Here is a 113,380-nt window from a genome sequence, read left to right on the forward strand (position 1 = left end):
AAACAAAAAATACAACTTAAAACTTAGATAAAAATGAGGTGATATTGTATGGTAGACCCTTTAATTTTAGGAGCTGTTGGTGCTGGTTTAGCAGTCGGTATTGCAGGTTTAGGTTCTGGAATTGGTGCGGGTATTACAGGAGCAAGTGGAGCTGGTGTAGTGGCAGAAGACCCTAACAAATTTGGTACAGCTATCGTTTTCCAAGCATTGCCACAGACACAGGGTTTGTATGGATTCTTAGTTGCCATCCTTATCTTGTTCGTCTTTAAAACAGTTTCACCTTGGGCAATGTTTGCAGCTGGTTTAGCTGTTGGTTTGGCAGGATTATCAGCTATTGGTCAGGGAATAGCTGCTTCAGCTGGTTTGGGAGCTGTTGCTGAAGATAACAGCATATTTGGTAAAGCAATGGTCTTCTCTGTCCTTCCAGAGACCCAGGCAATTTATGGTTTGTTGATAGCTATCTTACTATTAGTTGGTGTCTTCAAAGGTAATGCAGGAGCTGAAACTGTTGCTGCTTTAGGTGCAGGGTTTGCAGTTGGTTTTGCAGGTCTCTCTGGTATTGGACAAGGGATAACTGCAGCAGGAGCTATTGGAGCTACAGCAAGAGACCCAGATGCTATGGGTAAAGGGTTAGTTTTAGCTGTTATGCCAGAGACCTTCGCTATCTTTGGTTTGTTGATAGCAATCTTAATCATGCTCATGATAAAATAAGCCAACTAAACCCTCCTTTTTGAATTTTAAAATTTTTAAATTTAATTTTAACAGGTGAAATTGATGGGAGTTGATAAAATAAAGGCAAAAATATTAGAGGATGCTAAAGCAGAGGCAAATAAAATTATATCGGAAGCTGAAGAAGAAAAAGCTAAAATCTTGGAGAAAGCAAAAGAAGAAGCAGAGAAAAGAAAAGCAGAGATATTAAAAAAGGGAGAAAAAGAAGCAGAAATGACTAAAAGTAGAATTATTTCAGAGGCAAAATTAGAGGCAAAGAAAAAGTTATTAGAAGCTAAGGAAGAGATTATAGAAATGGCAATAAACAAATTAAAAGAAGAACTTGTTAAACTTCCAGAACAGCCAGAATACAAAGATAAATTGGTAAACTTAATAAAAGATGGAGCTGTTTCATTGGGTGGAGGAGAGCTAATTGTAAGATTAAATAGCAGAGATATGGAACTTATTGAAGATTCAACACTATGGAATTTAGAAAAAGAGATTGAAAGCATAACAAAAAAAGTGACTGTATTGAAGAAAGGAGATCCTGTAGATATTATCGGTGGCTGTATAATAGAAACTGCTGACGGATTGAAATCATTGGATAATAGCTTAGAAGCGATATTCAACAGAAACTTAAATGTAATTAGAGCGAGAATAACAGAGAAATTGTTCTAAGAGAAGGTGATGCCTAATGGCGATGGATATAGAGACTTTGCTAAATTTAGAAAAATTATACTCCGTTATAATGACATATTTTGATAATCCTTTAACATTGCTTATTGTTATAGCAACTGTAATCATTGTTCTTATTGTAATCGTATGGATTACAAAAATGGTTATTGATTTAGCTCCTTATGCTTATGTTAATGCAAGAATAAGGAGTAAAGAAGCTAAGTTACTCGATGACGCTAAGTTAAATGAATTAATTGAGTCAGGAAGCTTAGAAGAATTAGTTGGGTTGTTGGAAGATACCGATTATGGGCAGTATGTTGTAGAAGTTATGAACGAATTGAAAGACCCTGTTGCTGTTGAAAAAGCATTAGATATGTATTTAGCTGACTTGTATGGGTTGATATATAGAATGTCCCCAGACAGTGCAAAGAAAGTTCTTAAAGTATTTGCCAAAAAATTTGACATCAAAAATATAAAAACATTAATAAGGGCTAAATTTGTAGGATTAAGTGCTGAGGAAACTTACGCTTTGCTAATACCATTAGGAAACATACCAGTAGAAAAATTGAAAGAATTAGCAGAGGTTAAAACTGTAGAGGAAGTTGTTAGAGGTTTAGATGGAACTGAATACTTTAAGATATTGCAGGAGGAGTTATCAAACTATGATCAAACATCTAACATAATAGGGTTTGAATTGGCATTAGATAGATATTACTTAGAAAGCTTAAGGAAAACAATAATGACTGAAGGTAAAGAGGAAGACCTCTTCAGAGAATTTGTTGGAACAATAATTGATGTTGAAAACTTAAAAGTCATATTAAAAGGTAAAGCAGATGGTTTGTCAGCAGAGGAACTTAGCAAATACGTAACTCTAACTGGCTATGAATTGGCTGATTGGAAATTAAAAGATTTAATGAGTGCTGGAGGAATTGAAGGGGTTTTAAGTGGATTAGAAGGAACAAGCTACGCTGATGTCTTAGCTGAAGCAATGGAAGAATTTGAAAAAACAAAATCCATCTATGCATTTGAAAAGGCATTGGATAAATTTGTGTTAGAGAAGGGTAAGAAGTTATCAACAAGAAAACCATTTGGTGTTGGTCCAATTATTGGTTTAATTGTTAGCAAAGAGCTTGAAGTTAAAAATCTCAAGGCAATAATTAAAGGTAAAATAGAAAACTTAAAGCCAGAAGAAATAAGAAACTTGCTTGTGACATTGTAGGTGAGCTAAATGAAGGTAGGCGTTGTTGGTGATAGAGAAACAGCCATTGGTTTTAGGTTGGCTGGTTTAACTGATGTTTATGAAGTTAAGAATGATGAAGAGGCAGTAAAAGCTATTAACGAATTAGCAAATAATGAAAACATTGCCTTCATTATCATTACTGAGAGAATAGCTGAAAGTATAAAAGACAAGTTAAAAAATATAAATAAGGTTATCGTTGAGATTCCTGATAAGCATGGTAAGCTTGAGAGAATAGACCCAGTTAAGGAGCTAATAAGAAAAGCAATTGGAGTTTCAATGAAATAATAAAAATTAAACAACTAATTAGAGGTAGAGAGTATGCCAGTTGTTGGTAAGATTATCAAAATTGCAGGGCCTGTCGTAGTTGCAGAGGGAATGAAAGGAGCTCAGATGTATGAGGTCGTTAAGGTAGGAGAAGAAAAATTGACTGGAGAAATCATTCAGTTGCACGATGATAAAGCAGTTATTCAGGTTTATGAAGAAACTTCTGGAATTAAACCAGGAGAGCCAGTCGTTGGGACTGGAGCTCCATTATCAGTTGAATTAGGGCCAGGAATGTTAAGGGCTATGTATGATGGTATTCAAAGGCCTTTAACAGCAATTGAAGAGAAAACAGGTTCAATCTTTATCCCAAGAGGAGTTGATGTCCCTGCTCTACCTAGGGATATAAAATGGGAGTTTAAGCCAGTAGTAAATGAAGGAGCTTATGTTGAAGAGGGAGATATAATTGGAACTGTTGATGAGACACCTTCAATAGTTCATAAAATCTTAGTTCCAATTGGTGTTAAAGGGAAAATTGTTGAAATAAAGGAGGGTAAATTTACAGTTGAAGAAACAGTTGCAGTAGTAGAGATGGAAAATGGAGAAAGAAAAGAAATTACAATGATGCAAAAATGGCCAGTAAGAAAACCAAGACCATACAAAGAGAAACTACCACCAGAAATTCCATTAATTACTGGGCAAAGAGTTGAAGATACTTTCTTCACATTAGCAAAAGGAGGAACAGCAGCAATTCCAGGGCCTTTCGGTTCTGGGAAGACAGTTACCCAGCACCAGTTAGCAAAGTGGTCTGACGCTGATGTAGTGGTTTATATCGGATGTGGAGAAAGAGGAAACGAGATGACTGAGGTTATTGAAGAATTCCCACACTTAAAAGATATTAGAACTGGAAACAAATTAATGGATAGAACTGTCTTAATAGCAAACACATCAAACATGCCTGTCGCTGCAAGGGAAGCATCTGTCTATACAGGAATTACCATTGCAGAGTACTTCAGAGATATGGGTTACGGGGTTTTATTAACAGCAGATTCAACATCAAGATGGGCAGAGGCAATGAGAGAGATTTCAGGTAGATTAGAGGAAATGCCAGGGGAGGAGGGATATCCAGCATACTTAGCTTCAAGGTTAGCTCAGTTCTATGAAAGAGCTGGAAGAGTTATAACCTTAGGACAGGACAACAGGCAAGGATTCGTTTGTATCGTTGGAGCTGTTTCACCACCAGGAGGGGACTTCTCAGAGCCAGTCACATCAAACACATTAAGAATTGTTAAGGTATTCTGGGCGTTGGATGCAAACTTAGCAAGAAGAAGACACTTCCCAGCTATCAACTGGTTGCAGAGTTACTCATTGTATATTGATGACGTTACAGAGTGGTGGAACGCTAATACAGGGCCAGATTGGAGACAGTTAAGAGATGAGGCAATGGGATTGTTGCAGAAAGAAGCAGAGTTGCAAGAGATTGTTCAGTTAGTTGGGCCAGATGCATTGCCAGATAGGGAAAGAGTTATCTTAGAAGTTGCAAGAATGCTAAGAGAGGATTTCTTACAGCAAGATGCATTTGATGAAGTTGATACATACTGTCCACCAATGAAACAATACTTAATGTTGAAGATAATTATGACATTCTACCAAGAGGCATTAAAGGCTGTTGAGAGAGGAGTTGAGCCAGCTAAGATTTTAAAGGTCTCAGTTAAACAGGATATCGCAAGAATGAAATACATCCCACACGATGAATTCATAAATGTTAAATCAAAAGAGATAATGGAAAAAGTTAAGAATGAATTAGGTTCATTAAACTAAATTTCTTTCCTTAAAACTTTATAAACTCTTTATTTGGGGTGATGATATGGCTACAGCAGCATCAGCAATTGAATACTCATCAGTTAAGAGTATTGCAGGACCTTTGTTAATTGTTGAGGGTGTTGAAGGAGCAGCTTATGGAGAGATTGTTGAGGTTATCTGCCCAGACGGAGAGAAGAGAATGGGACAGGTTTTGGAGGCAAGAGAAGGTTTAGCTGTGGTTCAGGTATTCGAAGGGACTACAGGATTAAGCACAAAAGATACAAAAGTAAGATTCACAGGAAGAACTGCTAAGATTGGAGTTTCAATGGAAATGTTAGGGAGAATATTCAACGGAGCAGGGAAACCAATCGATGGAGGACCTGAAATAGTTCCAGAGAAGGAGTTGGACATTAACGGTTATCCGTTAAACCCTGTTTCAAGAAAGGTTCCAAGTGACTTTATCCAAACAGGTATTTCAACAATTGATGGAATGAACACATTAGTTAGAGGGCAGAAATTGCCAATATTCTCAGGTTCTGGTTTGCCACACAACCAGTTAGCAGCTCAAATTGCAAGACAGGCAAAGGTTAGAGGAGAAGGAGAGAAGTTCGCGGTAGTGTTTGCGGCAATGGGTATTACATCAGAAGAGGCAAACTTCTTCATGGAAGAGTTTAGAAAGACAGGAGCTTTAGAGAGGGCAGTAGTCTTCATTAACTTAGCAGATGACCCAGCAATTGAAAGGATATTAACTCCAAGAATTGCCTTAACTGTTGCTGAATACTTAGCTTATGAAAAGGATATGCACGTTCTCGTTATCTTAACAGATATGACAAACTACTGTGAAGCTTTAAGGGAGATTTCAGCAGCAAGAAACGAGGTTCCAGGAAGAAGAGGTTACCCAGGTTACATGTATACAGACTTAGCTACAATCTATGAGAGGGCAGGTAGAGTTAAAGGTAGAACAGGAACAATAACTCAAATTCCAATCTTAACAATGCCAGATGACGATATAACTCACCCAATTCCTGACTTAACTGGTTATATTACAGAGGGGCAGATTGTCTTATCAAGAGAGTTGCACAGAAAGGGTATTTACCCACCAGTTGATGTCTTGCCGTCATTATCAAGATTGGCTGGAAACGGACAAGGTCCAGGAAAAACAAGAGAAGACCATAAAAAAGTTGTTAACCAAGCTTATGCTGCATATGCAGAAGGTAGAAGTTTAAGAGATTTAGTTGCTGTCGTTGGGGAAGAGGCATTAACAGATAGAGATAGAGCTTATTTAAAATTTGCAGATGAGTTTGAAGACAAGTTCGTTAGACAAGGAAAAGATGAAGATAGGAGTATAGAAGAAACTCTCGACTTATTGTGGGAGTTGTTAGCAATATTACCAGAAGAAGAGTTGAAGAGAATTGATAGAGAGTTGATTGAGAAATACCATCCAAAATACAGAAAGAAATAAATTCTGAATTAATTCTAAATTCTACTCTTAAACCTTTTTAAGATTTTTAATATTTTGAGTTATTGAATTTTATTTTTATCTCTTGTTATATCCATATGTTTCTATACTTAAGTGTGGGAGTATGGGAAAATGTAGGCATAATGGGGAGGTAAGTATTTTTGGTGTAAGACCAGCAAGTTTTCCTAACTTCCCATTTCATTTAATGGATAAGATTGGAGGCTTTATAATATTGGATGAATTGTGGTTAATGAAATGGTGTGAGATTATTGAGCATCCGATGAGAATTCCCACTTTATATGTGCCTATAGAGGATTATGGCATTCCTACAGTTGAGGATATGGATTTGATTGTTGATTTTATAAAATATCATACTTCTAAGGGAAAAGAGGTTGTTGTTTCGTGCATTGGTGGGCATGGAAGGACTGGAACTGTCTTAGCTGTTTGGGCTGGATTGAATGGTGTTGAAAATCCTATAGAGTATGTTAGAGAGCGTTATTGTGAGTGTGCAGTTGAGACAGAAGAGCAAGAGGAGTTTGTGGAATATTATTTAGAAATTAGAAAGAAAAATAGCCAAATAATTAGTTAATTTTATTCCTCTTCATACTCAACAGTGGCATTTTTTATATTAAACTCTTTTCCCCCAGAGAGTTTTAATCTTATACTTTTACACTTTGGGCAATAAACTTCAAACTCATCTAAAATCTCTGGTTCTCCTTCATATCCACAATCTAAGCATTTACACTTTGGTTTTATAAACTCAACATTGATTTTAGCTCCTTCACAAACAGTTCCTTCAGCAATAACTTCAAATGCAAATTTTAACTGCTCAACGTTGATAAATGTTAGTTCTCCAACTTCTAAGTTTATTTCTGTAACTTTTTTTATTTTTTTCCCTTTTTCTTCTTCTTTTTTTACGCTGTTTAGTATTGCTTCAAGCATAGCAGTTGCATAGGATAATTCATGCATGCTAATCCCTGTTAAAACATTACATTATAAAAATAATAATTAATATATTATCGTATAAATACTGCTCTCATACGAAGAGGTCTATTTTAACATTTCATTGATATCTTTTTCCATTACATGCCCTTCAACAGTAACCTCAACATTTTTAACTCCTTCTAATGACTTAACTGCCTCTTTTGCTTGAAATGCCATTGCCATAACGCTCATACAGTAAGGATTTGTAGGAATAATCTTAAATTTTACATTGCCTTCATCATCAACTTCTACATCTCTAACCAAACCCATATCTACAATACTTATTCCCATGTGTGGGTCTGCAACTGTTTTTAGAGCATTTAAGACATCTTCCTTTGTTACCATATATTGCACCTCTGATTTTTAGTTAAATTAACAAATTTTTAGTATTGATTCATCCTATAAATATCTATATTTGCCCATAAGTGGAAAAATTCACTCTACATATCTCGCTCTTCTTTCAACATCTTTCATTAAATCTAATATACTTTCCCATCTATCATAGACACTTTTATAACCCTTTAGAAATCTCTCCCAAATTTCCTCAAACTTTTCATTATGTGTTGATAAAACTGCTTTTTTAAAGACAATTAAATCCACTGCTTTATCCTCATCAAGGTTTGAAATCTTTCCTAAGCCAAAATCAATAATGTAGAGGTCTTTATCATACAAAAAGTTAGATGTTGTTAAATCATTGTGAATTACATCGTTTTTATGCAGTTTTCCAACAATCTCTCCAATTTTGTAGGCAATATGTAGATTATCCTCAATAACATCTTTAGCCAACTTGCCGTTGATATAACTCATCATAATTCTCTTGTTATCTAAATCAACATCAAAGATATATGGAGCTGGAATGCCAAAATCTTTAACCATTGCTAAATATCTCGCTTCTCTTGCAGTTCTGCTCTTTCTTATCTTTTCATCCAATCTTTCATCCCTATAGCTTTTTTTAACCCTCTCCTTAATAATTACATCAAAATCTAAATACTTATCTTTTTTAATATCTGCCTCTGCCCCTTTTCCAATTAAATGCTCTGGAATTTTTCTCTCCTTGCCTTTGATGTCTTTTATCCAATTGACTTCAACCATATCTGTTCTATAATTTGGAATTATTTCTGTTTCATCCAAACTCATCCATCTTCCATTTTTATGCATTAGCAAACCAAGCCATGCTATCATTGCCCCATTATCTCCACAAAATTCTTTTGGTGGGACATAAAACTCTACATTCTGCCCCTTACACATTGCCTTAAGCATCTCTCTCAGTCTGTTATTTGCTGCAACTCCACCAACAAGCATAACTTCTCCTTTATTTGTGTGAGCTAAAGCCCTTTCTGTAATCTCGGTAAGCATTGAGAATGCATATTCTTGGAGAGAGTAGCAGATATCCTCCAACCTCTCCCCAGCATCATAGGCCCTCATAGCTGCTGTTAGTAATCCAGAAAATGCTATATCCATACCCTTAACTGTGTAAGGTAAATCAATAAGCTTTTCTCCTTTCTTTGCTAATTCCTCTATATAAGGCCCTCCCGGGTGTGGGAGATTTATATATCTTGCAAATTGGTCTAAGCAGTTGCCAACAGCTATATCTAACGTCTCTCCAAATACTCTATATCTTTTTGAAACATAAGCGATAACTTGAGTGTTTCCTCCACTAACATATAGAGTTAGAGGGTCTTCTGCTTCTGTAGTTAGCTTACCAATTTCTATATGTGCTATACAGTGATTAACTCCAATTATTGGCTTTTTTAAAGTTAATGCTAAAGTTCTTGCTACGGTTGCTGTTACCCTCAAACTTGGCCCTAATCCTGGCCCCTGAGAAAAGGCAATTAAGTCAATCTCATTTTTATCAACTACTTCAAAAGCTTCCTTTATAAGTTTTGGGAATGTTTCAGCATGGTGGTCAGCAGCTTCTCTTGGGTTGATTCCTTGTTTTGGTGGTTTATACATGACAGTTTTATTAAACAAAATTTCTCCATCAGAAGTAACAACTCCAACTCCAGTTTTTTCTGCAGTTCCTTCCAATCCTAAGCAAATCATACTATCACTCCTATAGTTAAAAAATTAGATAAAATTTTGTAGTTATAATAGCAGTTCCGATAAAAAAGCTATTTTGTGGAATATCCAATAGAACCTGTTCATAATTTATTATAGTCACTACTTTTCTGTTGAAAGATATCCAATTTATTTCTTATTATTTCATATTAATATTATAAAACAACCTCTTATGACATACTCTCCGCCTAAAGCAGAGGTTTTTTTAGGAGAGCAGAGCTTAAGCTCACCCTCCACGGGTTGCCAAGCCCACTATCCCTATCCCTTATGGGATTCGGGACTACGCTGAATAAAATATTCCTCGCACCGTTCACATCAGCATTAATTACCGTTCCACAATTTGAGCAAACATACAAGCCTCTATACTTCCTATTCGACTTCTTTATTACTCCACAGACGCTACACTTCTGTGAGGTATAACTTTCATCGATTTTCATAACTGATATTCTATACTCTTCTGCCTTGTATATTATCATGTGTATTATCTTACCGAAGGGAATCCTATGAAACTTCTCGTTATTCTTTCGACCGATGTCTATTTCTGTGAAGTTTCTGGTTAAATCGCCGATAACAATCCTTGAAACTTCCTTTTCCTTCGCTAAGTCAACAATCCATCTACTAATCTTATGAATATAATCCTTGACATAATTTCTTTCTTTAACTACCAACCTTGCTAACCGCTTGCAGTTCTTTAAACCTTGCTCCGCAATAATCGATTTAATCCTTGCAGTTTTCTTAGCAAACCATCTTAACTTAGAAATCAATATTTTCCCATCGAAAATTAACGGCTGTTTTTCTCCTTCAATGACAACCGTTGCTAAATTCTTCACTCCCAAATCGATAGCCATTACTTTTTCCTCTTTCAGCTTCACTGGATTAACTTCTTTTTTGTATATTATATGCAAGACATAAAATCTCTGCCCGTAAATATCGTGTGGGACTATTTCAATTTCCTTAATCTGCACGACATCGAGCGGTAGAGCTTTCGGAAGCCCTACCCATAAATACTTGGACTCGATGCCGTGCCTTTCTTTTAGATATTTTCTTGTTTGCTTAGACAGTGATAATCTTAGCATGTTACCGATAATTTTAAAACCGTCTTTCTTCCATTTAACTAGAAAGTGTCCGTCTTTAGGTTGGAATCTTGGTCTCTTAGTATGTTGTTTAAAAAAGTTAACCCATACGATTTTCAGCTTTTGCAGAACTGCTTGAGCCGATTGTGAATGAAGATTTTTATACCAGAAATTATCCTTTAACTTCTTTTCTAATTCGGAAAGTTTTATATTCCCTTGTATTATTTGATAGTTAGCCACGTTCCACAATTTTGATGCAGAGTAAGTTAAATGGTTAAGAATAACCCATTGTTCTTTCGTTAGTTTTCTCGTTAGGTTTATTGTTAGGACTCTCGTTACTTGCATAATATTCACCATATAATTTGGCAATAGCCTCCTCTATAACCTTCGATAACGAACCTTTTTTACCACCATATTTTTTATAAGCTAATTCTCTAAGCATTTTATCGCATTTTTCGGAAATTGTTGTTTCTAATCTCGGCATTTATTATCACCATATAAACATATATACGGTTAAAGTATTTATATCTTACTGTTGTTTATATCCAATTTTAGATGTTCAAAAATAGCCCACCCGTCTCCCCTATCTCCGAGGTATCGAGGAGAGTAACAAAACCGAAGCGTTAGCTTCGGGCTACAAAATCCGTTAGGATTTTGTTTAAACCGTAAGGTTTTTGTCTGAATTCATCACCGCCTAAAAGCAGAGTTTCTTATCTACGACTAATGGTAAATAAAAAGTTTTTTATACGATTTTAAAAATATGTAATGATGAGTCTGTCAAACTGTTTTGTTATCATAGCAACACCTCTATCTATCTACTGTTTTATAAGGGCATATTTAAACTTTAAACCCTATAATTCATTTTCACTTTTTGGCTATGCTGAACTTTCCTGAAAAAGTTCAGGATAAGTTAGAAATTTTCGAAGTAAATGAGCAAAAATAGAAAAAGCATATAAATATATTTAGAATTATTAAAATAAAAATAACTGACTAAAAATGGCAGTCTGTGATACTATGGAAAAAAGAGGAACTTGGGATATAGGTTTAGATTACAAAGAAGCAAAAAACTTGCTATTAAAAAAATTAGAACATTACAGAAATAAAAAGCCATTATATCAAAGAGACAAAATTGCCTATGCGTATTTGTTGGTTGGATTAATCCAACTTAGAAATGGATGTAGGGTGGGAGAAGCAATAGAAGGATTAATAAAAATAATACAAAATGGAGATAAAGAAGTAAAAGTTAGAGTTGAGAAAAGAAAAGACAACATTAAAAGATTAATCATTTTACCAGAGGAGATAGCACCGGATGATTTAGAAAAAGTTAGAGATGTTATTAATAACTGGGAAAAATCTAAGAAGCTAGTTGTTAGGATTTCAACATGGTATAAAGATAATTTAAATATTAACACGCACTCTTTGAGATATGCCTTTATATCATATTTAGGTAAAAAAGGAGTCCCAGCCCAATTAATAGCTCATATAACGGGGCATGCAACATTAGACATGATTATGAGATACACTCAGGCAAAAATAGCTGAAGAAATATTAAGAAAATTGGAATAAAAATTTAGAGATACTTTTTAACAAAGTATTCAGCATTTAATACACTTGCCCCAGCAGCTCCTCTGATTGTGTTGTGCTCTAATGCAGTATATTTAACATCAAATATTGGGTCTTTTCTAATTCTACCAACAACAATACTCATTCCATTTCCTTCATTTCTATCCAATCTTGGTTGTGGTCTGTCAATCTCTTCTCTAATAACAATTGGTTTAGCATAGGTTGGGAGGTTTAAGTCTTTTAATGGGTCGAATTTATCCATAACTTCTTTTATCTCTTCTGGCTCAGCTCCTTCTTTTGTTTTGACAAATATGCTTTCAGTATGCCCATCTATAACTGCAACTCTATTACATGAAGCACTTAACTTAAAGTTAGCAAATTCAACCTTTCCATCTTTTAAAGTTCCTAAAAGCTTTAAACTCTCTGTCTGCATTTTTTCTTCTTCATTTTTAATAAATGGGATTAAATTATCTAAAATTGCCATTGAAGGGACTCCATTATAACCTGCTCCACTAACTGCCTGCATTGTTGCTATAAAAACAGCTTCTAAGCCAAATTTATCCATTATTGGTTTTAATGTTATGACAGCACAGATTGTTGAACAATTAGGGTTTGTTATAATTGCCCCATCCCATCCTCTCTTTTCTCTCTGAATTTCTATCAACTCTAAGTGGTCTGCATTAACTTCAGGAATTACTAATGGAACATCTTCTTCCATTCTATAAGCTGATGCATTAGAGAAAACCAATTTACCTTCCTTAGCAAATTCTGGTTCAAACTTTTTAGCTAAATCTGATGGTAAAGCTGAGAAGACAATATCAACATCTTCAAATGCCTCATGCTTAGGGTCTGTTGGCACAACTATCATATCTTTTATATTCTCTGGAATATCTCTATCTTGGAACCAGTAGCATGCATCTTTATATTTTTTCCCAGCACTTCTCTCTGATGCTGCTAAAGCTGTTAATTCAAACATTGGATGCTCTGCCAACAACTGAACGAATCTCTGCCCCACACTTCCAGTAGCTCCTAAAACACCAACTTTTATCTTCATATTTTCACCTTTAGACAATTATCTTAAAAATTAATTCTTTCCCTTCTTTTAATTTTTTTACTATCTCTCTATTAATATCTTTTGCTGATTTATTTGCATTAATCATTAACGTTCTTGGACATATATAATTACTCTTTCTAATAACAATGTCCGTTGGATGATTTAAAATTAAATCTCTATGCCCCTCTCCAATTATAGTGTCTTTTATTCCTTCAACCTCAATCTCTACAACTATTTTTTTAGCATTTCTAAGCTTTTCCTTAAATTCTTCACTAAAATCAGTCATAGATTTATCTGCCTCTATCCCTATAATGCAATGTCCAGTTGGAGTTAGGTAGTTTTCTTTTGTAATCTCTAAGGTTGTTTTATGAGTTGCTGAGACATTTTTATGCCCTTTAGCTTTGATAATAAATTCCATTAATACCCCTCCTAAATAATCTAATTTCATCGCATATTTCAGTTAAATTTCGCCAAATTCTAAATATTTTTACTTAAACTCAATAAAATGTTCAAATATTGCCTGAAAAATATATATAACTAAATATTCATTTTAGCATACACCTGTATAAGTAATACTACATAGGTGATAAAATGGTTTTATATAAGATAAGAAGGACAAAAAACACTCCATGCCCTTCAATAGCTTCAGCTGTAATTATAGGATATTCTGTAGGGTTAAAGTTAATTACTGGACATGGAGCTCAGAGCTTAAGTAACATGGCGGGCTCTTATGCTGGGAAGGAGTTAGGGATTTATGCAATTAATAATGGTTATGAATTTAAAGATATTAAAGACGTTGAAAGATTTTTCAACCAGTTAGATTTTGCAAATGTAGAGATGAATGAGGAAGATGATGAAATCATAGTAAAGATATCAAAATGCAACCTCTGTCCAAAAAGGATTTGTGGCTATGAATTTGAAGGAACTGCATGCCCTTGGGGAGGATTGTTGATAGGATTTATAGGTGAAACTTTAAAGTATAATTTGGGATATCAAATGAATTTAAAGCCAGCTGAAACATGTATTATTAAATTAAAGAAAAAATAATTTATTTAACATTAAAAAATTCCAAAATTTCATAAGGATGCTTTAAGACAATAACATCTTCCAATTCTTTTAATTTCCTTGTATTTTCAGCATCTATCTTTCTAACTCTCATCTTAATTTCTTTTCCTTCAATTATTGCATTATAAGGGCAAACTTTTTTACAATTTCCACATCCTAAGCATTTAGGTAATGATATCTCAACAAAATCATCTCTCTTAGCTATAGCCCCATTTGGACAGACGTTTATACATTTTAAACAGAGCTTACATTTATTTTTATCAATTGCATAAGGAAGCTTTGTTGTAACAATCCCTTCTTTATAATCAACTGGCACAATTAATGATTTAACAAACCCTTTTCCTGCTTGGGCTATAGCATTTGTTACTAAGCTGTCAGCTATTCCATTAACCACCTTAGCAACAGTATTTCCAGTAGCTGGTGAGCAAATTAAGTAATCATACTTTCCTAAACTTAACCTTCCAGTAATTGGTGATGAATAGGGATGTTCCCTCTCTAAGATTAGCTCTTCATAATAATTTCCATTAGAGATATTATATAATTCCCCAAACAATCCATACATCTTTACAACTTCTTCCCCTGCTCTTGAAACTAAGGTTGTTACCTTTAAATCTTCAATCTCTTCCTTTAATTTTTTCATTACATGAAAGCTCTCTCTTAATAAATGCCCAGCCCCTGTAATACACCAGACTATCTTCATGTTTATCCCTAAACCTATAATTCATCTAAGCTCAGGCTTTTCAATCTCTCAGCAATATACTCAATCATATCTTTCAAATTTTTCTTGTTGTCAAAGCCCTCTACAATCTTTAAAAGCTCTTCCCTATCTTTATTTTTAAATTCTCTAACATATTTAATTAATAAAGGTAGAGCTCTTGTTAGTTCATCCACTATTGTTATAGTGGATTTTCTTGCAGTTCTTGATAGTGGATTTAAATCTATCGCTATAACCTTTTTACCCATATTAACTAAAGCTTCTGCTCTATCTCCATCCTCTAATGGAACTAAAACAACATCGGCAGTAAATAGTCCTTCTTCTGAAACCTTTCCTCTTAAGCTATCCAAGTTTGGAATCTGTTTATTTGCATCATCAATACCCAAGATTTTTATCTTTCCTGTCTCAATATCATCTTTAAATTTTTCTTCAAAAGCTTTTTTTATAGCTAGTTCTCTCTCTTTAGTCCTATAAAATAAATTAACCTCTATTTTTCCATTTAACTCCTTGGCTAATTCAACAACTTCATCTATTGCCAAAGCAACAGTATTTCCATTAACACTTATTACAGGATTTTCAGCTAAAATTAGCATAGCAGCAGCAGCTTTTATTGCTTCTAATGCTATTGGTGTTGTTTTTTCCCCAATTAAATAATCAAATGTCTCTCCCCTACCATGAGCTATTAATCCAGCTTTAGCTAAAATCCCTTTATCTAATGCCTCAATAACCTTTTCCCTCTTCATTAAAGACTCATATCTTGGATGTGTTTTGGGAATTTGCATGATATCACCAAATTTTTTATATGATTATTTACATTAAAAATTTAAAGAGATTTTAATATTCTTAAGGTGATAGGATGAAACTACATGAATATGAAGCTAAAAACATATTTAAAAAGTATGGCATTCCTGTCCCAAATAGTTTTTTAGTATCTAAGGGAGACGATTTAAACAGCATAGAGATTGATAGGGAGGTTGTTTTAAAAGCTCAGGTTTTAGTTGGTGGGAGAGGAAAAGCAGGAGGAATTTTATTCGCATCAAACAAAGAAGAATTTATAAAGAAAGCAGAAGAGTTGTTTAATAAAGAAGTTAAAGGAGAGAAAGTTGAGAAAATTTTAGTTGAAGAGAAATTGCCAATAGAAAAGGAATATTATGTATCAATTATTATCGATAGAGATGCTAAAAAACCATTAATTATTTTCTCAACTGAAGGAGGGGTAGATATTGAAGAAGTAGCTGAAAAGAATCCAGAAAAGATTATAAAGTATCACGTAGATGTTAAGAAACCATTTTTACCTTACGTTGCAAGATGGATAGTTAAAGAAGCTAAGTTACCAAGTAATGAGATTGGAAAAGTTGCTGATGTTATTTATAAGTTATATAAAATCTTCAAAGAGTTGGATGCCACAATGGTAGAAATCAACCCATTGGTTATAACTGAAGATGGTAATGTCTACGCCGCTGATGCTGTTCTTCACTTAGATGATGATGCTGCATTTAGACACAACTATGAAGAATTTGAGGAATATAAAAATAAAGAAAAATTGCCATTTGCCTATGTTGAGTTAGATGGGGATGTGGCTGTTATAGGTAATGGGGCAGGTTTAACATTGGCAAGTATGGATGTAATTAACAACCTCGGCAGAAAGCCAGCTTGCTTCTTAGATATTGGAGGAGGGGCTGATGCTGAAACAGTAAAATTAGCTTTAAGAAAAGTTTTAGAGAATAAAAATGTTAAAGGAATATTTATCAATATCTTAGGAGGAATTACAAGGTGTGATGAAGTAGCCAAAGGAATTGTTGAGGTTTTGAAAGAACACCCAAATATAAAGTTTGCCGTCAGAATGATGGGAACTAATGAGGATATAGGTAGAAAAATTTTGGAAGAACATGGAATTCCTTATGAGACATCAATGGAGGAGGCTGGAAGAAAGTTGATTGAACAGTTATAATGAACTTAAATTTTATTTTTTATTTTATTTATTTTAGGTGGTTTTTTATGGACACTTCAATAATGGACTTAGTAATGATTGTTATCGCTATAATCACAATAATTGGTAGTTTTTTGTTTATACTCCATTTGATTTTTAAATATTCAAAAATAAGGAAAAGTATAGAGGTAATTAAAGATGTTAAAGTTGATTTATTCAAAAGTTTAGAGGAAAGTATTAAGAAAAACTTCTTTTTGATAGTTTTAGGACTATGTCTTTACTTTGGTGTATTATATATAGTCACTGGAACAGTTAGAATCATTCATATATTGCCTATTGCCGTGTGTTGGGTTGGAATATCTTTAATATATTATTTAAAGAGGGAAGTAACTGCCTATGTATGCAAAGATGGTCTATTAATTCATGGATTTTTATATTCATGGAAAGAGTTTAAAGACGTCAAAATAGAAAAAAACTACATTATGCTAACTACTTCAATCCAAAGAATAGCAATAAAAAGAGAAAAAGACATTGAAAAAATTCTTAAAAATTATCTAAATCGGTGGAAAAGATGATATTGGTTACTGGGGGAGCAGGTTTTATTGGCAGCCATATTGTAGATAAGCTAATTGAAAACAACTATGATGTAATTATCTTAGACAATTTAACAACTGGGAGTAAAAATAACATAAATCCAAAGGCAGAATTTGTAAATGCAGATATAAGAGATGAAGATTTGGATGAAAAAATCAATTTTAAAGATGTTGAAGTTGTTATACATCAAGCTGCCCAAATAAATGTTAGAAACTCTGTTGAAAATCCAATATATGATGGAGATATTAACGTTTTAGGAACAATCAATATCTTAGAGATGATAAGAAAGTATGACATAAATAAAATTATATTCGCATCATCCGTTGGAGTGTATGGAGAACCAAATTACCTTCCAGTAGATGAAAATCATACAATAAACCCATTATCTCCTTATGGACTAAGCAAATATGTTGGAGAGGAATATATCAAGTTATATAACCGCCTCTATGGAATTGAATATGCAATTTTAAGATACTCAAATGTTTATGGAGAAAGGCAAGACCCAAAAGGAGAGGCAGGAGTTATTAGCATATTTATAGACAAGATGTTAAAAAATGAAAATCCAATTATTTTTGGAGATGGTAACCAAACAAGAGATTTTGTTTATGTTGGAGATGTTGCAAAAGCAAATATTATGGCATTAAATTGGAAAAATGAGATAGTCAATATAGGCACTGGAAAAGAGACATCAGTAAATGAATTATTTAATATAATAAAAGATGAAATTGGGTTTAAAGGAAACGCAATATATGACAAACCAAGAGAGGGAGAGATATATAGAATTTATTTAAATATAAAAAAAGCAAAGTCATTGGATTGGAGACCAGAAGTTGATTTAAAAGAGGGGATAAAGAGAGTTGTTAATTGGATGAAGTTTAAATAATAAAAGTTTAAATTTAAAAAACATCTCCTTTTTATGCAAATTTTTGTATTGTTTAAAGAAAAGTTCTAAAAGTTTCGATGAAAGGTTTAAATAGATGATGAAATTATTTCTATATATCTTCAATCAACAATTCAAAAAGGTTGGGAGCATGGATAATGTAGTGTTAATAGGGAAGAAGCCAGTGATGAACTACGTTGTAGCAGTTCTAACACAGCTAACAAGCAATGACGAAGTGATTATAAAAGCAAGAGGGAAAGCAATTAATAAAGCAGTAGATGTTGCAGAGATGATAAGAAATAGATTTATAAAAGACATAAAAATTAAAAAAATAGAGATAGGCACTGACAAAGTAAAAAACCCTGATGGAAAAGAAGTTAATGTCTCAACAATTGAGATTGTCTTAGCTAAATAAATTTTTATAGTTTCTCTTTTATAATTATGTAATTAGGATTTCTTCTTTCAAATATTTTTCATTTACTGAAGAAACATTATTAATCTTTAAAAGGTGTTAGTATGCTAAATTCTGTAAAAATTAGTGCGATAGTTCATGCTACAGAGGATGAGGATAAGGTTTTAGAAGCAATAGAGTTTTTTATTCCAGAAGATGTTGATGAAGAGAAAATAAATTTAGATGTTGTAGAAACACAGGGATACTTTGGAAACCCAATAAAAATTGTCAATATAAGTGTTGAAGGAAAAGAGGCTAAAATGATATTTAAACATATTATGGACTTGATAAAATCAGATGAAAGAAACTTAAATAAACTAAAGAAAGATTTACACTTAAGAGTTGAAGATAATAAATTTTATGTTAGGTTTGATAAGCAAAAGGCTTATTTAGGAGAGTGTAGAGTTATAGATGGCGATGATGTTATAAGAACTGTTTTTAACTTCAAAATATTTGCACCAAAAAATAAAGAGGAAAAAGTTAAAGAAACCATTATTAATGAATTAGGAATATCAAATGCCTCAGATGTTTAAACTATAAACTGCAAAGCCCTTATGAATAACAAAAATACTAAAGAATAATTAAAATCTAACCTCTATATTATAAATCCTTTCTATGTTCTCTTTATGGATTTTATAAACTTTATCTTCGTCTAAAACCCCTTTTTCAATCAATTTTCTTGTAACTCTTGGAACTGTCTTAATTCCTAAAACGACCCCTGGTCTTTTTAAATCGTCTATATAATCAGTTTCCATAACAAATCTTAGAGATTTTTTAACAACATCTTCATTCACTCTTGAAGCTAAAATTGAAGGAAAGATGCCATATTTCTCCCCTTCCAAGACCATATCTCCACAGTGATGCTTAACAACATTTTCTGGATTCAACCCAACTTCCTTAGCCATTTCAGAAAACTCTTTAAATTGCTCTTCTGTTGAACTTTCAGCGTGGATTTGGATGGCACAACCAACATCTTTAGCTAAACTCATGCAGTATCTTAAAATCTCATTTGATGTTTCCCAGACATTTTCATCAACTTTGTAATGAGGTCTTCCAACCTCACCAATACCAACTATAAAATCGTATTCCTCAACAAGCTTTTTTGCATAGTTTAAAGCCTCTATAATTTTATTTTTTGCCTCCTCCAAGCTCATAAATTTCATTAAATATGTTAGCTCAGCTGGATGAACTCCAACCAATCCAAAAGCCTTAACTGGCGTGTTTTTGTTTATTATTTCAACATCTCTAACCAATATATCCATTGATTTTGTTAAATCTCCATCAAATGTTGGTTTATTTAAAACAATCATTACCTTTCCTCCAGCATTATAAAATATCTTAGCTACTTTTTCAGCTCCATAACCGTGTTTGTCATCAACGTGTATATGGTTATCAGTAACTGGAAGATTTTTTAGAACATCCATGATTTCACCTAAAATTAGTTTTTTACAAAAGTTTAAAATTCATAAGGAAGATTGAACGCTTTCCTAAAGGAAAGCGTTCATAAATACCTTTTATTCCAGATGTTTTTGCAAAAAACTATTTATACTGCAGATTTGTGTAATTTTAAAATTCTATTAACATCCCTCTCCTTAGCTCTAAATGTTATTATATGCCTATCTTCATCCAAAATATCCTCAATAATTTCCGTATTCTCATACAAATAAGATATAAGCTTTGGATTGTTTGTTTCAATTGTCCCCACTGAAAGGTTGAGATTTTCTATAATTTTCTCAATTAATAAATCGATGTTTATATTATATTTTGCAGAGACAAATATTGGATTTACAATGTATCTATCTAATTCTTCCAAAATCTTTCTCTTTTTTTCCTCTGTAATTTTATCTACTTTGTTAAACACTGTTATTATTGGAGCTTTGCAATTAATTTTACTTAAAATTTCATGATTTACCTTTAATTTTCTTTTAATTTCTTCAATATCGTCAGATGCATCTACAACGATTAAGATTAAATCACTATTAGCACTCTCTTCAATCGTTGATAGAAATGCCTCAATCATGAATGGCGGCAAATCATCAATAAACCCAACCGTATCAGTAACTAAGATTTTCCTCTTAATGCCTTTTATAGCCCTTGTTGTTGTAGTTAATGTAGTAAAAACCTGATTTTTCGATTCTTTATGTTCTCCAGTTAATGCATTTAATAAACTTGTCTTTCCAGCGTTTGTATAACCAATTAAACCAACAGAATCAAACTTCTCTCTACTCTTCCTTGCTATTTTTCTATGCTCTCTAAGCTTTTCCAACTTTCTTTTTATATTGGCTATCTCCCTCTTTACCTTTTGGTAGTATTTTTCAACTTCATAATCTCCATATCCTCCAAACCCAGGCTGTTCTCCCATCTTTGCCAATCTTACTTTCTCTCTTGCCCTTGGGAGTTCATACTGCAACTCAGCCAATCTAACTTGTAGTTGAGCCTCTTTAGTTCTTGCATGCTTATAAAATATCCTCAAAACGAGTTCAATCTTATCAATAACCTCTACTTTAAATTTCTTAGCTAAGTTGTATTTTTGTGAGGGAGTTAATAAGTTTCCAACTATAACAATCTCAATATCTTCCTCTTTAATCATTTCAGCCAATTTTTCGACTAAACCACTACCAATTTGATACTTTGGATCGGGTTTTCTAATTTGAACTACTGTTTTTACTGGGTTGTAAAGAACTTCAGCTAATTCCTTAAGTTCTTCTATACTTTTTCTGTCAAACTTACTATCTTTTCTTAAAATTAACAATGCTCTTCTCTTAATCTTCTCTCCCTCCATTTTTAATTTTTTAGCATCTAAATATTTTATAAATTAGTCCTAATTAAAATATTAAAATAGCATATGAAAATCCAATTATAAAATTTTATCGTTCTATTCAAAAAGAGAACAAACTTAAGATTATTTAAAGAAACTCCTCTTTATAAACAATCCCGTCATGTCCTGTAATTATATTCTTTTTAAGCAATTTTATCCTTCTTAAACTACCTTTTGCCGCTCTATAATCAACTATAACTAATGGTAGTATATCTCCCAAAATATTCTCCCTCAACGGGGCAGCATCTCCGACAATAACATAATCTCCATAAACTATTGAAATAGAGCCATAAGTATGTCCAGGAGTTTTTAATATAGTTATTTCATCATCGTGAAATTTTTCAACTGGTATGAATTCCTCAATCTCATCCATATTGGAATATAGCTTACATCCATCACATTCAACAATACATTCTTGTGCAGAGGCATAAATCTTTGCATTCTCAAATAAATCATTATTTTCTATATGGTCATAATGCCTATGCGTATTTATAACCACGTCAATATCCTTTGGCTCTAAGTTTAATTTTTTCAATTCCTCTATAATTAACTCCCTTTTATCCTTTGTTGAAGTATCTACTATTATATTGTGGCTTTTCGTTTGAATAAAAGTTACTGAGGATGATGCCTTCTTTATCATGTCATTTTCTCTTATAAGTTCTCCTTTATATAGAAGTTTTATCATAACATCACCTCATACGGAATTATACTTCCTTATGCCGAAAGGTTTATATATAATTTTCTATTAGTATTGTAAAGTTGTTTGAAATATATAGGAAGTAAGTTTCCTAATACCGAAAAGTATATATATAAGATTTTAATATTCCTGACAAACGTAAATTTTATATACCTCCTAGGGTATGATAACTAATAGTAGTTACAATTGTGTCCAAAATGTAACTAGAATTAATTACATAAGTATTGAGGGAGATGATGAGTAGAAAAATAGCCTCAATATTTGGATTGTTGATAATAATAGCAATAGTTTTAGGTTGTGGGTGCACACAAAAAAGTGAAACTAAAGAAGAAGTGATACATGCCTATGTTGGAGCTGGAATGCAAAAACCAATGGATGAAATTGGTAAGATGTTTGAGGAGAAGTACGGGATAAAGGTTGAATATGACTACGCTGGGAGTGGCTACCTATATTCAAAAATCTTAGCAACGAAGGAAGGAGATATATTTATGCCTGGGGCTTATTTTTATGTTGGAGAGCTTGAAAAGAAAGGTTATATCCTAAAATACAAAAATTTCACAAAGCATATTCCAGTTATTGTAGTTCAAAAAGAAAATCCAAAGAATATAACTTGCCTTGAAGATTTAGGAAAGCCAGGAATTAGAGTTGCATTAGGGGATGACAACATAGCGATTGGAAGAACATTCAAAAAGATTTTACAAAAGGCAGAGAAATACGACCCTGGAATTTCAGAAAAAATAAATAAAAATGTTGTTGTTAAAGGGGCTACTGTAAAACAGGTTCTTCTATATGTAATAGAGGGGGACGCAGATGCTGCAGTTGTTTGGAGAGCTGATGCTATAGAAAATAAGGACAAGGTAGATATTATCCCTATAAATTCAAAATATAATGTTATAAAGACAGTTCCAATTGCAATACTAAAAACTACAAAAAATAAAGAAAATGCAGAGAAGTTTTACAACTTTGTTTTAACAGAAGGAAAAGAGGTATTTAAGAAGTATGGATTTGAAGTAATTGAGGATTAAAAATAAAATTTAATTAAAAGGGGTTATCATGATTCAAAACAACTTAAAATGCATTTCAACCGTTCCACTAATCTTATTTTTAACAATGCTTGTTTGTATAATAATCTCCATACTTGGAAGGATATCAATAGAAAATTTACTTGATGCATTGGAATCAGAAGAAGTGAGATTCGCAGTAATTTTGAGTGTTAAGTGTTCAATTGTAGCCATAATACTTGCTTTGTTGGTTGGCATTCCATCTGGCTATGCACTGGCAAGATACAACTTTAAAGGCAAAGAAATCATAGACAGCCTAATAAATCTACCTATCTTACTTCCTCCACTTGTATTAGGGTTTGGACTGCTCTTACTATTAGGAAATACTCCCATAGGCAACTTTATTTCAGAAAATATAATGGATATAGTATTTACACAGAATGGAATTATCTTAGCTCAATTTATAATAGCAACGCCATTTATAATTAGAACAACGAGGGCAGTATTTGAGGGAATAGATGTTAAATATGAATATATTGCCCAAAGTTTGGGATTGAGTAGAGTTGAGAGTTTTTTTAAAATAACTCTCCCGTTGGCTAAGAGTGGCATTGTCGCTGGAGCAATTCTTGGATGGGCAAGGGCTATTGGAGAGTTTGGAGCTACGTTAATGCTTGCTGGAGCTACTAAGATGAAGACAGAAACACTACCTATAGCAATATTTTTAAATGTGTCTATTGGAAATATAGAATTGGCCTTGGCTATTGCAACAATACATATAGCAATTGCTATAATAGTTATTTCATTGATAAAATTTGTAATAAATCTAAATGGTGGGAAGTATGATAGATGTTAAAGAGATTTTAAAAGAGTTTGCAGAAGAAAATAACTTGTTAAATGAAGAAGTTGAGATTAAGATATCAGATACCAAATTAGACACAACAAGAATTAAGGACTATCCGCTAATGAGTGGGAAAGAGATTTTATTGAGAGCTTATTTCAAAGGATGTTGTGGAGATGCTTTCACAGACAAACCAGTAGAATTTAAGGGAACAATTAGAGAGTTGTTAGATAGAGGAAACAGACCTGAAATAGTAGCAACTTTAAATGCAGTTATGAGATACCTTGGCTTAGTTGATAAAACTGCCCATTGTGTTGGAGATGAGCCAGAAAAGTGTGCAAAAGAATTAGTTAAATATCTAAAAGAATTGAAACCCAAAAAAATTGGGATTATTGGATTTCAGCCAGCATTTGTTAAAGAGATTGTTAATGCCTTTGGTTCTGAAAACGTCATAGTTAGTGATTTAAATCCAGAAAATGTTGGAAAAGTTAAATATGGAGCTAAAATTATCCATGGGAAGTATAACGAGGAGTTAATAAAAAATTCAGATGTTGTTTTAGCTACTGGTTCAACTATAGCAAATGGAACATTTGAAGAGATTTGGGAATTGGCTAAAAAATACAACAAGAGAATTATCTTTTATGGAACAACAATTGCTGGAATGGCTAAAGTATTGGGGGTTGAGAGATTCTGCACTCTTGGGAGATAACCATGCTTAAAATAGAAAATTTAAGAAAGAAACTTGCGTATTTTACACTTGAAATTGATGAACTTGAAATAGATAAGAGAGATTATTTTGTAGTCCTCGGTTTAAGTGGTAGTGGAAAAACAACCCTATTAGAGATAATTGCTGGATTTAGAAAGCCAGATGATGGAAAGATTTATCTAAATGGAGAGGACATAACAAATAAACCAATAAATGAAAGAAAAATAGTAATGTGTCATGGAAAATACCTATTTCCTCATTTGAGCGTTAAGGATAACATCGGTATTGGTATTAGGGATAAAAGATTGAGAGAGGAAAAGGTTAAAGAAATCAGCAAACTGTTGGGTATAGAGCATCTCCTTAATAGGAAACCAGATACGTTGAGTGGAGGAGAACAGCAGAGGGTTGCTTTAGCAAGGGCTTTAGTTGTAGAACCAGAGGTTATCTTGTTGGATGAGCCTTTAAACGCTTTAGATAGGTTAACACATGAAAATTTGATATTAGAGCTTAAAAATATCTATGAAAATTCACATTTAACTTTTATACATGTAACACATGATTTCATTGAAGCTATAGCTTTAGCAAAGAGGATGGCAATAATAAGAAATGGAAAGATAGAGCAGTTTGGTGAGGTTGATGAAATTATAAACAATCCAAAAAATGAATTTGTCGCAAGATTCGTTGGATATAAAAACTTTTTAGATGGGAAAGTTAAGAAGGAAGATAATCACTATATTTTTGAGGGAGACATAGAAATTTATCTTGATAAGCCTTATGAGTGTGGAGAAGCAATTTTAGCAATAAGGCCAGAGGATATTATGTTAGTTGGAGATGGGGGATGTAGGTATCATTACAAAAAATACAACCTCTTTGATGCCAAGATAGTTGAGGTTTATCCCTTAAGTTTATCAACTGTTAGAGCTGTTCTTGATGTGAATGGAGTTTATTTAACTTGTGAGGTTATGAGGTCTAAAGCCTATAGGATGGGCTTAAAAAAGGGATGGGAGTAAAGATATCAATATCTTCTTCTGTCGTTATTAGGAAATAACTTTCCTTATACCGAAACTTTTATATATAAAAAAATAAAACCTTAATCCAAACCACTATATAACACTACAATCGGGGATTATTATGTATATTAGAGGAAAAGCTCATAAATTTGGAGATGATGTAGATACAGATGCAATAATTCCCGGCCCTTATTTAAAAACTACTGATGGGCACGAATTGGCAAGATACTGTATGGCTGGGATAGATGAAAACTTCCCAAAGAAGGTTAAGGAGGGGGATGTGATAGTTGCTGGAGAGAATTTTGGTTGTGGTTCAAGTAGGGAGCAGGCAGTAATAGCAATAAAATACTGTGGGATTAAGGCTGTTATAGCCAAAAGCTTTGCAAGAATATTTTATAGGAATGCCATCAACATTGGATTAATCCCAATAATAGCAGATACAGACAAAATTAATGATGGAGACATTGTAGAGGTTGATTTAGATAGAGAGAAAATTGTAGTGGATGAAAATCTCATTTTAGATTGTGAGGTTCCAAAAGGCATAGAGAGGGAAATCTTAGATGCGGGGGGTTTAATAAACTATTTTCACATTAGAAAGAAAAGGAAAGCTAAAGTTTAATAAATGCTCATAAAAATATTATATTTTTTCATATTAATTATGTAGGAAATCATTATCCTATAACCGTAAAGTATATATATTATAAACTTGTATTATTGAAATGTCCTCGGAAGTAGGTTTCCTACTACCTATAACAGTGAGGTGAGAGAATGAGTGTTTATGATGAAATTGCACCAAATGCAAAAAAGGTTGCTATTTACGGAAAAGGAGGTATTGGTAAATCTACAACCACACAGAACACTGCTGCTGCATTAGCATACTATTACAAATTAAAGGGTATGATTCACGGATGTGACCCAAAGGCAGATTCAACAAGAATGATTTTACATGGAAAGCCGCAAGAGACCGTTATGGATGTTTTGAGAGAGGAAGGAGAGGAGGGAGTTACCTTAGAAAAAATTAGGAAAGTTGGATTTGGAGGAATCTTGTGTGTTGAGTCAGGAGGTCCTGAGCCAGGAGTTGGATGTGCTGGAAGAGGGGTTATTACAGCAGTTAATTTGATGATTGAACTTGGAGGATACCCAGATGACTTAGACTTCTTGTTCTTTGACGTCCTTGGGGACGTTGTCTGTGGAGGATTTGCAATGCCATTGAGAGATGGATTGGCAAAAGAGATTTACATTGTCTCTTCAGGAGAAATGATGGCTCTCTATGCAGCTAACAACATTGCAAGAGGTATCTTGAAGTATGCTGAACAGTCAGGGGTTAGATTAGGAGGAATTATTTGTAACTCAAGAAAAGTCGATGGAGAAAAAGAATTGATGGAAGAGTTCTGCGATTTGTTGGGAACTAAGTTAATACACTTCATTCCAAGAGACAACATAGTCCAAAAAGCAGAGTTTAACAAGATGACTGTTGTTGAATTCGCTCCAGACCATCCACAGGCACATGAATACAAGAAGTTAGGTAAGAAGATTATGGACAACGATGAATTGGTTATTCCAACACCATTGTCAATGGACCAATTAGAAAAGTTAGTCGAGAAATATGGATTACTTGATAAATAATTTGGCTCCTTCATTGTCATTCTTTCATCTTTCAAGCTCATTTCTTTATTAATCTCTCTTATTAATAATAACAGTCTTTGAGGTGGAAATGTGAAATTAATAAAAGCAATTATTAGACCTGAAAAAGTTGATGATGTGATTGATGCCTTAGAAAAAGCTGGCTATCCATCTTTTACAAAGATTGATGTTGTTGGTAGAGGAAAACAGGGAGGGTTAAAAGTTGGAGAGATATTTTACGATGAATTACCAAAAACAATGTTGTTAATTGGAGTTAATGACGATGAAGTGGATGAAGTTGTTGAAATTATTAAAACTAACGCTTATACTGGAAACTTTGGAGATGGGAAAATCTTTATTCAACCAATAGAGGAGGTTTATACAATCAGAACTGGAGCTAAAGAGCTGTAATTTTGGTGAAATGATGAAAGAGGTTTTAGCTATAATTAGACCAAATATGGTCTCAAAAACAGGGAAAGCACTTGAAGCTGTTGGCTTTCCAGCGATGACTGTTATCAGATGTTTTGGAAGGGGGAAAGAAAAAGGCTATATCGATGCAAAACTTCCAGAAGATGTAGATAAAGAGAAAATTATTGAAGAAGGAGAAAAATTAGGAATGAGGATGAAATACATTCCAAAGAGGATGATTTCTATTGTTGTGGATGATGCAGATGTTCCATTGGTCGTTGGAATTATAATGAAAGTAAATAGAACAGGAAAACCAGGAGATGGAAAAATCTTCGTCTTACCAGTTGAAGAGGCAATAAGAATAAGAACTGGAGAGTTTGGTGTAGAGGCAATAGGTAATTAAATTAAGGTGATAAGATGCCATTCGTGTTGCTTAATTGTGATAAGCCAATTCCAGAAAGAATGAAACACACATACATCTACGACCCAGAGGAGGAGATAATCCCGGCTTGTAACATCAAAACAGTTCCTGGAGACATGACTGAAAGAGGATGTACATTCGCTGGAGGTAGAGGGGTCGTTGGAGGACCTATAAAGGATGTCATCCACATGGTTCATGGGCCTGTTGGATGTGCCTATTATACTTGGGGAACAAGAAGAAACCTATCTGATTGTGAGTTGCATAGGAGATACTGCTTCACTACCGATATGCAAGAAGCAGACGTCGTTTACGGTGGAGAGAAAAAGCTTGAAAAAGCTTGCTTAGAGGCAGCTGCAGAGTTTCCACAGGCAAAGGGTATCATAATTTACGCAACTTGTACAACTGGTTTGATTGGGGACAACTTAGAGGCAGTTGCAAGAAAGGTTGAGGAAAAAATTGGAAAACCAGTATTTGCCTGTAACTGTCCGGGATATGCTGGATGTTCTCAATCAAAAGGACACCACATATTCAACACAGAGTTTTACAGATGGCTGAAAAAGGCAAGAGAAAGATTCCCAGAAAAATGTCTAAAAGAAGAGGAGAAAACACCTTACGATATTGCAATCGTTGGAGAATACAACATGGATTGGGATGTTGCAGTTATAAAGCCATTATTTGAAAAGATTGGTTGTAGAGTTGTGACGGTATTTACTGGAAACGCTTCATTTGATGATTTGTTCAAATTGCCAGATGTTAAGTTGTGTGTCGTCCACTGCCAGAGGTCTGCTAACTATATAGCTGAAATGATTAGAGATGGATTCAATATTCCAAGAATTTGGGTATCTTTATTTGGAATTGAACAGACAGCAGAGGCATTAAGAAAGACTGCTGAAGCATTAGGAATTCCAATGGAAAGAGTTGAAGAAGTTATAAAAGAAGAAGTTGAGGCAATTAAACCACAGTTAGAGTTCTATAAGTCAAAATTAGAAGGAAAGACGTGTCTTGTTTATGTTGGAGGGCCAAGAACCTGGCACTGGGTTAGAGCAATGAAGGAGCTTGGTATTAAATACGTTGTCGCATGCTGTACATTCGCTCACGAAGACGATTATGAGAAGTTAAATAGAAACTTCAAGAAGGCTGGACTTAAGGGAGTCTTAGTTATAGATGCACCAAACGAGCTTGAGTTAGAGGAGGCTGTTGAGAAATACAAGCCTGATTTCATGCTCACTGGATTGAAGGAAAGATATCTCTTTAGAAAGTTTGGAATTCCAACAATTAACTCACACAGCTATGAGCAAGGACCTTACGCATGCTTTAAAGGATTTGTTAATTTCGCAAGAGATATTTACAAGGCAATATACCATCCAATTTGGAATATCTTAAAAGAAGGAGAGAAGAAATTTGAAGAATTTAAGAAAAAAGATATTCCACCAGGCATTGAACATGCTGTAAAAGAAAATCCAAACAGTTAATTTACGCCTCCCTTTATCCCAATGAATTTACATTTTGTGAATTAAGGATTTTCATAATTCTATATTATAACTTTTAGGTGATATCATGGGAATAACCTATGTAGAAAAGCAGAGAGCAGGGACTATAAACCCAAATAAAACATGTCAGCCGATTGGAGCAATGTGGGCTACCTTGGGAGTGCATAGAGGTATTCCATTTGTGCAAGGTTCTCAAGGTTGTTGTACTTATGTGAGATATACATTTAACAGACATTTTAGAGAACCAGCAACAATTGCAGTCGCTTCATTCCACGAAGATGCTGCTGTCTATGGAGGAATGAGAAACTTAGTTGAAGGTTTAAGAAACTTAGTTGCAAGATACGACCCAGATTTAATTTCAGTTGTAACAACATGTTCATCTGAAACTATTGGAGATGATATTGAGGCATTTATAAGGGCAGCGAGAAAGAAGATTGCTGCAGAGTTTGGTGAAGAGAAAGCTCAACTCCCAATAATTCCAGTTCATTGTCCATCATATCAGGCAAGCCATGTTAAGGGTTATGATAACGCAGTTAAAGCATTCTTCCAATACTTCACAACTGGAAAGAAAAGAGATGAAGAAAAAGCAGACAAAATAATGATAGTTCCTGGATTTGGTGTTAATCCAGGAGACATCTTAGAGATTAAAAGAATCTTAGACATGTTTGGTTTAAAGGAAGGAGAAGATTATTCAGTACTGTTTGATATTAGTGAAACCCTTTACCAGCCATTAAGAGAGCCAATTAAGGAAATTCCATACTATCCAAAAGGTGGAACTAAGGTCGAAGAGTTTGAGGAAATAATAAATGCTAAGGCAGTGTTTGTCCTCTGTAGACATGCTGGAGGTAGTGGAGCAGTATTCTTACAAAGAAGATATAAGATTCCAGCTTACTATGGATTGCCAATTGGAATTAAAAATACCGATGATTTCATAATAAACATAGCAAAAGTTACTGGATTAGAGATTCCTGATAAGTTATTAGATGAGAGAGGGAAGCTGATAGATGCCATTGTAGATACCATTCACTACACAATGGATAAAAAAGTTGGAATCTTTGGGGATCCAGACTTTGTTATAGCTGTCTCAAGATTTGCTTGTGAGATGGGAATGAAACCGGTTGTTGTTAATACCCAAACTCCATCCACTACATACAAGAAGGATATGGAAGCAATAGCAAATGAGTATGATGTAGATATTGAGGTTCAATACTCTGACTTATGGGACTTTGAAAAATCAGTTAAAAAGATAGGGGTTGATTTACTGATTGGACATCCAAGAGGTGGAGTTAAGATAGCAGAAGATTTAGGAATTGGATTAGTGAGAATGGGCTTCCCAATCTATGATAGAGTTGGCTACTTCAGATGGCCAATCGTTGGATATATGGGTAGCTTAAGATTCTTTGATGAGATAGTTAATACAATATTGGACACACAAGTTCCATGGGACCAGAAACAACAATAATTGGGATGGAAATTTTAATTTTTTATTATATATTTTTATTTACCTAATTTTAAAAGAGTGAAAGAGGGGGAAGATGATAGTTGAATTTAAAAAGTATGACGAATTTGGTAACATCGTTGAAGGGGATGATTTTCATTGTATCGTATTTTATATAAAAAAGAAAGAAATTCCACATAAAGATGCGTTACTATTTGAGGCAGTGAAAGCTGAAAATGTTCCAGGAATTGTGGCAAAGTATTTAATTGACGAAATAGAAAGCGGATATGGAGACCCTGAAGAAATAAGCGATGTTGAAGAATTAAAAAAATATGGCGTGCCTGATGATATAATTGATACAATAAAGGAAACATTAAAAAAATATGGTATAAATTGGCTATTTAAAGTTAGAGAAGCAGAAAAATAGCCAACACATAAAATAAATATGGTTTAATGATGACATTGTATAAGAACCACTATAGAAGGTGGGACTATGTGCTACGGAGAAATAGGTACTTTTAGAGGGTTTGTAATAAAAGAAGAAGTTAAAGTCCCATTAATTGAAATTAATGGCGAAATTAGAGAGATGATAATTCCTATTGCCGATAATGTCAAAGTTGGGGATAAAATAATGGTCTATAATTCTTACAATTTTGATTATGAGTTTAAAACAGTTAGTTTAAAGTCCATATTCGCTTCTTTGTTTAAGAAATTAAATATAATCAGTATAAAACCAAATTTATCAATTGCTGGTGTATAAAATGGATGAGGTGTTGGCAAAGGTTTATATAACGAAGAGTGATGGTAGTAGGGAAAAGTTCGACTTTGAAATTATTAAAGAATCCTTAAGAAATGCAGGAGCAGACGAGGAGTTAGTTGAGGAAGTTATTAAAAGAATAGAAAATAGGATACATGATGAGATAACGACACAAGAACTAAAAATGATGATTACAACAGTATTGAGAAGATTAAATAGAGACGTTGCTCAAAAATATATTATGAATCACTCTTAGGTGGTCATATGGCTGTAAAGATAAATTACGATTTGTGCAAAGGGGCTGAATGTGCAGAATGCGTAGATGCTTGCCCAATGGAGGTCTTTGAAGTGGATGGAGATAAGATTATAGTTGCAAAAGAAGAAGATTGCACATATTGTGGAGTTTGTGTAGATTCTTGTCCAAACAATGCGATAATCTTAGAGGAGTAATCTATTTTTCCATATTTTTATTTAATTTTCAAATTTTTCTTTTCTTTCTAATTTAATGTTTTAAACTATAAGGAAATAAGTTTCCTAATACCGAAAAGTTTATATATTATTATTAAAAATTTTAACTTAACTATTGGACACAGGAGGTTGAAAGCATGAAAGTGTTATTCTTAGGGAAAAAACTGGAAGACGTTGATTCTTATGATGTGGAGGACTGTTTATTCATTCCATTTAACAAAATAGATGTAGTAAAGTATGATTTATCCATCATCTATCTCCCATTATTCTTTAAAGATTTAACTTCATATTCGGCAAATCAGTCAAGTATTTTCACAATATTGAAGGATATAAAGGTTAAGGAAGTTTTAGAGAGTGAAAATGAGCCAAAAGTTGTTGTTATTGACCCATACTTTAAAAATATATCAAAAGGAAGGATATTGGAGCATTATTTAATGAAACATTTAACAAGAGATAAGTTCGTTGTTAAATGTAAAGAAGGAGATGAAGTTAAGGTCAAAGATGAGAAATTTTCTAAATATGTTGATTTAATTGGAGAATACAGCCACATATATGAAATTGAAGATGAAGATGGAAAGTTGGGGATAGTTGATACCCTTACATTAATTTGCGATTATGAGCATTGGGACTATGAGCCAGTTATTGAAACTAATGAAGGAGAAATTTTGGGAGTTAGAATATTTAAAAATGGGTCTTTATACATTCTCCATCCACCAAATGAAGAATTTACTGACTACAAAAAATTAATTGAGGTATTGAAGGAGATAGTATGAATGAAATAAAAGTCCTTCCATTTAAAATAACTTTAAAGAAGGATGGCATTCCAAAATTTGATAAGAGAACATCTCCCGGAATTGTTACTCAAAGAAGTTGCCCTTACTATGGGGCAAGATGGATTTTAGCCCCAATAAAAAACACTCTTCATATTATACACTCTCCTATTGGATGTGCCTATTATGGACAGAGTGTTAGGAGAAAAAACTATCTCATAGTTTCAACAGATATGCAACTTGAAGATGTCGTGTATGGTGGAGAGAAAAAACTGTATAATACAATAATTGAAGCACATAAAGAATTAGGTGGAGATGCAGTTTTTGTTTATGTAACTTGCGTTTCTGCATTGATTGGGGATAATATTGAAAGCATTTGTAGAAAAGCAGAGAAAATTTTGGGAGTTCCAGTTATTTCAATATTCTGCCCAGGATTTTGTGGTTATCATCAATCAAAGGGGCATGAAATTGCAATGAAGGCATTATTTAGACTAATTAAAGAGGGAGAGTTTAAGAAGGAATTTAAAGACAAATTGACAGTTAATATTATTGGAGAGTATAATGTTTGCGGTGAAACAAAGGTTATTAAAGATTTGTTAAAAAAATTGGGTATAGAGGTTATAGCAACATTTACCGGAGATTGTTCTGTTGAAGATATAAGGAACTCAAAGAATGCTAAATTAAATCTTATTCACTGCAGAAGAACTGGGAAGTATATAGCTGATTATATGGAAGAGAAGTACGGCATCCCTCAACTAAAGGTTTCATTTATTGGACTTAACAATACAAAAAAATCAATAATGGATATTGCAAAATTCTTTGGAATTGAGGATAAAGCTAAGGAAGTAATAGAAGAGGAGTATGAAAAAATTAAAGATGAGTTAAAGTTTTATATGGAAAAGTTGAAAGGGAAAAGGGTAGGTATGTTTATGGGAGCTTCTAAAATAGGTATGCTAACTTCTGCCTTTAAAGATTTAGGCATGGAGGTTGTTTCTGTTGGTTCTCAATTTGGAAGCTTTGAAGATTACTTAGATGCATATATAAATGTGGATGACGACACCATATTAGTTGATGATGCCTCAAAGATTGATTTAGAGTTAATATTTAAGCACAAAAAACCAGATATATTTGTTGGAGGGACTAAGGAGAAGTATATGGCTGTAAAATTTGGAATCCCATTTTTATCATTTCCACAAGATTTCTATCCATTCACTGGCTTTATAGGATTTTTAAACTTTGCAAGAGAAGTTTATAAAGCTATATACCACCCAGTTTGGAAGATGATAGAGTTTAAATATGAAACTTAAAATTTTTATATCTCCAATTTTTCTTTTTCTTGATATTCAACTCCCAACTCCTCCAAAATCTTTTTAGCTATCTTTTCTCCAATGATTGAGGCAACCTTTGAAGGGTTGTTTATAATATCTTCAGCACTTCTAATTCCAGCATTGTATAGCTTTCTTGCTCTAACCCTTCCAATATACTTTATGCTCAACAGCCCAATAATATCTTCCTTAGCTCCATACTCCAACCTTATTTCTAACTTCTCTGGGACATCTGGGCTTTTGCCAATTATTTTGGCAATCTCTTTTAATGCATGCATTATCCAAACGGCATTTTCAACCTTATATCTTAAAATCCCTGGTTCAATTTTATATCTCTTTAAAATCTCATCCTCTGGCACTTCATTAATCCAATCATACAACATCTTAGCAGTTTTAAATGCCTCTAAATCTTCTATATCAAAGCTTTTTATGCCAAGAGCTTCCATTTCATTAATTAAATCTAACTCCTCAGATTTATAAACTCTTAAATTTGGCATCATCTCCAAGGTTTTTGATATAAGGTAGAGATAGTATAGCTCATTCTCATTTTTCATTTCATTTAACCCGTCTATAATATATTTAGCTGACAACGGGTCTATATATAGCTCAGAAACCCTCTTTCCTAATTCAGTTGGCATAAAATCAACAATAAACTCATTCTCCTCTAAAAATCCAATAACTTCCATAATGTTCTTAGCTACCTCCCTCAAATTTCCATATTGGTGGGCATAGAAGGTATTTCTTATAAACCATTCTAAATCATACTCATCTCTGATTTCTCCTGTAGCTATAAGTCCCAAAAGCTGAGTTCTTAAAACTGCTTGATTTGAGAGCTTTGAATATATCGGCTCTGGTTTTTGAGTTAGTGCTTGATAAGCTCTCAAATAATCCCTATCATTCTTTGCTACAATTATTCCTTCTCCATAAGGGTCTAAGCCTGGTCTTCCAGCTCTTCCTATACACTGCTGAATCTCCATTATTGGAATATACCTAATTCCTTTGTTTGTGTATCTTGTTAAGTCCTTAACTATTGCCCTTCTACATGGAACATTAATTCCAACGCTAAGGGTTGGGGTTGCACAGATAACCTTAATCAGCCGTTCTCTAAAGGCATTTTCAACTATCTTCCTATGCTGATAAGTTAAACCAGCATGATGGAAGGCAGAGCCGTTTAAAATACATTCAGCTAAAGTTTTACACATTTCAGTTGGTGGCTCTAAAATAGATAAAATTTCTTCAGCTATCTCTTTTAGCTTTTTCTTTTCTTCATCAGTTAAAAATTTCTTTAAATTTAATTTCTTTGCCTCATTTACAGCTCCTTTTTTGGTGTTGCAGAATACCAAACAACAGCCCCCTTCTTTTACACAATCAACAACTAAGTTATATATTTCATTATCACTAACTGCTTTTATCTCCTTATTTCCTCCGTTTATGTATTCAATGATGCCATTTTTATAAATGCCCTTTTTTAACTCAACAGGTCTCCAATCATCGACTATAAGCTCAGCATTAAGCCATTCAGCCAATTCATTAGGATTTCCTATTGTAGCTGATAAACCAATAATTTGTATATTGAATTCTTTTAATTTAGTTAATAAAATCTCTAATGTTCCTCCTCTTGTTTCATCATTAATTAAATGAATTTCATCAACCACAACAACAGAAACATCATCAATCCAATCAATTTTATGTCTCCACAATGAATCGAGCTTTTCGGCAGTTGTTATAATTAAATTATAACTGCTCAAATCCTCATCTTCATCGTAATCTCCTATCGATAAAGCTATTCTCAACCCATACCTCTCATATTTACTTTTAAACTCCTCATACTTTTCTGATGCCAATGCCTTTAAAGGCACTATAAAAATACCTTTTTTACCAGTTGGATTTTTATTCTCATCCAATAAATGGTTTATTAAAGCCATCTCCCCAATTAGTGTTTTTCCTGAAGCTGTTGGTATAGAAATCAAAAAATTTTTATTTTTATCTAATAAGCCTCTCCCTAATGCCTTCTTTTGTGGTGGTCTAAGTTCTACAATGCCAAAGTCCTTTAAAACCTCTAAAACTTTGTTCATCTTATATCCCCAATTAAATCTTTTCAGCAGAAATAGATACAAACCCACCTTCTCCATAACCATCTTTAACTTCAACCTTATCAACTTTATCAATTTCTTTAAAAATCGTTTGTGTAGCCTTTATATTTTTAAATCCTAACTCTTTTAGCATCTCTATAACTTCCTTAGCTGATAAGAAATTTGCATCTTTATAAAACTTGCTTTTTTGCTTTTTTTCTTCATATATCTTTCCTAAAAAGCTATCTTTATCTATAATTCCGATAATTATTTTTCCTCCTTTCTTTAAGACCCTCTCTGCCTCCTTCAACATCTTTTTTGGATTCTCTGCAAACTCTAAGACAGTATTTATTAAAACAAAATCAAACTCTTCATCTTTAAAAGGCAAATCTTCTCCCTTTGCTATTATAACCTTTATTCCTCTCTTTTCGGCTATTTTAGCCATTTCTTTTGATATATCAACACCAATTTTTATATTAAATGGTTTAGCAAATCTTCCAGTTCCTACACCTACTTCTAGCCCTCTTCCTTTTGGAATATGTCTTTTTAATGCTTCAATCTCTGATTTATAGATAATTTCGTTTTCATCAAACCATCTATCATATTCCTCAGCATATTTGTCAAAAGCATTCATACTTAAAACCCAATTTTTTTATTTTTTTAAGTTCTTTTTTATCTATCTCAATATCTTTACCAAAGCTAATAAAGTTTATTGCATGAACTGTCTTTTTATAAAAGTTGGGATACTCAACATTAAAATCTCCATCTACATATTTCAATAAACTCTCATTTAAAAACAAGCTATAGCCTTCATTAACCAACTCTATAGCCCTAAATGGATTTTTTGTTTTAATTTTTACCTTAAATTTTATCCCTTCTTTCTTTAAAATGTTATAAACTATCCTATGTGAGCTAAATCTAACACCAACTAAATTTTTGTAATCAAACTCTTTTTTACTAACCATTACAAAGTTGTCATAGGCAATTAAAAATATATTAAAATCAGAACTGCCAATCTCTGACTTTAAAAATCTCTCATCTCCCAACCTATAAATCCAGTAGCTATCATCAACACCCAAAATATCAACAAATCCCATCTTTAACAATTTTAAGGCATTATCAAAAGAGGTTATTATTGGATTTTCAAATAATATTTTGGCAATCTCACCACTTACAAATCCAGAAACTGTAAAAAAGTGATTTTTTAATCTTTTGCTATATGAGTTGTAAGTTTCTAAAATCTCTAATCCTGTATCTGTTAAAATTGTTCCATTTGGGGATGAATAATATAGCTTAACTCCTAACTTATTTTCTAATCTTTTTAATTGAATATTAAAAGAAGAAGGAGAAATATTTAATAACTTTGATGCCTCATTTTGAGATTTTGTTTTATGTAAAGCCATTAAAAGTTTTATTTGGTTTGGTGTAATGAGTTTCCCTTTATATTCAATAGTTAAGTTAATTTCGGCATCTTTCATAATTTACCATCCAATATTTATCAATTTGGCGTCATAAACCATTACTGCATCTCCAATCATATAGACGCCATCATCTTTAATTTCAATCTCTAAATCTCCACCATCTAAGTGTGCTAAAACTCTATTACTTGTTTTACCAAGTTTGTGGGCTATAATTACAGAGGCAGTTGTTCCTGTTCCGCATGCGGTTGTGTATCCAGCTCCTCTCTCCCAGGTAACAATCCTAATTTCATTAGGATTCAAAACTTTTACAAAATGTACATTAATTCTCTCTGGGAATGCTTCATGGCACTCTATTTCTTTTCCAATAACATCTAAATGTTCTCTAACAAAATCTAAATCAATGCCGTTATCTTCAACAAATATAACTGCATGTGGATTTCCTACATTAACAACACTTAACTTAACCTTAGGTAAATAAGGATTTTTTAATTTTAGCTCTCCATTTAAAAACTCATCATCTTCTTTATAACCATCAACAACCATTGGTATATCTTTTAATTTAAACTTTGGAATTCCCATATAGACTTTAATTTTCTTTACTTCATCCCCTTCTATTTCCATTTCAGAAACTCTTAAACCTCCTTTTGTCTCTACTTTTAAAGGATTTTTTTTCATTATTCTCTCATAAACGTATTTTGAGAAGCATCTAATTCCATTACCACACATCTCTGCCTCAGAACCATCACTGTTAAAGATTCTAAATCTCACATCATACTCATCAGATGTAGGTTTTTGGATAAAGATGACACCATCAGCCCCAACTGAAAAACCTCTTCTGCAAATTTTTTTAGCAAAGTTTCCTTTTTCCTCTTCTTTAACTTTCTCTCCATCGAATTCATTAATAACTATATAATCATTTCCAAGCGCGTGCATCTTTGTAAATTCCATATTTCCACACCACAAAAAATAGTTATTATTAGTGTTCAGTCACTCTTATATTTGCCCTATTCAAATTTGTTTCATCTATTACAACAACATCTTTGATAGCTACTACAAGTTTATAGGGAATTAAAACATTTTTTCCCTCTTCTATCATTATTGGGCTGTGCTCAGCTGGTTCAACTTCTAAAGAGACCAACCTCCCAACTTTTTCATCAAAAACAATATCTTTAACTTTTCCTATTACACTGCCTTTATTTCCAATTATACTTCTCTCAAACAATATTTTAGCTGGCATTTTTTCCATTTTATCCCCTATTGGATTTTTATATCCTTATTTTTCAAAAGCATTTCAGCAAGTTTTAAATCATCTTTAGTATTGATATTGAATATCAGCTCATCAATAATCATAATTTCTTCTTTTTGATATCCCTGCTTTGGAGATAAAACGTTTATCCCTACAGGAACTAAGCCATTGAAATCAATTGATGGATTTGGATATTTTTCTTTTGGAATCATGACTGCCAATGCTTCAACATCTGGATTCTTAGCTTTAATACAATAGAAGTAATCAACTATACTATTAATAATTTTCGACGTTAAGTTAATTAAGTCAGAGCTAACAACTAAGAATGGCTCTGAGAAATATCCAATGCATTCATTTAAATCGTTAATGTAGCCATTGCCCGATGTATCTATTGCTATAATATTTTTGAAATCTTTATATGTTGATTTTATATATTCTTTTGTTTTTGGAGTGTTAGGGGATACAGCAACAAATATATTTTTTACCTTTGATTTTAATAAGGAGGATAGAACATAATCTATAAGGCATTTATTATAGAGCTTAACTATTGGCTTTTCCACATTTCCCATTCTCGTCCCTTTACCACCAGCCATAACTAAGGCATCCATTTTAAAACCTCGGTTATTTATAATATAAGCAATGTTTATTAAGATATTTAAATTAAAATTTTGTTAAAATGTTAAGTTGTTAATTAATAATAAAAAATTATAAGGTATATTTAAAAATGTGAGAGACATGTGCTCTATAAGTGGAATAATTGTTAAAGAAAGCCAAATACCTGCAAAATATGCAATAGATATGATGAAAATCTTAAAGCACAGAGGAAGAGATAACTCTGGATTGTTGTTAGATGATGAGGTTATATACTTCAACAACTTTGAAGATGTTGAAGATTTAGAGGAGGAGGAGATGATTGGAAATCTAAACTTAGCACATAACAGATTGGCAATAGTTGGAAGGTATGGGGTTCAGCCAATACCTAACGAGGATGAAGATATTTGGCTGGTTTGTAATGGAGAAATCTACAATTATATAGAGTTGAGAGAGTATCTAAAAGAAAATCATGAATTTAGGACAGACAGCGATAATGAGGTTATAATCCACTTATATGAAGATGAGCAGTTGGAAGAATTGGATGGGGATTATGCCTTTGCCATTTATGATAAATCAAAGGATATTGTGTTATTGGGAAGGGATGTATTTGGAGTTAAGCCGTTGTTTTATGTAGATACGCCTAATTATTTTGCATTTGCTTCAGAGAGAAAAGCATTGTGGCATCTGCTTATAAATATTGATGGCTATGAGAGAGATTTAGATGTCTTAAATAGCAAAATCAAAACATTAAAGCCAAATTCACAGTTAATTTATTATTTGGATGATAATAAGTTCGATATTATTGAGAATTTTAAAAAAATGGAACTAAATTACATGAAAGAGAGGAGTTATGAAGAGGCTAAAGAATATTTAGATAGGGCTTTGAAGAATGCAGTTTTAAAGAGGGTTAGAGGTTTGGATAGGGTAGGGATTATCTGCTCTGGAGGAGTTGATAGCTCATTGATTGCTAAATTATCCTCTCTATACTGTGAAGTTATCTTATATGCTGTTGGAACTGAAAATAGTGAGGATTTAATTTATGCTGAAAGATTGGCTAAGGATTTGAATTTAAAGATAAGAAAGAAGATTATTTCAGAAGAGGAGTATGAAAGGTATGTGTTTAAGGTGGCTAAGGCAATAGATGAAGTTGATTTAATGAAGATAGGGGTGGGGATTCCTATCTATGTGGCATCAGAGATGGCTAATGAAGATGGATTAAAGGTTGTTCTATCTGGGCAAGGGGCTGATGAGTTATTCGGTGGCTATGCAAGGCATGAGAGGATTTATAGGGAGAAAGGAGAGGAAGAGCTAAAAAAAGAGCTATTGAAGGATGTTTATAATCTATACAAGGTAAATTTAGAGAGGGATGACCACTGCACAATGGCTAATGGTGTTGAGTTGAGAGTTCCTTTCTTAGATGAGGAGGTTGTTGAGATTGCCTTATCAATTCCTATTGAATATAAAATGTCTGAACTTAGGAAAAGGATTTTGAGGGATGTTGCCTCTCAATATTTGCCAGATTATATTGCTTATAGGCCAAAAAAAGCCGCTCAATATGGAAGTGGTGGGGAGAAGATGATTTATAAGGTTGCTAAAAAATATGGATTTTCAAAGAAGAAAATTAATGAGTTTTTGGATATGTTGAAGAGAAAGATTGTTGAGTAGGTGGGGAATATGGGGGAGGTTAAAGTTATTGATAAAGAAACTGGAGAAGTTATTGGAGATTTTTATGAAATGTTTATTGATGCTTTGAGAAATGGGAAAAAGTTTAAATTAGAAGATAAAATTGTAGATGGGAGTATAGATATTTTAGAGATTTATGAGAGGATTAAGAGCGATGAAAAATTAAAAAAGTTAATTACTAAAAAGACGGTAGATATGGGTATTATTTCTATACCTACCGAGATTATAGAGATAAATATTGACGTATCTATAAATAATGTTGAATTTAATGGTAACTTTTTATTATTTAAACCGTGGACTGATACAGAATCACTTGAGATAACATTTAAAGGGAAAGCCTATTTTATGAAATCAAGATTTAAAAGAATTACTGATTTTACAAATTCAACATTTGAAAAGGAAGCTAATTTTATGGAATCAACATTTGAAAAAGATGTCAATTTTAAGGATTCAATATTTAAAGAAAGAGCATGCTTTATAGGTTCAATATTTATGAGAAGAGCCAATTTTGAAAATTCAACATTTGGGGGAGGGGTTAGTTTTTGGTATTCGAAATTTAAATGGGATGTTATTTTTGAAAACTCAGAATTTAAAAAAATAGCAAATTTTCATGGTTTGACAGTGGAAGGGAAAGCAAAGTTTAACGGTGCAAAATTTCATGGAGAAACTTATTTTACTTATTCAAGATTTGAGAAATATGTTAGTTTTAGGGGTTTAAAATTTAAAGATATTAATTTTAATAATTCAATATTTAAAGAAAGAGTCTATTTTACTCATTCAACGTTTGAAGGAAATGCTGATTTCTCGGAGATAATATATAACTTAGCAATATTTTACAAATCAACTTTTAAATCTCGTGCAGATTTTAGAGATATTCTTTTTAATCTATTATCATTTATTGATTGCACATTTGAAGATTTGGCATTATTTAGAAAAGGTAAAATTAAGTTTGAAAGATATGAAAAGAATAGAATTGACTTAAAGAAACCAGATAAAGAAGAAATACATGAAATAATTAACATAAATAAAATATGAATGCTTAGCAATATTCCTTAATACACAATTTCTAAACAAACACACAAAGATAGAAAACTTCCTACTATCAAAAACGTCTTTTTTAAAGACAGATGTTAGAGAAATAATGTTGTTGAAGTTATTGAATAAAAATAAAAAAACGAAGTTGAATAAAATTGAAAACAAAGAGGGTTTAAGTCATAAAATTTTAAGAATAAAAGAAAATAAAGAAAATAATAAAAATAAAAATTTGGATTTAGAAAATAAACTAAAAGAATTATTGGGTAATGATTATGGACGGATTATAAATCAATTTGATGATGAATCGGTTCTTGCAGAATACAGAAATCTAAGATTATCTATGGAAAATAATAGAACATATATTGAAGCATCAGAGTTATTTAAAAAAGAAATGGAATTAATAAAAGAAAAATCTGGAATTTTTGAAAAAATTATTTTTATTTTTTATAAAGCAATATCTTACTATGGAGAATCAATATTTATGCCATTTTTTTGGATAGTATATGTTATTTTTGTAATGCCATTAATAGCTTTAGATTTGAACTACATGTTAGGAAATTTTCCAAAAGGCTATACATATATTGACTGTTTATTTGATACATTAAGGGCATTTTTTCAATTAGGAATAAGAGATGATAACTCTCCAATGTATAATTATGAATGGCTTATAAGAATAATCTCATTAATTTTATTAGGTAATATTTTCATAGCAATCAAAAGAAGATTAGAAAGAAAGTGATACTTATGTTTGAGAAAAAGCCATTAATTGGGATGATTCATTTAAAACCATTGCCCGGCTCTTATCATTATAACAACAACTTTGATAGCATTGTAGATTTTGCTATAAAAGAGGCTAAAAAACTCGAAGAGGCAAATTTTGATGCTATAATGATAGAGAACTTTGGAGATGCACCATTTAAAAAAGAGGCAGATAAAATAACCATTGCATCAATGGCTGTAATAGCTAAAGCTATAAAGGAGGAGGTATCTCTCCCATTGGGAATAAATGTCTTAAGAAATGATGCTATTGGGGCTTATTCAATTGCTTATGTTGTTAAAGCAGATTTTATCAGAGTTAATGTTTTATCTGGTGTTGCATTTACAGACCAGGGGATTATTGAAGGAAAAGCTCATGAATTAGCTAAATTGAAAAAATTGCTTCCAAGTAAGATAAAAATCTTCGCAGATGTTCATGTGAAGCATGCATATCACTTTATAGACTTTGAAAGCTCACTGCTGGATACTGTTGAAAGGGGCTTAGCTGATGCTGTAGTTGTTAGTGGTAAGAGGACTGGAGCAGAGGTTGATATTGAAAAACTAAAATTAGCTAAAAAATTGGTTGATGTTCCAGTTATTGTTGGCTCTGGAACAAATTATAATAACTTAAAAATCCTCTGGGACTATGCCGATGGGTTTATAATAGGAACGTGGATAAAGAGAGATAGAAAAGCTCACAATGAAATTGACATTGAAAGAGCTAAAAAGATTGTAAGCTTAGCTAACAAATTAAAAATGTGCTGATTTTGATGGAAAGTTATATATAGAAGTTTTAATATCATTTGTTTATAGCAAGAAATGAACAAAAGTAGAACAATGGTGATATTATGGACATGGCTGAGAAGGTATATAAAGAGGGGATACTAAAGTTAAAAGAGAATATACCTCAAATAATCATTAACTTAGTAGTTGCGGGGTTGATTTGGGTATTTGGCATTTTGGTCTTTATTCCAATTGCAGATATGCTTGGGAATCCGTATTTGTTTGGATTAACTGCCTTAAAGCCAATAATTTCAGCAATAATTACTATAGCTTTAATTATTGTATTGCTAAGAGTTACAAAGGATTTTGGTGAATTAACTGATGGTGTAGCAGACATAATAGCGGTGAAATTAGCAGGAAGTAGGGTAAATGAAGAAAAACTAAAAAGATACAGAAGAGGATTAAGAGGGTTGGCATATTTAATTGTCGCTATAATAGCTTATTTATTCTTTTTGCCAGTAATTTCAGGAATAACTCCAGTATTGGCAGGAATAGTGCTTATAATATTGGTTTTATGGGCAGTTGTAGTTCTTATAAATATAGGAGATATATTTTCAGATGAGATTGAAGAGGGAATTAGAATTGCTACAGAAAAATTGGAAAAAGCATTAGAGAAATCAGCAAAAAATGAAGAAAATGCATAAGGGTTAATTATGAAATATAAAACTCTTCTCATCCATATTTTTTTATTGATTTTTTGGATATCTTTAGCATATTTTTTACCATACTATCTATTTGTTTTTAAATATCTGCAGAATTACGTTATGATAAACTTTAGAGAGATTGGAGCAATTTTTGTAGTAATTTTAGAGATATTCGTTATTATTAATTTAGTTTTACTCCTGATGGAGGTTAAAAAAATAATAAAAGAATTTTTATAAATTCTTATTAATTTTTTATGCAAAAAACATATATATAACTAAACTTTAACTTTTTTTATCTTCGTTTATAAAAAGGGATGGCTATGGGGTATCATTTTATTATTATATGCGGATATATAATATTATTATTTGCTTTTATATTTTCGGCAGTATTGTGTAAATTTTTAATGAAGAAGATGGTTAATTACAAATATGGCTATGATTTGCATAAAAAAGAGAAGATTAAAGTTCCAGAGATGGGTGGCTTAGCTGTTTTATTCTCAAACATCTTATTTATACCGTTTATAAGCTCAATCTTTGCCATATCAATAATTACTGCTGGGATTATAGGAGTTGTAGATGATATAGCTAAACTATCACCAAAGGAGAAGTTGGCTTTGTTGTTTATCTCTGGATTAATTGTAGGGTTTTTGTTCTATAACAACTACTATGTAGATTTAATTGGGGTTTTATTTATTGCCTTAGGAATCATGATTTTTTCAAATTTAACAAATATGTTGGCTGGATTTAATGGATTGGAGATAGGGATGGGAATTATTGCATCTATATCATTGGCTGTGGTTTTATTCTTAGATAACTATGTATTGGGAGGTTTGTTAGCTTTAATATTCTCTGCCTCCTACTTAGGGCTGTTGATATATAACAAATATCCAGCAAAGGTATTTCCTGGAGATGTTGGAACTCTACCAATTGGGGCTTTTTTAGCTGTCTTAGCGGTAGTTTATAAGGAATATATTCCATTTTTAATAATAATGATGCCTTATGTGATAGATGCCTCTTTAAAGTATCTAAGTGCTGGGGTTATGAGTAGGGATGAGCATAAACCAACAACTTTGGGAGAAGATGGGAAGCTATATTATGTAGGAGGCTATCTATCTCTACCAAGGTTGATATTGAAGTATAAACCAATGAGAGAGCCTCATTTAGTTGCAGTTCTATGGGTTATTGGAATATTCTTTGGAATAATTGGGATTTTAATATCATTAATAACATGATGGTGATTGTTTTGACAATAGAAGAAATATTAAAAGAAGTTTTAGATGAGATAAAGCCCTCAAAGGAAGATATGGAAAAGTTGCAAAATAAAGCACAGCAAATTATTAACAAAATTTGGAAAATAGTCAAAGAAAACAACTATCCAATCTTAGAGGTTTTGTTGGTTGGCTCTTCAGCAAGAAATACCAATTTAAAGGATGACTATGACATTGATATTTTTGTATTGTTTGACAAATCAGTTTCTGAAGATGAATTGGAAGAAATTGGATTAAAAATAGGGATAGAAGCAATAAAAAGGTTAAATGGCACTTATAACGTAAATTATGCCTCTCATCCCTATGTTAATGGTGAAATTGACGGCTATGAGGTAGATATAGTCCCATGCTACAAGATAGATTTTGGGGAGAGAATAATATCTGCAGTTGATAGAACTCCATTGCATCACAAATTTTTAATTAGTAGGTTGAATGAAAGGCTGTGTGATGAAGTTAGACTGCTAAAAGCATTTTTGAAGAGTTTAGGACTCTATGGCTCTGATGTAAAAACTAAAGGATTTTCTGGCTATCTCTGTGAGCTTTTAATTCTGCATTATGGTTCATTTATAAACCTTTTAAAAGATGCTCAAAATTGGAGAATTGGGAGGAAGATAATTTTAAAGGATATCTTTGAGATTTATAAAGATGTGGATGTTAAAGCCCTTAAAAAATTTGATGAGCCTTTTATCGTCTACGACCCGGTGGATTTAAATAGAAATGTTGCATCTCCGTTAAGCAAAGACAACTTCTGCAAGTTCATATTCTACTCAAGGGAATTTTTAAAAAACCCTTCCATTGAGTTCTTTAAAGATTATGCCAAAAAATTAGAAAAGATTTTGGAAGATAGAGAGCATGGATATAGGTTAATATTGAAAATCCCAAGGGGAGATGTTGTTGATGATATCATCTATCCACAGATGGAGAAGCTTCAAAAAAGTATAAATAAAGTTATTACTAAAAATGAATTTGTAATTTTGAATAGCAAGTGTTTTGCAGACGATAAGTATTGCTATCTATATTGGGAATTTTTAGTACATGAACTGCCAAAAATTGCTTTAAGGGAAGGTCCTCCAATATTTGAGAAGGAGAGGGTAGAGAGATTTTTAAAGAAGTATGATAAAGTTTTTATTAAGGATTGTAAGTTATTTGCATATACAGAGAGGAAATACTCTCACATAATCGATTTATTTAAAGATATTGTTAATGGAAATTTAAAGAACATCTCTATTCCTAAATACGTTAATCCGAGGAATGGAGAGATTATTGAGGTATAAATAATAATTTTTGAGTTGAATAGCCATGGAGACTACAAGCAATTTGATAAAGAATGCCAATGAATTTTTAGACTCTCTAAATGGGATTAACAAGAAATTGAAAGAGATAGTGGATAGAATAAACAAGAAGAAAATTGATAAATCTGAATTAAATGATATTATATCAACCTTAGAGAAAAACTTAGAGATTTTACAAGATTTAAAATCAAAAATGGAGTTTTTGGAGTTTGACTCACCATACAAAAATGTTGGAAAGTTAAAAGGAGGCTATGATAGTGAAGGATTGCAAGAGATAGCAAGCTACAGCACTTATTTAAGGAGAATAGCAAGTGAGAAGAAAGGTATCTTAGAGAGAGTTAGGCATGCATTAGTTGCTCATAAAATTGCCTTAGCTCATCTAACTGAAGATATTGGCAATATAAATTTACCTCCAAATCTGCCTTTAGATGGCTCATACAAAAAGATTATGTTTGAGTTTCCTCCTTACTTAGTTACAACATATAAAGAGTTTTTAGACATCTTAGAGCCAAAAGGTAGAGGGATTTTAACATCATATACCATATCCCTTATAGTTATTGATAAGGGAAAGAGAGAGTTCAAGAGGATTAAAGTTGAAGATAAAAATTATGAGAAATACATCAAAGAGAAGTTTGGAAATGCCATAATTACATCAATAAAGAGAAATTTCTCAAAGAACAAGATTATAGATGACCAGTATGTTAGGAGAGTTTTAGCTATCGGCTATCTTAATGCCTACAAAGATGAGATTGAAAAAGCAATAAACGAAAAAATTGATAACTTGCTTAGCGATAAAGAGAAAAAATACCTCAATAAATATTTAGAACTTTGCCTATTATTTAGAGAAGAAACAGATATGAGTGGGGGGATTTTGGACATCAGATGCATGGAAGAAAGAAAGCTAAAAGAACTTGAACTTAAGGAAATTTTAGAAAAAGAAGGATTATACAAAGATGGAGAACCAATTGAACCTTTAAAAAAAGCCATTAAAATTAAAAATGAGTTATCCAAGGCAATATCTAAGGACATTTTGATAAAAAGATTCTCTGAGGATGTGTTTAAATTTTATTTATACAAAACTCCAGATGAAAGGGCAAGAAGCAACTTATTCCCGTCTATTATGATAACTCCTCAAAAGGGGTTTTTATCTTGGATGAAGGTTGAAGGGATTGACTGTATAAATGTTTTAGATTTAAAGTTTAAATTGGAAGAGGAATTGCCAAAGTATCAGATTCCTTTAAAGAATGTTGGTGGGGTTGCTTTATATTTAGTTCATGACTGGGATGCTGTAAAAAGATTTAACTTTAAAAAGAAAGATATTGAGGATTTACTTAAAAAAATAGCTCTAATAGAACCAATAAAAGAGATTTTGAAGGATAAAAATGTTGATGTTGGTAAGTTAGAGAAGTTTGGTAAAGTTAAAAAAGAAAAAACTAAGAAGTTTTTAGATTTATTAAGTGGATTGTAATACTGACCTCCTCTCTGCCTAAAGGGCGGAGGTTCCCCTAGGGGACACCTTTCCGTCCCCGTCGCCGGGGCGTCATTGGGCAGGTTATGTTCATCAGGCCGGGTCAGGCGGCCTTCGAAAAGTTTGTATGCTACTTCTTATTCATGAACTTTTCGGTCGTTAGGATATAATGGCATGAGAAATCTTCATTTGCCCGAACTTCGGTTTAGAAATTGATATGGACTTGAACACTTGCGATAAATATTTGTCTCCGTGCTAAAGCACCGGAGCTTGTTAAGAATTAATGGTCATATAATTAAAAACTTTTTCTAAAAGTTTCATTGTAATTCTTTTACAGTAACTAATGGAATTAGCTCAACGTTCTCTTTTTGTAGGTTTTCTTTAGCTCCTTCTAACCTATCTACAACGACAAAGACCCTATCAACAATCCCTCCATTTTCTCTAATCTCTTTTACTGCCTTTAACACACTACCTCCAGTAGTTGTAACATCCTCTACAATAATAACTCTATCTCCTTCTTTTAGCTCTCCTTCTATTTTATTTTTAGTTCCATAGTCCTTAGGTTTTTTTCTAACTATTAGCAGAGGTTTTTGGGCAATGATTGAGACAGCTGTAGCTATAGGGACAGAGCCAAGTTCTACACCGGCAACTTTTACATCCTCATTTTTTATTTGTTCAGCAATAATTTCTCCAACTAACTTTAAAACTTCTGGGTTTGTAGTGGCTTTCTTTATGTCTATATAATAATTACTTTTTTTTCCAGAAGCTAAGATGAACTCTCCAAACTTTATACATCCAGATGCTTTGAGTAATTCTATTAATTTGGATTTTTTATCCATGAACATCACCATAAAAAAGATGATGGAAATAGTTTATCTAAAAAAATAAAAATGAGGATTTAAAAACTTTTAGTAAAACTTTAAATACTTAAATCCATCCCCATCATCAAAGCTGTAATGTATCTTAGAATATTCTCTGGCAAATTCTATAACATCCTCTCTGACTTTCTCTGGTTTTTCTTTATCAATGGCTATTCTCTTCATAAACTCAGCTATCTCCTCCATTTCTTTCTCTTTCATTCCCAATCTTGTGCATTCTTGTGTTCCCAACCTAATACCACTTGGGTTATCTGAGTTATTGACATCATCCCATGGAAGGAGATTTTTATTCAAAATGATATTTGCCTCTTCATACATCTTAGCCAACTCACTCGCTGAAAATTCTATGTCTTGGGAACTCTCTATATCAATAATCACCTGATGACTTTCTGTAAAGTCTTTATGCTCACATAAAACATTAAATCCTCTCTCATATAACGCCTGAGCTAACGCCTTTGCATTTTTAATCACTTGTTTAGCATAAGCCTCTCCAAACTCCAACATCTCAGCTAATGCAATAGCTAAACCGGCTTTATGATGCAAGTGATGATTGCTAACAACTCCAGGGAACACGTGAGTATCTATTTTATCAGCATTTTCTTCTGTAGTTAATATAATCCCCCCCTGAGGGCCAAAGAATGTTTTATGAGTACTACCCATCAAATACTCTGCTCCCTCTCTCAATGGGTCTTGGAATTGTTTTCCAGCTATTAAACCAAGGACATGAGCTCCATCATAGGCAATCTTAGCTCCAACTTCTTGAGCGGCTTCATAAGCATCAGCTACTGGATGAGGGAATGGGAATAGAGAACCTCCAAACAATATTAACTTTGGTTTCTCTTCTAAGATTTTTTTAACCATTGCATCAGCGTCAATATTCATTTCTTCTGGGTCAAATGGATGATTTATAACTTTCAACCCTCTAATTCCAGCAGCACTGACTTTCCAATGGCTTATATGCCCACCATCCGGAACACTTAAAGCCATTAATTTATCTCCCGGCTTTGTTTCAGCAAAGAAAACTGCTAAGTTCGCAACAACTCCACTTGTTGGCTGGACATTTGCATGTTCTGCCTTAAATAAGTCTTTAGCTAACTCTATACAAAGTGTTTCAACTTCATCTATATATTTACATCCTTGGTATAATCTCTTTCCTGGCAGTCCTTCAGCGTATCTATGCATAAAATCTGTTGAACAAGCCTCTCTAACTGCTAAACTTGTTATGTTTTCACTTGCAATCAATTTTATGCTCTCTCTCATCCACTCATGCTGTTTTATAGAGATATCTCTAATAAATTTCGGAACATCCGAATATTCCATTATATATCCCTCCTAACATCGATGAGTAATACTTTTACATAATTGCTTAAATAGACTTTTACAGTTTATATATTTAATCAAGGAATATTAATGCCAGGGCTATCTTTAACAGGTTGAATACAGAAGTAATATTTTAATTAAATAGTTGAAACTAAAAGCTCCAAAATGTTTTAAATAAAATATTTAAAGTGCATTCAATCTGTTATTGCCGTATAAATCTACTTCTGTGAAGTTCTTTCAAAACTATAGAAGTTTTTGGTGCTGTCTATGATGAAGGTGTGCGTTATAGAAGGGGATGGAATAGGGAAAGAAGTTATTCCAGAAGCAGTAAAAATATTAAATGAGCTTGGAGATTTTGAGATAATAAAAGCAGAGGCAGGATTAGAGTGTTTAAAAAAGTATGGGGATGCTTTACCAGAAGAAACAATAGAAAAAGCCAAAGAAGCAGATGTTATTTTATTCGGGGCAATAACATCACCAAAACCCGGAGAGGTTAAAAACTATAGAAGTCCTATAATAACTTTGAGGAAGATGTTTAATTTATATGCCAATGTAAGGCCAATAAATAACTTTGGTATTGGGCAGTTAATTGGGAAGATAGCAGATTACAAATTTTTAGATGTCAAAAATATTGATATGGTTATTATCAGAGAAAATACGGAAGATTTATATGTTGGAAAGGAGAGATTAGAGGGCGATATAGCCATAGCTGAAAGGTTTATCACAAGAAAAGGTTGTGAAAGGATAATAAAATTTGCATTTGAATATGCAGTAAAAAACAATAGAAAAAAGGTTTCATGCATCCACAAAGCTAATGTGTTGAGGGTTACTGATGGGTTATTCTTGGAGGTATTTAATGAAATAAAAAAACATTATGAAATAGAGGCAGATGATTATTTAGTTGATTCAACAGCCCTAAATCTTATAAAAAACCCAGAAAAGTTTGATGTTATTGTAACAACAAACATGTTTGGGGATATTCTATCAGATGAAGCATCAGCATTAATTGGAGGTTTGGGCTTAGCTCCATCAGCAAATATTGGGGAAGATAAAGCACTATTTGAGCCAGTGCATGGCTCTGCCCCAGACATAGCCGGGAAAAAAATTGCTAATCCGATGGCATCTATCTTAAGTGTTGCTATGCTCTTCGATTATATTGGAGAAAAAGAGAAAGGAGATTTGATTAGAGGGGCAGTTAAATACTGTCTAATAAATAAAAAAGTCACTCCTGATTTAGGGGGGAACTTAAAAACAGAAGAAGTTGGGAACGAAATTCTAAATTACATAAAATTAAAGGGATAAAATGAAAATAAGAATTACCAAATCTCTGATTCTATTTATCCTTAGCATTGCCTTTATATTAATTTTAATGGTATATATTGGAATATATGAAATATTCCAAATATTAATCAGTGCAAACCCCATCTACATAATATTGGCAGTTATTTTGCAGATAGCTATTTCAGTTCTTCTTTCTATAAGATGGGGATACATAATAAAGATTTTAGGATATAAAGCAAATATGAAAAATCTCTTCTTATTAGTGTTGATGGGATTGTTTATTAATAATATAACACCATCTATGAGAGGTGGTGGAGAGGCATTTAGAGCTTATTATTTATCAAAACTTGAAGAAATTCCGAAAGGTTTGGCATTTTCTACAGTTGTCGTTGAGAGAGTTTTAGATACTGCAATATTTTTATTTTTCACGCTATTTGTGATTGGATACTTTGTAGTTACTGGATTTGAATATCTTGAGTATCTCATCTTATCATGGATTCTTTTGTTTTCTCTAACTGCAGTAGTTATTTATCTAATCGCAAATAAGGAACTTTTAATTAAAACAGTCACGAAAATATCAAAATTTATTTGTAAGTATGGTTCATACAACTATGACGAAAGCAAAATATTAAAATCCATTGAAGAATTCTACAACAGTATGAAATTTTTTAAAAGTAAAAGAGGAGAAGAGGTTTTTATTGCCATAATTTTATCAGTTGGATGGTATGTCCTTGATGTTCTAAAATTGTGGTTGTTATTTTTATCTCTGCCCTATCTTGTCTCTATTGTAAGCGTAGCTACCGTATATTTAATAACCCTTTTATCTGGTGTTTTGTCCATAACCCCTAGTGGTTTTGGAACGGCAGATACAGTAATGATTCTTTCTTTTTCTGCCTTTAAAATTCCTCCTTCAGTTGCTGCAGCAGTTACTTTATTAGACAGACTTGTATCTTACATTCTTCCAACAGTCCTTGGCTATGTTGCCATGCTAATTATAAAAAGAGAACTTGATAAGAAAAAAGTAGATTAATTTTTAATTTTTTATTTGACATACTTTAAAATTTCTCTTAAATCCCTCTTTTCTATACAGATATCTGCCTTCTCCTTTAAAATGGGTTTTGCACAAAAAGCTATCTTCAAACCAGCTTTTTTAAACATGCTTAAGTCGTTAGCTCCATCTCCTACAACAACTGTATCTTCCAATTTTATTCCTTCAATTTTAGCTATTTTTTCTAAAATTTCCCCTTTAGCATTTTCTTTTAAAACCTCTCCTTCAACCTCTCCAGTTAGTTTTCCATCTTTAATAATTAACTTATTTGCAAAAGCATAATCCAATCCTAATTTTTCTTTAATCTTATTAACGGCAATATCAAAACCACCACTAACAACGGCAACAACATAACCCCTATTTTTTAACTCTTTAATTGTCTCTTCAGCCCCTTCTGTTGGTGTTATTCTTTCAATGGCTTTTTCAACTTTTTCAATTGGAAGGTCTTTTAATAAACTAACTCTCTTTCTTAAAGATTGCTCAAAATTTAATTTCCCTTCCATTGCTTCTTTTGTTATCTTCTTAACTTCTTCCTCAACTCCTGCCTCTTTAGCAATCTCATCAATTGTCTCATTATTAACCAACGTGCTATCAAAATCAAATAAAATAAGTTTTTTCCTCTCCATTCAATCACCACGCTCTAACTCTTTAATTACGTATATTAGATTATTAAATGATGCTTCTAAATTCTCAATTTTTGCTTTTTCAATTAATTTTTTCAATCCATTTCTTTTTAGATTTATTGATTTTAAAAAATTTTTAATGCTATTTTTATCTGCATTTATGTTTTTTCCAAACTCTAATTTAATTAACTCTGCCACATTCTCTTCAATGCACTTTTTATTTCCAAAGATAACAACATAAATTTTTAAAATCCTACTTTCTGATAGTCCTTCAATTATAACTAAGTTTTCAGTAGTTTTAATAACTTTTAATGCCATCAAAAACATTTAAACTATTAAGTTTATTAATAATATCTTCTGTTTTATGAATGTGTTCTTTATCAATAAGGACTAATAGATTTTTGCATTTATCAAAAATATTAAGTTTTTCTTTCTCTAATTTTAAAAAATCTAAGCACCATAAACCTGTCTTTTTTACATCTTCTCCATATATTTTATAATGATTTTTTGGAAAATAGATTATCTTATCTTTTCCATTGTATCTTTTTGCTATACTTTTTAAAATAACCTGTTCCCATCTACCATCTCCAGTTATTACAAAAGCTATAAAATTATCTACTGGATTTTCAGTAACAAGCATCATCTCCCCCTTAAATATCAAAATTCTGGCAAACATATCTTGGGTCAAGGTTTGCATCAATTATGTCCTCAATATCGTCAATTGTAAATGTTCTATGCCCCAATATATCCCTTTCGTCTTTCTTTAAGGCAATAACTTGAATATCATCAACATCCTCCAAATCCAACATATAATATAAGACATCTATGCTATGTGTTGATATAACAACCTGCCAATCTCCTTTTGATAGATAACTTAGTAGATTTTTAATCATTGAAGGATGCATTGCTGTATCAAAGTCATCCCAGAGTATGAGTTTAGGCTTCAATAACTCTAAGATTAGCATGGTTCTTACAACCTTTTTAACCCCATCTCCCATGTCATTTACATGGATGTAGGATGCATCTTCCCTCCTTAGATACCAACCATCCTTTTTTAAGACAATTTCAGTAAATCTCTCATCCAACACTTTGCTTATAGCTTCTGCTACCTTTGTATGGATATTCTCTTTTAATATTTTCTGTTCATTGTTTGATAGGAAGTTGTCTAATGTTTTAATAAATGTTGTATCGTAAGGGAAATAAACAATTTCTAAGTTATCTATGGGTACTTTCTCTATATTATCAGAAACTGCTGGTTTTTGGTTATCTATTAAGAATTCTAAGAATTTTCCCTCAACTCTAACGCATTTTTTATTATCTTTAAAAACATTAACAATTCCATCGGACTCTATATTGATTTTCCATTTATAAAACTTGTTATCTAAATTTATATCAAATTCAAGTTCTGCTGTTCCCTCATACTTATAAACCAAACTTTTTATGCCATTTCTCCCACTTGAAATAAAATCTAAAACACTTCTATTATTTGCTAATTTATATACTCTTCTTGGATGTGGAAATAAAAATAAGCTTTCAAGAATAGCAGTCTTTCCAGAGTTATTTTTCCCAATTAAAATATTGAACTTATCCAGTTTTATTGATTCTTTAAGCTTTTTTATCCCTCTAAATTCTTTTATGCTTTTAATCTCATTGATTAGCATAGGCATCACCAAAAAATAGTTTAAAAAAGAAAAAAGTTATTCAATTTTCTCGACTTTTATCTCATAATCATGGATAACAGGATTTGCTAAAAGCTTTTTACACATCTCTTCAACTTCTTCTTTAACTTTCTCCTCACTCTCTCCTTCCATAATTATATCAATCATTTTGTATGTTTGAACTTCTTTAACATTATTAAAGCCTAAAAAGTTTAAAGCTCTCTGGATTGTTCTACCTTCAGGGTTTAAAACTCCTTTTTTTAACTTTATTGTGACTGTTGCCTTATACATAATCTCACCAAAATTTTACTTTATATAGGACTTTCACAGGAATTAGTGTTCTATTGTATAAAGATGCCTTTGGCATCTAAGTTCCAAAAGTAAATATATAAACTGTGAAAGTCCTATAACAATCCTAATCTCTCAGCGACAATTCTGTATTTTGCAATAACATCCCCTAAATCCTTTCTAAATACATCCTTATCCAATACATCTCTTGTCTCTTTATCCCACAATCTCATAGTGTCTGGGCTTATCTCATCTGCAACCAATAAATTACCATCTTTATCTCTACCAATTTCAATTTTGAAATCAACTAATATAATGCCCTTCTCATCAAACAATTTCTTTAGTACTTCATTAACTTTTAAGGCAATTTCTTTAATCTTATTTAATTCCTCTCTTGTAGCCAAACCTAAAGCTACTGCAATATCTTCATTTAGCATAGGGTCTCCATACTCATCATTTTTGTAGTCAAATTGAACAATTGGGAATGGCAATTCCTTCCCTTCTTCAAAAGGATATCTTCTACACAAACTCCCAGCAGCTATATTTCTGACTATAACCTCTATTGGTATAATTTCAACTTTCTTAGCTACCATGTATCTTGGTTCTATATACTTTATATAGTGAGTTTCTACTCCATTCTCCTCTAAAACTTCAAATAGCTTTGATGAAATTAGAGCGTTTAAATATCCCTTTCCTTGTTTAACATCATGCTTGGCTCCATTTCCAGCTGTTATATCATCTCTAAACTCTATCAAAACTTTATCATCATCAATCTCATAGATTGACTTTGCTTTCCCACTGTATAATGGCTGCTTTTTTAAAATTTCTTCCAATTTTATTTCCATACTTTCACCAGGGTTAAGGTTATTGAGTTATAACTTTAAATCTTAATTTTAAATTTCTCATTTAATTTTTATACTTTTAGGTAAAAATAGTTTAATTAAAGTAGTAGTATAAAAAATTTAGTCAAAAATAGGAATAAAAAATCAGCTATCTTCGATGTGCCTCCCTTAAAAGGGTTCGGCACATCGACAGGGACGTTTTGCAATTACTGCCCAGCACCGAGTTAGATTTCAATAACCTTAACATCTTTACTTAAAACTGCTTTTCCTTCACCTTTTTTCACAACTCTACCAACTTCAAACGCATAGCACTTAGCTCTCTCTAACTCATCAATTAAATCATCTTTATATTCCTTTTTTGCTGATATTAACAACCCTCCAGCAGTTTCTGCTCCGTAACCATCCAATAAAGCATGTCCAAACATTCTGCTTAACTCTGGAGTTCTTTTTATACATGGAAGAGTGTTAATTTCTATTAAAACCCTGCTATTTTTAGCCATTTCATTTGAATGTCCTAAGATTCCAAATCCAGTAATATCTGTTAAAGCATTTGCTATTTTATCTCCAACTCTCTCCTCAGCTTTTCTTAAAGCCATTAATGCATATCTGTTTGATGTTGTCATTAGTTCTATTGCTTTGTTTATGATGTAATCCCTCTCATCTTCACTGATATTTATTAAATCTTTAAATTCCTCTGGAATCCTTGATAATGCCATTGCCGTTTGAGTTCCTAAGGGCTTTGTTAATATTAAGATATCTCCCTCCTTAGCTCCAGCCTTTGTTAAAACCTCCTCTTCTCTACCAACACCAGTAACTGCTCCTCCAATTAGAGGCCATGGGTTTAATATTGTGTGACCACCAACTATTGAGGTTTTGTTCTCTCTGCAAAAGTCTTGGAATCCTTTTAGCATCTCCCTAACTATGTGTATTGGTAGCTTTTCTGGAATTCCAACAATTGCTAAAACTCCCACTATATCTAATAATCCCATGGCATAAATGTCGCTTGTTGAGTTGCATGCCGCTATCTTTCCTTGAAGATAAGGGTCATCAACTATTGGTGTGAAGACATCTACGGTTTTGGCTATAACTAACCCATCTCTTTTAATTATTGATGCATCATCACCCAAACCAACTAAGATATCCTTGTCTGATAAATCTTCATCGGTAACTATTCCTTTAACCAAAAACTCTAACTCGGTGCTGGGCAGTTTGCAAGCTCATCCATGGAGTTTAACTAATTCAGTTAATTTTATTTTCTCAGCCATGCTATCACCAGATGAAAGTTATAAATTTATAAACATAACAACAATTATTAGTAAATTTGATAGGGTATAAAATACTACCAATTAGAATTTCTAATAACTTTGGGGATATTAAAAAGCTAATAGCACGGAGATAGCTATGGAAATTCCAATATTTGTTGTTATATCTGGTAGTGATTTGTATGGCATTCCAAATCCAAGTGATGTAGATATTAGGGGAGTGCATATCTTAGATAAAGAGCTATTTATCAAAAACTGCCTATATAAAAGCAGAGAAGGGGAGGTTATAAATAAAATGTTTGGAAAGTGTGATTTTGTTAGCTTTGAGCTTGGAAAGTTTTTGAGAGAGCTTTTAAAGCCAAATGCTAACTTTATTGAGATAGCTTTATCTGATAAGGTTTTGTATTCATCAAAATACCATGAAGATGTTAAGGAAATAGCCCACAATTGCATTTGTAAAAAGCTCTATCATCACTGGAAGGGATTTGCCAAGCATCTTCAAAAATCAAGTGAGAAAGAGAATTATGAGAATCCAAAGACACTTTTATATATTTTGAGGGCTTACTATCAAGGTATTCTATGCTTAGAGAGAGGAGAGTTTAAGCCAGATTTTGGTTCATTTAAATGCTTAGATTGCTATGATGAGGAGATTGTAAGTTATCTCTTTGAATGCAAAGTGGATAAAAAGCCAATAGATGATAACTATAAAGAGAAGATAAAGAATCATTTTTGTGAATTGGATTTATTATTAGATGAGAGTTATAAAAACTCTAATATAAGAGATAAACCTTCAGAAATAGCAAAGATTAAGGCAATAGAACTCTATAAAAAGCTATATTTTGAGGATGTGAGAGGATGATAAGTAATAGATGCAAAAACATAAAACCATCAGCAATTAGGGAGATATTTAATTTAGCTACATCTGACTGCATAAATTTAGGAATAGGAGAGCCAGATTTTGATACTCCAAAGCATATAGTTGAGGCAGCAAAAAAAGCCTTAGATGAGGGGAAAACTCACTACTCTCCAAACAATGGAATTCCAGAACTTAGAGAGGAGATAAGCAACAAGTTAATGAAAGATTATGGCTTAGATGTTGATAAAGACAACATTATTGTTACTTGCGGGGCTTCAGAGGCGTTAATGCTCTCTATCATGACTTTGGTTGATAGAGGGGATGAGGTTTTAGCTCCAAATCCGTCTTTTGTGTCTTACTTCTCATTAACAGAGTTTGCTGAGGGTAAGATTAAAAGCATAAGCTTAGATGAGAATTTTGATATTGATTTAGAGCAAGTAAAAGAATCAATAACCAAAAAAACAAAGTTGATAATATTTAACTCTCCAGCAAACCCTACTGGAAAAGTTTATGATAAAGAAACAATAAAGGGCTTGGCGGAGATAGCTGAAGATTACAATTTAATTATTGTTTCAGATGAAGTTTATGATAAGATTATTTATGATAAAAAACACTACTCACCAATGCAATTTACTGATAGATGCATCTTAATTAATGGATTCTCTAAGACATACGCAATGACTGGCTGGAGAATTGGTTATTTAGTAGTTTCAGACGAGCTAAATAAAGAGTTGGATTTAATCAACAATATGATAAAAATCCATCAGTATAGCTTTGCATGTGCTACAACCTTTGCTCAGTATGGAGCATTAGCCGCTTTAAGAGGTAGCCAGAAGTGTGTTGAAGAGATGGTTAATGAGTTCAGAAGGAGGAGAGATTTGATTTATAATGGATTAAAGGATATCTTTAAAGTTAATAAGCCAGAGGGGGCATTTTATATCTTCCCAGATGTATCTGAGTATGGAGATGGTGTAGAGGTCGCTAAAAAGTTGATTGAAAATAAGGTTTTATGCGTTCCGGGTATTGCATTTGGTGAGAATGGAGCTAATTATATTAGATTTAGCTATGCTACAAAATATGAAGATATAGAAAGGGCATTGGAGATTATAAAGGGAATTTTTGGATAGATAAATTATATGATTTCTTTGAAACACTAAATTTAAAAGAGCTTTTATATCAAGTTGGCTTTTATTTTAAGTTTTGTCCTCTTTTAATCCTTCAAGAAATTTTATTTTAACAAAATAGACATTAAAAAGTTTTTCATTCTCTAAGAGTTCAGGATTTTTAATCTAAATTTGTAATAATTCTTAATACTGACTGAAAAATTTTCTCGGGATTTTTTCTCTTTTGGTATTACTAATTTAAATAGTTTGTTATATATTCAGATGTATAAGTATTACTAAGTAAGAGATAAAAATAGCTTTTTTACTTTTGATTTTAATGGTTTAAAAAGAGAATAAAACCTCTAAGAGGTCTGATTTTAACGCACAAATCTACACCAAAATCGAGAAACAAATACCAAGGTTTCCATCCCCAAGAGGTCTGATTTTAACTATTTAGTGTAATAAGAAGTGTTGGAGGAGGAGAATTAAGTAGAGAAGAAGTTTCCATACTCCAAGAGGTCTGATTTTAACGTGTGGAGGATTTTTAATGCAGGCTGTTGATAGAGATACGTTGTTTCCATCCTCCAAGAGGTCTGATTTTAACAAGGATGGGAAGGAGGCGATATTTGTAAGTATGGCTAGTTTCCATCCTCCAAGAGGTCTGATTTTAACAGGGCAATCATCGACAATATAATTTTAATCACTCTTCTAATATTTAAGCTTTTCGGAACCATATTTTTCTAAGGGTAAATAACATCCTTTATTTATAAATCCAACACTATATAAGCTTTTCTATCATCAATAAAATAGAGCATTTTTATCTTTCTAAATTTAAAAATTTAACTTATTAGTTAGAGAAATCTCATTTAACTTACTATTCAATCTTAACTTTTAAAAATCTAAATAATTTAATGAACCTAAATATTCCAAATAATCAAACTTACAGACCCTTAGAAATTGAACTTAAATCCTCTAAATTAACAAATACCAAATAATTATTACCTTTATTAAATTTCAAACACATCCAACGAGACAAACACAACACTACAATAAACAACTAAATCAAACAAATAAAATTTTAGCAGGTAAAAATATATAAAACTTTTTATTTGTCTGTAGAGTTTTCATTCATCAGGAATCTTAGCTCTTTCAAAATGCTCTCTACCTTTAATTAAGCTCATAGTGGCATCTATTCCTACTTTTGCAGTTAGTTTATTTTTTAAATCACTTGAAGGGTCTAAAGACGAACCTTTAGCTCCAGGTATTATAACAATATCTTTATCTCCTTGAACCCTTGTGGCTATTGCATACTCGACATCATTTATGTCAAATATATTAATATCATCATCAACAACAACTACATGCTTTAAGCTTGGATGAGAAGCGAAAGCTGCTAATATAGCATTTTTTCCGTCTCCTTCTGTTCTCTTCTCTATCTGAACAACTGCATGAAGCCAACAACAACCTCCTTCAGTTAAAACAACGTTCTTCACTGTCGGAACTGTATTTCTAACACCCTTCAAAATCCTTGGTTCTTGTGGCATTCCCATCAGTGTTTTATGCTCAATCCCCCCCGGCAATAGAGCGTGGAATACTGGCTTTTCCTTTCTATAAAGTTTTTCAATTTTAATTATTGGCTGCTTCCTAACTATGTCATAAGTCCCAGTTATATCAACAAAAGGCCCCTCATCATCCATCTCAGCTAAAATCTTACCTTCAATAATAAACTCTGCCTCTGGAACCAATAAACCATTATCTAACTCAAAAACATCTATCTCTCCCCCCAATAAAGCAGCTGCAAATTTTAGCTCATCAAATGTTATATCAGCAGATGTAGAACCAGCTAACAAAACAGCCGGATGCACCCCAATAACTATAGCAACATCTAAATAACCTTTCTCTTTTATAGCTTTTGTATATAAAAAGTGTAAATGCCTTTGCTCAACCATTCTTATAACTAAATAATCATCTTTAACTAAAATTCTGTGGATTGATAAGTTGTAGCCGTAGTCTTTATCATTTACAACAACAACCCCACTTGTTATATAAGCTCCTGCATCTTTTTCATAGTATATTGGAATTGGCCAGTCTTTAATCTTCTCTGGACTTTCAACAATATATTTCTCTTTTAATTTATTGTTTATCTTTAATTTTCCTTCTTTTTCTTTCTCCATTGCATTAAGCATGAAGAATGTAAATTCTTCTTTTTTTACTCCAAAAATCTTTGATAATGTCTCCCTACTGCAGAGATTACCAACAACCTCAAACCCATCTACATCCTTTATATACACCGGTCTTCCATCATATTTCTTTAATATTCTCGAAACACCAAACTTTTTGTGTGCTTTTTCTATTATAATTGGGTCGAGTTTATTGATAATTTCTCTCATGGTATCACCAAACTTTTATATATTTCTTAGCCAATTTTAATATTAATCTTATTCTTTGCTTAATATTTAAAGTGATAACATGCACAAAGAGCAGTTAATGAAACTTCATCAATTTTTTGTTTATGTTGTAAAAGAAATTATGGATGATAATTTAGAAAATATTGACAATGAATGCAAAAAATTACTTGAAATTTATGAAATGTTAGATATTAGACCCCATCACATTCATCGACTCAAAAGCGAGCAAAAAGCAGCAATATTACTGTTATCTGCCTGTGTAGCCAGTTATTTAGCCAATAATATGGATAATGTTCCGAAAAATTTAGCTAAAAAACTTGAAGAAAACGCTTTTAAACATCTAAATAGCTGTAAGAAAAACATTATTATATTAGAAGAAGATGAAAATAACGATAAAAAGGAAGTATAAATTGAGGGTGATATTTTTATGTTTAATCCACAGAAATTTATTGAAGAGGCAGTAGAAGAAATAAAACAGCAAATTAAAGATAGGAGAGCAATAATTGCCTTAAGTGGTGGAGTAGATAGTTCTGTTGCAGCTGTTTTAACCCACAAAGCTATTGGAAATAACTTGACAGCTGTTTTTGTTGATACCGGATTGATGAGAAAGGGAGAGAGGGAAGAAGTCGAAAGAACATTTAGAGATAAGTTAGGATTAAATTTAATAGTTGTAGATGCGAAGGATAGGTTTTTAGAAGCTTTAAAAGGAGTTACAGACCCAGAAGAAAAGAGAAAGATTATTGGTAAATTATTTATTGATGTTTTTGAGGAAGTTGCTGAAGAGATAAAGGCAGAGGTTTTAGTCCAAGGGACTATTGCTCCAGATTGGATTGAAACTCAGGGAAAAATAAAGAGTCATCACAACGTTGCCTTACCACACGGAATGGTTTTAGAGGTTGTTGAGCCATTGAGAGAACTCTACAAAGATGAGGTTAGGCTATTAGCAAAAGAGCTTGGATTGCCAGATAGTATCGTCTATAGGCAGCCATTCCCAGGGCCTGGATTGGCTGTTAGGGTTTTAGGAGAGGTTACTGAAGAAAAACTAAATATCTGCAGAGAGGCAAATGCAATAGTTGAGGAGGAAATTAAAAAAGCAAACTTAGATAAAGATTTATGGCAATACTTTGCCGTTGTTTTGGACTGTAAAGCAACTGGAGTTAAAGGTGATGAGAGGGAATACAACTGGATTGTTGCCTTAAGAATGGTTAAATCCTTAGATGCTATGACTGCTCACGTTCCAGAACTGCCTTTTGATTTGTTGAAAAGAATTAGTAAGAGAATTACTTCAGAAATTCCAAATGTTGCGAGAGTGGTGTTTGATATAACCGATAAACCACCAGCAACAATTGAATTTGAATAGAATTTTACCATTAATTTGTCGCTAAGAAACTCTGCTTTTAGGGCGGTGATGAATTAGGGGAGACGGGAGGTAGGGATAGTGGGCTTGGCAACCCGTGGAGGGTGAGGGTTTTAAACCCTCTGCTCTCCTAAAGAAACCTCTCTGCTTTAGACGGAGAGTATGTCATAGGAAATAAAAAAGGTTTATGGTGCTATTTAATAGCATAATTTGATATAAAGTCTGTTAATTTATTCTCTTCCTAATATCTTCTCAAACTTAACTTCAGTTGGATATTCTCCAGTTACACAAGCTAAACATAAATCCTTCCTACCAATAGCTTTAACTAATCCCTCTAATGATAAATATCCAATAGAATCGACTCCAATAGCTTTTCCAATCTCTTCTTCTGTTTTATTTGAAGCAATGAGCTCTTTTTTGGTAGCCATATCTATACCATAATAGCAAGGAGATATAATTTTAGGACTTCCTATTCTTAAATGCACTTCCTTAGCTCCAGCCTTTCTAACCATATTTACAATCCTTCTTGATGTTGTTCCTCTAACAATACTATCATCAACTAAAACAACCCTCTTCCCTTCTAATACACTTTTTACTGGACTTAACTTTAACCTTACAGCCAATTCTCTCTCATTCTGTGAAGGCAAAATAAAAGTTCTTCCAACATACCTATTCTTTATTAAACCTTCATAGTATGGAATCCCTGATTCTTCAGAAAACCCTAAGGCAAATGCAACCCCAGAATCTGGAATTGGAGATACAACATCAGCATCTACTGGATGTTCTTTAGCCAAAATTTTTCCAATCCTCTTTCTTACTTTATAAACGCTGATACCATCAATTGTTGAATCTGGCCTTGCAAAATACACATATTCAAACATACATGTTGTAGCTCCTTTGTATATGCATGGAACATTAATATCCACTGGGTTGTATTCAGAAACATCATAATCCAATTTGTGAGATATCATTTCACCATTTTTAATTTCTATAATCTCCCCTGGCTCCACATCTCTAATAAACTCAGCATCTAAAGTTGTTAATGCACAATCCTCAGATGATATGTAAATATTGCTCTCATCTCTTCCAATGCATAATGGTTTAAAGCCCCAAGGGTCTCTTACAGCTATCAAAGAATCATTAAACATTATTAAAAGTGAATAAGCTCCAACGAGCTTTTTTAATGTATTTTTTATTGCTTCAATCTTATCGGAAGTTTTTAACAACTCTCTAACCAAAAGTTGGGCTATAACTTCAGAGTCAGTTGAAGAAGTGAATATATGCCCCTTCATCTCTAATTCTCTTCTTAGTTCATCTGAATTTACCAAATCTCCATTATGGGCTATAGCTATATTACCAAATGAGCTTTTAACAACAAACGGCTGGCAATTTTCAACAGCCTTTCCTCCAGTTGTTGAATACCTTACATGTCCAATTCCAATATATCCAAATAAGTTTTGTAATGTCTCATTTCTAAAAACATCTGTAACCAATCCAATGTTTTTATAGTAGTGGATATTTTTCCCATCACTTGTAGCTATTCCAGCCCCTTCCTGTCCTCTGTGTTGTAAAGCAAACAACCCATAATAAATTCTCTTAGCTACGTTTAGTTTTTCATAAGAGTAGACTCCAAATATCCCACACATGTTAAAAACCCTTTTTTAGTTTTTTAGATTTTAAGCCAATAAATAAAAAGAAATAAACAAAATTAAGAAAAATTAGCAAATTAAAAAGATGGTTTATTTTTATTCCAATATTATGTGCTTATCATTATATTTAACAACAGCCTTACCAACAATCTTATTTCCATTAACTTCTAAGCTATCAACAACTCTACCTATTATCTGAGCTGGGATATTATATTTATTAGCTATTTTTATAACTTTGTCAGCATCTTCTTCATCAACAATTACACAGAATCCAATACCCATATTAAATGTTCTAAACATCTCTTCATCAGGAACATTACCTAATCTTTGAATCTCCTTAAATATTGGCAATGGTTCTGGGAGGTTATCTATATAATAAGTTACTCTATCATTCAACCTTTTAAGCTTTCTAAAACTTCCTCCAGTTATATGAGCTAAGCCTTTAACTTTTATATCTTTATCTCTAACCATTTCCAAAACAGGCTTTACATAAATCTTTGTTGGTGTTAAAAGTTCTTCAGCAACTGTCTTTCCATAAGAAAGTTTGTCATTAATCCCTAACTTGGCTATGTCAAAAAATACTTTTCTTGCCAAAGATAGCCCGTTGCTATGTATTCCAGAACTTCTTAAACCAACAATTACGTCTCCAGGTTTAACATCTTTTCCAGTTATGATTTCATCCTTTTTAACTATTGCTAAAACAGTTCCTGCCAAATCAATGCCTTTAATCATATCTGGTAATGTTGCTGTCTCTCCACCAACAATGTTTATATTTGCCTCCTTAGCTCCTTCATTTAATCCCTTTCCTATCTGTTCAGCTATCTCTTCAGTTATATGTCCAACAGCTAAATAATCAACCAACGCTATAGGCTCAGCACCTATACAGATGGCATCATTTACATTCATAGCTATCATGTCAATTCCAACAGTGTCAAACTTATTAGCCATCTCTGCAACTATCATCTTACTTCCTACTCCATCTGTAGATAAAACTAAATAATAATCTCCAAACTCCACTGCCCCTGCATAATGCAATCCTAACTCAGCAGGCTTTATATCAGTTCTTTTAAATGTTATCTGTGAAACTAAGGCTTTAATTACTCTATCTTCATGTGATATATCTACTCCTGCATCTTTATAAGTAACCATAGATATCCCTCTTAGATAATCTCTTTTATAGCATACCACTTTTTTATCGAAGTTAATTTTACAATACCATTAATCACATCATAAAACAAAATCTCATTTTTTATTAAAAATTTAGCCTCATCCATAAGATTGTTTTTTATAATTTCACTAATATCAATTTTTATTTTATCTTTAAATAATTTTAAGGTATTAACTAACCTCTTCATCTCAAACTCCTTTTGAGTAGATATTAAATATAAAATCTTATCCCTCTCAATATTAATCCACTGCTTTATAGTTTCTTCAACAGACAAACCAAGTTTTTTGTTCTCAATTAAATCAACTATCTCATAAGGCAAAGAAAGATATTTTAAGCAGTAATTTATTTCTTCTTCACTAAATCCCTCTTCTTTTAAAATATTTCTTATAGCTTCCTCACTCAACCAATCAATTAAATAATATTTTGAAGTATTTTCTAAGGTAGAGTTCTGATATATCTCTTCAATAAACAAGGTATCAGATGTTATACAAATTACATGACATAAATGCTCCATCTTAGTTAGAGAGACAAAGAGATTAAACAATTCATTTAATAAGGACTTACCACCGTTGAAGTAGATATTTTTTAATTTCTGTAACTCATCTATAATTAAAACTGGCTTTTTTCCATCCTCAATAACAGCATTTATACTTGCTTTTATCTTTTTAAAGACATCGTTTAAACTTAGCTTGGAAAAATCATAATTTTCTTCAATTCCTATTTTAAAAACCTTCAAATCCAATATCAAATTATTCTTTACATACTTCATTCTGTCCTTTTCAAAAAATACCTCTAAAAACTCCTCCTTACTATATGTTGCATGCTCTCTTAGGTTATAATAAAAAAACACTATATCACTATCCTCCAACTCCTTAATAACCCTCCTCATTACTGTAGATTTGCCAGAAGATTTAGGCCCATAAACGAATAAGATAGAGTTTGGTTCTAACTGACAATAGGTTTTTAAATACTGCAATTCTTTCTCTCGATTATAGAATTTCATTTTACCACCAAGTTATTTTAAATAGGACTTTTGCAAGAATATAGTTTTTTTATAAAACTTATTAAAATTATAAAGAAATATTTGAGACTCTGTCTAAATGTTTAACAATCTATTTTCTCAATAAAACATTATCTCCTACATTGACACCAATATTTTCAGCAACTGGCTTACACTTAGCTTTCAATATATAATAAATTGGCTTATCTATCTTATCCTCATATTCTGTTAAGCTCTCATAATTACCCATTCCCTTAGCTATGATTAAATCTGCAGTTTCAAACTCTTTTAAAAATTCTTCTGAGCATTCCTCTAAAATAATTCCAATGATATCAGAGCCAGTAGTTATAACCTTGGCTATCTCATCAATCTTAGCTATCTTTGCATCTTCTAAAGTAGCATCGTTTAAAATTGGCTTTCCTTTAACTACTGCAACAATCTCTTTATCATAATTTTTAATCTCTTCTATTAAAACCCTATCAAAAATAATCTCTCCAGCGTTATCACATATGTATAAAACCTTTTTTATATCTTTATTTTTTAAATCATTTAAAAGCTCTTTGCTGTTATCTATCTTTAAATCTTTGTTTAAAGTGTCTTCAATCAGCCTTTCTATGTCTATTCCAGTGCTATAAGCTCCAAAGTCAATAACATTTCCAGCTATTGTTGCTAAAACCTTCTTTCTCAATCTCTCAAGTTCATCATCTATATTACTCATCTCTCTAACCTTATCTAAATACTGCAAAGCTATTTTATTTGCCTTATCTTTTAAATTTTTGTAGGGGTCGCTGTTATTGCTAATTCTTTTTAAGTATCTATGCACAACAGTTCCCATCCATGCTGGAACTGCATTTTCACCATAAACATCTTTAATAACTTCCATGGTATTTTTTATTAACCTAAACTGCTCTCTCTCGTCATCAGTTATCTCATTAGCTACATCTACAACCTGCCTAATTATACAGATAGCACACTCTGGCTTTATCTTCATAATCATCCCTCCATAACTTATAAATAAATCCTCAAACTCTAAAAAAATACGGCGATAGATATGATTAACTTTGAGATATTTAAAGAATTCTTACTAAACCTTATAAAAGATTATGGGTATTTCGGGATATTTTTGGTAGGATTTTCTGAGCCAATATTTCAACCTTTTCCAACAGAGATATTTATTGCTGCGGGCTTATTGGCTGGATTGGATTGGAAGTTAGTTTGGCTTATATCAACAATTGCCTGCAACTTTGGGGCTATCATCACCTACTATCTTGCAAAAAGATATGGAGAAAAGTTGATGCTAAAATTATTTGATGAAGAAAAAATAAAAAAAGGAACTCTTTATTTAAAAAAATGGGGTATTTTGGGAGTTATAGTTGCAAGCTTTACACCAATCCCTTTTGAGGTTATATGCTGGGTTTGTGGAAGTTTTGAAATGCCATTTGAGAGATACATGATTGCAGTATTTTTGAGTAGATTAATTAGGCATGGAATGGTTATTCTGCCGTTTATTTTAAAAGACCACATTCATTTTTGAGTTAATACTAAAAATAAAAAATTTCATAAACAGAGTTTTATATAAGGAACACAAAACTATGTTTTTGGTGATAAAGTATGTGTTTAGCAATTCCTTGTAGAGTTGTTGAGATTATAGAAGAAGATGGAGAGAAATATGCTATAGCCGAGTATAAAGGAGTTAGGCAAAAGGCAAAACTAACACTCTTAGATAAGGAAGTAAAAATAGGAGATTATATATTAATTCACACTGGCTATGCATTAGAGGTTTTGAGTGAAGAAGATGCTAAATTAAGCTTAGAAGCTTGGGAAGAGTTGTTTAAAGCATTAGAAGAGATGGGATAAAAGAGAGATTTTTACAGAAAATTTATTTACTTTGCTATTTTATTCTGGCTCAACCTTTACAGCTCCTGTTGGGCAAACATCTTCACAAACCCCACAGTATGTGCAGTCCTCTTCTCTTGCAACAACTACTCTATCTCCCTCAATTTCAAAAACTTCCATTGGACAGTTATTTACACACTCAGCACATTCGGCTCCTTTACATAAGTTGTAATCAATTGTTACAGCCATTATTACCACCTCTAAGATGTTAATAATTGATTAAGATTACTACTTGATATAAATAATTATCGGAAGTTGTTAAAAAAGAATAAAAATCTAAAATCTCCTTATATTTGGATTCATTATGGTTCTTTCTATGTTCCAAACTTCATTTAGCACATTTGAAGAAAGAGATGCCCTTAAAAAAGGAACTTTAAAACTAACTGCTATATGTGCAAAGGATGAGTTGTTTCCAAATATTACCGGATAAAGCCCCTTATCCATAATGTAATTTATGTAATAGTACATCTCAGTTATTGTTCCCATCTCGTAAGGATAAACTTTAACAAAGTCACTTTCCTCATAAATACTACCTGTGCATAAAAATCCATCAAACTCAGCAGGTTCTTCAACCTCTAAATAGTCAATTTGGGATAAATCTTTATCTTTAACGATCTCTTTTTTAGAACTAAGCCCTAATAATATGTCCAAATCCTCATCTTCTTTAATTTCATCTATCAAATTTCTGATTCTTGGAATCTCATTAAAGATATTTTTGCACGTGTATGCTCCATCAATATTTACAATGCTATAGTCTTGGGATAGAATATCTGTAAGCTTTAAATACAAATTAACAATATCCTCTATAGAATCAGCCATAACTATTGGAATTAACTCATTCTTATCTTTATCAACTAATATACCAGAGGCAACTATTGGTAGTTCAGTTGTTAAAGCTCCTCCTAAGAATTTAAATAGAGGAATATCTAAGCTGTTTGAAGCGGCCCTTGCTATGCTTATAGAAACACCCATTGCAACAATGGGGTTATTTACTGATGTCTCACAAATTAATGCATCAATAAAATCAATATCAGTTGCTGGATATCCAATGAGTTCTGGAGCTATGACATTTTCAACATCAGCTATTGCCTCCTCTGGGTTATCTACCTCAATGATATCATAGCCAATGGAAATATTGGTTATTGTGGTTATCATTACCTTAATTTTAGCTCCTTTAAAAACTTCTTTTGCATTTATTTTTTCAATAATAACATTTGTCAATTACATCCACCTCAATAATATTAAAAAATAAATAATTTAAGCTGAAACTTTATTAATTAAAGTTAAACAAAATCTTATAGATTTGTAGTTATTTAGATAGTTAAGCTTTTACTGGTCTTATCGGCTTTAATGGGACTTTTCCTTGTTTAATTTCTTCATAAGCTATTTTTAATGAGCTATCACACTCTGTTTCTATAGTTATGTAAGCTCCATTTGATATCTGCAAACTTCTCGCTCCTAATATTCTCGCAATCTCAAATTTTGTTAATTTCAATATCTCACCTCTCTAAAATATGAATGGTGGGGCCGCCGGGACTTGAACCCGGGTCGCACGCCCCCCAAGCGCACAGGATGTCCAGGCTACCCCACGGCCCCGTTAAAAAGAATTTGAGAAGTTATAAATATCTCTCATCATGAGCTATTATCTCGTCTATAATTTCCCTTCCATCTTCTCCTATTCTGTATGAAATAAACATCCTTCTACAACAGTATTTTTTGATTCCCAAATCATCCAAAACATCTTTTGGATTCTCCCCTTTTAAAATTCTCTCTTTATACTCTTCAAAAACCTCAGCAATAACATTACCACATGAAAAACATCTAATAGGAAACATCATGTTTCTCACCCAATAAAAAGAAAAATAAATATTTTTCCAAAAATTGAATAATGAATTTATCTGTATGACTTCTGTCTCTTTGCTCTTGGCCCTTTTGTAGATCTGCTTGGCTTGTGAGGCTCGGTTCTTCTTGCATCACTAACTAATAATGTTCTGTCGTAAGCTAAGAATTTATCTCTTAGCTCTTTGCTACCTGTAAATTCAACAATAGCTTTACCAATAGCTGTTCTTGCAGCATCCATCTGCCCCATTACTCCTCCGCCTTTAACTGTAACATCAATATCCATTTGGCTGATAACTTCTTCTCCAGCTAATAAAATTGGCTCCATTAACTTCATTCTCTTATACTTTGGCTCAATTAATTCAATTGGTATCTTGTTTATTCTTATTCTACCTTTTCCTTCTCTCGCAACTGCCCTTGCAATAGCTCTCTTTCTTTTACCAACTGTTATAACAATTTTTCCCATTTAATCACCTCAGAACTTCGCTCCTAAGTGTTTGCTTAACTCGGCTAATGTTATGTATTTGTTAGTGTTTAATTTGTGGCTTATCTTTTCATCAACTGTTAAGTTTTTAGGATTTCCAACATAAACCTTAACTCTCTTAAATGCTTCTCTTCCTTTTGGTTTTTTGTATGGGAGCATTTTTCTGATTGTTCTTCTTAATATATCATCTGGTCTTCTTGGAAATTTAGGACCAAATCTTCTTGGGTTAGCAACGTTTTTCTTCTCCCTTTCTTCTTGATAGGTTTTTATAATCCAATCCTTGTTACCTGTAATAACTACCTTCTCAGCATTTACAATAACAATCTCTTCTCCTCTCAAAACCCTCTTTGCTACTTCTGAAGCCAATCTTCCCAATATCGCTCCTTCAGCATCTATTACTGTCATATTATCACCGTGTTTTATGCCATGATTTTAACATTTGAACCTTTTGGATTTCTTTTTATTAATTCTTCAATTGTTATTGCTTCTCCACCAGCTTCTTTAATTAATTTTTTAGCTGTTTCACTAAATGCGAATGCTGCAACAACAACCTTGTGCTCTAATTTTCCAGCCCCTAAGACTTTACCAGGAACTAAAACGACATCTCCTTCTTTTGTGTATCTGTTTATCTTACTTAAGTTTACCTCAGCTCTTCTTCTTGGTTTTGCTAACCTTCTTGCTATATCCTTCCAAATCTTTGCCTGATTTTTGTAACTTTCCTGCTTTAACATCTCAATTAACCTAACCAACCTTGGATTTGTAGCTGTTATCTTTTTCATTATCTCACCGTGTTTTCCTCAAACCTTTTATAATTATTTAAGGTTTAATAAATAATGTGGGGATGAAAATGTTTTTATTGTTCAATTAATTCAAGCTGTTGTAAGAAACTTTCAGCTTTATTTTTTAGTATCTTGACAGCTTCTTCTAAAATTTCTTCAGCTTCCATTTGTCCAAAGGTTTCAACAAAAAATTCTACTTCATCTTCAGCAACTTGTTTATAAACAGCATTGCATGGTTGCCATTTTGCATGGGTCTTTCCAATGCCTGGAACTGCCTCACATTCAATTTTTATTTTCTGCCCTCTACCTAATTTAACAATTGGAATGTTTTTAAAAGCAACTTCTCCGTTTTCAGATTTTAAATCTGATGAATAGACGGTGCAAGGCCCCTCTTTTTCTAAAGTGAATGTTATAACTTCACTTTCTATCAACGGCTTTCCTTTAATTGGAATTAAACCCAATCTGTGTGCTAAAATCTCATCATCCATTGATGATGAGTTCTCATATATATAAACATCTTCAATAGCATAAGTAGGGACTTCAGAAATCATTATTCTTCTAATAGCATTAGAAAATGAAATTGGGGCTTTTAAAGAAAAAATAAACTCTTCCCCAATTCTTGTCTTTTTCTTCTCTTTGATTGTAATCAAAGATTATCACCTTATTTTTTGAACCTCTTCTTAGGTGTTGTTCCATCGTGTGGAACTGGTGTAACATCTTCAATTCTTCCAATTCTCAATCCAGCTCTTGCTAAAGCTCTGATAGCAGCTTGAGCCCCAGGTCCTGGGTTTTTCTGCCCACTTCCTCCTGGAGCTCTAACCTTTATGTGGATATTTTCAATACCTCTTTCTTTTAATATTTCTGCTAATTTAAATGCTGCCTGCATTGCTGCGTAAGGTGAACCTTCATCTCTCTGGTTTCTTGTAACCATTCCCCCAGAAACTCTCGCAATAGTTTCAGCTCCTGTAATGTCTGTTGCGTGGATTATTGTGTTGTTGTAGGATGAGTAGATATGAACTATTCCCCATTTTTCTTTTTTTGTCTCTGCCATAGTGTTTCACCTTATTTATTCTGTTTCTGATGCTTGTGTTTCTTCTGTTAGTCCGACAATTTTAGCTCTTTCTGGATGGTTTTCATCATTGAATGGGGAGTTTTTAGCATAGCTGATTTTATCTTCTTCCTCAACTGTTACCATGTAGCTTGGAGCAGTAACAACTCTACCATTAACTGCTATATGTCCATGAACTATTAACTGTCTTGCTTGTCTTGGTGTTCTTGCCAATCCTTTTCTAAATACAAGTGTTTGTAATCTTCTTTCTAAGATATCTTCAACTGTTAATGATAAGACATCATCTAATGTTGGATTTTCAACTTTTAAGATACCATATTTTTTCAATACATTGAAAAGTTGAACAGCCTCTTTAGCCCCTTGCTCTGTTCTGTCGCTGATTAATCTTCTTGCCTGTCTTCTGTATTTTCTTAAAATTGTCTCTGCTTTCCAAACTTCTCTCTTTCTTCTTAAACCATACTTTCTACATAATTCTTTTTCTCTCTCAATTCTCTCTTTAATCCATGGATGGTTTGGTGTTTCGTATGTCTTTTTAAATCTTCTCCTTGGATCTCCCATCTAATCACCTTCAATAATTTTTTAAATGTTATGCTATAGTGTTTTAGTTATTAATTTATTTCTTTCTTCTTGAAACTCCAACTGTTTGTCCTCTTCTGAATGTACTTCTTGTTCTCTGTCCTCTACATGGCAATCCAAGTTCGTGTCTAATTCCTCTATAACATCTGATTCTCTTCAATCTGTTTATATCTTCTTGTTTTATAATCATTAGGTCACTTTCAATAACGTGTTTATCCTCTCCAGTAACATAATCTTTTCTTCTGTTAAACATCCATGATGGGATTCCAAATTTAGCAGGGTCTGCCAATACTTCTTCAATTTTCTTGACTTCTTCCTCTGTTAAATAACCAGCTAATTTGTTAGGGTCTAATTTAGTAACTCTTATAACTGCCCTTGCCATTGCCTCTCCAACACCGTAGATGTCTTGGAGAGCCATTATTAACTTCTTGTTCCCATCTAAGTCTGTCCTTGAAACTCTAATTAAGTATTTAAATTCAGAATTTTGCATATTCTCGGTCAAGGTTGCACCTCCATAATTCGTGTTTTACTAATAAATATTTAAAAAATAAAAAGAAGTGGCGCGGAGGGGGGGATTTGAACCCCCGCGGGGCAAAGCCCCATGGGATCTCCAGTCCCACGCCTTGGCCGGGCTAGGCTACCTCCGCTCTGAAACGTGTTTTATTTAAATTATACCCGTTTTATATAGTTTTGTTTATGGGCTTTATATATTGCTACAATCCTCAACGTTATGATTAATGTAGGAATACTTATATATTATTTTCGGTTTTTTCAAAATGCATGATGTATTTTACAACACATAACATTAACGTGGTGAATAGATAATCCCTACGCTAATATACATAAATTTTAATAAATTTATCTTTATATAAAAATTATTTATATAAAATCTCTAAATGAAAATATTTGTTATGGGTGTCATTATGTCAGTGAAAGTATCTGAATATATGACAAAAAAGGTTGTTACTGTTTCAAAGGATAATACAGTTAAAGATGTTATTAAATTGTTGAGAGAGACTGGACATAATTCATTCCCCGTAGTTGAAAATGGAAAGTTAATAGGGATAGTTTCAGTTCATGATATTGTTGGTAAGGACGACAACGAGAAAGTAGAAAATGTAATGACTAAAAGAGAAGATATGGTTGTTACAACCCCTGATGCAAATATAATGGATGTTGGGAGGATAATGTTTAGAACTGGTTTTTCAAAACTGCCAGTAGTTGATGAAGAAAATAACTTAGTTGGAATTATATCAAATATGGATGTCATTAGGTCTCAGATAGAGAAAACCACACCTAAAAAATTAGAGAATATAATTAAAACTTATAAAAACTTAGGATACAATTTGAAAGTTGAGAAGAAAGAAGTTGATGTTAATAAATTAAAGCCAACACAGAATAAAATCCATGCTGATGAGTTGATTGGAAGGATGTATGAGCTAAAAAAGGGTTTAGCAGAGCCAATAATTGCAATAAAAACAAAAAGAGGAGATTATTATATATTGGTGGATGGGCATCATAGGGCAGTTGCTGCCTATAAGATGGGAGTGCCAAAGCTGGATGCCTATGTTATCTACTTAGACACTGATAAAAAGCTTGGAATAGAGAAGACAGCCGAAATTATGAATTTAAAATCATTGGAAGATGTTAAGATTGTTGATACTGGGGAAGGAAATAGTGTTAAGGTAATTGAATATAACAAAAACAGTATGGGATAATTATGATAATTAGAGGAATAAAAGGAGCTAAAATTAATAATGAGATTTTTAATTTAGGCTTGAAATTTCAAATTTTAAATGCCAACTTAGTAGCTACAAAAAAACACATCTTGCATGCTATAAATCAAGCTAAGACAAAAAAACCTATAGCAAGGAATTTTTGGATGGAGATTTTGGTTAGAGCCTCTGGACAGAGGCAGATACACGAGGCAATAAAGATTATTGGAGCTAAGGATGGAGATGTATGTGTAGTTTGTGAGGATGAGGAAACATTTAGAAAGATTCATGAACTTATTGGTGGAGAGATTGATGATTCAGTCTTAGAGATTAATGAAGAGAAGGAGAGATTAATTAGAGAGGTTTTCAACATTAGAGGATTTGGAAATCTCGTTGAAAGAGTTTTGGAGAAGATAGCTTTAATTGAATTAAAGAAGGAGTAAAGGTGGAAATATGAAAGTTATTGAGGGAGGAGTTACTGCTCCAAAGGGATTTAAAGCCAATGGATATAAAGAGGGTAAATATGGGGTTGCTATAATCATCTCTGAAAAAGAGGCAGTTGGAGCTGGAACATTTACAACTAACAAAGTTGTAGCTCATCCAGTAGTTTTATCAAGGGAGTTGATAAAAAATAGAGATAAATTTAGAGCTATAGTTGCAAATAGTGGTAATGCAAACTGCTTTACAAAGGATGGGATGAAGGATGCTAAAGAGATGCAAAGATTGGTTGCAGAGCTTTTTAATATTAAAGAGGATGAGGTTTTGGTAGCCTCAACCGGAGTTATTGGAAGAAAGATGGATATGAGCATTATAAAAGATAGGATAAATAAGGTTTATAATTTAATAAAAGAGGGAAACAGCTCAATAAATGCTGCCAAGGCAATAATGACAACTGATACAAAACCAAAAGAAATAGCTGTGGAGTTTGAGGTTAATGGGAAGATAGTTAGAGTTGGAGGTATTGCTAAAGGAGCTGGAATGATAGCCCCAAATATGTTACATGCCACTATGCTCTGCTTTATAACAACGGATATAGAGATTGATAAAAAAAGCTTAACAGATGTTTTGCAGAGAGTTGTGGATAAAACATTCAATAACATATCCGTTGATGGAGACACATCAACAAACGATACCGTCTTTATTTTAGCTAATGGATTGAGTGGAGTTAATTATAATGAGTGTAAGGAAGAGTTTGAAAACGCCCTATTATATGTTTGCAGAGAGCTTGCAAAGATGATTGTTAAGGATGGAGAGGGGGCAACTAAATTTATGGAGGTTGTTGTCAAAGGAGCTAAAACTATGGATGATGCAATTAAAGCTTCAAAGGCAATAGTTAATTCCTTACTTGTAAAAACTGCTGTGTTTGGAGGAGACCCAAACTGGGGAAGAATTGTTGCAGCAGTTGGATACAGCGGAGCTGATTTTAATCCAGAGGTTGTTGATGTTATATTGAGTAATTATAAAGATGAAGTTTATTTGGTTAAAGATGGCATTCCATTGGCTGATGAAGGAACTGAAGAGTTAAAAAAAGCAGAGGAGATTATGAAATCAGATGAAATAAAGATAGTTGTTGATTTGAAAATGGGTGAGTTTGAAAATGTTTGTTATGGGTGTGATTTAAGCTATGAGTATGTTAGAATTAATGCTGAATATACTACATAATTATTTTTTGTTTTCCAAATATAAAAATATACAAATATATACGAGAATAAAAAATAGATAGTAAAAAATCCAGCCAAATTTACTTGATTGGAACGAACATTGAGCTTCTTGTAGCTCCCATACCAGGAGCTCCGTGCTGAACTGGTTTTCTTGTTAATGAGAACTCTCCTAAGTAGTGCCCAATCATTTCTGGAGTTACTTTAACTTCAACGAACTCTTTTCCGTTATAAACTCCAAATGTTAAACCAACCATATCTGGTGTTATAACAAAGTCTCTGCAGTGTGTTCTTATAATTCTTGGTTCTTTACCTTTGTTTAATAATCTTCTTGCTTTTTTAATTTTCATAGCTAATTTTTTCTGTTGTGGAGTTAAACCTCTCAATAATGTTCTTCTCTGTCTTGCAGGCAACAACTTTGCAAACTCTCTCAAAGGCATTTGTTGAAGCTCTTCTAAAGTGTAACCTCTGTATCTAAACTCTATCTTTTTTGAAATTACTTGTTTTTTCTTTTTAATTCTTCTTCTCCTTGCAGATGCCATATTTAGTCACCTTAAGTTATTTGTGTTTTGTTTAACTAAAAATATAAAAATTTAATAGATAAGAGATTATTTCCTGACTCCAGTTCTTCTTGCAGATATGTGTCCGACCTTTCTTCCTGGTGGAACCTTCTTTCTTGAGACAGTTGTTGGTTTTCCAGTGTGCTGGTGTCTTCCTCCACCGAATGGGTGGTCAACAGCGTTCATTGCAACTCCTCTAACTCTTGGCCACTTAACAGCCTTAGCTTTCATAGCATGATACTTCTTACCAGCTTTAACGAATGGCTTCTCTTTTCTTCCTCCACCAGCAACAACCCCAATTGTAGCCCTACACATTGAGTGTAAAGCTTTAATATGCCCAGATGGTAATTTAACATAAGTTCTTTCTCCATCGTGTGTTAATATGTGAGCGTAGCAACCTCCTGCTCTTACAAGCTTACCTCCATCTCCTGGAACTGTTTCTATGTTGAAGACAGGGATCCCTTCTGGAATGGCTCCTAATGGTAAAATGTTTCCTGGCTTTATCTCTGCAGAGACACCACACTCAATGATATCTCCAACTTTTACACCTTCTGGAACAACTAATAATCCTTCTTCTCCTGTTTCATATTCAACTTTTGCAACTGGAGCACTTCTTCCTGGGTCGTGTAATATGTCTATTATTTTACCCAAAACTTTTCCTTTTTTCTCTAATTCATCAAATCTTCTGTATTTTGCTTCTCCCCTTCTTTTGTGTGAAGGGCAAGTGTAGGTTGGTGTTCCCCTACCTCTTCTTTGAGAGATTAATCTTTTTCCCATCTTCACCACCACTTATGATAAATTTTTAAGTGTTTCAATTATTTAAAAACTTATTTAATTAGTAGATTCCCAAGCTTGCTGCTATTTTACTTGCGTCATATCCTTCTTTCAACTTAACGTAAGCTTTCTTTTCCCCTTTTGGTGTTATTAATGTATTTACTTTCTCAACTTCAACATCAAACAACTCTTTCATAGCCCTCTTTATATCCTCTTTTGTAGCTCTTCTATCAACATAAAATACTAATTTGTTTTCTTCTTCAATCATTCTAACAGTTTTTTCTGTAACTACTGGAGCTTTTATTACATCAAAGGCATCCATTTTTATCCCCTTGTTTCTACCTTTTTATTTATTCAAATCTCTCTTTTAATTTCTCTAATGCACTTTCAGTCCATACGGTTAATCTTCCAGCAACTCCCCCAGGAGCTAAGTGTATAATTCCTAAATCCTTAGCAGTTATAACATCAACTCCTGGCAAGTTTCTTGAAGCTAATATAGCGTTGCATTTATCTCCAACAACAACTAAGATACTTCTTGGTTTTTTGTATCTTCTTCCTCTCATCTTACCTTTTCCAGCTCTAATCTTAATTCCATTCTTAGCTCTTATAACATCACTACTAATTCCTAATTTTTCAAATACTGCAAATACATCCTTTGTTTTTTGTAACTCTTCAAATGAGCTTTCAACAACTATTGGTAAGTTTTCAGTTTCAAAGATATGCCCTCTCTCTTTAACTAATTCAGGGTTTGCTGTAGCTGCAATAGCACTCTTTATTGCTTTAATTCTTTCTTTTTTATTTACTCTTTCCCATAATATTTTCTCAACTTTTGGTGGGTGTGCTCTTCTTCCACCAACTGCTTGTGGAACTCTTGCAGCCCATCCTTGTGGAACTCTATCTACTCTCGCTCTACCATGCCCTTTACCAATGTTTTTAGCACTTGTTCTCATCCCTGCCATTGGGTCTGAACCTTTTGGCTGCAATCTTGCTGTAAATGCAGATAAGAATGCTCTTTTAATTAAATCTGGTCTATATTCTTCTTCAAATACTGCTGGTAAGTCAATTTCTTTAACTGCCTCTCCATTTAAATTGTAAACAACTGCCTTCATTATTATCCACCTTCTCTCTCCATTATTTTAAAGTGTTTTTATTTACTTACCCTGCTTTGATGTTGTGCTTATGTATGTAATTTCAGGTACTTTGATTAATGGCTCCTGTGGTCTTATAGCTCTTCTTAATACAATTAATCTCTTTGCAGGCCCTTGAACTGAGCCTTTTAATACAACATAGTTGTTTCTTATAACCCCATAGTGTAAGAATCCTCCTTTTGGAGTTATTTCATCCCCATTATTTCCAATCTTTAATATTCTCTTGTTGTATTCAGTTCTTTGGTGGTATCCCATTTGTCCAGGCATTGGAACACTCCACATAACCATCTTTGGTTGCCATGGCCCTATTGAACCAACGTGTCTTCCAACACCTTTTCTTGCGTGCTTACCAAATTGTATCTTAACTCCCCATCTTTTAACTTGCCCTTGGAATCCTTTACCTTTTGTTACTCCAATTGTATCAACTAACTCTCCCTCTTGGAATACATCTGTAATGTTTAACTGCTTACCTAAAATCTCTTTAGCGTAGTTTAATCTCTCTTCAATATCTTTTCCTCCAATTCTAATTTCTAAGATTTCTGGTTTTTTCTTTGGAAGGCATGTTAATTTTGGATTTGTATGGACTAAAACTCTAACATCTTCAATTTTATCTTTTAACGCTTCTAAATCTTCAACTGTCTTTCTGTCTTCTTTCTTTGGCAATTTGATTTTTCTTTCTAATTCTTTGTCTAAGTTGTCTGCCCAAACTTCTGTTAATGTTGTTAGGTAGTTTCTCTCATTTCTTCCATAAACTCTTATAGCACATACGTTGATTGGTGGAGCTTCTAATATTGTGATTGGTGTAAATATTTCTTGTCCAGCATTTGGGCTTTTTGGGTTATCTTCCTTAATAAATGCATGGCTCATTCCTGCTTTATATACAGGGAATGCCTGTAACCTCACGGTCTCTTCTTCTGGCCAGCTTCTGATTCTTGGAACTGGTCTTTTTGCTCTTTTTCTTGGACTGAATGCCAATGAACCTCTTCTTGGTCTGTTAATATTTAACCCCATAATCTAACCTCCAGCATATTTATTAACATCTTTAAAATTTTTTATTTGAGTGTTTTGTTGATTTAATATCTAAATAGCTTTTTATTTTGCAAACCTGTCATTGCCCCCCAACGGGCTTTTCAGGTTTGCATTGTAGGACTTTCGCAGTTTATATATTTTGCTTTGGAACTTAGATGCTGAAGCATCAATATTTAATAACAGATTTCTTCCTGCGAAAGTCCTACATCATTGAGGTATAAATTAATAATGGATTAGTGTAATAAAAGAAAAGGAGTGTATAAACAAATACTAACAAATGGGTATATAAAATTTTTGGTGATATTATGGACGAGCTAAATTACTTAATAAACTACCTTGCAAATAAGGATAGTGTTAGAGAAGAAATTTTAAAATTATCAAGAGAAATAACAAGAGATTGTGCAATGTTGATTAGGAAAATACACAAATCAGATGATAAAGATGAGTTTAAAGATAAATTAAATGAGATATCAGAAAAAATTAAAAAACTAAATGGCTTAGCAACATTTCCAGAGTTCGTTGGATATTTATCTACTCCTCAACAGGAATTTGTTGAAGCTCTCTCCCTATATATGATAAAGTTTGATAATAAGATTCCAAGTTTCAAAGAGCTTGATTTTATTAAAGAAGAGAACTACATTTTAGGTTTGGCTGATGTTATTGGAGAGTTGAGGAGGGAAGTGTTAGAAGCGATGAAAAATGATAATTTAGCGGAGGTTGAAAGATATTTCAAATTTATGGAAGATTTATATGAATTTTTAATGAACTTTGATTATTATCATGTTGTGGATAATTTGAGAAGGAAGCAAGACATTAGTAGAGGAATCTTAGAAAAAACTCATGGGGATATTGTGATGTTTATTGAAAATCTTAAGCTTAGAAAGGAATTAAAGAAATTACAATTGTAATTATTCAATAGGGAATCTTAATAAGCCTGCTATTCCTCCCAATGCTTTTAATTGCTTTCCAGCATCATGTTCAGAGGAAACGATAACTACTTTCCCACCCATCTCTTCAGTAGTATCTATTATTTTTTCTATTTCATGATTTCTTACCAAACTATCTGAAACTAATAATGTGTCTATAGCTGAGTATTCTAAAGCTTTTTTTACCTCGTCAATACCATAAACTGCCAATCCTTTTTTAGCTATCTCTTCTAAAAGTTTTTCGATTAATTGTGTTTCTTTTGCAACCCTTGATTCAGCATATATTCTATTGATAATCCCTCTTTTGATAACTTCATTTAATCCAGCTCTTGATGTTGTTGATATGCTCTCAACTACAATCTTATTTTTAAGCTCGGGATATTGGGAAGAGATAAAATTGTAAAAGCTATTTTTTGCAAATCCTGGGCCTGCAACCAAAATATTATCAACATCATACTCCATCAAAACCTTCGCTATCTCATGATAATACTCTTTTTTAAGCTCTTCATTAATTTTATAGTCCAATTTTTTTGAAGTGTGAGATTTTATTGAGCAGATTTCCTTTATGCTGTAATCTCTAACTTCGAAGATATCTGCTTCTTCATCGTCCATAACAACAACTAAAACCTTTGGTCTTTTAGATGATTCAATAGCTTCCTTTATTCTCTCTATTTGCCATTTTTTCCAATTCTTTTCAATTGAAAGCTCATCAAATGGCTTAATTTCAATTGTATGATGACTGCCGAGAGGAACGTCATCTGGCCCATGAATTATAGTCCCTAAAATTCTAACTCTTTTTGTGTTTTCATCAAATTCTACATTTTTTACTTCAATTCCTAAAAACATTTTCCTCTTAGCTCCCCTATCTGCCCTAATGACATCTCCTTTATCTTGCACTCTTCTCTCAGTAACTGCAAATACCTTATCACCTTCCTCAATAATGTTATACAATACCCATAAATCATCTAAATTTTCAGGCATAAGCTTAATAATTTGTTTTTGCGGAATTTCTTCAATAATTTTCATTTACACACCTCCTTAAGAGGCATTGCTTCCGTTAGGAAGCAATGCATCCGTTTTGACGAAATCGAAGTGTTAGCTTCGAGCTACAAATCTGAAGGATTTGTTCAACTTTTTCTAAAAGTTTCGTTTAATAATTTGTTTCTGTGGGATTTCCTCTATAATTTTCATTTAGCTCCCTCCAACATCTAAGTCCCCATTTTCAAGGATGTATATTTTAAATTTCTTTTTAACTGTTCTTTTTTCTATAAATTCAGAGGCATTTTCTTTTATAAGTTCAATGAGTTCTAAAGTATTGTATCTTACTTTTATACCTTCTTCATCAGCTTTTTTAAATACAATATCTGGAATATCTAAAACGTCAGTCCCCTCTTCAATTTCAATAGATAGTGGAGCCATTATCCTATTATAAATTTTTATCGTATTATATGCCTTCTTTATATTTTCTTTTGCTCTTTTTTCAATCATGCTTATATTGGCTCTACTTGTTCCAAGCATTTTTGCTATCTCTTCTTGGGTTAATCCTTTCTTCCTCAATTTTAAAACTTTAATTTGTGTCTCTGTTAAGAATGAGTCCTCAACCATGCATAACACCATAATTGTGTTGTGGTAATTTTATATAATTAACATTTATATATCGCCCCTTATATAAATTATATCAGGTGAAATTATGAACTTAGAAGAGCAAAAGAAAGCAGTAATTGAAAGATTAATTAGGGAGGGGTATATAAAAAGTAAAAGAGTGATTGATGCCCTATTAAAAGTTCCAAGGGAAGAGTTTGTTCCTGAACATTTAAAGGAATATGCCTATGTTGATAAACCATTAGAGATTGGTTATGGGCAGACAATTTCAGCCATACATATGGTTGGAATGATGAGCGAGCTTTTAGATTTAAAGCCAGGTATGAAAGTTTTGGAAATTGGAACTGGTTGTGGTTACCATGCGGCAGTAACTGCTGAGATTGTGGGGGAGGATGGTTTAGTTGTTAGCATTGAAAGAATTCCAGAATTGGCTGAAAAAGCAGAGAGAACTTTAAGAAAATTGGGATATGATAATGTTATTGTGATAGTGGGGGATGGAACTTTGGGATATGAGCCATTAGCCCCTTATGATAGAATATATACAACTGCAGCAGGTCCAAAAATTCCAGAACCATTAATAAAGCAATTAAAAGATGGGGGAAAACTATTAATGCCTATTGGTAGATACTTACAAAAATTAGTTTTAGCTGAAAAGAGAGGAAATGAAATAATAGTAAAGGACTGCGGACCTGTAGCATTTGTCCCTTTGATTGGTAGAGAAGGGTTTTATGGATAAATGGATAAGGAGCCTTTTATTTTATATCTTTTAAGTTTGTTTATTTTAAGTGGATGACTAAAAAATTAAAATGAAAAACAATTTTAATTTAGAGCCATAAATAAATTCATAATTATGTCTTTATTATGGTGAAATAATGCTTTGGAAAGATGTATGTGAGATATTTAATAAAATTGAAAAAACAACAAAAAGGTTAGAAAAGAGAGACTATTTTATAAAATTAATTGACATGGTTAAAGAGAAAGGGAAGCCAGAGGATTTAAAAAAGATTTGTTACATGGCTATAGGGAGAGTTTATCCCGAATACGATGAGAGAGAGTTAGGAATTGGAGAAAAGCTTTTAATAAATGCAGTTACTTCCATAGGGATTAATAAAGATGAGTTATTAGAGAAAATTAAAGAGACAGGAGACATTGGGTTGGCTATAGAGCAATTAAAATCAAAGATTAAACAGGCATCTTTGTTTTTTCAACCATTGACTGTTGATGAAGTTTATGAAACTTTAAAGAGGGTTGGAGAGATAGAAGGAGAAGGTTCTCAAAAGAAAAAGTTGAGGTTAATAAGTAGTCTCTTTCTAAGAGCCTCACCAATAGAGTGTAGATATTTAGCAAGGTTAATTTTGGAAGATATGAGGATAGGAATGAATGTCCCAACTATATTAGATTCCCTTTCAGTTTATTTTAATGTTCCAAAGGAAAAATTGGAAAAGATATATGCAATAACCAATGATATTGGACTTTTAGCTGAAAAATTATTAATGGGGGATTTAGAAAGTGAGGATTTAAAATTAAAATTATTTAGACCAATAAAACCAATGTTGGCTCAGCTAACTCCTTCAATTGAAGAGGCATTACTGGAGATGGGTAGGGCTCAATTTGAAACAAAGTATGATGGAGCAAGAGTTCAAATACATAAGGATGGAAATAAAGTTAAGATTTATAGTAGGAGATTAGAGGATGTCACAAATGCCCTTCCAGAGATTGTTGAGGCAGTAAAAAATATTAATGTAGATAAGTTAATTGTTGAAGGAGAGTGTGTAGCTATAGATAAACAAACTGGAAAACCAAGACCATTTCAAGATATACTTAGAAGGTTTAGAAGAAAGTATGATATCGGAAAGATGATGAAAGAAATAAATTTAAGAGTTTATCTATTTGATATTCTTTATAAAGATGGAGTATCGTTTATAGATGAAGAGTTTGAAAAGAGAAGGAAAGTTTTAGAGGAAATTGTTGGTTATGAGAACGATTGGAGAACTGAAAGGGAAAGAATTGAAAAGGAGCTTAAATCAGATAAAATAATTGATATATCCTATAAATTGGTTACAAACGATGCTAATGAAGCAAAGGAGTTTTACAACTGGAGTTTATCCATTGGACATGAGGGAGTTATGATTAAAAATTTAAAAGCTCCTTACACCCCAGGGAGTAGGGTTAGAACTATGTATAAATTTAAACCAACGTTGGAGAGTTTGGATGTTGTTATAACAAAGGCAAAAAGAGGGATGGGGAAAAGAAAGGACTGGTATGGTTCATTTGAAATATGTGTTAGAGATGAGGAAGGCAATCTCTACCCTATTGGACATGTAGGGACTGGATTAACTGAGGCAGATTTGGAGATGTTAAAGGAGGAAATTGATAAAATAGTTATTAGAGATTTAGGTGAAGAGGTTGAGGTAGAGCCAAAAATAGTTATTGAAGTTGCTTATGAGGAGATACAGAAATCTGATAAATATCCTTGCGGTTATGCTTTAAGATTCCCAAGGGTTGTGAGGTTTAGGTTTGATAAAGGAGTTAATGATATAAATACTGTAGAAGATGTTGAAAGAATATACGAAATTCAGAGGGGAAGGAAATAATCTTTAATGAATAATCTTTTTCAAATATTATATCTATTTTATAATTTTTTATAAGGTTAATTTAGAGATGGGGTGATGTAGAATGGAGATTTTTGGAAACAGTATATATAACATAGCTGTTTTTATTGTTATAACCCTGTTGGGTATTTTTATTGGAAAAATCGTAGATAAGATAGTTAGAAATTATCTTAAAAAAATTGCAGATAAAACAAAAACGAAACTCGATGATATAATACTGGAGTCTATTGATTTGCCAATTATTATAATAGTGGTAACAGTGTTTTTCTATTTTGGATTAAAGTTTTTAATTCTGCCTGACTATATATTTAAGTTAGCAAATGAAGCGATAAAGGTTGTTGTTATCTTATCAGCCACATATTTTGCAGTCAAATTTATTGATGGAATATTTGAACACTATCTAATTCCCCTAACTGAAAAGACAGAAACAGAGTTAGATGAACACATAATAAAGCCATTGAAAAAAGTTGTAAAAATATTAACAATACTTCTCGGTTTATTAACTGCTCTAAGTTCTGTTGGTTATGATGTCACTGCTTTATTGGCTGGTTTAGGGGTTGGTGGTTTGGCTTTAGCTTTAGCTATGCAAGACACCATAAAAAACTTCATTGCTGGGATTTTAATATTGATTGATAAACCCTTTAGCTTAGGACACTGGGTTAAAGTAGAGAACGTTGAGGGAATTGTTGAAGAAATTGGAATAAGAAGTACAAGAATTAGAACTTTTGATTATACCCTAATAACTATCCCAAACTCAGAATTGTTGGATTCAGCTATTGAAAATTTAACAGTTAGAGATAGGAGAAGAGTTTTAATGACTATTGGATTAACTTATGATACACCAGTAGAGAAAATTAAAAAAGCCAAAGAGATAATAAAAGAAATTGTTGAGAATCATCCAGCTACTCTCCCTCCGTATAGGGTTCATTTTATGGAATATGGAGATTGGTCTCTAAATTTGAGAATTGAATATTTTGTTAGAAATATGGGTTTTGATTACTTTTTAAATGCTGTTGATGAGATAAATTTAAAGATAAAAGAAGAATTTGAGAAGAAAGGAATAGAGATGGCATTTCCAACTTATACTGTTTATTTAGAAAAGGATAAAAATAATAATTAATACATTCTAAATAATCTTTTAATTTTATCTATAAAGCTTTCTTTTTTTACTATTTTAATTTTCTCCTCCATATAAATTGGAACTCCTGCTATTATTGAAGCTAACTTCATATAAGCTTGAGAAGCTGGAGAACTCTGCCTATATTCAATAACACTCATCTTTTTTAAAGCTGCTGATCTCACATTCTCATCTTCAGGAACTTCAACTAAAACCTTACCTTTTATTAACATCTCTATCTCATCCTTTCCCATTTCTCCAAAATCTCTACCAACCCTATTTAATACAACACCCATTAAAGGAGTTCCAGCCATTTCAGCACTCTCTTTTAATCTAACGGCATCAATAATTGAGAACATCTCTGGAGTAACAACCAGTAAAAGTTTATCAGCAATAGCTAAATGAGTAGCCATTTCTCTATTTAATCCAGCTGGAGCATCTATAATTACATAGTCAAAATCATCAGCCACCTCATTAACAACATCTGGAAGTAAATCAATATCTGATTTCTTATAACCCTCTAAAGACAAACTCGTTGGCAATACATAAACTCCTGTTTTATGTTTATAAATTGCATCTTTAACATCAGCTTCTCCACTTAAAACTTCATGTAGAGAAGGTTTTTTCTTTTCCATATTGAATAGAATCCCTAAGTTAGCCATTGATATGTCTCCATCAATAGCTAAAACTTTTTTACCTAATTTAGCAAGTGCTACTGCTAAAGATGCTGAAGTTGTGGTTTTTCCAACCCCTCCTTTACCTGAAGCTATAGTAATAATCATAAATATCACAATTAAACTTCTGTTAATTTATGATTCTCTACCTCTCATAAGATTTATATTTTAAATCATGTAATATACATTAGAAGTAGTGTTTTTTATAATTTAGTGTCACACTTCTTAATGTTCATCGTTCATATATGTAAAAATTTTCCAAAGACCTTCACAAAAAATGAAAATGACCGAAAAGTTTAAATAAAGGATTTTATAACAATATCTATTGAAAATCTATTGTGAGGTGGTATTATGGCTGAGCTTCCAGTTGCACCATTTGAGAGAATATTGAAAAAGGCTGGTGCTGAGAGGGTAAGTAGAGCTGCTGCAGAATACTTGGCAGAGGCAGTTGAGGAAATTGCATTAGAAATAGCAAAAGAAGCAGTTGAATTAGCTAAGCACGCAAAGAGAAAAACAGTAAAAGTTGAGGATATAAAATTAGCTTTGAAGAAATAAATTTTTTTAAACTTTTATTTTTTGTTTAAGACAGAGGGAGATTATGAATCTTCTTCCAATATATTTTGGAGTAGTCAGTTGGATAATTATATTTTTAACATTCTCATACATGTTGAACAATCCAAAAGTGAGCTATAGCATCTTAAAGAGCAATAAGAGAATCATTATTTACACATGTTTAGCTTATTTTATAATTCAAATGGGATTTTGTGCAATTGAGGGGTATGTGAGTTTTTTAGCAATAGTTTGTTGTGTGATATTTACACTAATATTAGGATATGCTCTCAACAAATGCATAAATAAACAATATAAAACTTCGATGCAAAGTTCTGAGAGAGGAATATCTATATTGGCTGCACTGGACACCATTGTATCAATAATCTTCGATTTAATAAAATAGGACTTTTGTAGGATAAAATGGTTTTAATAGTCTTTTTAAATATCCTCAACCTTTGCTTATGCCAATATTTTACTAAAAATTAATTTATCTACATTTATAAATAAGAAGGGGGAGAACATGCATAAAAGGATTAAAGATATAAAATACGCAGTAGTTACTGTGAGTGATAGTAGATATAACGATTTAATTAAGGGTAAGGAAATTGATGATAAATCTGGAAATTTATTAAAGAAGGAACTAAACGCTAAAATATATACAATAATCCCTGACAATAAAGATATGATTAAAGGAATAGTTGAACATATCGTTGAATTTTTTGATGTAGATTGTATTGTCTTCACAGGAGGGACTGGAATAGCTAAAAGAGATGTTACTGTAGAGGCACTAAAGGAGATTATTGAAAAAGAGTTAGAGGGCTTTAAAATTATCTTTCAAAAATTAAGCTATGAAGAGGTTGGATTTTCAACCATGTTATCAAGAGCAATGGCTGGAATCTATAAAGGAAAAGTTATATATGCACTTCCTGGCTCAGTAAATGCATGTAAAACAGCACTAAAAATAATTAAAGAGGAGACGGGGCATATATTAGGACATTTAAGAGAGGGATAAGATGAAGTTCTTATTAATAGCATCAAATAAAGATTTGGCAAGTAAAAACATAGCAAATCATATAAAAGAGTATTTTGATGTTTTTGAAACAGATAAGGAGCTTTTAGCATTAACAGATGCAGATTTAGAGAGGGCAGACTACTATATATTTTTGTCAAAGCATAAAAGTATAGCAAATAAGCCAGCTCTAACAGTTCATACACCAGGAAACTTAACTGAAAATAATGATTTTGGAGGAAATCCTAAGGAAATCTGTCCATGTGATGCTGTTTTAAACACTCTTTTATTGAAAAATATTTATAAAAATTACAAAACTTATTATGAAAATCAAAAAATTGGAGAGTTTGATGTCTCTTTTGAGGTTGTTCATCACTCACCAACTGATTTAAAAGCTCCAACGGTGTTTGTTGAGATTGGGAGTAGTGAGAGGGAGTGGGTTTTAAAAGAGGCTGGAGAGATAATTGCCAAATCTGTTTTAGAAACAATTGATGCAATAAAATCCAAAAATTATGATAAAAAGGTTAGAGCTATTGGCTTTGGTGGAGGGCATTATGCTCCAAAATTTACAAAACTTGCTTTAGAAGGCAAATACTATTTTGGCTATTTAGTCCCAAAATATGCCTCGGTATCTGAGGATGTTTTAAATCAACTTATTAGTAAGATGGAAGTTGATAAAGCTCTCATAGATTGGAAAGGTTGTAGAGGAGAAGATAAGAGGAGATACATCGAATTTTTTGAAAAAGAAGGAATTGAATGGGAGAGAATTTAAAATTTTAAAATTCTTGGAGGGAATTAAATGAGAAAAAATTTGAGAGACTTACTTCTATCATTTAAAAATGGAGAAATTGGCTTAGATGAAATTGAAAAACAGATAAAGCTTAATTATTTTGAAGAGATTGAGGAAAGATTAAAATTAGATATAAACAGGCAGTTTAGGACAGGAGTTCCAGAAGTTGTTTATGGTAAAGGGAAAGATGTAGAGGAAATAATTAAAGCCACTTTAAAACTTGCAGAAAAAAATGGTATTGCATTGGCAACTAAAATAGAGGATATTAAAAAACTTAGTGACAAAATTGAAAAATATGATTTAAAAAATTACAACATAAAAATTAACAAAAAAGCGAAAACATTAATAATAAAAAATAAAAACTATGATATTAGAAAAATAGGTAAAGTGGGCATATTAACAGCAGGGACTTCAGATATTCCAGTAGCGGAAGAGGCAAAAGATACATTGGAAGTGATGGGAGTTGAAGCCATAACATCTTATGATGTAGGAATCGCAGGTATTCATAGGCTGTTTCCTGCCCTAAAGAGAATGATTGAGGAAAATGTTTGCTGTATCATTGTTGTTGCTGGCATGGAAGGAGCTTTACCTTCAGTTGTGGCGTCTATGGTTGATATTCCTGTTATTGGTGTTCCAACATCAACATCTTATGGTATAAAAATAACGCCTCTCTTGACTATGTTACATTCATGTTCTCCTGGAATAGCGGTTGTTAATATTGATAATGGGTTTGGAGCTGGAGTATTTGCTGGCCTAATAGCTAAGGCAATATATAAATATCTAAAACAATAATTTAAGACAATACCTATACAACGATAACTTGAGGGAAGTTTATGATAAAAGTTGTAGATGGTGAGTTAATAAGGACATTGACTGATGGAAATTTAGATGACCTTGTAACTGAAGTAAATGTGGGTTATATTCTAATCTTAGTTAAAGAGGGTAATAAATTACATGAGGGCTATATATTTGTTGAAGACGGCGAGATTGTTGGAAGCTATTATACTGATAACGAATCCACAGAAATTTTTGGAAATAAAGAAAAAATTCTTGAGTTACTAAACTACGAGAACAAAGTTATAGAACTTTATAGGTATAATAAAGATAAAATAAATTTAATGAAGTGGCTGTATCCCGAAATATTTGTAGTGAAAAAAACTAAAGAAGAAAAAGAAACTAAAAAAGAGGAAAGAGAAGATAAAGAAGAGAAATATCTAAATATAAAGTTAGATATTCCATTAGATGTCCCATTGGAGAGTAATACAAAAGATTTCCAGAGATATTTAGAGGACAATAAATATATCGTTGTAAATGTGTATAAAAAAACGTCTGGAAAATTTGAAAACGGATATATTATATACAAAGGAAAAACCCCAATAGCTGCAGCATACGAGTGTGATTTTGGAGTTTTACTAGGAAAAGATGCTTATGAAAAAGTAGAACAGTTATTAAAAGATGAAAATGCAATTATTGATGTATATGAATATAACGAAAGAAAAACAAATGTCCTATTGGAAATATATCCACAAATGAAAATTGTGGATGAAGAACAAAGTACTGAAAAAGAAGAAATTCAAAAAGATATTGAGGAGTTTGTAAAAGAAGAGGAGTTAGAGGAAGCTAAAGAATTATCAAGAGAAGAGTTATTGAAAAAATTAGGAATAAAAGAACCTGATGATACGTGGATAGAGACGATATTGGAAGATATGTTCAGACCTTCAGAGGAGGAGTTAAATGAATTAAAAGAAAAACTTGAAAATGAGATAGTTAATAGAATTAAGATGATGGAAGGTGTTGACGATGTTAAAACCAATCTCAAAGTTAAATGGGAAAATGGAAGATACTATTTATTTGGAGATGTCAATGTAAAAAGAAAGAGAATCTTAGGAATTATTAAAAAAGATATAGACCCTTCAATTGTTAAATTTGAAATCGATAAGATAATTAGGAAATTTCTCTCAAGATATACCTCGAGAATATCGATAAATGTTGAATAAAACGGAGAAGAGGTCTAACCATGGATGGAACAATCATCTTTTTAATTCTTTTTATAGTTGGAGTAGGGATTGGAGTAGGATTATATTATTATAAGGAGAAAGAAAAAAAGAAAACATATAGGCTTATTGAAATGGAAATTATTGAAAATCTCAAAGAATTAAAGCCTTATGTGGCTCCAGATGAGGGTAGAGAATATACAAAGGAATTTGATTTGGTTGAGATAGCTCTTTCTTATGATATAGAGGATATTATTGTTGTCAATGATGAAGGTTTGGTTATTGCCTCTACATTAAAGGATGCAGATGAGATTGGAGCCAGTGCGTCGGGTATATTTGAGTATATCAAAAAATTCTATAGTAACATAAAAAAAGTTGTTATATTTAAGGATGACAGCTATATGTACATATTCCCTTTAAAACTCTATGATGAGAATCTATATGTTATTATAGAATCAAAGATAGCTCTTGAGGTTGTGGAGGAGAAGGAAATATTGAGAAAAATCTGTGAAGTTCTTAAAAAGTACTTTGTAGAGGTTGAAGAAATAGAAAATGAAACACCATTGTTAAATATTTAAATATAACTATTTTATTAAATTGGCAGTATTGTCCCTCTAACAGGGACAAATGTCGGTATCTTCAACGTCTTCCAAATAGTCATAGCAAATGATAGCGATTGATATCTTTCTCCATGCATAACTATAGCTTTTTCTGGTTTAGGAATCTTTTTTATGTATCTAACCAATGAATTATAATCCCCATGGGCAGAAAATTCTATTTTGACAACTTTTCCTCTTATTGGAATTTTATTTTTAAATGGTTGAATTTCTTTAGCTCCCTCTTCTAACTCTCTTCCCAGTGTTCCCTCTGCCTGATAACCAGTTAATATCAACTTATTTTTTGGGTCTTTTAATAATTTCAAATATTTTAATACTGGCCCTCCTTGAACCATTCCAGAAGTTGAAACAATAATACATGGTTCTTTATTAAACACCAAATTTTCATCTGCTTTCTTTATCTCACCAAATGGATTAATTCTATTTTCAACCATATTTTTTATTTTAGGATTTAGCCAATTTATATAGCTCATATAAACAGCAGTTGCATGAATTAAAGAACCATCAGTGTATATTGGCACTTCCTTTAATCCTCCACTCCTCATATAGTTGTTTATAATCAGCAATATTTCTTGGGCTCTACCAATTGCAAAAACTGGGATTATTACTTTCCCTCCATTTTCTATAGTTTCTGCTATCTCCTCAATTAACTGCTTCTCCAAAGTCTTCCTTGCTGGTTTTATATCCAATGGAGAGCCATAAGTAGATTCTATAATTAAGACATCAATCTCATCAATATCTGTATCTGCCGGAAGTAATGTCCTTGAGACTCCCTCATTTATATCTCCAGTGTAAAGAATTTTTTTTCCATCTGCTTCCAAATATATAGAGGCACTTCCCAATATATGCCCAGCATTGTAAAATTTAAATTTAATATTTTCAGTTATCTGCCTCTCCTCATAATAGTTTAAGCATTCAATATTTTCCATTGCATATTGAATGTCTTCTTCTTTATAGGCTTTTGTTAAATTTAGAGTATCTCTCCATGTTATAAACATTAAATCAGCTGTTGGATGTGTACAATAAATCTTTTTGAATTTATAAAATGGAATTGCTCCACAATGGTCTAAATGTGCATGGGAAACAATAACTGCATCTATTACTTTATCATCTACCTTAGGTATCTCTCCAGTATCTGGGGACATTCCACAATCCAATAAAACTCTCCCTTTTTGTGTTTCTACCTCAACACAACTCATCCCAATTTGCTGACAACCACCATGGAATTTTAATAAAACCATAACTACCATCCCAAAAATTTATATATCTTTTATTTGGATAAATCCTATTACCCTAAGGCAAAAGAATAGAAACCAAAATAAGTGGGTCTAAAGAAAAAACTATTTGATTGAATGACAAAAAATCAAAACTTATTCAACTCTAATGGGACTATATCGCGGTGTAATATATAAACATAAAGGATAAAATAATAAATTATGGCTTATGCTAATAGGAGTAGAGCCTCTTATAGTCTAAGATACATCATCTATTTTATTATTTTTAAATCTTACTATATATAAAAGGCATTGGTGAATATAATGGAACATAGACATGTCATTTCCGCATTAGTTTTAAATAAACCAGGAGTATTGCAGAGAATTTCCGGATTATTTACAAGGAGAGGATTTAATATTTCGAGTATAACAGTTGGGATAACAGAGAATTCACAAATTTCAAGGGTTACGATAGTTGTTAATGGAGATGATAAGATATTAGAGCAAGTTATCAAACAACTCAACAAATTAATAGATGTTATAAAAGTTAGTGAGTTGGATGAGAAAAAGTCTGTTCAAAGAGAACTCTGCCTAATAAAGATATACGCACCAACAGAGAGTGCGAAATCTCAAGTTATCCAATATACAAGCATATTTAGAGGAAATGTTGTTGATTTGAGTCCCGAATCATTGATTGTTGAAATAACAGGTAGTGAAGATAAAATAAATGCTTTTATTGATTTAGTTAAACCACTGGGGATTAAAGAAATGGCGAGGACTGGGATAACTGCATTAGCAAGGGGGCCAAAAATCTTAAAACCAAAAAGCTAAATGTTTAAGGTGAGAAAACATGAACGATGATGTTAAAATGAAGTGTGGTTTAGAAATACACGTCCAAATTGATACAAAATCAAAATTATTTTGTAATTGCTCAACAAACTATTTAGATGCTGAACCAAACACAAATGTCTGTCCTGTTTGCTTAGGTTTGCCTGGAGCTAAGCCTCTTCCTCCAAACAAAAAGGCGATAGAAGTTGCTATAATGGTAGCAAAGATGCTTGGATGTAAGATAGTTGTTGATAAAGATATTTACTTCCAAAGAAAGCATTATGATTATCCAGATTTGCCAAGTGGTTATCAGAGAACCTCAACTCCTATAGGTGTAGATGGAGAGTTTATGGGTATTGGAATACATGAAGTTCATTTAGAAGAAGACCCTGGACAGTACAATCCAAGCTTGGGAATTGTTGATTATAACAGAAGCGGAACTCCATTAATTGAAATTGTTACAAAGCCAGATATAAAAAGTCCAGAAGAAGCAAGGGAATTTTTAAAGCAACTAATGACCTTGTTTAGATACCTCGGGTGTTTAAGAGGAGAAGGAACGATGAGAGCTGATGTAAATATTTCCATAGAGTACATGGGTGTTCAGGGGAATAGGGTTGAGGTTAAAAACATAAACTCAATTAAAGGGGTTTATAAGGTTTTAAAGTATGAAGTAATTAGACAGAAGAATATTATTAAAAGAGGAGGGGAGGTTAAGAGGGAAACAAGAGCATTCTTAGAGAGCCAGATGATAACAAAAGCTATGAGAAGTAAAGAAACAGCAGAAGATTACAGATATATTCCAGATCCTGACATTCAGCCAATTGTCATCTCTGAAGAGTGGGTTAAAGAGATTGTGGAAAAGATGCCAGAAACACCATTAGCTAAGAAGAAGAGATTTGTTGAAGAGTATGGTATAGATGAAGAGGATGCTAAAGTTTTAGTTTCTGATTTAGACATGGCTGAGATGTTTGAGGAGGTTGTTAAATCTTTAGGAGTTAATAAGGAGAATGTTGATTTAGCTGTAACTTGGATTAGAAACGAGTTGAGAAGGTCTTTACAGTATCACAAAGTAGATTTGTATGAGAGTGGAGTTAAGGCAGAGCATATAGTTGAGCTTATAAAACTGATTAAAGAGGGAGTTATATCCCAAAAGATAGCTAAAGAGATTGTTGATTTGTTGGTTATAAATAGAGGAAAGAAAATGCCAAAAGAAATAGTTGAGGAACTTGGATTAACAGTAATTAAAGATGAAGATGCATTAATTAAAGCAGTTGAGGAGGCTATTAAAAACAATCCAAAGGCAGTTGAAGACTACTTAAATGGTAAGAAAGAGGCGTTGAATTTCTTAATGGGGCAGGTAATGAGATTAACAAGGGGAAGAGCAGAGCCGAAGAGAGTTATTGAGCTATTGAAAGAGAAGTTGGATAAATAACCAACTAACTTAAATTTTTTATTTCTTTTTTGGCAGACTTTTATAATTATTTTTTAGGTGAGAAAATGGCAGACCTTGATAGAAAGTTGATTGAAATCTTAGATATTTTATCCAAGTCAAAAGAGCCAGTAGGTGCTAAGATTATAGCTAAAGAGCTTAATAAGAGAGGTTATAAAATTGGGGAGAGGGCTGTGAGGTATCATTTAAAGTTGTTGGATGGGATGAAACTAACAAAAAAAGTTGGATATGCTGGGAGGGTTATAACTGAGAGGGGTTTGGAGGAGTTAGAGAAAGCCAACATATCCTATAGGTTAGGAAGTATTTATTCAAATATATTGGAAAAAACAATATCTGCCAACTACAGGTTTGGATATGTAGTTATTAATAGATGCCAGGTTTATGCTGACTTTAACGATGTGCTAAAAATAATAAAAAGTGTTTATGAATCAGGTTTAGCCGTTGGGGATAGGGTTGGGATTATAGATAGAGAAAAATTTGTAGAAATAAACACCCTCTGTTCATTAAACTTTGACAACATACTCTTGCAAAATGGTATTTTTCCACTTCATATATGTGCTGGAGTTGTTAAATATGAGGATGGAAAGCCAGTAGAATTTAAAGAAATTATAAATTACAAATCCACATCCATAGACCCATTGAGAGCATTTATTGAGAAAAAAGAAACAGATGTTATTGGTATTATAGAGAATGGGGAGGGCTATTTACCAGCAAACTTCAGATACTTTGGGATTGAGTTTTTGGAGAGGTTTGAGAGTATATTGGAAAAAGATGAATTAAAATGTATTATTAGTTATGGGACAGAAAATGTCCTTGGATTGGATGTTGGAGATGATAAAGTAGGAGTTGCTTTAATTGGAGGCTTGACACCAATAGCTCCGTTTGTTGAAAACAACTACTGTGTAGAGATATGCCCAATGTCATCAATTGTTAGATTAGAATCTCTCCATAAGGTTAAGAAGAATCCAAGAGATATTGTGACGAAGAAGGCAAATATAAGGATAAAAACTGCCTTATCAAAAATGTTCAATGCAATGGCAAAGGTAACTTATGATATAGATGAAGCTGATGGAAACGTTGTTGTAAATACTGCCTTTATTGAGAAGAAATATACTGATGAAGCATTGGACTTATTAAAAGAGGCATATAAAAAAGGTTTAGGAATATCTGACAGATTTGGAATTGTTGAGGAAGAAGATAAAATAAAGATTCAAACAGTCTGTGCTGTAACCTTAGATGGAATATTTTTAAGAAATTCAGTTCCAGTAATTCCAAGATATGGAGGAATTTTGGAGATAACTGAAGATAAGGAGAGATTTATTGATATAATTGGCTATAATGGCTCGTCATTAGACCCTCACGAAGTGTTTTTCAACTTTGTTGATTGTGAAAAAACATTTTTGGCAGGATTTAGAGAAGTACATAGAGTTGCAAGAGAAAAATTAGAGGAGGTCTTAAAGAAGTTGAATTGGAATGGTATTAAAGCTATAGGAGAGCCAAACAATGAACTTTATGGTATTGGTGTGAATAAAGACATGTGTGGGGTTGTAACAATAGGAGGAATAAATCCCTTAGTGTTATTAAAAGAGAATGAGATACCAATTGAGTTAAAGGCAATGCATGAAGTCGTGAGATTTTCAGATTTAAATAGCTATAAAGAGATTTAAACTTAACCAAAAAAGATTTGGGGTATACCAATAGGGGGTGAAACCTCTATGGATTGTGAGATTTACGGATTTAAGAAGCTATAAAGAGATTTAAATCATTAATATGGCTCTTATTTAAATTTTATTTTTTGAAAGCCAATTTTATTGATTCAATAATGGCATTGATTATATAGCTGTCATCTATTCTCTCAGCATCCTTTGATGTTAAGTCAATTCTTAAACTTTTACTCGCTCCAGGCATACCAGCTACGGTTATAGTTATGATACCAAACTTTTCTAATAAGTTAAACCCAATCTCAATGAGTTTTTTGATATTTGTGGCATCATCTTTATGAACTCTCTTTATCACAAACCCTGTTGGTGTTCTTTCATAAACAATATTTATATTGTCATCTATTGTCTTAAGCTCTGCATTCAATTTTTCAACCTTAGATAAATCAAAGTTTTTAGCTCTTTCAAATGCCTTTTTAACTCTCTCCAAACTAAAGTTTTTTAAAGCTCTATACATTCCAGCTAATAAAGGAGGTTGAGCTTCTAAACCAAACTTAGTTCCTTCAATATATATTTTATCAACAAGTTCTTTTTTTCCAGCCAATAAACCCCCTCTCGGACCTTCCATAAGTTTATCTGTGCTTGTAGCTACTAAATCGGCCCCTAACTTTAATGCTGGAGGTTGATTAAATAATAATCTAACTCTTGCTCCAGAGGCATCATCAACAAAAACAATAGCCTCTTTATTCTTAGCCGTATCAATAACTTTTTTAAAGTTTTCAAGTTCAACAACTTTTAAATCCATTGTAGAACCAGTGATAATAACTAAGGTATCCTTATCTATTTTATTTAAAATTTCATCTACATTATCAGATTCAAAATACTCAGCATTAACAATTTTACAACTTCTTTCTATTGACGGATGTCCCGGAAGTTCTGGCAAATAGTGTATAACTTTTTTTGGTTTTAATGCCAATATAGTGGCTAAAATTGCAGATGATGTTCTGTTAAAACCAACGCATTTATCTTTTTCATTTCCACCTAAATGTTTAAGTCCATATTCATTAACTTTTTCTGCAAAGTAAGATGACCCAATGTATGTATTTAGTAAAGCTTTATCTTTTTCATCTATTAAAAACCCCCCAGACAATCCACTTAAATCGTATAATGCATCCCTACCCTTCTTATTTAATATTTCTAAGATGATTTTTCTTGCTTTTTCTAATCTTAAAAATTCTTCATAGTCAGAGAGCATTAAATCACCTAAACACAATGTTTATAAAGGTTTAATAAATTCAATAAAAGAAAAATAATAATGTTTTATCCAGCCCCACAGGCATCTCCTAAATCAATATCTATTAATTTTCCTTCTTCTAATTCTTCTTTTTCTAATTTCTTGACAACTTCACTAATGTCTTCTTTTCTTTCTTTTATCTTTGACTTATCGATAACTCTTAACAAATGAGGTCTATACATTAAATTGTTATCTAACACAATCCAAACATCTCCATTTTCATCTTTTTTTATATCTACAACCCTTCCTTTTGTCCCAGTATTTATATAGACTACATAATCTCCGACCTTGATATTAACTTCATCCATGTGTCCCACACTCTAGATATTTTACAGTTAATGTTTCTTATAGCCTGTATTAATAGTTTATTCAAATATTGTTCTAATCCTAAAAACGTTGCATATAACAACTTCCTGCTATAGGGTGCACTTGAAATAGGGCTTACGCAGGGTAAGTGTTCTGTTGAATAATGGTGCCTTGAAGGCACCAAACTTTCAAAATTCAAATAGAATATTGCGTAAGCCCTATTTAAGGATGCGTCCCCAATCCGGAGGGGTTGGGGCTGAGGCAAGCCCACGACTGGTGGTGAAACCCCACAGCAACCAGCCGCAAGAAAGGTTTATCCTTTCTTGCGACCGTACCTCCCACTTAATTCCGGTTGATCCTGCCGGAGGCCACTGCTATCGGGGTCCGACTAAGCCATGCGAGTCAAGGGGCTCCCTTCGGGGAGCACCGGCGCACGGCTCAGTAACACGTGGCTAACCTACCCTCGGGTGGGGGATAACCTCGGGAAACTGAGGCTAATCCCCCATAGGGGAGGAGGTCTGGAATGATCCCTCCCCGAAAGGCGTAAGCCGCCCGAGGATGGGGCTGCGGCGGATTAGGTAGTTGGTGGGGTAACGGCCCACCAAGCCTACGATCCGTACGGGCCCTGAGAGGGGGAGCCCGGAGATGGACACTGAGACACGGGTCCAGGCCCTACGGGGCGCAGCAGGCGCGAAACCTCCGCAATGCGCGAAAGCGCGACGGGGGGACCCCGAGTGCCCACGCTCTGCGTGGGCTTTTCCGGAGTGTAAACAGCTCCGGGAATAAGGGCTGGGCAAGTCCGGTGCCAGCAGCCGCGGTAATACCGGCGGCCCAAGTGGTGGCCACTGTTATTGGGCCTAAAGCGTCCGTAGCCGGCCCGGTAAGTCTCTGCTTAAATCCTGCGGCTCAACCGCAGGGCTGGCAGAGATACTGCCGGGCTTGGGACCGGGAGAGGCCGGGGGTACCCCAGGGGTAGCGGTGAAATGCGTTGATCCCTGGGGGACCACCTGTGGCGAAGGCGCCCGGCTGGAACGGGTCCGACGGTGAGGGACGAAGGCCAGGGGAGCAAACCGGATTAGATACCCGGGTAGTCCTGGCTGTAAACTCTGCGGACTAGGTGTCGCGTCGGCTTCGGGCCGACGCGGTGCCGAAGGGAAGCCGTTAAGTCCGCCGCCTGGGGAGTACGGTCGCAAGACTGAAACTTAAAGGAATTGGCGGGGGAGCACTACAACGGGTGGAGCCTGCGGTTTAATTGGATTCAACGCCGGGCATCTTACCAGGGGCGACGGCAGGATGAAGGCCAGGTTGACGACCTTGCCAGACGCGCCGAGAGGTGGTGCATGGCCGTCGTCAGCTCGTACCGTGAGGCGTCCTGTTAAGTCAGGTAACGAGCGAGACCCGTGCCCCATGTTGCTACCCTCCCCTCCGGGGGAGGGGCACTCATGGGGGACCGCCGGCGCTAAGCCGGAGGAAGGTGCGGGCAACGACAGGTCCGCATGCCCCGAATCCCCTGGGCTACACGCGGGCTACAATGGCCGGGACAATGGGACGCGACCCCGAAAGGGGGAGCGAATCCCCTAAACCCGGTCGTAGTCCGGATCGAGGGCTGTAACTCGCCCTCGTGAAGCCGGAATCCGTAGTAATCGCGCCTCACCATGGCGCGGTGAATGCGTCCCTGCTCCTTGCACACACCGCCCGTCACGCCACCCGAGTTGAGCCCAAGTGAGGCCCTGTCCGCAAGGGCAGGGTCGAACTTGGGTTCAGCGAGGGGGGCGAAGTCGTAACAAGGTAGCCGTAGGGGAACCTGCGGCTGGATCACCTCCTGAGAAAAAAGCGCTGGTTGCTGTGGGGCACCAAACCAGTCGTGGGCTTGCCTCATAGGGAAAGTGGGCCCGTAGCTCAGCTGGGAGAGCGCCGGCCTTGCAAGCCGGAGGCCGTGGGTTCAAATCCCACCGGGTCCACTATACATGCAGCCTGCAACTCCAAAGAGTTGCAGGTGAAGGGCCTGACTAAACATGAGGGCCATGCATAGGCTTCCACATCCCGGTGAAATCTGGATACTCTGCCGGGCCACCAGCCCACCTGGTGGATGGCTCGGCTCGGGGCGCCGAGGAAGGGCGTGGCAAGCTGCGATAAGCCCGGGGGAGGCGCAGGCAGCCGTAGAACCCGGGATCCCCGAATGGGACTTCCTGCCCCATTTGGGGCGCTCCCGTCAGGGAGCGGGAACGCGGGGAAAAGAAGCATCCGAGTACCCGCAGGAAAAGAAACCAACAGGGATGCCGGGAGTAGGGGCGACCGAAACCGGCACAGGGCAAACCGAATCCCTACCCGTAAGGGTAGGGAGATGTGGAGTTGCAGGGCCCCCAATACAGACCCACACTGGGAAGCCGAAGTCCCCTGGAATGGGGCGCCATAGAGGGTGAAAGCCCCGTAGGCGTAACCAGTGTGGGTCTTGGGGTGTCCCTGAGTACCGCGCGTTGGATATCGCGCGGGAAGCTGGGAGACATTAGGCTTCCAACCCTAAATACGTCCCGAGACCGATAGCGAACTAGTACCGTGAGGGAAAGCTGAAAAGCACCCCTTGCGGGGGGTGAAAAGAGCCTGAAACCAGGTGGGTACGGAATGGCACGGCCCGAAAGGTAACCACCCCGAAGGAAACTCCCGCGAGGGAGGAGTACGAGGGGTGGCATGCCGGGGTCGTGCCGTCCGTTTCGAAAAACGGGCCGGGGAGTGTACGGGTGTGGCGAGCCTAAGGGGTTCAACCCCGGAGGCGTAGGGAAACCGACATGCCCGCAGCCCTTATGGGCGAGGGGCGGGGTCTTAATGGGCCCGGAGTCACACCCGTACGACCCGAAACCGGGCGATCTAGGCCGGGGTAGGGTGAAGCCCCTCACCAGAGGGGTGGAGGCCCGCAGGGGTGTTACCGCGCAAAGTGCTCCTCTGACCCCGGTCTAGGGGTGAAAAGCCAATCGAGCCCGGAGATAGCTGGTTCCCCCCGAAATAACTCGCAGGTTAGCCGGGGGTTAGGTAGATGGCGGGGTAGAGCCACGGATAGGGTGTTTAGGGGGCGAAAGCCCTCGGCACCCTGTCAAACTCCGAACCCGTCATCGCCGTAGCCCCCGAGTGAGGGCATACGGGTAAGCCGTATGTCCGAGAGGGGAACAACCCGGACCCGGGTTAAGGCCCCTAAGTGCCGGCTAAGTGTAAATGAGAAGGGAGTCCCTGGCCTAAGACAGCGGGGAGGTTGGCTTAGAAGCAGCCATCCTTTAAAGAGTGCGTAACAGCTCACCCGTCGAGGTCAGGGGCCCCGAAGATAACGGGGGCTAAGCCGGCCGCCGAGACCCGGGGGCGCCTAACGGCGATCCGGTAGGGGGGCGTCCCGCGGGGGTAGAAGCTCGGCCGTGAGGTCGGGTGGACCCCGTGGGAACGAGAATCCCGGCAGTAGTAACAGCAAAGTGGGGTGAGAATCCCCACCGCCGAAGGGGCCAGGTTTCCACAGCAACGGTCGTCAGCTGTGGGTTAGCCGGTCCTAACCCCCGGGGTAATTCCCTGGGGGGAAAGGGAAGCGGGTTAATATTCCCGCGCCACCGGGGTACGTGCGGCAACGCAAGGCCAGCTCCTGACGCTTCGGGGTAGGCCGACCACCCCCGTCGGGGTGGCCAAGCGCATAAGCCCGGGGAGTGCCGTAATGGCGAGAACCGGGCAAAAGCGTGATGGGCCCTCCGTTAGGAGGGTTCGGCTGAGCCCTGGAGCCCGTGAAAAGGGAGCTGGCAAGGATCCCCGGTGACCGTACCCAGAACCGACACAGGTGCCCCTAGGCGAGTATCCTAAGGCGTGTCGGGAGAATCCGGCCCAGGGAAGTCGGCAAATTGGCCCCGTAACTTCGGGAGAAGGGGTGCCTGCGGTCTTCTCTAACTGAGGGGACCGCAGGTCGCAGTGGCCAGGGGGGTCCGACTGTTTAATAAAAACACAGGTCTTGGCTAGCCCGTAAGGGTGTGTACCAAGGCCGACGCCTGCCCAGTGCCGGTACGTGAAACCCGGGTACAACCGGGCGAAGCGCCGGTAAACGGCGGGGGTAACTATAACCCTCTTAAGGTAGCGAAATTCCTTGTCGGGTAAGTTCCGACCTGCATGAATGGCGTAACGAGACCCCCACTGTCCCGGGCCGGAACCCGGTGAACCTACCATTCCGGTGCAAAGGCCGGAGACCCCCAGTGGGAAGCGAAGACCCCGTGGAGCTTTACTGCAGCCTGTCGTTGGGGCATGGCCGTGGGTGCACAGCGTAGGTGGGAGCCGTCGAAGCCACCCCTCCGGGGGTGGTGGAGGCGTCCATGGGACACCACCCACCCATGGCCATGTCCCTAACCCCGTAAAGGGGGACACCGGCAGGTGGGCAGTTTGGCTGGGGCGGCACCCCCCTGAAAAGGCATCAGGGGGGCCCAAAGGTCGGCTCAGGCGGGTCAGAACTCCGCCGTGGAGTGCAAGGGCAAAAGCCGGCCTGACTTGGTCGGTAAAAGAGGCCGACCAAGAGGCGAAAGCCGGGCCTAGCGAACCCCTGTGCCTCACCGATGGGGGCCAGGGATAACAGAAAAGCTACCCCGGGGATAACAGAGTTGTCGCGGGCAAGAGCCCATATCGACCCCGCGGCTTGCTACATCGATGTCGGTTCTTCCCATCCTGGGCCTGCAGCAGGGCCCAAGGGTGGGGCTGTTCGCCCATTAAAGGGGATCGTGAGCTGGGTTTAAACCGTCGTGAGACAGGTTGGTTGCTATCTGCTGGGGGTGTTGGCCGCCTGAGGGGAAGGTGGCTCTAGTACGAGAGGAACGAGCCGCCGGCGCCTCTGGTCTACCGGTTGTCCGACAGGGCATTGCCGGGCAGCTACGCGCTAAGGGATAAGGGCTGAAGGCATCTAAGCCCGAAACCCTCCCCGAAAATAGGCGGCCAGTCCCTTCGGGGACGAGGGCTCCCGTAGAAGACGGGGTTGATAGGCCGGGGGTGTAAGCGCCGAGGGCTCTGCCCGAGGCGTTCAGCCCGCCGGTACTAATCGCCCGAGGGCCCGGCAGGGTATCCAGACACTAAGCGGATGTGGAAGCCTATGCATGGCCCAAAAGAAAGGTATGGAAATTTTTGGCGATTATAAGGGAATATATTAGTTCCATTGTTTTATTTTATTATAATATATTGATAAATTTAAATATACAAATAAAAAAGTAAAAATAAAAAATTTATAAGAGGATTATTTCTTCTTTTTCTTTTTTTCTGGTTCTTCTTTCATAATAACTATTTTTTCTGCTTTAATCACAGCATTATACAGGACTATTTTTATACCTGGTGGGAGTCCAGCAAATGTTCCTGGTAAAGTCATTGTTGGGACTTCAATTCCCTCAACTTCTTCCATTTCCTCTTCTACTTCTTCTTCCTCTTCCTCAACAACTTCTTCTACTACCTCTGCTCCTATTCTTTCAGCACATGGATGTCCTTTTTCTTTTAAGAACTTAATTAATTCATCGGTTGTTTTAACGTCTTCTTCTGTAGCTATTTTATCATAGAGTTCTGGAGGTATTGCATCCTTAACCCTCTCTTTTAATTCTTTTGGCAACCAAACAACCCTCTCCCAACCACCGTCTCCCTGTAAAAACTTAGGAGACTTCATATAGGCAATGGATATACCAACAAACCCAGGGACTTGTTTTCCACCACTACACTGCCCTGCTAAGGTAGAGAATGGAATTCCCATTGGTGTTTCTCCTTTAAATCCTCTATGGGCTATTCCAAATCCATCAACCTCTGGGATGTAGAAAGCTACAGCTTCAAAACAACCACAAGATGTGCATGGCTTTTCTAATGCACTATGTAAAGTTACTTCCTCAACGGTTCCTTGCGACCTCTCTCTAACGACTTCATTTACTCCAGTGTAGATTCCTAACTTCTCATCTAAGCACTCTCCTTTTGGTATTTCGAATATCGGCCCGTTAGGGTCTATCTTAGCAGCAGCCCTTGCATCTAAGTAGTTTATACTTCCACAGAGGGAAGGTCTATCTGGTGTTATAACACAAACGTGTGTTGGAGCAAAGCTCTGACACATTACACAGCCATAGAAAACATCAACATCTTCTTCATGTAGTGCTTTAGTTCTCTCATCCCTCTTATTGTAAATTTTTCTTGCCTTTTCTAATTCTTCTTTAACCTTCTCTGGGTCAGTTATAATAATTACATCACACTTTTCAATAAATGGAAACTCTGCCTTAAACAATCTTTGAACCACTTTTCCAACATGTTCTAATCTCAAACCTTTTTTAAATGAATCTTTGTTTATTCTTATCCATACTTGGTCTCTTTGGTTTAGGTGCATTACTCCTTCAATGTAGTTAAAGAATTCGTGGATTCTTCTTTCTAACACTCCTTCTAAATCTTCCTCTAAGTTTTTACCACTAACCTCTACAATTATTGCGAATGGGTTTCTACTCCCTTCCTCCATCTCATCGATATCCTTTCCAATAATTTCAACTTTATCATCTGCTTTATCGACTACTTTTACTAACTCAAAACCATAACTCTTCGGCCCTGCAAGCTCAACATACATGTCAGGGCCTCTAACCCTCTCACCCTCATTCATCGGCCCAACAGAAACAGGAATATCGTCAAACATACACTCTCACCTTAAAGTGTTTTTACAGCTTTTCTTTAGCTTCTTCTCTCAAAATTTTTAGTATTTTCTTTCTTTTCTCCTCTTTCATTATGTCAAGTGTTTCTTCTGATACTAATAAGAGAGCTTTATCCTTACACGCCTCTATACATGCTGGAGTTATTCTATCAACATCTAAACAGAGGGTGCATTTGTGAGCAACTTTGTTTTTTATAAATATTGCTCCAATAGGGCAGGCAATTGCACACATTCCACAGGCAATACATCTTTCTTTATCTACAATTGGAATGCCTTCTTTTAGATAGATTGCATCAACTGGGCAGATTTCTTTACAAGGAGCATTTTCACACTGCATACAGAATATTGGAATGCCATCAATCTTTCTTATTCTACTCTCTCCATGAATTTCTTTGCAGATGTTTATGCAGTCATAGCATTTTGTGCATTTTTCAGGATTTAAGACAATGATTTTTGGATTCATTCTACCCCTCCAATAACTTCCTCAAATAATCTAAATACTCCTCTTTGCTGAGATTTGGGAATGAGTAGAGGGTATTTGGTTGATAATACTTGTCTATGGAGATTGTTACCACATTTGAAAACTGTTTTAGATGTGTTGCTGCCTGAGCTAAGTAATAGTAAGTTATTCCTGTGAATAGGGCTAAATCATAATCACTACTTGCCAAAAATTTCATTATAGCCATTAGATTCATTTCTTCTGGTGTTTTTATTGTCTTTAGATTATATTTCTTAATCAACTCATTGATGAGTTCTTTTTCCTCATCTTCTAAGTATTCTCCCAATATTAAGATGGGTTTTTTAGCCCTTTTAATCATCATTTTAACAATTGTTGGAGAAGTTACCTCAGCATGAGCTACATTGCTCCCAGCTGTTGGAATATAGGCTATAAATCTCTCATCCATTACTACCACCCAAACGTTAAAAAATTAATTGAAGTTAAAAAGTTTAATACAATATTGTTGGATCTTGTGGATATTTCTCCAATGGTTTCCAGCCTTTTTCTTCTAAGTAAGCCATTATCTTATCTTTCATCATGAATGGAATGTCCTTTTCAGTTCTAACAAATTTCTCTAAATCTGGAGGCATTCTTCCAAAGTATTTTTCATAGACATCAACGTAGTGGTAAATCTTGTTAGCCCTACCTTTTGGATTGTCATTTGGCCTCATACATAACTTTGGAATCATACAAATACATTCTTTGACGTTTTCAGCAGTTACAATTAAATGCTCTGGAACTGGCTCTATCTCTAAAATCTCTCCAGTTTTTTTGTCTTTAACTTTAAATTTCTCTCCATTGCTTAAATACAGCCTTCTATACTTAGCCCCATGCGGTCCTAAAATGACAGGAATTCCCCATCTATTGACTCCAGTAGCTATTGCCGCAGCCTTTTGGCTCATTGCCCCCCAGGCAACCCCTACTGCTCCAACCTTGTTTAGTATGTAATCAGCAACTTCAGCATAGTTTCCTCTTAATGGAACTTTAGCAAAGATATTGGCAATTTTTATAGCCGCTCCAGTTATGTGGCAATTTGATAAACAAGAACCACAATTTACAAGTCCTCCAGCTCTAAACTCACCTGGATATTTCTCATATAGTGTTTTTCCATCCTTGTCTTTCCACATTCCAATTGCCATTGCCGCACAACCAGTTGCTACGACTATGTATTTCCTCTCCAAGAACTCCTTTGCAATCATTGCTACTTCTTCCTCACCATTTGGATGATTTGAACAACCAACTAATGCAACAACTCCAGGAATATCTCCAAATACAATTGGAGCACCAACACTTCTGATTTCAACATCTTTTATAGGCCCTCTACCAGCCCTTATCTTGAACTTTAAGTCTTTATAGTAAGCTTCTCCAACCTTTGTTGTCATGCTAACTATTGGTAGATTTCTTGGACAGATAGCTTCACATCTTCCACAGCCATAACATCTCTTATACAAATCAATAAAGCCTTCAAAATTGCCCTGCTTTGCTAAAACCATTGCCTCTTTAACCTTAAATGCATTTGGACAGTTTCTGTTACACCATCCACATTCAGTGCATTGCTTTGCCAACTCAACAACTTCATTTAAGTTGGGTAGGGTTTTTTTGTCCTTTCTCTCCTTGGCAACTATCTTAGCAAGTTCAACAGCAACTTTTCCTACTTTTTCCTCATCTAAGAGTAAAGCTGCTCTATTCCTTAATATATAGCCAATAATTTCATCTTCATCCATGTGGGAAACGTCCTCTAAACCTAAACACATCTTCTCATTTGTTGCTATCAAGACAGCCCCTGTTTTTAAAACTTCTTCTAAGATATCTGTCCTAATACACTGCTCATCTACAATTACAACATCTGCGACCCCACTTCTCACAAACATCAACTGCCTTGATAACGGCCCAACAACCTTTGGTTTATCTGAAACCCTTGTAATGTCTATAGCAGTACAGCAGATTCCACAAACCTCTACCTCATCTTCCATGTTATTATCTTCTAAATATTCCAATATGTAACTACCTGGAACTACATTATGCCCTATACACAAGATCACTGGCTTACTTTTATCAATACAACCAAATCCTAACTCTATTAATGGAGCATCCTCATCCCCTTTTGGCATGTTGTAAGCTACTATCTGGGCTATATCTCCTGCTTCTCTTGCCAAATCATCAATCATTCCTGCATGTAAAGCTTTACTCTCAAAGTCTAAGTAATTTCCCTCTTGCCCAGTATGTGCAGCTGATAAGAGATGAGTTATCTGCTCCTCACAGTAATCTAAGATTTTTTCTAAATCTCCAAGTGTTTTTGGTTTAATGCCAGTTACTGTCCTTGCTATTGGTGCTTCAACCTCTATCTCATTGCCTAAATCTATTGGATAATCTCTTCCCAATTTCTCAATTAAGTGGTGGACTAAATGCCTACTATGCCCAGCATGACATGCCGCTCCAATACAGCAAGCAATTAAAACAATCCTTGCCTGCTGAGCTTTGATATTCAAACCACAAGCCCCCTTCTTCCCTCTGCTTAAATCACACTTTCCAAATGTACAGAGACAACACAAATCACAGATTGGCATGTAAAATGGGGGATATCTTTCTAATAGCTTAAAATCCCAATGTCTTAATGTGGGGATTTTTGGCATTGGAGTAGGTCCCATAGGCTCCCATTCTTCTTCTCCTTCTGCTTCTCCAAACTTTATACTCATGGATATGTTTGCGTTTTTCATCTTAACTAAAGGTGTGAGAAGTTTTTTGATGTCCATTTCCACGTTATTTCCCATAATCATCACTTCTTAATTGTCATGATTAATCATTATAATTTAAGGTTAGTTTTTAAAACTTTAATATATAAAGTTTGTTATGACTAAATCCAAATTTGGTATGAAAATAAGGATTAAATTTTCCGCTTAACAAAAAATTACGCATTTCAAAAAATGCTTTGCAGTAAAATTTCAAAAATGAGTATCTATTAATTTGAAAAAATAGATAAATGTGGAATAAAAATATAAAAATAAAGTTAGGAGAACATTACTTTTTCACATTGAGATTTATAACAATCTTGACGTTTTTCATGATAATCTGTATTCCTCCTTCTTTTGCTAACTTAGCTATTAACTCACCAACTTCAATGCCCTCTTTTTCCTCTTCAACCACTTTGATTTCTTCTTCTTTTTCTTCTTTCTCTTCTACTTCTTCAACAACATCCTCTGTCTTCTTAACTATTGGATGTCCTTTTTCTTTTAAGAACTTAATTAATTCATCGGTTGTTTTAACGTCTTCTTCTGTAGCTATTTTATCATAGAGTTCTGGAGGTATTGCATCCTTAACCCTCTCTTTTAATTCTTTTGGCAACCAAACAACCCTCTCCCAACCACCGTCTCCCTGTAAAAACTTAGGAGACTTCATATAGGCAATGGATATACCAACAAACCCAGGGACTTGTTTTCCACCACTACACTGCCCAGCCAAAGTTGAGAAAGGCAAACCAAATGGTGTCTCTCCTCTAAAGTTTCTATGTGCAACTCCAAATCCATCAACTTCTGGAATATAAAACACTATGGCCTCAAAGCATCCACAAGATGTGCATGGATTTATTAAAGCACTGTGTAATGCCATCTCTTCAACACTTCCTTGCGACCTCTCTCTAACGACTTCATTTACTCCAGTGTAGATTCCTAACTTCTCATCTAAGCACTCTCCTTTTGGTATTTCGAATATCGGCCCGTTAGGGTCTATCTTAGCAGCAGCCCTTGCATCTAAGTAGTTTATACTTCCACAGAGGGAAGGTCTATCTGGTGTTATAACACAAACGTGTGTTGGAGCAAAGCTCTGACACATTACACAGCCATAGAAAACATCAACATCTTCTTCATGTAGTGCTTTAGTTCTCTCATCCCTCTTATTGTAAATTTTTCTTGCCTTTTCTAATTCTTCTTTAACCTTCTCTGGGTCAGTTATAATAATTACATCACACTTTTCAATAAATGGAAACTCTGCCTTAAACAATCTTTGAACCACTTTTCCAACATGTTCTAATCTCAAACCTTTTTTAAATGAATCTTTGTTTATTCTTATCCATACTTGGTCTCTTTGGTTTAGGTGCATTACTCCTTCAATGTAGTTAAAGAATTCGTGGATTCTTCTTTCTAACACTCCTTCTAAATCTTCCTCTAAGTTTTTACCACTAACCTCTACAATTATTGCGAATGGGTTTCTACTCCCTTCCTCCATCTCATCGATATCCTTTCCAATAATTTCAACTTTATCATCTGCTTTATCGACTACTTTTACTAACTCAAAACCATAACTCTTCGGCCCTGCAAGCTCAACATACATGTCAGGGCCTCTAACCCTCTCACCCTCATTCATCGGCCCAACAGAAACAGGAATATCAAATTCAACTACTTTAACCTCAACACCTTTCATTTTTAGGGCATTTTCAACTATGTTATCAATATCTGAGCTTTCTAAGGCTTTTTCTATAACTGGAACTTCATTGTTTGTTATAACTGGAACTCCAGCCTTTATACATCCAGCTCCCGCTGCTAAGGTTATATTATCTAAAGGCCCTAAAGCCACAACAACTGCAGGAACTCTATTTTTTAAATAATCTATGATTTCATCAGCTTTTCCAGGTTCAATTCCTCCAAATATTAATGGGGCTCTTATAGCTAAGTTTGCTGCATGTATTGCTGAAGTTATTTCCTCTCCAACAGGGACAAGGAGTTTATCTAAACCATACTCAATTCCAGCCTCATCCATCTCTTTAACTATATCTCCAACTAACAATGCCAAGATGTTTCTCTTCTTTATGTCATCTATGAGCTTTTTTAGCTTCTCTTTATCACCAACTTTTCCAATAACAACCAAAATAGCTGGAATTTTCCCCTCTACGAGAGGGACTCCTAAACCTCTTAAGATATCATCTGGAATAAAGCCAACGTATGGCTCTTTGTAAGGTTTATCACTCTTTGCGTATTTTAACGCCTCAATTGTTTCTGCACATATCAATGTTACAACTCCAACATCTAAGGCATTTTCAAGGGTTTCTTCATCTTTTATTTCAAGTGAGTTGATTAATTCCTTCAAATCTTTAACTGTTTCTATCTTTTTTCCCAGGAGACCGTATATAATTGGCAGGTTGTAATTTGTTCCTGGATATGATACTTTTAAGTTCTCATCTTCTTTCTCTAGGATGTCTTTTGTTAATTTTAGAACTGTTTTTCCTCCTTCTATTATGTTGCTCACAACCATCATTTCACCATATAAATGAATCTTCAAATATTCAAATGTATTACACATAGTGTTTAATTTTAAGTTTGTGCATTACTATATAATAGTGGTTACGCAATACGAAATTTTTATAGAGGGTATTTTCTAAAAATTATAAAGCGAGAAATGAAAATAGCAAAAACTTAATTATTAATTAAAAATTTTTATGACTTGCAAAATAGAAAAAAGGGCTTTTTTAAATGTTTCTATTTGATTTTCTTAGTAATATTTAATTTTTTTATTTATTATTTAGTAATAAAATTATATTGGCATCTTACTACCATCTTTAAATGTTCTCAAAACGAGGGTTACTTTACACCCGTTAACATTAACTAATGGGTATATTTTTTCTGCTAAAAAGTTTCCTAAGCTTTCTATATCCTTTAAAATTGCTATACAAACGGCATCATATTCTCCAGTAGTTTGATAGAGTTCGACTATTTCGTCAAGCTCTTTTAATTTATCGAGGGTTTCTTCAACCTTAGATGGTTTAATATACAAGCCCAATATAGCGACTACTTCAAATCCCAAATTTTTTGGATTTATGGATGCATGGAAACCTGTTATAATTCCTTTTTCAGTTAATCTTTTTACTCTATTTCTTACTGTTCCCTCGCTAATTCCCAATTCTCTCCCGATTTCTCTAAATGATTTTCTGGCATTTTCATTTAAAATCTTTAGGATTTTTAAATCAATCCTATCAAGCATTCAATCACCAATACAACTTATCTTCAATTTTTACCAAAAATTCACAGTATTCATCACCCTTACCACAACATTTTATTTCAATGACATTGACTTTTCTTCTTAGCTTTTTCTCTAAAGTTCCAGCTATCAGCCCAGCTTCAAAGTGGCAGAGGGTTGTGCCAACATTTGGGACATTGTGGCAAGATATACAGTCTCTTAAAATTAGTATCATTTCATCTTCTTCAACTTTTTTTACTTCTAAGATGCCAATCCTTGCTTTCTTTAATATCTCTGCAAAGCTTTCAAGTAAATTGGATTTATCAACATACCTTGATATAACCTCTCTACCAATATCTTTGCCAATATTGTAAATTATTGCCTCAATCCCACATCCAGCAGTTAAAACTCCTATTCTTACTGCTTGGAAGATGGATAGGGGGATTAAATTACCTAAAGCTCTCTCTGATGGATTATTGTTTATTAAATCTTCAATATCTTTTTTAATTTTTTTATGCAAAAGCTCTTTGTCCATTTTAACATCCCCCATGCAGTCAAAGAATTTATATAATAAGATGGGGTTATTTCATTAATAAAACTTATTTAGTTTGATAACATGCTTAGAGATATCGCATTTGAATTTTTTATAATGATTGCCTTAGGTATTTTTATAGGTTACATCATAGCAGAATACACAGATAACAATTTATGGATAGTTGTATTTTTATTATTCGGTATTTTTTGCGCATTTGGGAGATTATTTAAGATGATTAAAGAGTATGAAAAAAGGTGATTTTGTTGGAAAAAACACAGGA

127 protein-coding genes, 3 tRNA genes and 2 rRNA genes (1 of these 132 cut by a window edge) are annotated in these 113,380 nt (G+C 34.0%); 69 read left to right on the forward strand and 63 right to left on the reverse strand.

From position 1 onward, the window contains the following. Positions 1-48 precede the first annotated feature (48 nt). From MFS40622_RS00005 to MFS40622_RS00035, 7 genes are all read left to right on the forward strand, one after another. Positions 49-711: an ATP synthase subunit K gene (locus tag MFS40622_RS00005; protein WP_012979618.1), complete on the forward strand. Its 663-nt coding sequence runs from the start codon at positions 49-51 to the stop codon at positions 709-711. Between the two features lie 63 nt (positions 712-774). Next, a complete protein-coding gene (locus MFS40622_RS00010; protein WP_012979619.1) occupies positions 775-1,386 on the forward strand; it encodes a V-type proton ATPase subunit E in 612 nt (203 codons plus the stop codon). A 16-nt stretch (positions 1,387-1,402) separates the two neighbouring features. Continuing rightward, positions 1,403-2,602, forward strand: coding sequence for a V-type ATP synthase subunit C (locus tag MFS40622_RS00015; RefSeq protein WP_012979620.1), 1,200 nt, complete (start codon positions 1,403-1,405; stop codon positions 2,600-2,602). Positions 2,603-2,611: 9 nt separating this feature from the next. Then, complete coding sequence (locus MFS40622_RS00020; protein ID WP_010869714.1) at positions 2,612-2,908, forward strand: V-type ATP synthase subunit F; 297 nt, start codon at positions 2,612-2,614, stop codon at positions 2,906-2,908. 33 nt (positions 2,909-2,941) lie between these two features. After that, positions 2,942-4,705, forward strand: a complete 1,764-nt coding sequence (locus MFS40622_RS00025; RefSeq protein WP_012979621.1) for an ATP synthase subunit A — start codon at positions 2,942-2,944, stop codon at positions 4,703-4,705. Positions 4,706-4,751: 46 nt separating this feature from the next. Next, on the forward strand, positions 4,752-6,149 hold the full coding sequence (locus MFS40622_RS00030; RefSeq protein ID WP_012979622.1) for an ATP synthase subunit B: 1,398 nt from the start codon (positions 4,752-4,754) through the stop codon (positions 6,147-6,149). Positions 6,150-6,270: 121 nt separating this feature from the next. Further along, entirely contained in the window at positions 6,271-6,735 is a 465-nt protein-coding gene (locus tag MFS40622_RS00035; protein ID WP_012979623.1) for a dual specificity protein phosphatase family protein, read from the forward strand. 2 nt (positions 6,736-6,737) lie between these two features. Here the strand turns inward: MFS40622_RS00035 and hypA are convergent, their stop codons facing one another. From hypA to MFS40622_RS00060, 5 genes are all read right to left on the reverse strand, one after another. Beyond that, complete coding sequence (gene hypA, locus MFS40622_RS00040) at positions 6,738-7,115, reverse strand: hydrogenase maturation nickel metallochaperone HypA (RefSeq protein WP_012979624.1); 378 nt, start codon at positions 7,113-7,115, stop codon at positions 6,738-6,740. 81 nt (positions 7,116-7,196) lie between these two features. Beyond that, positions 7,197-7,475 carry a metal-sulfur cluster assembly factor gene (locus MFS40622_RS00045; protein ID WP_012979625.1) on the reverse strand — a complete coding sequence of 93 codons (279 nt, stop codon included), beginning with the start codon at positions 7,473-7,475 and terminating at the stop codon, positions 7,197-7,199. A gap of 90 nt (positions 7,476-7,565) precedes the next feature. Continuing rightward, entirely contained in the window at positions 7,566-9,173 is a 1,608-nt protein-coding gene (locus tag MFS40622_RS00050; protein WP_012979626.1) for a bifunctional N(6)-L-threonylcarbamoyladenine synthase/serine/threonine protein kinase, read from the reverse strand. A gap of 203 nt (positions 9,174-9,376) precedes the next feature. Next, positions 9,377-10,606, reverse strand: a complete 1,230-nt coding sequence (locus MFS40622_RS00055; RefSeq protein WP_048197330.1) for an RNA-guided endonuclease TnpB family protein — start codon at positions 10,604-10,606, stop codon at positions 9,377-9,379. Beyond that, entirely contained in the window at positions 10,536-10,745 is a 210-nt protein-coding gene (locus MFS40622_RS00060) for a ribbon-helix-helix domain-containing protein (RefSeq protein ID WP_048197332.1), read from the reverse strand. The genes MFS40622_RS00055 and MFS40622_RS00060 overlap by 71 nt, the downstream gene beginning before the upstream one ends. Before the next feature lie 530 nt (positions 10,746-11,275). Between MFS40622_RS00060 and MFS40622_RS00065 the strand changes: the two genes are divergently transcribed. Further along, on the forward strand, positions 11,276-11,827 hold the full coding sequence (locus MFS40622_RS00065) for a tyrosine-type recombinase/integrase (RefSeq protein ID WP_156769968.1): 552 nt from the start codon (positions 11,276-11,278) through the stop codon (positions 11,825-11,827). Between the two features lie 4 nt (positions 11,828-11,831). On the opposite strand, the gene asd is transcribed toward MFS40622_RS00065, so the two are convergent. Continuing rightward, the gene (gene asd / locus MFS40622_RS00070; protein ID WP_012979629.1) at positions 11,832-12,878 is read right to left on the reverse strand and encodes an aspartate-semialdehyde dehydrogenase; all 1,047 of its coding nucleotides are present in this window, start codon (positions 12,876-12,878) and stop codon (positions 11,832-11,834) included. Between the two features lie 10 nt (positions 12,879-12,888). After that, the gene (locus MFS40622_RS00075) at positions 12,889-13,296 is read right to left on the reverse strand and encodes a DUF371 domain-containing protein (protein ID WP_048197334.1); all 408 of its coding nucleotides are present in this window, start codon (positions 13,294-13,296) and stop codon (positions 12,889-12,891) included. Positions 13,297-13,469: 173 nt separating this feature from the next. On the opposite strand from MFS40622_RS00075, the gene MFS40622_RS00080 reads away from it, so the two are divergent. Next, entirely contained in the window at positions 13,470-13,925 is a 456-nt protein-coding gene (locus MFS40622_RS00080) for a hypothetical protein (protein ID WP_012979631.1), read from the forward strand. A gap of 1 nt (position 13,926) precedes the next feature. On the opposite strand, the gene MFS40622_RS00085 is transcribed toward MFS40622_RS00080, so the two are convergent. After that, complete coding sequence (locus MFS40622_RS00085) at positions 13,927-14,643, reverse strand: dihydromethanopterin reductase (acceptor) (RefSeq protein WP_012979632.1); 717 nt, start codon at positions 14,641-14,643, stop codon at positions 13,927-13,929. A gap of 14 nt (positions 14,644-14,657) precedes the next feature. Then, complete coding sequence (locus MFS40622_RS00090) at positions 14,658-15,440, reverse strand: 4-phosphopantoate--beta-alanine ligase (RefSeq protein ID WP_012979633.1); 783 nt, start codon at positions 15,438-15,440, stop codon at positions 14,658-14,660. Positions 15,441-15,514: 74 nt separating this feature from the next. On the opposite strand from MFS40622_RS00090, the gene sucC reads away from it, so the two are divergent. The 5 genes from sucC to MFS40622_RS00115 all read left to right on the forward strand — a co-directional run bounded on the left by sucC (position 15,515) and on the right by MFS40622_RS00115 (position 19,046). Continuing rightward, complete coding sequence (gene sucC / locus MFS40622_RS00095; RefSeq protein ID WP_012979634.1) at positions 15,515-16,609, forward strand: ADP-forming succinate--CoA ligase subunit beta; 1,095 nt, start codon at positions 15,515-15,517, stop codon at positions 16,607-16,609. 47 nt (positions 16,610-16,656) lie between these two features. Next, positions 16,657-17,163 (forward strand): hypothetical protein, encoded by a 507-nt coding sequence (locus MFS40622_RS00100; protein ID WP_012979635.1) that lies wholly within the window; start codon positions 16,657-16,659, stop codon positions 17,161-17,163. Then, positions 17,160-18,065, forward strand: coding sequence for an SDR family oxidoreductase (locus MFS40622_RS00105; RefSeq protein ID WP_012979636.1), 906 nt, complete (start codon positions 17,160-17,162; stop codon positions 18,063-18,065). The genes MFS40622_RS00100 and MFS40622_RS00105 overlap by 4 nt, the downstream gene beginning before the upstream one ends. A 148-nt stretch (positions 18,066-18,213) precedes the next feature. Beyond that, on the forward strand, positions 18,214-18,477 hold the full coding sequence (albA, locus tag MFS40622_RS00110; protein ID WP_012979637.1) for a DNA-binding protein Alba: 264 nt from the start codon (positions 18,214-18,216) through the stop codon (positions 18,475-18,477). A gap of 101 nt (positions 18,478-18,578) precedes the next feature. Next, the gene (locus MFS40622_RS00115) at positions 18,579-19,046 is read left to right on the forward strand and encodes an RNA-binding domain-containing protein (protein WP_012979638.1); all 468 of its coding nucleotides are present in this window, start codon (positions 18,579-18,581) and stop codon (positions 19,044-19,046) included. 48 nt (positions 19,047-19,094) lie between these two features. Here MFS40622_RS00115 and MFS40622_RS00120 read toward each other — a convergent pair whose 3' ends face one another. The 3 genes from MFS40622_RS00120 to MFS40622_RS00130 form a co-directional block, all read right to left on the reverse strand. After that, a complete protein-coding gene (locus MFS40622_RS00120) occupies positions 19,095-19,937 on the reverse strand; it encodes a TatD family hydrolase (protein WP_012979639.1) in 843 nt (280 codons plus the stop codon). A 119-nt stretch (positions 19,938-20,056) separates the two neighbouring features. Then, positions 20,057-21,295, reverse strand: coding sequence for a GTPase HflX (gene hflX, locus MFS40622_RS00125; protein WP_012979640.1), 1,239 nt, complete (start codon positions 21,293-21,295; stop codon positions 20,057-20,059). 124 nt (positions 21,296-21,419) lie between these two features. After that, positions 21,420-22,016 (reverse strand): MBL fold metallo-hydrolase, encoded by a 597-nt coding sequence (locus tag MFS40622_RS00130; protein WP_012979641.1) that lies wholly within the window; start codon positions 22,014-22,016, stop codon positions 21,420-21,422. Positions 22,017-22,264: 248 nt separating this feature from the next. Here MFS40622_RS00130 and modA point away from each other — a divergent pair, with 248 nt between their 5' ends. The 16 genes from modA (at position 22,265) to MFS40622_RS00210 (ending at position 34,265) form a co-directional block, all read left to right on the forward strand. After that, positions 22,265-23,053: a molybdate ABC transporter substrate-binding protein gene (modA, locus tag MFS40622_RS00135; RefSeq protein WP_012979642.1), complete on the forward strand. Its 789-nt coding sequence runs from the start codon at positions 22,265-22,267 to the stop codon at positions 23,051-23,053. Positions 23,054-23,081: 28 nt separating this feature from the next. Further along, entirely contained in the window at positions 23,082-23,882 is an 801-nt protein-coding gene (locus tag MFS40622_RS00140; RefSeq protein ID WP_012979643.1) for an ABC transporter permease, read from the forward strand. Beyond that, positions 23,869-24,576 (forward strand): Rossmann-like domain-containing protein, encoded by a 708-nt coding sequence (locus MFS40622_RS00145; RefSeq protein WP_012979644.1) that lies wholly within the window; start codon positions 23,869-23,871, stop codon positions 24,574-24,576. Before MFS40622_RS00140 ends, MFS40622_RS00145 begins: the two co-directional genes overlap by 14 nt. A gap of 2 nt (positions 24,577-24,578) precedes the next feature. Beyond that, positions 24,579-25,583, forward strand: coding sequence for an ABC transporter ATP-binding protein (locus tag MFS40622_RS00150; RefSeq protein WP_012979645.1), 1,005 nt, complete (start codon positions 24,579-24,581; stop codon positions 25,581-25,583). A 121-nt stretch (positions 25,584-25,704) separates the two neighbouring features. Then, positions 25,705-26,202, forward strand: a complete 498-nt coding sequence (gene hacB, locus MFS40622_RS00155; RefSeq protein WP_012979646.1) for a homoaconitase small subunit — start codon at positions 25,705-25,707, stop codon at positions 26,200-26,202. Between the two features lie 149 nt (positions 26,203-26,351). Then, the gene (gene nifH, locus MFS40622_RS00160) at positions 26,352-27,209 is read left to right on the forward strand and encodes a nitrogenase iron protein (RefSeq protein WP_012979647.1); all 858 of its coding nucleotides are present in this window, start codon (positions 26,352-26,354) and stop codon (positions 27,207-27,209) included. A 90-nt stretch (positions 27,210-27,299) separates the two neighbouring features. After that, positions 27,300-27,617 (forward strand): P-II family nitrogen regulator, encoded by a 318-nt coding sequence (locus MFS40622_RS00165; protein ID WP_012979648.1) that lies wholly within the window; start codon positions 27,300-27,302, stop codon positions 27,615-27,617. A 13-nt stretch (positions 27,618-27,630) separates the two neighbouring features. Beyond that, on the forward strand, positions 27,631-28,017 hold the full coding sequence (locus MFS40622_RS00170; protein WP_048197336.1) for a P-II family nitrogen regulator: 387 nt from the start codon (positions 27,631-27,633) through the stop codon (positions 28,015-28,017). 14 nt (positions 28,018-28,031) lie between these two features. Next, positions 28,032-29,507, forward strand: coding sequence for a nitrogenase component I subunit alpha (locus MFS40622_RS00175; protein WP_012979650.1), 1,476 nt, complete (start codon positions 28,032-28,034; stop codon positions 29,505-29,507). A gap of 85 nt (positions 29,508-29,592) precedes the next feature. Then, positions 29,593-30,987 (forward strand): nitrogenase component 1, encoded by a 1,395-nt coding sequence (locus MFS40622_RS00180; protein ID WP_012979651.1) that lies wholly within the window; start codon positions 29,593-29,595, stop codon positions 30,985-30,987. 73 nt (positions 30,988-31,060) lie between these two features. After that, positions 31,061-31,390 carry a hypothetical protein gene (locus tag MFS40622_RS00185; protein WP_012979652.1) on the forward strand — a complete coding sequence of 110 codons (330 nt, stop codon included), beginning with the start codon at positions 31,061-31,063 and terminating at the stop codon, positions 31,388-31,390. A 66-nt stretch (positions 31,391-31,456) separates the two neighbouring features. Beyond that, positions 31,457-31,723, forward strand: coding sequence for a hypothetical protein (locus MFS40622_RS00190; protein ID WP_012979653.1), 267 nt, complete (start codon positions 31,457-31,459; stop codon positions 31,721-31,723). A 1-nt stretch (position 31,724) separates the two neighbouring features. Next, positions 31,725-31,976 carry an ATP cone domain-containing protein gene (locus tag MFS40622_RS00195; protein ID WP_012979654.1) on the forward strand — a complete coding sequence of 84 codons (252 nt, stop codon included), beginning with the start codon at positions 31,725-31,727 and terminating at the stop codon, positions 31,974-31,976. An 8-nt stretch (positions 31,977-31,984) separates the two neighbouring features. Then, positions 31,985-32,170: a 4Fe-4S binding protein gene (locus MFS40622_RS00200; RefSeq protein WP_012979655.1), complete on the forward strand. Its 186-nt coding sequence runs from the start codon at positions 31,985-31,987 to the stop codon at positions 32,168-32,170. 155 nt (positions 32,171-32,325) lie between these two features. Then, complete coding sequence (locus MFS40622_RS00205) at positions 32,326-32,961, forward strand: hypothetical protein (RefSeq protein ID WP_012979656.1); 636 nt, start codon at positions 32,326-32,328, stop codon at positions 32,959-32,961. Continuing rightward, complete coding sequence (locus tag MFS40622_RS00210) at positions 32,958-34,265, forward strand: nitrogenase component 1 (RefSeq protein ID WP_012979657.1); 1,308 nt, start codon at positions 32,958-32,960, stop codon at positions 34,263-34,265. Before MFS40622_RS00205 ends, MFS40622_RS00210 begins: the two co-directional genes overlap by 4 nt. Before the next feature lie 5 nt (positions 34,266-34,270). Here MFS40622_RS00210 and MFS40622_RS00215 read toward each other — a convergent pair whose 3' ends face one another. From MFS40622_RS00215 to cobY, 6 genes are read right to left on the reverse strand one after another with little or no spacing between them, the layout of a single operon-like run. Continuing rightward, positions 34,271-36,358, reverse strand: coding sequence for a DEAD/DEAH box helicase (locus MFS40622_RS00215; protein ID WP_012979658.1), 2,088 nt, complete (start codon positions 36,356-36,358; stop codon positions 34,271-34,273). A gap of 13 nt (positions 36,359-36,371) precedes the next feature. Beyond that, entirely contained in the window at positions 36,372-36,989 is a 618-nt protein-coding gene (locus tag MFS40622_RS00220; RefSeq protein WP_012979659.1) for a class I SAM-dependent methyltransferase, read from the reverse strand. Then, positions 36,976-37,833, reverse strand: a complete 858-nt coding sequence (locus MFS40622_RS00225) for a LysR family transcriptional regulator (protein ID WP_012979660.1) — start codon at positions 37,831-37,833, stop codon at positions 36,976-36,978. The genes MFS40622_RS00220 and MFS40622_RS00225 overlap by 14 nt, the downstream gene beginning before the upstream one ends. Positions 37,834-37,836: 3 nt before the next feature. After that, on the reverse strand, positions 37,837-38,724 hold the full coding sequence (gene dapF / locus MFS40622_RS00230) for a diaminopimelate epimerase (RefSeq protein WP_012979661.1): 888 nt from the start codon (positions 38,722-38,724) through the stop codon (positions 37,837-37,839). Positions 38,725-38,752: 28 nt separating this feature from the next. Next, the gene (locus MFS40622_RS00235; RefSeq protein ID WP_012979662.1) at positions 38,753-39,022 is read right to left on the reverse strand and encodes a PRC-barrel domain-containing protein; all 270 of its coding nucleotides are present in this window, start codon (positions 39,020-39,022) and stop codon (positions 38,753-38,755) included. Positions 39,023-39,030: 8 nt separating this feature from the next. Continuing rightward, entirely contained in the window at positions 39,031-39,630 is a 600-nt protein-coding gene (cobY, locus tag MFS40622_RS00240) for an adenosylcobinamide-phosphate guanylyltransferase (protein ID WP_012979663.1), read from the reverse strand. Between the two features lie 127 nt (positions 39,631-39,757). On the opposite strand from cobY, the gene asnB reads away from it, so the two are divergent. From asnB to MFS40622_RS00280, 9 genes are all read left to right on the forward strand, one after another. Then, the gene (gene asnB, locus MFS40622_RS00245) at positions 39,758-41,281 is read left to right on the forward strand and encodes an asparagine synthase (glutamine-hydrolyzing) (protein ID WP_012979664.1); all 1,524 of its coding nucleotides are present in this window, start codon (positions 39,758-39,760) and stop codon (positions 41,279-41,281) included. Between the two features lie 9 nt (positions 41,282-41,290). After that, a complete protein-coding gene (locus MFS40622_RS09655) occupies positions 41,291-42,334 on the forward strand; it encodes a pentapeptide repeat-containing protein (protein ID WP_052292119.1) in 1,044 nt (347 codons plus the stop codon). Positions 42,335-42,440: 106 nt separating this feature from the next. Continuing rightward, positions 42,441-43,073: a hypothetical protein gene (locus MFS40622_RS09660; RefSeq protein WP_052292120.1), complete on the forward strand. Its 633-nt coding sequence runs from the start codon at positions 42,441-42,443 to the stop codon at positions 43,071-43,073. Between the two features lie 5 nt (positions 43,074-43,078). Next, the gene (locus MFS40622_RS00255; protein WP_012979665.1) at positions 43,079-43,855 is read left to right on the forward strand and encodes a BtpA/SgcQ family protein; all 777 of its coding nucleotides are present in this window, start codon (positions 43,079-43,081) and stop codon (positions 43,853-43,855) included. An 83-nt stretch (positions 43,856-43,938) separates the two neighbouring features. Continuing rightward, entirely contained in the window at positions 43,939-44,517 is a 579-nt protein-coding gene (locus MFS40622_RS00260) for a hypothetical protein (protein ID WP_012979666.1), read from the forward strand. Between the two features lie 9 nt (positions 44,518-44,526). Next, complete coding sequence (locus MFS40622_RS00265) at positions 44,527-44,754, forward strand: hypothetical protein (RefSeq protein WP_012979667.1); 228 nt, start codon at positions 44,527-44,529, stop codon at positions 44,752-44,754. Positions 44,755-44,837: 83 nt separating this feature from the next. Then, positions 44,838-45,749 (forward strand): glycosyltransferase 4 family protein, encoded by a 912-nt coding sequence (locus MFS40622_RS00270; protein WP_012979668.1) that lies wholly within the window; start codon positions 44,838-44,840, stop codon positions 45,747-45,749. Beyond that, on the forward strand, positions 45,749-47,059 hold the full coding sequence (gene cca / locus MFS40622_RS00275) for a CCA tRNA nucleotidyltransferase (RefSeq protein WP_012979669.1): 1,311 nt from the start codon (positions 45,749-45,751) through the stop codon (positions 47,057-47,059). The genes MFS40622_RS00270 and cca overlap by 1 nt, the downstream gene beginning before the upstream one ends. Before the next feature lie 25 nt (positions 47,060-47,084). Next, positions 47,085-48,545 carry a DUF530 family protein gene (locus tag MFS40622_RS00280; protein ID WP_012979670.1) on the forward strand — a complete coding sequence of 487 codons (1,461 nt, stop codon included), beginning with the start codon at positions 47,085-47,087 and terminating at the stop codon, positions 48,543-48,545. 317 nt (positions 48,546-48,862) lie between these two features. Here MFS40622_RS00280 and pyrE read toward each other — a convergent pair whose 3' ends face one another. After that, complete coding sequence (pyrE, locus tag MFS40622_RS00285) at positions 48,863-49,384, reverse strand: orotate phosphoribosyltransferase (protein ID WP_048197339.1); 522 nt, start codon at positions 49,382-49,384, stop codon at positions 48,863-48,865. A 69-nt stretch (positions 49,385-49,453) separates the two neighbouring features. Beyond that, positions 49,454-50,743, reverse strand: coding sequence for a bifunctional serine hydroxymethyltransferase/L-allo-threonine aldolase (gene glyA / locus MFS40622_RS00290; protein WP_012979672.1), 1,290 nt, complete (start codon positions 50,741-50,743; stop codon positions 49,454-49,456). A 267-nt stretch (positions 50,744-51,010) separates the two neighbouring features. Here glyA and aksF point away from each other — a divergent pair, with 267 nt between their 5' ends. Both aksF and MFS40622_RS00300 read left to right on the forward strand, forming a co-directional pair. Continuing rightward, entirely contained in the window at positions 51,011-52,045 is a 1,035-nt protein-coding gene (gene aksF, locus MFS40622_RS00295; RefSeq protein ID WP_198003845.1) for a homoisocitrate dehydrogenase, read from the forward strand. 1 nt (position 52,046) lies between these two features. Continuing rightward, positions 52,047-53,054 carry a UPF0104 family protein gene (locus tag MFS40622_RS00300; RefSeq protein ID WP_012979674.1) on the forward strand — a complete coding sequence of 336 codons (1,008 nt, stop codon included), beginning with the start codon at positions 52,047-52,049 and terminating at the stop codon, positions 53,052-53,054. A gap of 11 nt (positions 53,055-53,065) precedes the next feature. Here MFS40622_RS00300 and serB read toward each other — a convergent pair whose 3' ends face one another. The 7 genes from serB to selD all read right to left on the reverse strand — a co-directional run bounded on the left by serB (position 53,066) and on the right by selD (position 57,748). Further along, complete coding sequence (gene serB / locus MFS40622_RS00305) at positions 53,066-53,698, reverse strand: phosphoserine phosphatase SerB (protein ID WP_012979675.1); 633 nt, start codon at positions 53,696-53,698, stop codon at positions 53,066-53,068. Beyond that, positions 53,699-54,013, reverse strand: a complete 315-nt coding sequence (locus MFS40622_RS00310; RefSeq protein ID WP_012979676.1) for a hypothetical protein — start codon at positions 54,011-54,013, stop codon at positions 53,699-53,701. Further along, positions 53,994-54,335, reverse strand: a complete 342-nt coding sequence (locus tag MFS40622_RS00315; RefSeq protein WP_048197341.1) for a hypothetical protein — start codon at positions 54,333-54,335, stop codon at positions 53,994-53,996. Before MFS40622_RS00315 ends, MFS40622_RS00310 begins: the two co-directional genes overlap by 20 nt. A gap of 10 nt (positions 54,336-54,345) precedes the next feature. Then, entirely contained in the window at positions 54,346-55,356 is a 1,011-nt protein-coding gene (locus MFS40622_RS00320) for an ATP/GTP-binding protein (protein WP_012979678.1), read from the reverse strand. Positions 55,357-55,392: 36 nt separating this feature from the next. Beyond that, positions 55,393-55,644 carry a phosphoribosylformylglycinamidine synthase subunit PurS gene (purS, locus tag MFS40622_RS00325; RefSeq protein WP_012979679.1) on the reverse strand — a complete coding sequence of 84 codons (252 nt, stop codon included), beginning with the start codon at positions 55,642-55,644 and terminating at the stop codon, positions 55,393-55,395. Positions 55,645-55,757: 113 nt separating this feature from the next. Then, entirely contained in the window at positions 55,758-56,486 is a 729-nt protein-coding gene (gene purC, locus MFS40622_RS00330; RefSeq protein ID WP_012979680.1) for a phosphoribosylaminoimidazolesuccinocarboxamide synthase, read from the reverse strand. A 221-nt stretch (positions 56,487-56,707) separates the two neighbouring features. Continuing rightward, positions 56,708-57,748 carry a selenide, water dikinase SelD gene (gene selD, locus MFS40622_RS00335; RefSeq protein ID WP_012979681.1) on the reverse strand — a complete coding sequence of 347 codons (1,041 nt, stop codon included), beginning with the start codon at positions 57,746-57,748 and terminating at the stop codon, positions 56,708-56,710. Positions 57,749-57,884: 136 nt separating this feature from the next. Here selD and MFS40622_RS00340 point away from each other — a divergent pair, with 136 nt between their 5' ends. Together MFS40622_RS00340 and MFS40622_RS00345 are read left to right on the forward strand one after the other, a co-directional pair. Further along, positions 57,885-58,604: a DNA polymerase beta superfamily protein gene (locus MFS40622_RS00340; RefSeq protein ID WP_012979682.1), complete on the forward strand. Its 720-nt coding sequence runs from the start codon at positions 57,885-57,887 to the stop codon at positions 58,602-58,604. After that, complete coding sequence (locus tag MFS40622_RS00345) at positions 58,601-59,728, forward strand: pyridoxal phosphate-dependent aminotransferase (protein ID WP_012979683.1); 1,128 nt, start codon at positions 58,601-58,603, stop codon at positions 59,726-59,728. Before MFS40622_RS00340 ends, MFS40622_RS00345 begins: the two co-directional genes overlap by 4 nt. Positions 59,729-60,828: 1,100 nt before the next feature. Here the strand turns inward: MFS40622_RS00345 and MFS40622_RS00350 are convergent. Continuing rightward, complete coding sequence (locus MFS40622_RS00350) at positions 60,829-62,094, reverse strand: UbiD family decarboxylase (protein ID WP_012979684.1); 1,266 nt, start codon at positions 62,092-62,094, stop codon at positions 60,829-60,831. A 79-nt stretch (positions 62,095-62,173) separates the two neighbouring features. Between MFS40622_RS00350 and MFS40622_RS00355 the strand changes: the two genes are divergently transcribed. Both MFS40622_RS00355 and guaA read left to right on the forward strand, forming a co-directional pair. After that, positions 62,174-62,521, forward strand: a complete 348-nt coding sequence (locus tag MFS40622_RS00355; RefSeq protein WP_012979685.1) for a UPF0058 family protein — start codon at positions 62,174-62,176, stop codon at positions 62,519-62,521. 18 nt (positions 62,522-62,539) lie between these two features. After that, a complete protein-coding gene (gene guaA, locus MFS40622_RS00360) occupies positions 62,540-63,472 on the forward strand; it encodes a glutamine-hydrolyzing GMP synthase (protein ID WP_012979686.1) in 933 nt (310 codons plus the stop codon). Between the two features lie 227 nt (positions 63,473-63,699). Here guaA and purF read toward each other — a convergent pair whose 3' ends face one another. From purF to MFS40622_RS00380, 4 genes are all read right to left on the reverse strand, one after another. Then, positions 63,700-65,115 (reverse strand): amidophosphoribosyltransferase, encoded by a 1,416-nt coding sequence (purF, locus tag MFS40622_RS00365; RefSeq protein ID WP_012979687.1) that lies wholly within the window; start codon positions 65,113-65,115, stop codon positions 63,700-63,702. 99 nt (positions 65,116-65,214) lie between these two features. Beyond that, positions 65,215-66,267, reverse strand: coding sequence for a phosphoribosylformylglycinamidine cyclo-ligase (purM, locus tag MFS40622_RS00370; RefSeq protein ID WP_012979688.1), 1,053 nt, complete (start codon positions 66,265-66,267; stop codon positions 65,215-65,217). An 11-nt stretch (positions 66,268-66,278) separates the two neighbouring features. Next, positions 66,279-67,289 (reverse strand): ATP-binding protein, encoded by a 1,011-nt coding sequence (locus MFS40622_RS00375; protein ID WP_012979689.1) that lies wholly within the window; start codon positions 67,287-67,289, stop codon positions 66,279-66,281. A 109-nt stretch (positions 67,290-67,398) separates the two neighbouring features. Beyond that, complete coding sequence (locus tag MFS40622_RS00380) at positions 67,399-68,277, reverse strand: DUF89 domain-containing protein (RefSeq protein WP_012979690.1); 879 nt, start codon at positions 68,275-68,277, stop codon at positions 67,399-67,401. Positions 68,278-68,337: 60 nt separating this feature from the next. Here MFS40622_RS00380 and MFS40622_RS00385 point away from each other — a divergent pair, with 60 nt between their 5' ends. After that, a complete protein-coding gene (locus tag MFS40622_RS00385) occupies positions 68,338-68,820 on the forward strand; it encodes a YqaA family protein (RefSeq protein WP_012979691.1) in 483 nt (160 codons plus the stop codon). A 77-nt stretch (positions 68,821-68,897) separates the two neighbouring features. Next, positions 68,898-69,143: a HypC/HybG/HupF family hydrogenase formation chaperone gene (locus MFS40622_RS00390; protein ID WP_012979692.1), complete on the forward strand. Its 246-nt coding sequence runs from the start codon at positions 68,898-68,900 to the stop codon at positions 69,141-69,143. 39 nt (positions 69,144-69,182) lie between these two features. On the opposite strand, the gene MFS40622_RS00395 is transcribed toward MFS40622_RS00390, so the two are convergent. The 13 genes from MFS40622_RS00395 to MFS40622_RS00455 all read right to left on the reverse strand — a co-directional run bounded on the left by MFS40622_RS00395 (position 69,183) and on the right by MFS40622_RS00455 (position 74,576). Further along, positions 69,183-69,371, reverse strand: coding sequence for a 4Fe-4S dicluster domain-containing protein (locus MFS40622_RS00395; protein ID WP_012979693.1), 189 nt, complete (start codon positions 69,369-69,371; stop codon positions 69,183-69,185). Positions 69,372-69,458: 87 nt separating this feature from the next. Further along, positions 69,459-70,403, reverse strand: a complete 945-nt coding sequence (locus MFS40622_RS00400; RefSeq protein ID WP_012979694.1) for a hypothetical protein — start codon at positions 70,401-70,403, stop codon at positions 69,459-69,461. 100 nt (positions 70,404-70,503) lie between these two features. After that, the gene (locus MFS40622_RS00405; RefSeq protein ID WP_012979695.1) at positions 70,504-70,677 is read right to left on the reverse strand and encodes a DNA-directed RNA polymerase subunit K; all 174 of its coding nucleotides are present in this window, start codon (positions 70,675-70,677) and stop codon (positions 70,504-70,506) included. A gap of 24 nt (positions 70,678-70,701) precedes the next feature. Then, positions 70,702-70,778, reverse strand: a tRNA-Pro gene (locus MFS40622_RS00410). Positions 70,779-70,798: 20 nt separating this feature from the next. Further along, positions 70,799-71,020: a DNA-directed RNA polymerase subunit N gene (locus MFS40622_RS00415; RefSeq protein WP_010869691.1), complete on the reverse strand. Its 222-nt coding sequence runs from the start codon at positions 71,018-71,020 to the stop codon at positions 70,799-70,801. Between the two features lie 56 nt (positions 71,021-71,076). Further along, the gene (locus MFS40622_RS00420; RefSeq protein ID WP_010869690.1) at positions 71,077-71,487 is read right to left on the reverse strand and encodes a 30S ribosomal protein S9; all 411 of its coding nucleotides are present in this window, start codon (positions 71,485-71,487) and stop codon (positions 71,077-71,079) included. A gap of 9 nt (positions 71,488-71,496) precedes the next feature. After that, positions 71,497-71,910 (reverse strand): 50S ribosomal protein L13, encoded by a 414-nt coding sequence (gene rplM, locus MFS40622_RS00425; RefSeq protein ID WP_012979697.1) that lies wholly within the window; start codon positions 71,908-71,910, stop codon positions 71,497-71,499. Between the two features lie 14 nt (positions 71,911-71,924). Continuing rightward, positions 71,925-72,284 carry a 50S ribosomal protein L18e gene (locus MFS40622_RS00430; RefSeq protein ID WP_012979698.1) on the reverse strand — a complete coding sequence of 120 codons (360 nt, stop codon included), beginning with the start codon at positions 72,282-72,284 and terminating at the stop codon, positions 71,925-71,927. 74 nt (positions 72,285-72,358) lie between these two features. After that, positions 72,359-72,934, reverse strand: a complete 576-nt coding sequence (locus MFS40622_RS00435) for a DNA-directed RNA polymerase subunit D (RefSeq protein WP_012979699.1) — start codon at positions 72,932-72,934, stop codon at positions 72,359-72,361. Between the two features lie 11 nt (positions 72,935-72,945). Next, positions 72,946-73,335 carry a 30S ribosomal protein S11 gene (locus MFS40622_RS00440; RefSeq protein ID WP_012979700.1) on the reverse strand — a complete coding sequence of 130 codons (390 nt, stop codon included), beginning with the start codon at positions 73,333-73,335 and terminating at the stop codon, positions 72,946-72,948. A 15-nt stretch (positions 73,336-73,350) separates the two neighbouring features. Next, positions 73,351-73,911, reverse strand: coding sequence for a 30S ribosomal protein S4 (locus MFS40622_RS00445; protein ID WP_012979701.1), 561 nt, complete (start codon positions 73,909-73,911; stop codon positions 73,351-73,353). 55 nt (positions 73,912-73,966) lie between these two features. Then, entirely contained in the window at positions 73,967-74,419 is a 453-nt protein-coding gene (locus MFS40622_RS00450; RefSeq protein ID WP_012979702.1) for a 30S ribosomal protein S13, read from the reverse strand. A gap of 68 nt (positions 74,420-74,487) precedes the next feature. Then, positions 74,488-74,576, reverse strand: a tRNA-Ser gene (locus MFS40622_RS00455). 276 nt (positions 74,577-74,852) lie between these two features. Here MFS40622_RS00455 and MFS40622_RS00460 point away from each other — a divergent pair. Genes MFS40622_RS00460 through argJ form a run of 3 tightly spaced genes read left to right on the forward strand, consistent with a single transcriptional unit; the run spans position 74,853 to position 77,306 of the window. Then, positions 74,853-75,647: a CBS domain-containing protein gene (locus tag MFS40622_RS00460; RefSeq protein ID WP_048197345.1), complete on the forward strand. Its 795-nt coding sequence runs from the start codon at positions 74,853-74,855 to the stop codon at positions 75,645-75,647. Between the two features lie 2 nt (positions 75,648-75,649). Continuing rightward, a complete protein-coding gene (cgi121, locus tag MFS40622_RS00465) occupies positions 75,650-76,087 on the forward strand; it encodes a KEOPS complex subunit Cgi121 (RefSeq protein WP_012979704.1) in 438 nt (145 codons plus the stop codon). A gap of 10 nt (positions 76,088-76,097) precedes the next feature. Then, entirely contained in the window at positions 76,098-77,306 is a 1,209-nt protein-coding gene (gene argJ / locus MFS40622_RS00470; protein ID WP_012979705.1) for a bifunctional ornithine acetyltransferase/N-acetylglutamate synthase, read from the forward strand. Positions 77,307-77,385: 79 nt separating this feature from the next. Here argJ and rpsS read toward each other — a convergent pair whose 3' ends face one another. From rpsS to MFS40622_RS00495, 5 genes are all read right to left on the reverse strand, one after another. Next, positions 77,386-77,844: a 30S ribosomal protein S19 gene (gene rpsS, locus MFS40622_RS00475; RefSeq protein ID WP_010869675.1), complete on the reverse strand. Its 459-nt coding sequence runs from the start codon at positions 77,842-77,844 to the stop codon at positions 77,386-77,388. A 66-nt stretch (positions 77,845-77,910) separates the two neighbouring features. Beyond that, a complete protein-coding gene (locus MFS40622_RS00480) occupies positions 77,911-78,639 on the reverse strand; it encodes a 50S ribosomal protein L2 (RefSeq protein WP_012979706.1) in 729 nt (242 codons plus the stop codon). Positions 78,640-78,697: 58 nt separating this feature from the next. Further along, complete coding sequence (locus tag MFS40622_RS00485) at positions 78,698-78,958, reverse strand: 50S ribosomal protein L23 (protein WP_012979707.1); 261 nt, start codon at positions 78,956-78,958, stop codon at positions 78,698-78,700. Between the two features lie 28 nt (positions 78,959-78,986). Beyond that, on the reverse strand, positions 78,987-79,745 hold the full coding sequence (gene rpl4p, locus MFS40622_RS00490) for a 50S ribosomal protein L4 (RefSeq protein WP_012979708.1): 759 nt from the start codon (positions 79,743-79,745) through the stop codon (positions 78,987-78,989). Between the two features lie 42 nt (positions 79,746-79,787). Further along, positions 79,788-80,795 carry a 50S ribosomal protein L3 gene (locus tag MFS40622_RS00495; RefSeq protein WP_012979709.1) on the reverse strand — a complete coding sequence of 336 codons (1,008 nt, stop codon included), beginning with the start codon at positions 80,793-80,795 and terminating at the stop codon, positions 79,788-79,790. Between the two features lie 323 nt (positions 80,796-81,118). On the opposite strand from MFS40622_RS00495, the gene MFS40622_RS00500 reads away from it, so the two are divergent. Continuing rightward, positions 81,119-81,721 carry a haloacid dehalogenase gene (locus MFS40622_RS00500; protein WP_012979710.1) on the forward strand — a complete coding sequence of 201 codons (603 nt, stop codon included), beginning with the start codon at positions 81,119-81,121 and terminating at the stop codon, positions 81,719-81,721. Here the strand turns inward: MFS40622_RS00500 and MFS40622_RS00505 are convergent, their stop codons facing one another. After that, positions 81,722-82,765, reverse strand: a complete 1,044-nt coding sequence (locus MFS40622_RS00505) for an mRNA surveillance protein pelota (protein ID WP_012979711.1) — start codon at positions 82,763-82,765, stop codon at positions 81,722-81,724. It lies immediately after the preceding gene. A gap of 165 nt (positions 82,766-82,930) precedes the next feature. Beyond that, the gene (locus MFS40622_RS00510) at positions 82,931-83,344 is read right to left on the reverse strand and encodes a Tfx family DNA-binding protein (protein WP_048197347.1); all 414 of its coding nucleotides are present in this window, start codon (positions 83,342-83,344) and stop codon (positions 82,931-82,933) included. 85 nt (positions 83,345-83,429) lie between these two features. Between MFS40622_RS00510 and MFS40622_RS00515 the strand changes: the two genes are divergently transcribed. The 3 genes from MFS40622_RS00515 (at position 83,430) to MFS40622_RS00525 (ending at position 87,073) form a co-directional block, all read left to right on the forward strand. After that, a complete protein-coding gene (locus MFS40622_RS00515) occupies positions 83,430-84,077 on the forward strand; it encodes a protein-L-isoaspartate O-methyltransferase (RefSeq protein WP_012979713.1) in 648 nt (215 codons plus the stop codon). Between the two features lie 136 nt (positions 84,078-84,213). Continuing rightward, the gene (locus MFS40622_RS00520; protein WP_012979714.1) at positions 84,214-85,935 is read left to right on the forward strand and encodes an ATP-dependent DNA ligase; all 1,722 of its coding nucleotides are present in this window, start codon (positions 84,214-84,216) and stop codon (positions 85,933-85,935) included. Between the two features lie 82 nt (positions 85,936-86,017). Beyond that, positions 86,018-87,073 carry a mechanosensitive ion channel family protein gene (locus MFS40622_RS00525; RefSeq protein ID WP_012979715.1) on the forward strand — a complete coding sequence of 352 codons (1,056 nt, stop codon included), beginning with the start codon at positions 86,018-86,020 and terminating at the stop codon, positions 87,071-87,073. On the opposite strand, the gene MFS40622_RS00530 is transcribed toward MFS40622_RS00525, so the two are convergent. After that, positions 87,070-87,852: a septum site-determining protein MinD gene (locus tag MFS40622_RS00530; protein ID WP_012979716.1), complete on the reverse strand. Its 783-nt coding sequence runs from the start codon at positions 87,850-87,852 to the stop codon at positions 87,070-87,072. The two genes, MFS40622_RS00525 and MFS40622_RS00530, sit on opposite strands and share 4 nt — an antisense overlap. Positions 87,853-88,095: 243 nt before the next feature. On the opposite strand from MFS40622_RS00530, the gene MFS40622_RS00535 reads away from it, so the two are divergent. The 7 genes from MFS40622_RS00535 (at position 88,096) to MFS40622_RS00565 (ending at position 92,667) form a co-directional block, all read left to right on the forward strand. After that, on the forward strand, positions 88,096-88,299 hold the full coding sequence (locus tag MFS40622_RS00535; RefSeq protein ID WP_010869663.1) for a histone family protein: 204 nt from the start codon (positions 88,096-88,098) through the stop codon (positions 88,297-88,299). Between the two features lie 43 nt (positions 88,300-88,342). Next, positions 88,343-88,699, forward strand: a complete 357-nt coding sequence (locus MFS40622_RS00540) for a hypothetical protein (RefSeq protein ID WP_012979717.1) — start codon at positions 88,343-88,345, stop codon at positions 88,697-88,699. Between the two features lie 117 nt (positions 88,700-88,816). Next, positions 88,817-89,308 (forward strand): MogA/MoaB family molybdenum cofactor biosynthesis protein, encoded by a 492-nt coding sequence (locus MFS40622_RS00545; RefSeq protein WP_012979718.1) that lies wholly within the window; start codon positions 88,817-88,819, stop codon positions 89,306-89,308. Position 89,309: 1 nt separating this feature from the next. After that, positions 89,310-90,077: a D-aminoacyl-tRNA deacylase gene (locus MFS40622_RS00550; protein ID WP_012979719.1), complete on the forward strand. Its 768-nt coding sequence runs from the start codon at positions 89,310-89,312 to the stop codon at positions 90,075-90,077. Positions 90,078-90,104: 27 nt separating this feature from the next. Further along, positions 90,105-90,887: a nickel pincer cofactor biosynthesis protein LarB gene (gene larB, locus MFS40622_RS00555; protein WP_012979720.1), complete on the forward strand. Its 783-nt coding sequence runs from the start codon at positions 90,105-90,107 to the stop codon at positions 90,885-90,887. 41 nt (positions 90,888-90,928) lie between these two features. Further along, positions 90,929-92,092: a DUF2226 domain-containing protein gene (locus MFS40622_RS00560; protein WP_012979721.1), complete on the forward strand. Its 1,164-nt coding sequence runs from the start codon at positions 90,929-90,931 to the stop codon at positions 92,090-92,092. Positions 92,093-92,112: 20 nt separating this feature from the next. After that, positions 92,113-92,667, forward strand: coding sequence for a roadblock/LC7 domain-containing protein (locus MFS40622_RS00565; protein ID WP_012979722.1), 555 nt, complete (start codon positions 92,113-92,115; stop codon positions 92,665-92,667). Between the two features lie 14 nt (positions 92,668-92,681). On the opposite strand, the gene MFS40622_RS00570 is transcribed toward MFS40622_RS00565, so the two are convergent. Further along, a complete protein-coding gene (locus MFS40622_RS00570; RefSeq protein WP_012979723.1) occupies positions 92,682-93,947 on the reverse strand; it encodes an MBL fold metallo-hydrolase in 1,266 nt (421 codons plus the stop codon). Positions 93,948-94,244: 297 nt separating this feature from the next. Here MFS40622_RS00570 and ilvN point away from each other — a divergent pair, with 297 nt between their 5' ends. The 3 genes from ilvN (at position 94,245) to MFS40622_RS00585 (ending at position 97,865) form a co-directional block, all read left to right on the forward strand. Continuing rightward, positions 94,245-94,751, forward strand: a complete 507-nt coding sequence (gene ilvN, locus MFS40622_RS00575; RefSeq protein ID WP_012979724.1) for an acetolactate synthase small subunit — start codon at positions 94,245-94,247, stop codon at positions 94,749-94,751. A gap of 19 nt (positions 94,752-94,770) precedes the next feature. Beyond that, on the forward strand, positions 94,771-96,180 hold the full coding sequence (gene gatB / locus MFS40622_RS00580) for an Asp-tRNA(Asn)/Glu-tRNA(Gln) amidotransferase subunit GatB (protein ID WP_012979725.1): 1,410 nt from the start codon (positions 94,771-94,773) through the stop codon (positions 96,178-96,180). Positions 96,181-96,245: 65 nt separating this feature from the next. Then, the gene (locus MFS40622_RS00585) at positions 96,246-97,865 is read left to right on the forward strand and encodes a DUF128 domain-containing protein (RefSeq protein WP_012979726.1); all 1,620 of its coding nucleotides are present in this window, start codon (positions 96,246-96,248) and stop codon (positions 97,863-97,865) included. Between the two features lie 121 nt (positions 97,866-97,986). Here the strand turns inward: MFS40622_RS00585 and MFS40622_RS00590 are convergent, their stop codons facing one another. Together MFS40622_RS00590 and MFS40622_RS00595 are read right to left on the reverse strand one after the other, a co-directional pair. After that, a complete protein-coding gene (locus MFS40622_RS00590; RefSeq protein WP_012979727.1) occupies positions 97,987-99,111 on the reverse strand; it encodes a TIGR03576 family pyridoxal phosphate-dependent enzyme in 1,125 nt (374 codons plus the stop codon). A gap of 65 nt (positions 99,112-99,176) precedes the next feature. Then, a complete protein-coding gene (locus MFS40622_RS00595; protein WP_012979728.1) occupies positions 99,177-99,458 on the reverse strand; it encodes a DUF2098 domain-containing protein in 282 nt (93 codons plus the stop codon). A 343-nt stretch (positions 99,459-99,801) separates the two neighbouring features. Between MFS40622_RS00595 and MFS40622_RS00600 the strand changes: the two genes are divergently transcribed. From MFS40622_RS00600 to MFS40622_RS00610, 3 genes are all read left to right on the forward strand, one after another. Then, positions 99,802-101,280: ribosomal RNA gene (locus MFS40622_RS00600) — 16S ribosomal RNA — on the forward strand. A gap of 64 nt (positions 101,281-101,344) precedes the next feature. Further along, a tRNA-Ala gene (locus MFS40622_RS00605) sits at positions 101,345-101,417 on the forward strand. Positions 101,418-101,517: 100 nt separating this feature from the next. Then, positions 101,518-104,520: ribosomal RNA gene (locus MFS40622_RS00610) — 23S ribosomal RNA — on the forward strand. Together the 16S and 23S rRNA genes with 1 tRNA gene alongside form the textbook arrangement of a ribosomal RNA operon. Positions 104,521-104,692: 172 nt before the next feature. Here the strand turns inward: MFS40622_RS00610 and cdhC are convergent. The 7 genes from cdhC to MFS40622_RS00645 all read right to left on the reverse strand — a co-directional run bounded on the left by cdhC (position 104,693) and on the right by MFS40622_RS00645 (position 113,100). Beyond that, the gene (gene cdhC, locus MFS40622_RS00615; protein ID WP_012979729.1) at positions 104,693-106,105 is read right to left on the reverse strand and encodes a CO dehydrogenase/CO-methylating acetyl-CoA synthase complex subunit beta; all 1,413 of its coding nucleotides are present in this window, start codon (positions 106,103-106,105) and stop codon (positions 104,693-104,695) included. A gap of 22 nt (positions 106,106-106,127) precedes the next feature. After that, on the reverse strand, positions 106,128-106,583 hold the full coding sequence (locus MFS40622_RS00620; protein ID WP_012979730.1) for a 4Fe-4S dicluster domain-containing protein: 456 nt from the start codon (positions 106,581-106,583) through the stop codon (positions 106,128-106,130). 1 nt (position 106,584) lies between these two features. Further along, on the reverse strand, positions 106,585-107,025 hold the full coding sequence (gene cdhB, locus MFS40622_RS00625) for a CO dehydrogenase/acetyl-CoA synthase complex subunit epsilon (RefSeq protein ID WP_012979731.1): 441 nt from the start codon (positions 107,023-107,025) through the stop codon (positions 106,585-106,587). Positions 107,026-107,068: 43 nt separating this feature from the next. Next, a complete protein-coding gene (gene cdhA, locus MFS40622_RS00630) occupies positions 107,069-109,396 on the reverse strand; it encodes a CO dehydrogenase/acetyl-CoA synthase complex subunit alpha (RefSeq protein ID WP_048197349.1) in 2,328 nt (775 codons plus the stop codon). A 241-nt stretch (positions 109,397-109,637) separates the two neighbouring features. Continuing rightward, positions 109,638-111,863 (reverse strand): acetyl-CoA decarbonylase/synthase complex subunit alpha/beta, encoded by a 2,226-nt coding sequence (gene acsB / locus MFS40622_RS09360; RefSeq protein ID WP_083771399.1) that lies wholly within the window; start codon positions 111,861-111,863, stop codon positions 109,638-109,640. Positions 111,864-112,142: 279 nt separating this feature from the next. Continuing rightward, positions 112,143-112,589, reverse strand: coding sequence for an HTH-type transcriptional regulator Ptr1 (gene ptr1 / locus MFS40622_RS00640; protein WP_012979734.1), 447 nt, complete (start codon positions 112,587-112,589; stop codon positions 112,143-112,145). 4 nt (positions 112,590-112,593) lie between these two features. After that, entirely contained in the window at positions 112,594-113,100 is a 507-nt protein-coding gene (locus MFS40622_RS00645) for a V4R domain-containing protein (RefSeq protein WP_012979735.1), read from the reverse strand. An 81-nt stretch (positions 113,101-113,181) separates the two neighbouring features. Between MFS40622_RS00645 and MFS40622_RS09435 the strand changes: the two genes are divergently transcribed. Further along, on the forward strand, positions 113,182-113,358 hold the full coding sequence (locus MFS40622_RS09435; protein ID WP_012979736.1) for an AtpZ/AtpI family protein: 177 nt from the start codon (positions 113,182-113,184) through the stop codon (positions 113,356-113,358). Next, on the forward strand, positions 113,355-113,380 hold the start of the coding sequence (locus MFS40622_RS00650) for an RNA-guided pseudouridylation complex pseudouridine synthase subunit Cbf5 (protein WP_012979737.1). The gene runs 985 nt beyond the window's last position; 26 of the gene's 1,011 nt are visible here — the first part of the coding sequence; the start codon lies at positions 113,355-113,357; its stop codon lies off the right edge, out of view. The genes MFS40622_RS09435 and MFS40622_RS00650 overlap by 4 nt, the downstream gene beginning before the upstream one ends.

This window comes from Methanocaldococcus sp. FS406-22 (assembly GCF_000025525.1).
Classification (GTDB): domain Archaea; phylum AGJL01; class Methanococci; order Methanococcales; family Methanocaldococcaceae; genus Methanocaldococcus.

Excerpts from the sequence above, each read along its gene's own strand:
- MFS40622_RS00005 (WP_012979618.1), top strand. The coding sequence starts at position 49 with ATGGTAGACCCTTTAATTTTAGGAGCTGTTGGTGCTGGTTTAGCAGTC.
- MFS40622_RS00010 (WP_012979619.1), top strand. The coding sequence starts at position 775 with ATGGGAGTTGATAAAATAAAGGCAAAAATATTAGAGGATGCTAAAGCA.
- MFS40622_RS00015 (WP_012979620.1), top strand. The coding sequence starts at position 1,403 with ATGGCGATGGATATAGAGACTTTGCTAAATTTAGAAAAATTATACTCC.
- MFS40622_RS00020 (WP_010869714.1), top strand. The coding sequence starts at position 2,612 with ATGAAGGTAGGCGTTGTTGGTGATAGAGAAACAGCCATTGGTTTTAGG.
- MFS40622_RS00025 (WP_012979621.1), top strand. The coding sequence starts at position 2,942 with ATGCCAGTTGTTGGTAAGATTATCAAAATTGCAGGGCCTGTCGTAGTT.
- MFS40622_RS00030 (WP_012979622.1), top strand. The coding sequence starts at position 4,752 with ATGGCTACAGCAGCATCAGCAATTGAATACTCATCAGTTAAGAGTATT.
- MFS40622_RS00035 (WP_012979623.1), top strand. The coding sequence starts at position 6,271 with ATGGGAAAATGTAGGCATAATGGGGAGGTAAGTATTTTTGGTGTAAGA.
- hypA (WP_012979624.1), bottom strand. The coding sequence starts at position 7,115 with ATGCATGAATTATCCTATGCAACTGCTATGCTTGAAGCAATACTAAAC.
- MFS40622_RS00045 (WP_012979625.1), bottom strand. The coding sequence starts at position 7,475 with ATGGTAACAAAGGAAGATGTCTTAAATGCTCTAAAAACAGTTGCAGAC.
- MFS40622_RS00050 (WP_012979626.1), bottom strand. The coding sequence starts at position 9,173 with ATGATTTGCTTAGGATTGGAAGGAACTGCAGAAAAAACTGGAGTTGGA.
- MFS40622_RS00055 (WP_048197330.1), bottom strand. The coding sequence starts at position 10,606 with ATGCAAGTAACGAGAGTCCTAACAATAAACCTAACGAGAAAACTAACG.
- MFS40622_RS00060 (WP_048197332.1), bottom strand. The coding sequence starts at position 10,745 with ATGCCGAGATTAGAAACAACAATTTCCGAAAAATGCGATAAAATGCTT.
- MFS40622_RS00065 (WP_156769968.1), top strand. The coding sequence starts at position 11,276 with ATGGAAAAAAGAGGAACTTGGGATATAGGTTTAGATTACAAAGAAGCA.
- asd (WP_012979629.1), bottom strand. The coding sequence starts at position 12,878 with ATGAAGATAAAAGTTGGTGTTTTAGGAGCTACTGGAAGTGTGGGGCAG.
- MFS40622_RS00075 (WP_048197334.1), bottom strand. The coding sequence starts at position 13,296 with ATGGAATTTATTATCAAAGCTAAAGGGCATAAAAATGTCTCAGCAACT.
- MFS40622_RS00080 (WP_012979631.1), top strand. The coding sequence starts at position 13,470 with ATGGTTTTATATAAGATAAGAAGGACAAAAAACACTCCATGCCCTTCA.
- MFS40622_RS00085 (WP_012979632.1), bottom strand. The coding sequence starts at position 14,643 with ATGAAGATAGTCTGGTGTATTACAGGGGCTGGGCATTTATTAAGAGAG.
- MFS40622_RS00090 (WP_012979633.1), bottom strand. The coding sequence starts at position 15,440 with ATGCAAATTCCCAAAACACATCCAAGATATGAGTCTTTAATGAAGAGG.
- sucC (WP_012979634.1), top strand. The coding sequence starts at position 15,515 with ATGAAACTACATGAATATGAAGCTAAAAACATATTTAAAAAGTATGGC.
- MFS40622_RS00100 (WP_012979635.1), top strand. The coding sequence starts at position 16,657 with ATGGACACTTCAATAATGGACTTAGTAATGATTGTTATCGCTATAATC.
- MFS40622_RS00105 (WP_012979636.1), top strand. The coding sequence starts at position 17,160 with ATGATATTGGTTACTGGGGGAGCAGGTTTTATTGGCAGCCATATTGTA.
- albA (WP_012979637.1), top strand. The coding sequence starts at position 18,214 with ATGGATAATGTAGTGTTAATAGGGAAGAAGCCAGTGATGAACTACGTT.
- MFS40622_RS00115 (WP_012979638.1), top strand. The coding sequence starts at position 18,579 with ATGCTAAATTCTGTAAAAATTAGTGCGATAGTTCATGCTACAGAGGAT.
- MFS40622_RS00120 (WP_012979639.1), bottom strand. The coding sequence starts at position 19,937 with ATGGATGTTCTAAAAAATCTTCCAGTTACTGATAACCATATACACGTT.
- hflX (WP_012979640.1), bottom strand. The coding sequence starts at position 21,295 with ATGGAGGGAGAGAAGATTAAGAGAAGAGCATTGTTAATTTTAAGAAAA.
- MFS40622_RS00130 (WP_012979641.1), bottom strand. The coding sequence starts at position 22,016 with ATGATAAAACTTCTATATAAAGGAGAACTTATAAGAGAAAATGACATG.
- modA (WP_012979642.1), top strand. The coding sequence starts at position 22,265 with ATGAGTAGAAAAATAGCCTCAATATTTGGATTGTTGATAATAATAGCA.
- MFS40622_RS00140 (WP_012979643.1), top strand. The coding sequence starts at position 23,082 with ATGATTCAAAACAACTTAAAATGCATTTCAACCGTTCCACTAATCTTA.
- MFS40622_RS00145 (WP_012979644.1), top strand. The coding sequence starts at position 23,869 with ATGATAGATGTTAAAGAGATTTTAAAAGAGTTTGCAGAAGAAAATAAC.
- MFS40622_RS00150 (WP_012979645.1), top strand. The coding sequence starts at position 24,579 with ATGCTTAAAATAGAAAATTTAAGAAAGAAACTTGCGTATTTTACACTT.
- hacB (WP_012979646.1), top strand. The coding sequence starts at position 25,705 with ATGTATATTAGAGGAAAAGCTCATAAATTTGGAGATGATGTAGATACA.
- nifH (WP_012979647.1), top strand. The coding sequence starts at position 26,352 with ATGAGTGTTTATGATGAAATTGCACCAAATGCAAAAAAGGTTGCTATT.
- MFS40622_RS00170 (WP_048197336.1), top strand. The coding sequence starts at position 27,631 with ATGAAAGAGGTTTTAGCTATAATTAGACCAAATATGGTCTCAAAAACA.
- MFS40622_RS00175 (WP_012979650.1), top strand. The coding sequence starts at position 28,032 with ATGCCATTCGTGTTGCTTAATTGTGATAAGCCAATTCCAGAAAGAATG.
- MFS40622_RS00180 (WP_012979651.1), top strand. The coding sequence starts at position 29,593 with ATGGGAATAACCTATGTAGAAAAGCAGAGAGCAGGGACTATAAACCCA.
- MFS40622_RS00185 (WP_012979652.1), top strand. The coding sequence starts at position 31,061 with ATGATAGTTGAATTTAAAAAGTATGACGAATTTGGTAACATCGTTGAA.
- MFS40622_RS00190 (WP_012979653.1), top strand. The coding sequence starts at position 31,457 with ATGTGCTACGGAGAAATAGGTACTTTTAGAGGGTTTGTAATAAAAGAA.
- MFS40622_RS00195 (WP_012979654.1), top strand. The coding sequence starts at position 31,725 with ATGGATGAGGTGTTGGCAAAGGTTTATATAACGAAGAGTGATGGTAGT.
- MFS40622_RS00200 (WP_012979655.1), top strand. The coding sequence starts at position 31,985 with ATGGCTGTAAAGATAAATTACGATTTGTGCAAAGGGGCTGAATGTGCA.
- MFS40622_RS00205 (WP_012979656.1), top strand. The coding sequence starts at position 32,326 with ATGAAAGTGTTATTCTTAGGGAAAAAACTGGAAGACGTTGATTCTTAT.
- MFS40622_RS00210 (WP_012979657.1), top strand. The coding sequence starts at position 32,958 with ATGAATGAAATAAAAGTCCTTCCATTTAAAATAACTTTAAAGAAGGAT.
- MFS40622_RS00215 (WP_012979658.1), bottom strand. The coding sequence starts at position 36,358 with ATGAACAAAGTTTTAGAGGTTTTAAAGGACTTTGGCATTGTAGAACTT.
- MFS40622_RS00220 (WP_012979659.1), bottom strand. The coding sequence starts at position 36,989 with ATGAATGCTTTTGACAAATATGCTGAGGAATATGATAGATGGTTTGAT.
- MFS40622_RS00225 (WP_012979660.1), bottom strand. The coding sequence starts at position 37,833 with ATGAAAGATGCCGAAATTAACTTAACTATTGAATATAAAGGGAAACTC.
- dapF (WP_012979661.1), bottom strand. The coding sequence starts at position 38,724 with ATGGAATTTACAAAGATGCACGCGCTTGGAAATGATTATATAGTTATT.
- MFS40622_RS00235 (WP_012979662.1), bottom strand. The coding sequence starts at position 39,022 with ATGGAAAAAATGCCAGCTAAAATATTGTTTGAGAGAAGTATAATTGGA.
- cobY (WP_012979663.1), bottom strand. The coding sequence starts at position 39,630 with ATGGATGCCTTAGTTATGGCTGGTGGTAAAGGGACGAGAATGGGAAAT.
- asnB (WP_012979664.1), top strand. The coding sequence starts at position 39,758 with ATGTGCTCTATAAGTGGAATAATTGTTAAAGAAAGCCAAATACCTGCA.
- MFS40622_RS09655 (WP_052292119.1), top strand. The coding sequence starts at position 41,291 with ATGGGGGAGGTTAAAGTTATTGATAAAGAAACTGGAGAAGTTATTGGA.
- MFS40622_RS09660 (WP_052292120.1), top strand. The coding sequence starts at position 42,441 with ATGTTGTTGAAGTTATTGAATAAAAATAAAAAAACGAAGTTGAATAAA.
- MFS40622_RS00255 (WP_012979665.1), top strand. The coding sequence starts at position 43,079 with ATGTTTGAGAAAAAGCCATTAATTGGGATGATTCATTTAAAACCATTG.
- MFS40622_RS00260 (WP_012979666.1), top strand. The coding sequence starts at position 43,939 with ATGGACATGGCTGAGAAGGTATATAAAGAGGGGATACTAAAGTTAAAA.
- MFS40622_RS00265 (WP_012979667.1), top strand. The coding sequence starts at position 44,527 with ATGAAATATAAAACTCTTCTCATCCATATTTTTTTATTGATTTTTTGG.
- MFS40622_RS00270 (WP_012979668.1), top strand. The coding sequence starts at position 44,838 with ATGGGGTATCATTTTATTATTATATGCGGATATATAATATTATTATTT.
- cca (WP_012979669.1), top strand. The coding sequence starts at position 45,749 with ATGGTGATTGTTTTGACAATAGAAGAAATATTAAAAGAAGTTTTAGAT.
- MFS40622_RS00280 (WP_012979670.1), top strand. The coding sequence starts at position 47,085 with ATGGAGACTACAAGCAATTTGATAAAGAATGCCAATGAATTTTTAGAC.
- pyrE (WP_048197339.1), bottom strand. The coding sequence starts at position 49,384 with ATGGATAAAAAATCCAAATTAATAGAATTACTCAAAGCATCTGGATGT.
- glyA (WP_012979672.1), bottom strand. The coding sequence starts at position 50,743 with ATGGAATATTCGGATGTTCCGAAATTTATTAGAGATATCTCTATAAAA.
- aksF (WP_198003845.1), top strand. The coding sequence starts at position 51,011 with ATGATGAAGGTGTGCGTTATAGAAGGGGATGGAATAGGGAAAGAAGTT.
- MFS40622_RS00300 (WP_012979674.1), top strand. The coding sequence starts at position 52,047 with ATGAAAATAAGAATTACCAAATCTCTGATTCTATTTATCCTTAGCATT.
- serB (WP_012979675.1), bottom strand. The coding sequence starts at position 53,698 with ATGGAGAGGAAAAAACTTATTTTATTTGATTTTGATAGCACGTTGGTT.
- MFS40622_RS00310 (WP_012979676.1), bottom strand. The coding sequence starts at position 54,013 with ATGGCATTAAAAGTTATTAAAACTACTGAAAACTTAGTTATAATTGAA.
- MFS40622_RS00315 (WP_048197341.1), bottom strand. The coding sequence starts at position 54,335 with ATGCTTGTTACTGAAAATCCAGTAGATAATTTTATAGCTTTTGTAATA.
- MFS40622_RS00320 (WP_012979678.1), bottom strand. The coding sequence starts at position 55,356 with ATGCTAATCAATGAGATTAAAAGCATAAAAGAATTTAGAGGGATAAAA.
- purS (WP_012979679.1), bottom strand. The coding sequence starts at position 55,644 with ATGTATAAGGCAACAGTCACAATAAAGTTAAAAAAAGGAGTTTTAAAC.
- purC (WP_012979680.1), bottom strand. The coding sequence starts at position 56,486 with ATGGAAATAAAATTGGAAGAAATTTTAAAAAAGCAGCCATTATACAGT.
- MFS40622_RS00340 (WP_012979682.1), top strand. The coding sequence starts at position 57,885 with ATGGAAATTCCAATATTTGTTGTTATATCTGGTAGTGATTTGTATGGC.
- MFS40622_RS00345 (WP_012979683.1), top strand. The coding sequence starts at position 58,601 with ATGATAAGTAATAGATGCAAAAACATAAAACCATCAGCAATTAGGGAG.
- MFS40622_RS00350 (WP_012979684.1), bottom strand. The coding sequence starts at position 62,094 with ATGAGAGAAATTATCAATAAACTCGACCCAATTATAATAGAAAAAGCA.
- MFS40622_RS00355 (WP_012979685.1), top strand. The coding sequence starts at position 62,174 with ATGCACAAAGAGCAGTTAATGAAACTTCATCAATTTTTTGTTTATGTT.
- guaA (WP_012979686.1), top strand. The coding sequence starts at position 62,540 with ATGTTTAATCCACAGAAATTTATTGAAGAGGCAGTAGAAGAAATAAAA.
- purF (WP_012979687.1), bottom strand. The coding sequence starts at position 65,115 with ATGTGTGGGATATTTGGAGTCTACTCTTATGAAAAACTAAACGTAGCT.
- purM (WP_012979688.1), bottom strand. The coding sequence starts at position 66,267 with ATGGTTACTTATAAAGATGCAGGAGTAGATATATCACATGAAGATAGA.
- MFS40622_RS00375 (WP_012979689.1), bottom strand. The coding sequence starts at position 67,289 with ATGAAATTCTATAATCGAGAGAAAGAATTGCAGTATTTAAAAACCTAT.
- MFS40622_RS00380 (WP_012979690.1), bottom strand. The coding sequence starts at position 68,277 with ATGAAGATAAAGCCAGAGTGTGCTATCTGTATAATTAGGCAGGTTGTA.
- MFS40622_RS00385 (WP_012979691.1), top strand. The coding sequence starts at position 68,338 with ATGATTAACTTTGAGATATTTAAAGAATTCTTACTAAACCTTATAAAA.
- MFS40622_RS00390 (WP_012979692.1), top strand. The coding sequence starts at position 68,898 with ATGTGTTTAGCAATTCCTTGTAGAGTTGTTGAGATTATAGAAGAAGAT.
- MFS40622_RS00395 (WP_012979693.1), bottom strand. The coding sequence starts at position 69,371 with ATGGCTGTAACAATTGATTACAACTTATGTAAAGGAGCCGAATGTGCT.
- MFS40622_RS00415 (WP_010869691.1), bottom strand. The coding sequence starts at position 71,020 with ATGATGTTTCCTATTAGATGTTTTTCATGTGGTAATGTTATTGCTGAG.
- MFS40622_RS00420 (WP_010869690.1), bottom strand. The coding sequence starts at position 71,487 with ATGGGAAAAATTGTTATAACAGTTGGTAAAAGAAAGAGAGCTATTGCA.
- rplM (WP_012979697.1), bottom strand. The coding sequence starts at position 71,910 with ATGACAGTAATAGATGCTGAAGGAGCGATATTGGGAAGATTGGCTTCA.
- MFS40622_RS00430 (WP_012979698.1), bottom strand. The coding sequence starts at position 72,284 with ATGAAAAAGATAACAGCTACAAATCCAAGGTTGGTTAGGTTAATTGAG.
- MFS40622_RS00440 (WP_012979700.1), bottom strand. The coding sequence starts at position 73,335 with ATGGCAGAGACAAAAAAAGAAAAATGGGGAATAGTTCATATCTACTCA.
- MFS40622_RS00445 (WP_012979701.1), bottom strand. The coding sequence starts at position 73,911 with ATGGGAGATCCAAGGAGAAGATTTAAAAAGACATACGAAACACCAAAC.
- MFS40622_RS00450 (WP_012979702.1), bottom strand. The coding sequence starts at position 74,419 with ATGCAAAATTCTGAATTTAAATACTTAATTAGAGTTTCAAGGACAGAC.
- MFS40622_RS00460 (WP_048197345.1), top strand. The coding sequence starts at position 74,853 with ATGTCAGTGAAAGTATCTGAATATATGACAAAAAAGGTTGTTACTGTT.
- cgi121 (WP_012979704.1), top strand. The coding sequence starts at position 75,650 with ATGATAATTAGAGGAATAAAAGGAGCTAAAATTAATAATGAGATTTTT.
- argJ (WP_012979705.1), top strand. The coding sequence starts at position 76,098 with ATGAAAGTTATTGAGGGAGGAGTTACTGCTCCAAAGGGATTTAAAGCC.
- rpsS (WP_010869675.1), bottom strand. The coding sequence starts at position 77,844 with ATGGCATCTGCAAGGAGAAGAAGAATTAAAAAGAAAAAACAAGTAATT.
- MFS40622_RS00480 (WP_012979706.1), bottom strand. The coding sequence starts at position 78,639 with ATGGGAAAAAGATTAATCTCTCAAAGAAGAGGTAGGGGAACACCAACC.
- MFS40622_RS00485 (WP_012979707.1), bottom strand. The coding sequence starts at position 78,958 with ATGGATGCCTTTGATGTAATAAAAGCTCCAGTAGTTACAGAAAAAACT.
- rpl4p (WP_012979708.1), bottom strand. The coding sequence starts at position 79,745 with ATGAAGGCAGTTGTTTACAATTTAAATGGAGAGGCAGTTAAAGAAATT.
- MFS40622_RS00495 (WP_012979709.1), bottom strand. The coding sequence starts at position 80,795 with ATGGGGTTAAATATTAACAGACCAAGAAGAGGTTCATTGGCATTCAGT.
- MFS40622_RS00500 (WP_012979710.1), top strand. The coding sequence starts at position 81,119 with ATGGACGAGCTAAATTACTTAATAAACTACCTTGCAAATAAGGATAGT.
- MFS40622_RS00505 (WP_012979711.1), bottom strand. The coding sequence starts at position 82,765 with ATGAAAATTATTGAAGAAATTCCGCAAAAACAAATTATTAAGCTTATG.
- MFS40622_RS00510 (WP_048197347.1), bottom strand. The coding sequence starts at position 83,344 with ATGGTTGAGGACTCATTCTTAACAGAGACACAAATTAAAGTTTTAAAA.
- MFS40622_RS00515 (WP_012979713.1), top strand. The coding sequence starts at position 83,430 with ATGAACTTAGAAGAGCAAAAGAAAGCAGTAATTGAAAGATTAATTAGG.
- MFS40622_RS00520 (WP_012979714.1), top strand. The coding sequence starts at position 84,214 with ATGCTTTGGAAAGATGTATGTGAGATATTTAATAAAATTGAAAAAACA.
- MFS40622_RS00525 (WP_012979715.1), top strand. The coding sequence starts at position 86,018 with ATGGAGATTTTTGGAAACAGTATATATAACATAGCTGTTTTTATTGTT.
- MFS40622_RS00530 (WP_012979716.1), bottom strand. The coding sequence starts at position 87,852 with ATGATTATTACTATAGCTTCAGGTAAAGGAGGGGTTGGAAAAACCACA.
- MFS40622_RS00535 (WP_010869663.1), top strand. The coding sequence starts at position 88,096 with ATGGCTGAGCTTCCAGTTGCACCATTTGAGAGAATATTGAAAAAGGCT.
- MFS40622_RS00540 (WP_012979717.1), top strand. The coding sequence starts at position 88,343 with ATGAATCTTCTTCCAATATATTTTGGAGTAGTCAGTTGGATAATTATA.
- MFS40622_RS00545 (WP_012979718.1), top strand. The coding sequence starts at position 88,817 with ATGCATAAAAGGATTAAAGATATAAAATACGCAGTAGTTACTGTGAGT.
- MFS40622_RS00550 (WP_012979719.1), top strand. The coding sequence starts at position 89,310 with ATGAAGTTCTTATTAATAGCATCAAATAAAGATTTGGCAAGTAAAAAC.
- larB (WP_012979720.1), top strand. The coding sequence starts at position 90,105 with ATGAGAAAAAATTTGAGAGACTTACTTCTATCATTTAAAAATGGAGAA.
- MFS40622_RS00560 (WP_012979721.1), top strand. The coding sequence starts at position 90,929 with ATGATAAAAGTTGTAGATGGTGAGTTAATAAGGACATTGACTGATGGA.
- MFS40622_RS00565 (WP_012979722.1), top strand. The coding sequence starts at position 92,113 with ATGGATGGAACAATCATCTTTTTAATTCTTTTTATAGTTGGAGTAGGG.
- MFS40622_RS00570 (WP_012979723.1), bottom strand. The coding sequence starts at position 93,947 with ATGGTTTTATTAAAATTCCATGGTGGTTGTCAGCAAATTGGGATGAGT.
- ilvN (WP_012979724.1), top strand. The coding sequence starts at position 94,245 with ATGGAACATAGACATGTCATTTCCGCATTAGTTTTAAATAAACCAGGA.
- gatB (WP_012979725.1), top strand. The coding sequence starts at position 94,771 with ATGAACGATGATGTTAAAATGAAGTGTGGTTTAGAAATACACGTCCAA.
- MFS40622_RS00585 (WP_012979726.1), top strand. The coding sequence starts at position 96,246 with ATGGCAGACCTTGATAGAAAGTTGATTGAAATCTTAGATATTTTATCC.
- MFS40622_RS00590 (WP_012979727.1), bottom strand. The coding sequence starts at position 99,111 with ATGCTCTCTGACTATGAAGAATTTTTAAGATTAGAAAAAGCAAGAAAA.
- MFS40622_RS00595 (WP_012979728.1), bottom strand. The coding sequence starts at position 99,458 with ATGGATGAAGTTAATATCAAGGTCGGAGATTATGTAGTCTATATAAAT.
- cdhC (WP_012979729.1), bottom strand. The coding sequence starts at position 106,105 with ATGTTTGACGATATTCCTGTTTCTGTTGGGCCGATGAATGAGGGTGAG.
- MFS40622_RS00620 (WP_012979730.1), bottom strand. The coding sequence starts at position 106,583 with ATGAATCCAAAAATCATTGTCTTAAATCCTGAAAAATGCACAAAATGC.
- cdhB (WP_012979731.1), bottom strand. The coding sequence starts at position 107,025 with ATGGATGAGAGATTTATAGCCTATATTCCAACAGCTGGGAGCAATGTA.
- cdhA (WP_048197349.1), bottom strand. The coding sequence starts at position 109,396 with ATGATTATGGGAAATAACGTGGAAATGGACATCAAAAAACTTCTCACA.
- acsB (WP_083771399.1), bottom strand. The coding sequence starts at position 111,863 with ATGGTTGTGAGCAACATAATAGAAGGAGGAAAAACAGTTCTAAAATTA.
- ptr1 (WP_012979734.1), bottom strand. The coding sequence starts at position 112,589 with ATGCTTGATAGGATTGATTTAAAAATCCTAAAGATTTTAAATGAAAAT.
- MFS40622_RS00645 (WP_012979735.1), bottom strand. The coding sequence starts at position 113,100 with ATGGACAAAGAGCTTTTGCATAAAAAAATTAAAAAAGATATTGAAGAT.
- MFS40622_RS09435 (WP_012979736.1), top strand. The coding sequence starts at position 113,182 with ATGCTTAGAGATATCGCATTTGAATTTTTTATAATGATTGCCTTAGGT.